The sequence below is a fragment of the Pedobacter arcticus A12 genome, assembly GCF_000302595.1.
GTDB lineage: Bacteria > Bacteroidota > Bacteroidia > Sphingobacteriales > Sphingobacteriaceae > Pseudopedobacter > Pseudopedobacter arcticus.
The window spans coordinates 1-115,343 of sequence record NZ_JH947128.1; the positions used below are offsets into that span (position 1 = coordinate 1).

The 115,343-nt window shown below is 36.6% G+C and carries 91 protein-coding genes and 1 tRNA gene (1 of these 92 running past the window's edge); 54 read left to right on the forward strand and 38 right to left on the reverse strand.

The window, feature by feature from the left end:
* Nucleotides 1–1,610: 1,610 nt before the first annotated feature.
* The 5 genes from dnaK (at nucleotide 1,611) to B176_RS0116065 (ending at nucleotide 10,463) form a co-directional block, all read left to right on the forward strand.
* Complete coding sequence (gene dnaK, locus B176_RS0116045; RefSeq protein ID WP_017259850.1) at nucleotides 1,611–3,521, forward strand: molecular chaperone DnaK; 1,911 nt, start codon at nucleotides 1,611–1,613, stop codon at nucleotides 3,519–3,521.
* A gap of 358 nt (nucleotides 3,522–3,879) precedes the next feature.
* Nucleotides 3,880–4,887 carry an LLM class flavin-dependent oxidoreductase gene (locus tag B176_RS0116050; RefSeq protein WP_017259851.1) on the forward strand — a complete coding sequence of 336 codons (1,008 nt, stop codon included), beginning with the start codon at nucleotides 3,880–3,882 and terminating at the stop codon, nucleotides 4,885–4,887.
* A gap of 143 nt (nucleotides 4,888–5,030) precedes the next feature.
* Nucleotides 5,031–6,560 (forward strand): SulP family inorganic anion transporter, encoded by a 1,530-nt coding sequence (locus B176_RS0116055; RefSeq protein WP_017259852.1) that lies wholly within the window; start codon nucleotides 5,031–5,033, stop codon nucleotides 6,558–6,560.
* A gap of 73 nt (nucleotides 6,561–6,633) precedes the next feature.
* On the forward strand, nucleotides 6,634–8,676 hold the full coding sequence (locus tag B176_RS0116060) for an LTA synthase family protein (RefSeq protein WP_017259853.1): 2,043 nt from the start codon (nucleotides 6,634–6,636) through the stop codon (nucleotides 8,674–8,676).
* An 80-nt stretch (nucleotides 8,677–8,756) separates the two neighbouring features.
* Complete coding sequence (locus tag B176_RS0116065; protein ID WP_017259854.1) at nucleotides 8,757–10,463, forward strand: amino acid permease; 1,707 nt, start codon at nucleotides 8,757–8,759, stop codon at nucleotides 10,461–10,463.
* A 217-nt stretch (nucleotides 10,464–10,680) separates the two neighbouring features.
* Here the strand turns inward: B176_RS0116065 and B176_RS0116070 are convergent, their stop codons facing one another.
* The 3 genes from B176_RS0116070 to pdhA form a co-directional block, all read right to left on the reverse strand.
* A complete protein-coding gene (locus B176_RS0116070; RefSeq protein ID WP_017259855.1) occupies nucleotides 10,681–11,118 on the reverse strand; it encodes a hypothetical protein in 438 nt (145 codons plus the stop codon).
* Between the two features lie 121 nt (nucleotides 11,119–11,239).
* Nucleotides 11,240–12,913: a pyruvate dehydrogenase complex dihydrolipoamide acetyltransferase gene (locus B176_RS0116075; RefSeq protein ID WP_017259856.1), complete on the reverse strand. Its 1,674-nt coding sequence runs from the start codon at nucleotides 12,911–12,913 to the stop codon at nucleotides 11,240–11,242.
* A gap of 36 nt (nucleotides 12,914–12,949) precedes the next feature.
* The gene (pdhA, locus tag B176_RS0116080) at nucleotides 12,950–13,945 is read right to left on the reverse strand and encodes a pyruvate dehydrogenase (acetyl-transferring) E1 component subunit alpha (protein ID WP_017259857.1); all 996 of its coding nucleotides are present in this window, start codon (nucleotides 13,943–13,945) and stop codon (nucleotides 12,950–12,952) included.
* Between the two features lie 407 nt (nucleotides 13,946–14,352).
* Here pdhA and B176_RS0116085 point away from each other — a divergent pair, with 407 nt between their 5' ends.
* Nucleotides 14,353–14,919 (forward strand): C40 family peptidase, encoded by a 567-nt coding sequence (locus tag B176_RS0116085; RefSeq protein WP_017259858.1) that lies wholly within the window; start codon nucleotides 14,353–14,355, stop codon nucleotides 14,917–14,919.
* A 90-nt stretch (nucleotides 14,920–15,009) separates the two neighbouring features.
* On the opposite strand, the gene B176_RS0116090 is transcribed toward B176_RS0116085, so the two are convergent.
* The 3 genes from B176_RS0116090 to B176_RS0116105 all read right to left on the reverse strand — a co-directional run bounded on the left by B176_RS0116090 (nucleotide 15,010) and on the right by B176_RS0116105 (nucleotide 16,624).
* Nucleotides 15,010–15,195, reverse strand: a complete 186-nt coding sequence (locus tag B176_RS0116090) for a hypothetical protein (RefSeq protein WP_017259859.1) — start codon at nucleotides 15,193–15,195, stop codon at nucleotides 15,010–15,012.
* 272 nt (nucleotides 15,196–15,467) lie between these two features.
* Nucleotides 15,468–16,073 carry a superoxide dismutase gene (locus B176_RS0116100; RefSeq protein WP_017259861.1) on the reverse strand — a complete coding sequence of 202 codons (606 nt, stop codon included), beginning with the start codon at nucleotides 16,071–16,073 and terminating at the stop codon, nucleotides 15,468–15,470.
* Between the two features lie 74 nt (nucleotides 16,074–16,147).
* Entirely contained in the window at nucleotides 16,148–16,624 is a 477-nt protein-coding gene (locus B176_RS0116105) for a nucleoside deaminase (protein WP_017259862.1), read from the reverse strand.
* 187 nt (nucleotides 16,625–16,811) lie between these two features.
* Here B176_RS0116105 and B176_RS0116110 point away from each other — a divergent pair, with 187 nt between their 5' ends.
* The 3 genes from B176_RS0116110 (at nucleotide 16,812) to B176_RS0116120 (ending at nucleotide 18,922) form a co-directional block, all read left to right on the forward strand.
* Nucleotides 16,812–17,948, forward strand: a complete 1,137-nt coding sequence (locus B176_RS0116110; RefSeq protein ID WP_017259863.1) for a T9SS type A sorting domain-containing protein — start codon at nucleotides 16,812–16,814, stop codon at nucleotides 17,946–17,948.
* Nucleotides 17,949–18,140: 192 nt separating this feature from the next.
* Nucleotides 18,141–18,464 (forward strand): heavy metal-binding domain-containing protein, encoded by a 324-nt coding sequence (locus B176_RS0116115; protein WP_017259864.1) that lies wholly within the window; start codon nucleotides 18,141–18,143, stop codon nucleotides 18,462–18,464.
* Between the two features lie 77 nt (nucleotides 18,465–18,541).
* Nucleotides 18,542–18,922 (forward strand): hypothetical protein, encoded by a 381-nt coding sequence (locus tag B176_RS0116120; protein ID WP_017259865.1) that lies wholly within the window; start codon nucleotides 18,542–18,544, stop codon nucleotides 18,920–18,922.
* 47 nt (nucleotides 18,923–18,969) lie between these two features.
* Here B176_RS0116120 and aspS read toward each other — a convergent pair whose 3' ends face one another.
* Nucleotides 18,970–20,739, reverse strand: coding sequence for an aspartate--tRNA ligase (gene aspS, locus B176_RS0116125; protein ID WP_017259866.1), 1,770 nt, complete (start codon nucleotides 20,737–20,739; stop codon nucleotides 18,970–18,972).
* Nucleotides 20,740–20,903: 164 nt separating this feature from the next.
* Here aspS and B176_RS21060 point away from each other — a divergent pair, with 164 nt between their 5' ends.
* Nucleotides 20,904–21,056 (forward strand): hypothetical protein, encoded by a 153-nt coding sequence (locus tag B176_RS21060; protein ID WP_154648020.1) that lies wholly within the window; start codon nucleotides 20,904–20,906, stop codon nucleotides 21,054–21,056.
* A 37-nt stretch (nucleotides 21,057–21,093) separates the two neighbouring features.
* Here B176_RS21060 and rbfA read toward each other — a convergent pair whose 3' ends face one another.
* Together rbfA and hflX are read right to left on the reverse strand one after the other, a co-directional pair.
* Nucleotides 21,094–21,462: a 30S ribosome-binding factor RbfA gene (gene rbfA, locus B176_RS0116130; protein ID WP_017259867.1), complete on the reverse strand. Its 369-nt coding sequence runs from the start codon at nucleotides 21,460–21,462 to the stop codon at nucleotides 21,094–21,096.
* A gap of 85 nt (nucleotides 21,463–21,547) precedes the next feature.
* Nucleotides 21,548–22,750 carry a GTPase HflX gene (gene hflX / locus B176_RS0116135; protein ID WP_017259868.1) on the reverse strand — a complete coding sequence of 401 codons (1,203 nt, stop codon included), beginning with the start codon at nucleotides 22,748–22,750 and terminating at the stop codon, nucleotides 21,548–21,550.
* 120 nt (nucleotides 22,751–22,870) lie between these two features.
* Between hflX and B176_RS19795 the strand changes: the two genes are divergently transcribed.
* From B176_RS19795 to B176_RS0116170, 6 genes are all read left to right on the forward strand, one after another.
* The gene (locus tag B176_RS19795; protein ID WP_017259869.1) at nucleotides 22,871–23,053 is read left to right on the forward strand and encodes a DUF2256 domain-containing protein; all 183 of its coding nucleotides are present in this window, start codon (nucleotides 22,871–22,873) and stop codon (nucleotides 23,051–23,053) included.
* 43 nt (nucleotides 23,054–23,096) lie between these two features.
* The gene (locus tag B176_RS0116145; RefSeq protein WP_017259870.1) at nucleotides 23,097–24,395 is read left to right on the forward strand and encodes a DASH family cryptochrome; all 1,299 of its coding nucleotides are present in this window, start codon (nucleotides 23,097–23,099) and stop codon (nucleotides 24,393–24,395) included.
* A gap of 87 nt (nucleotides 24,396–24,482) precedes the next feature.
* On the forward strand, nucleotides 24,483–25,367 hold the full coding sequence (locus B176_RS19800) for a MerR family transcriptional regulator (RefSeq protein WP_017259871.1): 885 nt from the start codon (nucleotides 24,483–24,485) through the stop codon (nucleotides 25,365–25,367).
* Between the two features lie 113 nt (nucleotides 25,368–25,480).
* Entirely contained in the window at nucleotides 25,481–28,282 is a 2,802-nt protein-coding gene (locus B176_RS0116155) for a 2-oxoglutarate dehydrogenase E1 component (RefSeq protein WP_017259872.1), read from the forward strand.
* A 24-nt stretch (nucleotides 28,283–28,306) separates the two neighbouring features.
* Entirely contained in the window at nucleotides 28,307–29,839 is a 1,533-nt protein-coding gene (odhB, locus tag B176_RS0116160) for a 2-oxoglutarate dehydrogenase complex dihydrolipoyllysine-residue succinyltransferase (RefSeq protein WP_017259873.1), read from the forward strand.
* A 79-nt stretch (nucleotides 29,840–29,918) separates the two neighbouring features.
* Nucleotides 29,919–30,932 carry a hypothetical protein gene (locus tag B176_RS0116170; protein WP_017259875.1) on the forward strand — a complete coding sequence of 338 codons (1,014 nt, stop codon included), beginning with the start codon at nucleotides 29,919–29,921 and terminating at the stop codon, nucleotides 30,930–30,932.
* 167 nt (nucleotides 30,933–31,099) lie between these two features.
* Here the strand turns inward: B176_RS0116170 and B176_RS0116175 are convergent, their stop codons facing one another.
* From B176_RS0116175 to B176_RS0116225, 11 genes are all read right to left on the reverse strand, one after another.
* Nucleotides 31,100–32,194, reverse strand: coding sequence for a Fic family protein (locus tag B176_RS0116175; protein ID WP_026063391.1), 1,095 nt, complete (start codon nucleotides 32,192–32,194; stop codon nucleotides 31,100–31,102).
* Between the two features lie 250 nt (nucleotides 32,195–32,444).
* Complete coding sequence (locus B176_RS0116180) at nucleotides 32,445–33,509, reverse strand: M20 family metallo-hydrolase (RefSeq protein ID WP_017259877.1); 1,065 nt, start codon at nucleotides 33,507–33,509, stop codon at nucleotides 32,445–32,447.
* A 56-nt stretch (nucleotides 33,510–33,565) separates the two neighbouring features.
* A complete protein-coding gene (gene proC, locus B176_RS0116185) occupies nucleotides 33,566–34,408 on the reverse strand; it encodes a pyrroline-5-carboxylate reductase (protein WP_262495938.1) in 843 nt (280 codons plus the stop codon).
* Nucleotides 34,409–34,585: 177 nt separating this feature from the next.
* Nucleotides 34,586–35,473, reverse strand: coding sequence for an acetylglutamate kinase (argB, locus tag B176_RS0116190; protein WP_017259879.1), 888 nt, complete (start codon nucleotides 35,471–35,473; stop codon nucleotides 34,586–34,588).
* Nucleotides 35,474–35,533: 60 nt separating this feature from the next.
* Complete coding sequence (locus B176_RS0116195; RefSeq protein ID WP_017259880.1) at nucleotides 35,534–36,490, reverse strand: Rossmann-fold NAD(P)-binding domain-containing protein; 957 nt, start codon at nucleotides 36,488–36,490, stop codon at nucleotides 35,534–35,536.
* A gap of 17 nt (nucleotides 36,491–36,507) precedes the next feature.
* The gene (locus tag B176_RS21065; RefSeq protein ID WP_017259881.1) at nucleotides 36,508–36,681 is read right to left on the reverse strand and encodes a hypothetical protein; all 174 of its coding nucleotides are present in this window, start codon (nucleotides 36,679–36,681) and stop codon (nucleotides 36,508–36,510) included.
* A gap of 34 nt (nucleotides 36,682–36,715) precedes the next feature.
* Entirely contained in the window at nucleotides 36,716–37,843 is a 1,128-nt protein-coding gene (locus B176_RS0116205) for an aspartate aminotransferase family protein (RefSeq protein ID WP_017259882.1), read from the reverse strand.
* Between the two features lie 86 nt (nucleotides 37,844–37,929).
* Nucleotides 37,930–38,283: a four helix bundle protein gene (locus tag B176_RS0116210; protein WP_017259883.1), complete on the reverse strand. Its 354-nt coding sequence runs from the start codon at nucleotides 38,281–38,283 to the stop codon at nucleotides 37,930–37,932.
* A 28-nt stretch (nucleotides 38,284–38,311) separates the two neighbouring features.
* Nucleotides 38,312–39,379 carry an N-acetyl-gamma-glutamyl-phosphate reductase gene (argC, locus tag B176_RS0116215; protein ID WP_017259884.1) on the reverse strand — a complete coding sequence of 356 codons (1,068 nt, stop codon included), beginning with the start codon at nucleotides 39,377–39,379 and terminating at the stop codon, nucleotides 38,312–38,314.
* 80 nt (nucleotides 39,380–39,459) lie between these two features.
* On the reverse strand, nucleotides 39,460–40,653 hold the full coding sequence (argG, locus tag B176_RS0116220) for an argininosuccinate synthase (protein WP_017259885.1): 1,194 nt from the start codon (nucleotides 40,651–40,653) through the stop codon (nucleotides 39,460–39,462).
* Between the two features lie 102 nt (nucleotides 40,654–40,755).
* Entirely contained in the window at nucleotides 40,756–41,415 is a 660-nt protein-coding gene (locus tag B176_RS0116225; RefSeq protein WP_017259886.1) for an N-acetyltransferase, read from the reverse strand.
* On the opposite strand from B176_RS0116225, the gene B176_RS21070 reads away from it, so the two are divergent.
* The gene (locus B176_RS21070) at nucleotides 41,410–41,592 is read left to right on the forward strand and encodes a hypothetical protein (RefSeq protein ID WP_154648021.1); all 183 of its coding nucleotides are present in this window, start codon (nucleotides 41,410–41,412) and stop codon (nucleotides 41,590–41,592) included. The genes B176_RS0116225 and B176_RS21070 overlap by 6 nt on opposite strands.
* Before the next feature lie 265 nt (nucleotides 41,593–41,857).
* Here B176_RS21070 and B176_RS0116230 read toward each other — a convergent pair whose 3' ends face one another.
* Nucleotides 41,858–42,586 carry an acyl-CoA desaturase gene (locus tag B176_RS0116230; RefSeq protein WP_026063393.1) on the reverse strand — a complete coding sequence of 243 codons (729 nt, stop codon included), beginning with the start codon at nucleotides 42,584–42,586 and terminating at the stop codon, nucleotides 41,858–41,860.
* A gap of 278 nt (nucleotides 42,587–42,864) precedes the next feature.
* On the opposite strand from B176_RS0116230, the gene B176_RS19805 reads away from it, so the two are divergent.
* Nucleotides 42,865–43,212, forward strand: a complete 348-nt coding sequence (locus B176_RS19805) for a hypothetical protein (protein ID WP_017259889.1) — start codon at nucleotides 42,865–42,867, stop codon at nucleotides 43,210–43,212.
* A 39-nt stretch (nucleotides 43,213–43,251) separates the two neighbouring features.
* Here B176_RS19805 and B176_RS0116245 read toward each other — a convergent pair whose 3' ends face one another.
* The 3 genes from B176_RS0116245 to B176_RS0116255 are packed head-to-tail and all read right to left on the reverse strand — an operon-like array spanning nucleotide 43,252 to nucleotide 46,509.
* Complete coding sequence (locus tag B176_RS0116245) at nucleotides 43,252–44,214, reverse strand: AAA family ATPase (protein WP_017259890.1); 963 nt, start codon at nucleotides 44,212–44,214, stop codon at nucleotides 43,252–43,254.
* Between the two features lies 1 nt (nucleotide 44,215).
* Complete coding sequence (locus B176_RS0116250; protein ID WP_017259891.1) at nucleotides 44,216–45,592, reverse strand: peptidylprolyl isomerase; 1,377 nt, start codon at nucleotides 45,590–45,592, stop codon at nucleotides 44,216–44,218.
* Nucleotides 45,589–46,509: a hypothetical protein gene (locus B176_RS0116255; RefSeq protein ID WP_017259892.1), complete on the reverse strand. Its 921-nt coding sequence runs from the start codon at nucleotides 46,507–46,509 to the stop codon at nucleotides 45,589–45,591. Before B176_RS0116255 ends, B176_RS0116250 begins: the two co-directional genes overlap by 4 nt.
* 22 nt (nucleotides 46,510–46,531) lie before the next feature.
* Here B176_RS0116255 and B176_RS0116260 point away from each other — a divergent pair, with 22 nt between their 5' ends.
* Genes B176_RS0116260 through B176_RS0116270 form a run of 3 tightly spaced genes read left to right on the forward strand, consistent with a single transcriptional unit; the run spans nucleotide 46,532 to nucleotide 48,487 of the window.
* The gene (locus B176_RS0116260; RefSeq protein ID WP_017259893.1) at nucleotides 46,532–47,188 is read left to right on the forward strand and encodes a hypothetical protein; all 657 of its coding nucleotides are present in this window, start codon (nucleotides 46,532–46,534) and stop codon (nucleotides 47,186–47,188) included.
* A gap of 43 nt (nucleotides 47,189–47,231) precedes the next feature.
* Nucleotides 47,232–47,975, forward strand: a complete 744-nt coding sequence (locus tag B176_RS0116265) for a non-canonical purine NTP diphosphatase (RefSeq protein ID WP_316928475.1) — start codon at nucleotides 47,232–47,234, stop codon at nucleotides 47,973–47,975.
* Nucleotides 47,976–47,980: 5 nt separating this feature from the next.
* Nucleotides 47,981–48,487: a GNAT family N-acetyltransferase gene (locus B176_RS0116270; RefSeq protein WP_017259895.1), complete on the forward strand. Its 507-nt coding sequence runs from the start codon at nucleotides 47,981–47,983 to the stop codon at nucleotides 48,485–48,487.
* Between the two features lie 15 nt (nucleotides 48,488–48,502).
* Here B176_RS0116270 and pth read toward each other — a convergent pair whose 3' ends face one another.
* Nucleotides 48,503–49,066 (reverse strand): aminoacyl-tRNA hydrolase, encoded by a 564-nt coding sequence (gene pth / locus B176_RS0116275; protein WP_017259896.1) that lies wholly within the window; start codon nucleotides 49,064–49,066, stop codon nucleotides 48,503–48,505.
* Between the two features lie 40 nt (nucleotides 49,067–49,106).
* Complete coding sequence (gene tsaD, locus B176_RS0116280) at nucleotides 49,107–50,108, reverse strand: tRNA (adenosine(37)-N6)-threonylcarbamoyltransferase complex transferase subunit TsaD (RefSeq protein ID WP_026063395.1); 1,002 nt, start codon at nucleotides 50,106–50,108, stop codon at nucleotides 49,107–49,109.
* Between the two features lie 87 nt (nucleotides 50,109–50,195).
* On the opposite strand from tsaD, the gene B176_RS0116285 reads away from it, so the two are divergent.
* Entirely contained in the window at nucleotides 50,196–54,611 is a 4,416-nt protein-coding gene (locus tag B176_RS0116285; protein ID WP_237739848.1) for a translocation/assembly module TamB domain-containing protein, read from the forward strand.
* Nucleotides 54,612–54,776: 165 nt separating this feature from the next.
* On the opposite strand, the gene B176_RS0116290 is transcribed toward B176_RS0116285, so the two are convergent.
* The 3 genes from B176_RS0116290 to B176_RS0116300 form a co-directional block, all read right to left on the reverse strand.
* Nucleotides 54,777–56,759 carry a M1 family metallopeptidase gene (locus B176_RS0116290; protein ID WP_026063396.1) on the reverse strand — a complete coding sequence of 661 codons (1,983 nt, stop codon included), beginning with the start codon at nucleotides 56,757–56,759 and terminating at the stop codon, nucleotides 54,777–54,779.
* 69 nt (nucleotides 56,760–56,828) lie between these two features.
* Nucleotides 56,829–57,554: a hypothetical protein gene (locus B176_RS0116295; RefSeq protein ID WP_237739849.1), complete on the reverse strand. Its 726-nt coding sequence runs from the start codon at nucleotides 57,552–57,554 to the stop codon at nucleotides 56,829–56,831.
* A 65-nt stretch (nucleotides 57,555–57,619) separates the two neighbouring features.
* A complete protein-coding gene (locus B176_RS0116300) occupies nucleotides 57,620–57,970 on the reverse strand; it encodes a Spx/MgsR family RNA polymerase-binding regulatory protein (RefSeq protein ID WP_017259901.1) in 351 nt (116 codons plus the stop codon).
* 249 nt (nucleotides 57,971–58,219) lie between these two features.
* Here B176_RS0116300 and B176_RS0116305 point away from each other — a divergent pair, with 249 nt between their 5' ends.
* The 17 genes from B176_RS0116305 to B176_RS0116380 all read left to right on the forward strand — a co-directional run bounded on the left by B176_RS0116305 (nucleotide 58,220) and on the right by B176_RS0116380 (nucleotide 84,652).
* Nucleotides 58,220–59,128 carry a DUF4886 domain-containing protein gene (locus tag B176_RS0116305; RefSeq protein ID WP_040540735.1) on the forward strand — a complete coding sequence of 303 codons (909 nt, stop codon included), beginning with the start codon at nucleotides 58,220–58,222 and terminating at the stop codon, nucleotides 59,126–59,128.
* A gap of 166 nt (nucleotides 59,129–59,294) precedes the next feature.
* Nucleotides 59,295–59,864, forward strand: a complete 570-nt coding sequence (locus B176_RS0116310; RefSeq protein WP_017259904.1) for an RNA polymerase sigma factor — start codon at nucleotides 59,295–59,297, stop codon at nucleotides 59,862–59,864.
* A gap of 84 nt (nucleotides 59,865–59,948) precedes the next feature.
* On the forward strand, nucleotides 59,949–61,073 hold the full coding sequence (locus B176_RS0116315; protein ID WP_017259905.1) for a FecR family protein: 1,125 nt from the start codon (nucleotides 59,949–59,951) through the stop codon (nucleotides 61,071–61,073).
* 193 nt (nucleotides 61,074–61,266) lie between these two features.
* Nucleotides 61,267–64,680: a TonB-dependent receptor gene (locus B176_RS0116320; RefSeq protein WP_017259906.1), complete on the forward strand. Its 3,414-nt coding sequence runs from the start codon at nucleotides 61,267–61,269 to the stop codon at nucleotides 64,678–64,680.
* An 11-nt stretch (nucleotides 64,681–64,691) separates the two neighbouring features.
* On the forward strand, nucleotides 64,692–66,536 hold the full coding sequence (locus B176_RS0116325) for a RagB/SusD family nutrient uptake outer membrane protein (protein ID WP_017259907.1): 1,845 nt from the start codon (nucleotides 64,692–64,694) through the stop codon (nucleotides 66,534–66,536).
* Nucleotides 66,537–66,546: 10 nt separating this feature from the next.
* Nucleotides 66,547–67,437 (forward strand): DUF5017 domain-containing protein, encoded by an 891-nt coding sequence (locus B176_RS0116330; RefSeq protein WP_017259908.1) that lies wholly within the window; start codon nucleotides 66,547–66,549, stop codon nucleotides 67,435–67,437.
* Between the two features lie 68 nt (nucleotides 67,438–67,505).
* Nucleotides 67,506–69,149 (forward strand): beta-N-acetylhexosaminidase, encoded by a 1,644-nt coding sequence (locus tag B176_RS0116335; protein ID WP_017259909.1) that lies wholly within the window; start codon nucleotides 67,506–67,508, stop codon nucleotides 69,147–69,149.
* Nucleotides 69,150–69,173: 24 nt separating this feature from the next.
* Nucleotides 69,174–71,228 (forward strand): FAD-dependent oxidoreductase, encoded by a 2,055-nt coding sequence (locus B176_RS0116340; RefSeq protein WP_017259910.1) that lies wholly within the window; start codon nucleotides 69,174–69,176, stop codon nucleotides 71,226–71,228.
* 5 nt (nucleotides 71,229–71,233) lie between these two features.
* Nucleotides 71,234–74,044 carry a hypothetical protein gene (locus B176_RS0116345; RefSeq protein ID WP_017259911.1) on the forward strand — a complete coding sequence of 937 codons (2,811 nt, stop codon included), beginning with the start codon at nucleotides 71,234–71,236 and terminating at the stop codon, nucleotides 74,042–74,044.
* Between the two features lie 329 nt (nucleotides 74,045–74,373).
* The gene (locus tag B176_RS0116350; RefSeq protein ID WP_017259912.1) at nucleotides 74,374–75,711 is read left to right on the forward strand and encodes a sigma-54-dependent transcriptional regulator; all 1,338 of its coding nucleotides are present in this window, start codon (nucleotides 74,374–74,376) and stop codon (nucleotides 75,709–75,711) included.
* A gap of 250 nt (nucleotides 75,712–75,961) precedes the next feature.
* Nucleotides 75,962–76,039 carry a potassium-transporting ATPase subunit F gene (locus tag B176_RS21630; protein ID WP_154648046.1) on the forward strand — a complete coding sequence of 26 codons (78 nt, stop codon included), beginning with the start codon at nucleotides 75,962–75,964 and terminating at the stop codon, nucleotides 76,037–76,039.
* An 8-nt stretch (nucleotides 76,040–76,047) separates the two neighbouring features.
* On the forward strand, nucleotides 76,048–77,766 hold the full coding sequence (gene kdpA, locus B176_RS0116355) for a potassium-transporting ATPase subunit KdpA (RefSeq protein ID WP_017259913.1): 1,719 nt from the start codon (nucleotides 76,048–76,050) through the stop codon (nucleotides 77,764–77,766).
* 4 nt (nucleotides 77,767–77,770) lie between these two features.
* A complete protein-coding gene (gene kdpB / locus B176_RS0116360; RefSeq protein ID WP_017259914.1) occupies nucleotides 77,771–79,801 on the forward strand; it encodes a potassium-transporting ATPase subunit KdpB in 2,031 nt (676 codons plus the stop codon).
* 33 nt (nucleotides 79,802–79,834) lie between these two features.
* On the forward strand, nucleotides 79,835–80,401 hold the full coding sequence (locus tag B176_RS0116365) for a K(+)-transporting ATPase subunit C (RefSeq protein WP_017259915.1): 567 nt from the start codon (nucleotides 79,835–79,837) through the stop codon (nucleotides 80,399–80,401).
* A 106-nt stretch (nucleotides 80,402–80,507) separates the two neighbouring features.
* The gene (locus B176_RS0116370; RefSeq protein WP_017259916.1) at nucleotides 80,508–81,578 is read left to right on the forward strand and encodes a porin; all 1,071 of its coding nucleotides are present in this window, start codon (nucleotides 80,508–80,510) and stop codon (nucleotides 81,576–81,578) included.
* Between the two features lie 144 nt (nucleotides 81,579–81,722).
* Nucleotides 81,723–82,853, forward strand: coding sequence for a sensor protein KdpD (locus B176_RS0116375; protein WP_017259917.1), 1,131 nt, complete (start codon nucleotides 81,723–81,725; stop codon nucleotides 82,851–82,853).
* A gap of 44 nt (nucleotides 82,854–82,897) precedes the next feature.
* Entirely contained in the window at nucleotides 82,898–84,652 is a 1,755-nt protein-coding gene (locus B176_RS0116380; protein WP_017259918.1) for a HAMP domain-containing sensor histidine kinase, read from the forward strand.
* Between the two features lie 80 nt (nucleotides 84,653–84,732).
* On the opposite strand, the gene B176_RS0116385 is transcribed toward B176_RS0116380, so the two are convergent.
* Nucleotides 84,733–84,806: transfer RNA gene (locus tag B176_RS0116385), tRNA-Met, on the reverse strand.
* Nucleotides 84,807–85,660: 854 nt separating this feature from the next.
* Here B176_RS0116385 and B176_RS0116390 point away from each other — a divergent pair.
* The 5 genes from B176_RS0116390 to B176_RS0116410 all read left to right on the forward strand — a co-directional run bounded on the left by B176_RS0116390 (nucleotide 85,661) and on the right by B176_RS0116410 (nucleotide 90,246).
* A complete protein-coding gene (locus B176_RS0116390; protein WP_017259919.1) occupies nucleotides 85,661–86,506 on the forward strand; it encodes a hypothetical protein in 846 nt (281 codons plus the stop codon).
* A 273-nt stretch (nucleotides 86,507–86,779) separates the two neighbouring features.
* Nucleotides 86,780–87,211: a hypothetical protein gene (locus B176_RS0116395; protein WP_017259920.1), complete on the forward strand. Its 432-nt coding sequence runs from the start codon at nucleotides 86,780–86,782 to the stop codon at nucleotides 87,209–87,211.
* Nucleotides 87,212–87,325: 114 nt separating this feature from the next.
* The gene (locus B176_RS19810) at nucleotides 87,326–89,092 is read left to right on the forward strand and encodes a DEAD/DEAH box helicase family protein (RefSeq protein WP_017259921.1); all 1,767 of its coding nucleotides are present in this window, start codon (nucleotides 87,326–87,328) and stop codon (nucleotides 89,090–89,092) included.
* A 393-nt stretch (nucleotides 89,093–89,485) separates the two neighbouring features.
* Complete coding sequence (locus B176_RS0116405) at nucleotides 89,486–89,812, forward strand: hypothetical protein (RefSeq protein WP_017259922.1); 327 nt, start codon at nucleotides 89,486–89,488, stop codon at nucleotides 89,810–89,812.
* 62 nt (nucleotides 89,813–89,874) lie between these two features.
* Complete coding sequence (locus B176_RS0116410) at nucleotides 89,875–90,246, forward strand: hypothetical protein (protein WP_026063399.1); 372 nt, start codon at nucleotides 89,875–89,877, stop codon at nucleotides 90,244–90,246.
* Nucleotides 90,247–90,356: 110 nt separating this feature from the next.
* Here the strand turns inward: B176_RS0116410 and B176_RS0116415 are convergent, their stop codons facing one another.
* Nucleotides 90,357–90,596, reverse strand: coding sequence for a helix-turn-helix domain-containing protein (locus B176_RS0116415; protein ID WP_017259924.1), 240 nt, complete (start codon nucleotides 90,594–90,596; stop codon nucleotides 90,357–90,359).
* Nucleotides 90,597–90,681: 85 nt separating this feature from the next.
* Between B176_RS0116415 and B176_RS0116420 the strand changes: the two genes are divergently transcribed.
* From B176_RS0116420 to B176_RS0116445, 6 genes are all read left to right on the forward strand, one after another.
* Nucleotides 90,682–91,053, forward strand: coding sequence for a hypothetical protein (locus B176_RS0116420; protein WP_017259925.1), 372 nt, complete (start codon nucleotides 90,682–90,684; stop codon nucleotides 91,051–91,053).
* A 10-nt stretch (nucleotides 91,054–91,063) separates the two neighbouring features.
* Nucleotides 91,064–91,615, forward strand: a complete 552-nt coding sequence (locus B176_RS21080) for a hypothetical protein (RefSeq protein WP_154648023.1) — start codon at nucleotides 91,064–91,066, stop codon at nucleotides 91,613–91,615.
* The gene (locus tag B176_RS0116430; RefSeq protein ID WP_017259927.1) at nucleotides 91,612–91,839 is read left to right on the forward strand and encodes a hypothetical protein; all 228 of its coding nucleotides are present in this window, start codon (nucleotides 91,612–91,614) and stop codon (nucleotides 91,837–91,839) included. The genes B176_RS21080 and B176_RS0116430 overlap by 4 nt, the downstream gene beginning before the upstream one ends.
* Before the next feature lie 537 nt (nucleotides 91,840–92,376).
* Nucleotides 92,377–95,700, forward strand: a complete 3,324-nt coding sequence (locus tag B176_RS20425; protein ID WP_017259928.1) for a hypothetical protein — start codon at nucleotides 92,377–92,379, stop codon at nucleotides 95,698–95,700.
* Nucleotides 95,701–95,746: 46 nt separating this feature from the next.
* Nucleotides 95,747–97,810: an ATP-binding protein gene (locus B176_RS0116440; protein ID WP_017259929.1), complete on the forward strand. Its 2,064-nt coding sequence runs from the start codon at nucleotides 95,747–95,749 to the stop codon at nucleotides 97,808–97,810.
* A gap of 33 nt (nucleotides 97,811–97,843) precedes the next feature.
* Nucleotides 97,844–98,722 carry a DUF4365 domain-containing protein gene (locus B176_RS0116445; protein ID WP_017259930.1) on the forward strand — a complete coding sequence of 293 codons (879 nt, stop codon included), beginning with the start codon at nucleotides 97,844–97,846 and terminating at the stop codon, nucleotides 98,720–98,722.
* Between the two features lie 129 nt (nucleotides 98,723–98,851).
* Here B176_RS0116445 and B176_RS0116450 read toward each other — a convergent pair whose 3' ends face one another.
* Nucleotides 98,852–99,982, reverse strand: coding sequence for a tyrosine-type recombinase/integrase (locus tag B176_RS0116450; protein ID WP_154648024.1), 1,131 nt, complete (start codon nucleotides 99,980–99,982; stop codon nucleotides 98,852–98,854).
* Between the two features lie 273 nt (nucleotides 99,983–100,255).
* Here B176_RS0116450 and B176_RS0116455 point away from each other — a divergent pair, with 273 nt between their 5' ends.
* The 4 genes from B176_RS0116455 to B176_RS0116470 all read left to right on the forward strand — a co-directional run bounded on the left by B176_RS0116455 (nucleotide 100,256) and on the right by B176_RS0116470 (nucleotide 104,193).
* Nucleotides 100,256–100,639 (forward strand): START-like domain-containing protein, encoded by a 384-nt coding sequence (locus B176_RS0116455; RefSeq protein WP_017259932.1) that lies wholly within the window; start codon nucleotides 100,256–100,258, stop codon nucleotides 100,637–100,639.
* Between the two features lie 20 nt (nucleotides 100,640–100,659).
* Nucleotides 100,660–102,096 carry an LptF/LptG family permease gene (locus tag B176_RS0116460; protein WP_026063401.1) on the forward strand — a complete coding sequence of 479 codons (1,437 nt, stop codon included), beginning with the start codon at nucleotides 100,660–100,662 and terminating at the stop codon, nucleotides 102,094–102,096.
* Nucleotides 102,097–102,343: 247 nt separating this feature from the next.
* On the forward strand, nucleotides 102,344–103,549 hold the full coding sequence (locus B176_RS0116465; RefSeq protein WP_026063402.1) for a bifunctional 3,4-dihydroxy-2-butanone-4-phosphate synthase/GTP cyclohydrolase II: 1,206 nt from the start codon (nucleotides 102,344–102,346) through the stop codon (nucleotides 103,547–103,549).
* Nucleotides 103,550–103,728: 179 nt separating this feature from the next.
* Nucleotides 103,729–104,193, forward strand: a complete 465-nt coding sequence (locus B176_RS0116470) for a hypothetical protein (protein ID WP_017259935.1) — start codon at nucleotides 103,729–103,731, stop codon at nucleotides 104,191–104,193.
* An 83-nt stretch (nucleotides 104,194–104,276) separates the two neighbouring features.
* On the opposite strand, the gene B176_RS0116475 is transcribed toward B176_RS0116470, so the two are convergent.
* The 6 genes from B176_RS0116475 to B176_RS0116500 form a co-directional block, all read right to left on the reverse strand.
* A complete protein-coding gene (locus tag B176_RS0116475) occupies nucleotides 104,277–105,965 on the reverse strand; it encodes a sodium:solute symporter family protein (protein ID WP_040540738.1) in 1,689 nt (562 codons plus the stop codon).
* A gap of 13 nt (nucleotides 105,966–105,978) precedes the next feature.
* The gene (locus B176_RS0116480) at nucleotides 105,979–108,255 is read right to left on the reverse strand and encodes an FAD-dependent oxidoreductase (RefSeq protein WP_017259937.1); all 2,277 of its coding nucleotides are present in this window, start codon (nucleotides 108,253–108,255) and stop codon (nucleotides 105,979–105,981) included.
* Nucleotides 108,256–108,438: 183 nt separating this feature from the next.
* Nucleotides 108,439–111,849, reverse strand: coding sequence for a hypothetical protein (locus B176_RS0116485; protein WP_017259938.1), 3,411 nt, complete (start codon nucleotides 111,847–111,849; stop codon nucleotides 108,439–108,441).
* A 9-nt stretch (nucleotides 111,850–111,858) separates the two neighbouring features.
* Nucleotides 111,859–113,472 (reverse strand): T9SS type A sorting domain-containing protein, encoded by a 1,614-nt coding sequence (locus B176_RS0116490; RefSeq protein WP_017259939.1) that lies wholly within the window; start codon nucleotides 113,470–113,472, stop codon nucleotides 111,859–111,861.
* Nucleotides 113,473–113,597: 125 nt separating this feature from the next.
* On the reverse strand, nucleotides 113,598–115,199 hold the full coding sequence (locus B176_RS0116495; protein ID WP_017259940.1) for a T9SS type A sorting domain-containing protein: 1,602 nt from the start codon (nucleotides 115,197–115,199) through the stop codon (nucleotides 113,598–113,600).
* 10 nt (nucleotides 115,200–115,209) lie between these two features.
* Nucleotides 115,210–115,343, reverse strand: the 3' portion of a protein-coding gene (locus tag B176_RS0116500; protein ID WP_154648025.1) for a hypothetical protein. It continues 946 nt past the right edge of the window; the window shows 134 of its 1,080 coding nt (coding positions 947–1,080); the start codon falls outside the window, past its right edge — the gene reads right to left on this strand; it ends in the stop codon at nucleotides 115,210–115,212.

Consider the following 115,343-nt stretch of genomic DNA (forward strand, 5'->3'; position numbering starts at 1 on the left):
AAAGGTGTGGCTTTTTTATTTATCCCGCAAGAGATGAACGGGTTTATTTTAATTATTTTTTGCTTTTTTCCGTAAGGGACTGATTGTCTGATGGAAATGTTTTGCTGGTACAGTGCAGAAGGTATTCTGAAATCTATCTCTGATACATATGAACGGATTGAAACGTACGGTACATGGGTTAGCTTAATAAATCCCTCATTACGCCATCAGCCGATTGCTAACGGTTCAGTTGCACGGAGCTAAAGCTCCTGGCGGGTGAAAGCGGAATGGATCTGAGAAAAGGATATGTGGTTTTAGGTCTGGCAATATATCCTGGATATCTAGTTTTAATATATAAAAGATTTCTAGCTGGACCGAACGGTCTGCCTGCTAAACATATTTTGGCAAAGTGTTGGATGGAAACTTGTTGGACTGGAGGAATCAGAATCTATAAAGATTAGGCTGAAGCCAAATATCTGAATGAATTTTATCATCGGGCTGAAGCCCGATGATATTGAAAGAGCTTTAAATTAATAATTGAGACTATTCAAATAATCTTGCCTAGTTATATATAAAGGTGATTATAATCTAGAAACATGCTGAATACTGGATTTGCTTTTACATAAGGTGGGTTTTGGGTCTTATCTCAGGCAAGATATTGCTTCTCGCTGTTCAAATCGGCGATATCAGCGTTCTCGCACAGCCTTTTCTACCCTCCGACCGACAATGGCAGGCAGTTTTTCGGAAAAAAGCACCTAATCCTGAAAGGAGTGGACATATGAAAGTCTATAAAAACAACAATAGATTGAATAAACTCCCACCTGCACCGATTGCTACAAAGGATTACTTTGACTTCTTCATCATTTCCGCAACCGAAAAGGGTAAAAACAAGCTTAGTACTTGGGCTTAATAGGAGAAGACCCAAAACTTGCATTACTACATTATTAAATTTATTGCTTATATCATAAACATGAAGATGTAGCTTTGAATAGGTATGGAAAGCAAAACCACCAACCGTATTATTTTAGGAAACTTTAATTGTTTTAATGAGTTTAACCGAAATCCAGCTTCCTTTGAAAACTGCTTTGAATATTATTACAGGAAACATGCAACCATTATATATAGGACTACTTCGTATACATAAGATAAGCATTTTTGAAACCGGGGATCATTGGGTGGAATGATGTTCAATAAACGGGATGGAAATGGATACCCGCCTGAGGGATGGACCTGTCTTTTGGGTGTGGCTAACGCTGTGTTGTGGAATTGTGCGGCGAGGTGCAGTATGAATGGACAGCGCGACTGCAGCCCGCTATGAAACCTAGAACGCTGTTTTTCTGAATATGATCCGATGCTCACTCCACTCGGTGTCTTGTTAGCAATAATACCTTAACATGTTGCTGTTCATATATTATATAATATACTTGGTAGAATTTGGTGTTTGCATCAAATCTTACGGGTAATTCACATCGCAAATCTGACAAAGTGTCGCTTGATATTCACCAAAAACTGACGAGATAAGTGACTAAAAACTGCCACTACTAACATATAACTGCCAGTTTGGTATTGGCACAAGGCTTGTTAAATAGGTTTCAGTTATAATTTTGTTAATAATAAAAATCATATAAATCATGTCAAAAATTATCGGAATCGACTTGGGAACTACCAACTCATGTGTATCTGTAATGGAAGGTAACGAGCCTGTTGTTATTTCTAATAGCGAAGGAAAACGTACTACGCCATCAATAGTTGCATTTGTAGAAGGTGGGGAGCGTAAAGTTGGTGATCCTGCGAAACGCCAGGCAATTACTAACCCAACCAAGACCATTTATTCAATCAAGCGTTTCATGGGAAACAGCTTTGATGAGGTATCTAAAGAACTTACGAGAGTACCTTATAAAGTTGTTAAAGGTGATAACAATACGCCGAGAGTAGAAATTGATGACCGTAAATATACGCCACAAGAAATTTCTGCAATGATTCTTCAGAAAATGAAGAAAACTGCTGAGGATTTCTTAGGTACTGAAGTTACTGAAGCTGTCATTACTGTTCCTGCTTATTTTAACGATGCACAACGTCAGGCTACGAAAGAAGCTGGTGAAATTGCTGGTTTAAAAGTACGTAGAATCATTAACGAGCCGACTGCTGCTGCGCTTGCTTATGGTTTAGACAAGGCTCACAAAGACATGAAAATTGTTGTGTTTGACTGTGGCGGTGGTACGCATGACGTTTCGATCCTTGAATTAGGTGACGGCGTTTTTGAAGTAAAATCTACTGAAGGTGACACGCATTTAGGTGGTGACGACTTTGACCAAGTAATTATTGATTGGTTAGCTGACGAATTCAAGACGGAAAACGGAATGGATTTAGTAAAGGACCCAATGGCATTGCAACGTTTGAAAGAGGCTGCAGAAAAAGCTAAGATTGAATTGTCTAGCGCTGTTAGTACTGAGATTAACTTACCTTATATTACTGCTGATGCAAGCGGACCTAAGCACTTAGTGCGTTCTTTATCTAAAGCTAAGTTTGAATCTTTAGCTTCTGATTTAATTAAGAGAACTATCGCTCCATGTAAGTCTGCTTTGAAGAATGCAGGAATGAGTACTTCTGATATCGACGAAATTATTTTAGTTGGTGGTTCTACTCGTATTCCTGCGATACAGGAAGCGGTTGAGAAATTCTTCGGAAAAGCGCCATCAAAAGGTGTTAACCCAGATGAGGTTGTTGCTATTGGTGCTGCAATTCAAGGTGGTGTTTTAACTGGAGAGGTGAAAGACGTTTTATTATTAGATGTTACTCCACTTTCTTTAGGCATTGAAACAATGGGTGGTGTAATGACTAAATTAATTGAGTCTAACACAACTATTCCATCTAAAAAATCTGAAACTTTCTCTACTGCATCTGACAGTCAGCCTTCTGTAGAGATTCATATTTTACAAGGTGAGCGCCCAATGGCGAAGGATAACCGTACAATTGGACGTCTCCACTTAGACGGTATTCCACCTGCACCACGTGGTGTACCTCAAATTGAAGTAACTTTTGATATTGATGCTAACGGTATTTTACATGTTGGTGCAAAGGATAAAGCTACTGGTAAAGAGCAAAAAATTAGAATTGAAGCTTCATCTGGTTTATCTGACGAAGAAATTCAAAAGATGAAAGCAGAAGCAGAAGCAAATGCTGAGTCTGATAAAGTAGCGAAAGAAGAAGCTGACAAAGTTAACACTGCTGATGCTTTGATTTTCTCTACGGAGAAGCAGATTAAAGAGTATGGTGATAAAATTCCAGCTGATAAGAAAGCGCCAATTGAAGAGTCTTTAAAATCTTTGAAAGATGCTTATGCTGCTAAGGATTTTGCTGCTATTGATGTAGCTTCTGAAAAATTAAATGCAGCTTGGGCTACAGCATCTGAAGACATGTACAAAGCAACTGAAGGCGGTGCTGCGGGAGCTCCACAAGGGGATACTGCTGAAGCTGGAAACGCAGCGGATGATGTTACGGATGTTGACTTTGAGGAAGTAAAAGACGAAGAGAAGAAGTAATCTTTTTGAGAAGCTTAAAGCGGAAGGCTTAAGGCTGAAAACTTTCGAGTGATATTAAATCCCGTTCTATTAATTTAGAACGGGATTTTTCGGTTTAATTAAACGCAGGATCCTCGAAAAGAGAGACCCCTGTTTTGACAGAGTCATAAAGACAGACTTCTATTACCAAATGAAAATCACAAAATTGGTAGTATATAACTACCTTGCTTGTGAGACTTCTAATTCCTCCACGTGACGAAAAATTTCTTGCCAAATTCATTTGTCACGGTAACTTCACACTCCTAATTTTGTAGTCATTTGACCGTCAGAAGCTATTGCCACCGTAAAGCTTACAACGAAAATCAAATATCTTTGTAACATGAAAAAAATTAAGCTGAGTGTTTTGGATCAAACACCGATTCGTAAAGGGAGCAATGCTTCAGAATCTTTGCAAGAAACCATTGAATTAGCGAAGCTTGCCGACGAATTAGGCTATACCCGTTATTGGCTGAGCGAACACCATAATTCACAAACGTTGGCAACGGGTTCACCAGAAATAATGATAGCCCGCTTGGGTACCGAAACAAAAAACATTCGTTTGGGTTCTGGCGGTATGATGATGCCTAATCACAGTACTTTAAGGGTTGCCGAAAACTTTAGAGTATTAGAAGGTTTATATCCCAACCGAATTGACTTGGGAATGGGTAGGGCGCCAGGCACTGATAGAATGACGGCTCATCTATTAAACCCTTCAAACCAATTTAGCCCCAAAGATTATATTCAGCAACTAAGAGATTTACAACATCTTTTTAACGATGAACCTTTAGAAGGTATCAGCGAAGCAAAAGTGCAAGCAATTCCTATCATTAATACTATTCCAAATTTATGGATTTTAACCTCAAGTGGCGAAAGTGCTTTAATCGCTGCTCATTTTGGAATGGCCATGTCTTTTGCGCAGTTCATTAACCCAGTGGGCGGTGCTGTCGCGATTAAAAATTACAAAGCGCAATTCCAGCCTTCTGCAGAACTTCATGAGCCCCAAACAAGTGTTGGAATTTTTGGCTTTTGTAGTGAGGATGAAGAGAAAGTTAAAAGAGTGCAAGCGTTAATGGATTATCGTTTAATGAGTTTTGAGCGAGGCGATTTCAACAAAATCTACTCTTACGAAGATATCAAAGACGAAGAATACGATGCACAAGAATGGCAAAGGGTGTTGCATAACCGCCAGAGAATGGCCGTAGGCACACCTACACAGATGAAACAGCAGATAGAGAAAATTTGTGAGGACTTTGATACGGATGAAGTTATTATTTCTACGTTTACGGAAAGCAAAGCCGATAGACTCGATTCTTACAGGCTTTTAGCCAGCACATTTGGCTTATCTTAAACCCTGTTTATTACGTTATTTTAGCAGATAAGTTGTCAGAAAACATCTTTTATTTATCTTCGTGGCATATCTGAGAATAGCATGTAGCTATTTAAAACACGCTGTTAAAGCATAAAATTAGATATTCTGAAAACAGCTCATCAATGAAAGCCCTATTAAATCTATTCGACTTTAAAAGCAAAATTGACTATAAAGTTGAGATTCTTGCGGGCATTACCGTTGCAATGACGATGATGCCCGAATCTTTATCATTCGCCATTTTAGCTGGTTTTCCACCCTTAACGGGATTATACGCCGCCTTTATTATGGGATTGGTTACCTCAATTTTAGGTGGCCGGCCAGGTTTGATTTCTGGTGGTGCTGGGGCAACAGTAGTGGTTTTAATAGCACTTATGCAAACCCAAGGAATTGAATACGTTTTTGCAGCAGTGGCGTTGGCAGGCGTTGTTCAAATTTTAGTCGGTGTTTTTAAACTAGGTAAATTTATCAGGTTGGTACCACAACCAGTGATGTATGGCTTTGTAAACGGATTGGCTGTTATTATTTTTATGGCCCAGTTTGAGCAATTTAAAACAGTGGTTAACGGAAATGAAGTTTGGCTAACGGGTGCGCCATTACTTATTATGGCTGGCTTGGTTGCGCTAACAATTGCTATTGTATTCGTTTTTCCGAAAATCACTAAAGCCGTTCCTCCATCTTTAGTAGCTATTATTGTAGTTTTTCTAATTGTTTGGGGTTTCGGTATTGACACTAAAACGGTGAGCGATATTGCTTCAATTAGTGGTGGATTCCCTCCTTTCCATATCCCAAACATCCCATTTAACTTCCAAACATTAGAAATTATTGCACCCTATGCATTTGTGATGGCAGGCGTGGGTTTAACAGAAGGCCTGTTGACTCTAAATTTAGTAGATGAAATGACCGCTACTCGCGGAAACAGTAACAGAGAATGCTTAGCGCAGGGAACTGCAAATATTTTAAATGGCTTTTTTACAGGGATGGGTGGCTGTCCAATGATTGCTCAAACCTTGGTCAATCTTTCCGCGGGCGCAAGAGCTCGACTTTCTGGAATTGTAGCATCTCTCACTATTTTAGCAATCATTTTATTTGGTGCACCCGTGATTGGATTAGTTCCAATGGCTGCTTTAACAGGAGTAATGATTATGGTTGCGGTAGGTACTTTTGAGTGGATCAGCTTTAGAATAGTGAACAAAATGCCCAAACAAGATATCTTTGTTGGGATTTTAGTGGCCGTAATTACCATTTGGCTACATAATTTAGTATTAGCTGTTTTAATCGGCGTAATCATATCAGCTTTGGTTTTTGCCTGGGAAAGTGCTAAACGCATTCGAGCCCGCAAATACATCGATGAAAATGGTGTAAAGCATTACGAGATTTTTGGACCTTTGTTTTTTGCTTCTGTAGCTAATTTTACTGATAAATTTGACCCAATTAACGACCCAAATGAAGTTATTATCGATTTTAAAGAAAGTAAAGTGGCAGATATGTCGGGAATCGATGCCCTTAATAAGCTTACCCAACGTTATAAAAACACTGGTAAAAAGTTGCATTTAAAGCATTTGAGCGCAGATTGCTTACAGTTGTTAGAAAATGCAAGCGACGTTATTGACATTAACATTATAGAAGATCCAACTTACAAAGTATTGCGATAAGCATCTTCACAAAACAGCTTAATTGACACCCATAAGCTTTATATATATCCTTTAGTGATATATATAAAGCCGTGTGCCAAATAATTTAACAGAAATTAACATCGAATTAATTAAGCTAAACTACATTTTTCTCAAATTTGGTGTAGATTTGATTCCTAATCCACCCCTAACGATGCAGTTTACGCCAAATAACCAAACTGACAACTCCTTTAATAAAATCCTGTCAAAACGATTTGGTTCTGTTTTCTTACTCTATTTAATCATCGTAAGTATAGCCTTAATCACTCGTACAGCCTTGTTATTAAAATCTGGGAGTAGTTTCGATTGGAGCTTCTCCAACATTTTAGGTGTTTTTGGTATTGGTTTTTTTTACGATACGGTAATGGCATCATATTTCTGCATTCCGCTGGTTTTATACATCTGGCTAATGCCCAATAAGTGGTTCAAAATGCATGGACATCGCTTTTTTCTGTATGCTTTTTTTATTCCTGTTATCTTCCTGCTCCTTTTTAACATCATTTCCGAATGGTTTTTTTGGGACGAATTTTCTACTCGGTATAACTTTATAGCTGTTGATTACTTGGTTTATACTACAGAAGTAATCGGGAATATCTGGGAATCGTATCCAGTGATTCCCATCATCATCGTAATACTACTCATTAGTTTGGGCATATTTTATCTGTTGAAAAGCACCATTTCTTCGGTTTTAAAAAGCGATATGCGTTTTGCGAAAAGAACTACTGTTGCATTGGTTTTATTAGCTGTACCGATGCTATCTTGGTTATTTGTATCTAATAAAGGAAAAGAATTTAGCGAAAACCAATATGCGGTTGAACTTGCCGGTGATGGAATTTATGATTTTGGTGCTGCGTTTTGGAACAACGAGTTGGACTATAATAAATTTTATGCAACAATAGATCAAAAAAAGGCTTTTACAATAGTAAACACGTTATTGAGCGATAGTGGCACTACCGCAATTCCAAATAACAAAGAATTAATAAGGAACGTTAACCAAGGAACAATTACTAAACCTTATAACGTGGTATTGATTAGCGTGGAAAGCTTAAGCGCAAGCTTTTTAAGTAGCTACGGCAATACAGAAAATCTTACACCCGAAATGGACAGCCTTGCCAAAAAAGGAATTTTATTCACTAACCTCTATGCTTCCGGTACAAGAACTGTTCGAGGTTTAGAGGCCTTGTCGCTATCTATCCCGCCAACTCCAGGCCAGTCCATTGTTAAACGACCCAACAATAGCGATTTATTTAGTTTAGGAAATGTATTGAATGCAAACGGCTACCAAACCCAATATATTTACGGAGGGTACAGTTATTTTGATAATATGAAAACCTTTTTTAGTGGCAACGGCTATCATGTTATAGATCGGGACGATATCAAGAACAAAAAAGACATTCATTATGAGAATATTTGGGGTGTTGCCGATGAAGACCTTTTCAACTTATCGTTAAATACATTAGATAAAAACTATAAAAACGGAAAACCTTTTTTTAGTCAGATTATGACGGTTACCAACCACCGACCTTTCACGTATCCCGATGGTAGAATTGATATTCCATCGAAAACTAATCGCCAAGGAGCTGTAAAATACACGGATTATGCCATTGGTAAATTTATAAAAGACGCAAGTACAAAACCTTGGTTTAAAAATACCATTTTTATTATCGTTGCAGACCATTGTGCATCCAGCGCCGGAAAAACAGAATTGCCCGTAAGTAGCTACCACATTCCAATGATTATGTATGCGCCGGCTTTAATGAACCCTCAAATTTTTAACGAGCTCACCGCACAAATCGACATCGTTCCAACCATTTTGGGGCTTTTAAAGCTAAACTATCAGTCAAAGTTTTTTGGTAGAGATGTTTTCAACCACAAAACAAAAACACCTTGGGCATTTGTGAGTACCTACGAAAAGCTCGGTTATTACAAAAATGGAGATTTGTTGGTACTTTCTCCACAAAAAAAAGTAGAGCAGTTTAAAGTGATGCCAAACCAAGACCAAATTCCAGAAAAGGTAGACGAAAAGCTCAAAGAAGAAGCAATCGCGTTTTACCAAACGGCCAGTTATCTCTATAAAAACCGACAGTATTCAAAATAAATTGCTTTTATATTTATTGTCAATCAATATTTTTATCAAATAATTTATACTTTGGTAAGGTTAGTTGTTAAAATTTTAGGATGCAAAAAGATTTATTCAGAAAAAAATCTATCAGTAAAATATTAAAAGATAGTGCTGATGGTTACGGCGATGCAGAGCACAGTTCTTTAAGCAAAGTTTTAACGGTAAAAGACCTCACTTTTATGGGAATTGCCGCCGTAGTTGGGGCAGGCATTTTTTCTACCATTGGCGAAGCTTCTTTTAACGGTGGTCCCGGCGTAAGTATTTTATTTGTACTTACCGCAATTACCTGCGGATTTTCAGCGCTTTGTTATGCCGAATTTGCGTCCAGAATTCCCGTTGCCGGCAGTGCTTACACTTATGCTTATGCCTCTTTCGGAGAATTAATTGCTTGGATTATCGGTTGGGATTTGCTGATGGAATATGCTATCGGAAATATCGCCGTGGCAATATCATGGAGTGGTTATTTTGTGAATCTGCTTAAAGGATTCAACATTAGTTTACCGCCTTATCTTACTTTAGATTATTTTTCTGCTTACAAAGCCAACGAATCACTAATAGCAAGTGGTGGCGATCTTTCTAAAATGAGCGATAGTATGCAGACTGCCGCTAGCGCCTGGGCAACTGCTCCACAAATCGGAGGCTTGCGCCTGATTGCAGATTTTCCTGCGTTATTGATTGTTTTTATAATTACTGCTTTGGTTTATGTGGGCATTAAGGAAACTAAAAAAGCAACGAATGCCATGGTAATTTTAAAGATCACCGTAGTTTTAGCAGTTATTGTTATCGGCTTCTTTTACGTAACACCAGCTAACTGGCATCCGTTTTTACCCAACGGTTTTAGCGGAATGATGAAAGGAGTTTCGGGTGTTTTCTTTGCTTACATAGGTTTCGATGCAATTTCTACAACCGCCGAAGAATGTAAAAACCCTCAGCGAGATTTACCCCGAGGAATGATTTATTCCCTAATTATTTGCACTGTACTTTATATTTTAGTTGCCTTAGTGTTAACAGGGATGGTTAATTTTAGTGAATTGGCTGTAGCCGACCCGCTAGCTTTTGTTTTTGAACGCGTAGGCTTAACTAAAATAAGCTATATAATTTCTATAAGTGCAGTTATTGCAACAGCCAGCGTACTGCTGATTTTTCAGATGGGGCAACCCCGTATTTGGATGAGCATGAGTAGAGATGGGTTATTGCCAAAAGCTTTTTCAAGAATTCATCCTAAGTTTAAAACTCCGGGATTTGCAACAATTGTTACTGGTTTTGTGGTAGCAATTCCAGCTTTGTTTATGAATTTAACCGAAGTAACCGACCTAACCAGCATTGGAACTTTATTTGCTTTTGTTTTGGTTTGTGGAGGGGTTTTACTTTTACCACCAGATACCGATATAAACACGAATAGAAAACGCTTTAAAATGCCTTACATCAATGGAAAGTTTATTGTACCAATATTATTCATTTTAGGTATTTCTTTCTTTTACGATGACATTTTAAACCATTTCGATTTTAGCGACGGATGGTTAGTTATTAGAGAAAAGCTTCCACTTTATCTTTATCTGATTTTAGCTTTAGTGATAAGCGTTTTATCATTTACCAAAAGCTTATCGCTGATTCCTGTACTGGGCTTATTAAGCTGCGGTTATTTAATGACTGAATTGGGCTATACCAATTGGTTGCGCTTTTTAATCTGGTTGGCAATTGGTATGGTGGTTTATTTTGGCTATAGCTACAAGAATAGTAAGTTGAATACGGACGAGAAGTAAAGTCTATTTAACCCATTTACTGTGCAATACTGAGATAGCTATATCGATTAGGTGGTAAGTTGAACGATGGGTTTAAAACTATGTGCTAATTTAGATAAGTGTTTTTAACCACTGAGGACGGGGAGTTCACAAAGATAAGCGCCCAAAGAATATTCCATCTTATCAAGTAGCTTCTTGAACTACTAGCTATTTTTACTTCGCATTGAAGTTATCGGATTTACTCAAAAATGTAAATCAAATATTGCGGACTCATTCCATTCGCAGCAATCGGCACATAGTATTTCAGTTGCTTTTCACTTTGTTCCGCCAACGTATATTTTCCTGTGTTTATGGTCAATTCTTGAGTAGTACTGTTAAAGCTGTAATTCTGAATCTCAGTTTGCTGTTGGTCAGCGCTCGACTTTAACGCTCCTCTATTTATAGTAAGTTTCCCATCCGCACCAAACTTAAAGGTATCATCTTTTTCAAAATCTTGAATTGCGTAATACACCACTCTTCCAGCAGGATTCGTTAGTGGGTTAGTTGATGTGTTTTTATCGACCAAAGCTAGTTTCCAAGTTTTTGAAGTTAGGAAATTAACTTTATCATTATCCTTTTTACAACTTAAAAAAGCAAGTGCAAAAAACATCAACACACTTAGAATTTTAGTTTTCATAATCATAGGTTATAAGATTCAAAGAAAACATTTTATTTGAATAAAAACTATAAGAAAATCCCCTCTAGCAGAAAAACCTCGCCGTAAACGGCGAGGTTTCAATAACTATTTAAAAAAAAACTTATGCCAATAATGTAATTGGCGCTTCTAATAATGCTTTTAACGTTTGTAAAAATTTAGCTCCTGTCGCACCATCAATAACTCTATGGTCGCAACCTAAACTCAATCTCATGATGTTTCCTGGAACAACTGCTCCATTTTTAACAACGGGCACTTGTTGAATTGCACCAACAGATAAAATAGCACCGTCTGGTGTATTAATGATGGATGTAAAATCATCAATACCAAACATTCCTAAGTTAGACACTGTGAAAGTTGAACCTTCCCAATCTTTAGGTTGCAGTTTTTTAGCTTTCGCTTTTTGAGCGAAGTCTTTTACTTCCGCAGAAATGTGCGATAAGCTTTTTCCATCTGCAAAACGAATAACTGGCACCAATAAACCATCTTCAATAGCCATTGCAACTCCAATATTTGTATGCTCGTTAAAACGGATTTTATCTCCTCTGAACGATGAGTTAACCGCAGGATGTTGCTTTAAAGCAATTGCAACCGCTTTAATTACGATATCATTGAAAGAAACCTTAACTGGAGCAACCGTATTGATTTGCGTACGGGCAGCCATAGCGCCTTCCATATCAACAGTAATGTTTAAGTAGAAATGCGGTGCTGTAAATAAGCTTTCTGATAAACTACGGCTAATTGCTTTACGCATCTGAGAAACTGGTTTCTCAGTAAAACGTTCTTCGCCAACATATTGAGGAATAACAGGTGCTGGAGCCGCTGACTTAGCTACAGAAGCATCTGAACTTGCTGGTGCCGCTTGTGCTGACTCTTGTATTGCTGATGGTGTATAATCTTCAACATCTTTCTTTACAATCCGTCCGCCTTCTGCACTTCCTTTAACATCATTTAAGTTGATGCCTTTATCTTCCGCTAATTTCTTAGCTAACGGAGAAGCTTTTACTCTACTATCATCAGATGACGCTGGAGAAACTTCTTTTACTTCTTCTTTAACAGGAGATGCTACTGCGTCTGGCGTTGCTGGAGCTTTTTCTTCTACTTTACTTTCTTCTTTTTTAGCTTGTGGTTTATCACCATTCAACAATGGAGTAATATCTGTACCTTCTTTACCAACAATGGCAATAATACCATTTACTGGCACAGCCTCACCTTCTTTACAAGCTAAATATAATAAAGTTCCTTCTTCATAACCTACCACTTCCATGGTTGCTTTGTCAGTTTCAACATCAGCAAGGCTATCGTCTGCTTTTATTTTATCGCCAACTTTAAAGTTCCACTTATTAATAACACCTTCTGTCATGGTATCACTAAGGGCAGGCATTCTAATAATATTTGCTTCGATATTAGCAGTATCAACAACGGTAGCTGAAGCCTCTTCTTTCGAAGTTTCTGCCTCTGGTGCTTTTTCTTCTTCCTTCGTATCTTCTTTAGCAGCACTTGGACTCGCACCTGCTAAAGCTGCAGAATAATCTTCACCTTTTTCGCCAATAATTGCAATCAAACCATCAACTGGCACAGCTTTCCCTTCTTCAACACCTATATAAAGGAGCGTACCTTCTTGAAAAGATTCGAAATCCATAGTCGCTTTGTCGGTTTCAATTTCAGCAACAACATCTCCTGCTTTTATTGAATCACCAACTTTTTTATGCCACTTTGCTAAAACACCTTCAGTCATGGTGTCACTCATTTTGGGCATTTTTATCGCTTCAGCCATTGTATGTTTGAATAAATTTGTCTTTAAAAATTAAAATTAATCTTTGATGAAAGGATAGTTTGGTTCTGCATACACATCTGTATATAGTTCAGATGGATCTGGAAACGGAGATTCTTCTGCAAATTTAACAGCCTCTTCTATCTGTGCTTTTACTTTTGCAGCAATTTGATCAAACCACTCTTGATCAGCCCATTTCTCTTTCTCAATTTGAGTTTTAACTACCTCGATAGGGTCTTTTGCTTTATATTCTTCAACCTCTTCTTTGGTACGGTATTTCTGAGGATCGGACATAGAGTGTCCTTTATATCTATAAGTTCTTATTTCTAAGAAAGTTGGACCTTCGTCTTTTCTAGCTCGTTGGATAGCTTCGTCCATTGCGTTATGTACAGCAACTGGATCCATTCCATCAACCGGCATACAAGGCATTTCGTATCCTAAACCTAATTTATAAATATCAGTGGTATTTGCAGTACGAGCAACTGAAGTTCCCATAGCATATCCATTGTTTTCAACAACAAAAATTACTGGTAACTTCCAAAGCATTGCCATGTTGAAGGTTTCGTTTAACGCACCTTGACGTACGGCACCATCACCCATGTAACAAATATTCACGTTGTCTGTACCTTTGTACTTTTCAGCGAAAGCAATACCTGCACCTACTGGAATTTGACCTCCAACGATTCCATGACCGCCATAAAAATGATGTTCTTTACTAAAAAAGTGCATTGAACCACCTTTTCCTTTTGAACAACCCGTTGCTTTACCGTAAAGTTCGGCCATAGCTAAGTTCGGAGACATTCCTAATGCGATCGGGTGTGCATGGTCACGATAAGTAGTAATCATACTATCACCCTTTTTAATCGTGGACATTGCACCTGCTATTACAGCCTCTTGACCAATATATAGGTGACAAAAACCTCTAATCTTTTGCTGACCATATAACTGACCTGCTTTTTCCTCAAATCTTCTAAGTAGAAGCATTAACTCATACCAATACAGATACGTCTCTTTTGTAATTGCAATTGAACTCATTTGTACATTTGATTATGGAAAGCAAATCTATCAATAACTTGGCAAAAATAAAACCTGTTACCTCTTTTAATTGATATTAAATTAAGATGTGTTGCTGTTGTTTTATGATTGGTAAGGATTTGGGCGCTTAAACACGCTGTACGTTATATCTTTTTGGTCTAAAAAAACCAAAAAGGATGTCACTTCCATCGTTAGCGCAAATAAAATTCAATCAAAAAATTACCTATAATTAAACAACCTGCCAGCACACCTCTCAGATGCCATACCGTTGATATTGTTAAAAAGAGTTAAAACCTTTTGCCTATTACTTGCGTAGAAGAAAATTAACCTTACTTTTGTAGCTTAATAAAATAAACAGTTGCTTTAGCCGTTTATAATTGACCTATAGCCCAAAACGTAGTCAAACAATGAAGAAAGTTTTAATTTTTACCCTTTTAGTTAGTGCATTTTTAAACCTAAAAGCTCAAAATACTAAAGTCGCATCTTCATCAACAACCCAAAAAACAGAAGTTTCTGATCCCGATAATCTGGCGAGTCAATTTTTCTCGCAGGTGATGGGCGTGGCTGTTTCCGCAACCAGCAATACAAAGATGTACCAGTTTATTTACGACTGGTTAGGCACACCTTATCGTTTAGGCGGTGATACTAAAAAAGGAATTGATTGCTCTGGTTTTGCATTTGAATTGTACAACAAAACGTTCAATACTATTATAGGAACAAACTCTAGAAACATCTTTAGCATGGTTAATCCTATTAACAAGGTTGATTTAAAAGAAGGAGATCTAGTTTTTTTTAAAATACACAGCAAATCAATTAGCCATGTAGGCGTTTATATTGGCGACAAAAAGTTTGCTCATGCATCGTCTAGCCGTGGCGTAATGATTAGTAATTTAGAAGAGCCCTATTGGCAACGCTATTTTTATAAAGGTGGCCGAGTTTTAGAAAGCCTAAAAAACCAACTGAATAACGACTAATAGCAATCATAAAATAGAAAGCTAAAGGCTTAACGCATAAGAATTGCCATAACACATTTTGAAATCCCACTCCCAAAAGCGGGATTTTTTTTATGATTCATCTTTTGTTGTTCTCACCAAGCTAATGCCGGTAAAGAAAAAGATTACTCCTAAAACACCTAAAACAATTACAGTTCTGGTATCTCCGCTATGTTGTACAAAAGATACGGCTGTGTAAATTAAACCTATTATCCCAAGTATGGTTAATATGGCGCCAAAAGTTCTTTTTAAGTTCATGTTATTTATCTAAAAATTAGGGTACAATTAAAAATACTTAATTTTACTTTTTTACCTTGGCCCAAATGAAACCGACAACAAACAGAATAAATACAACAACAAATATCCCTACGTAATAACCAGCTTTAAAAACACCTTCTATTGCGGCGCAACTACTTAATGATAAAACAAGTAGGAAAAATATGGGTAGTATAAACTTTTTCATTTTGAACACAAAAAAACGGGAAGATGAATTTCTCCCCGTTTCAATTAGTCTTCAAAATGATGCCAAACTATTTTGCAGTCGCAAAACGCTTTGCTACTTCTTCCCAATTAATGGTATTGAAAAAAGCTGTCAGGTAATCTGGACGTCTGTTTTGGTAATTCAAATAGTAAGCATGCTCCCAAACATCAACCCCTAAGATTGGTGTTCCTTGCACTTCTGCAATATCCATCAAAGGATTATCTTGGTTTGGCGTAGAAGTAACTGCTAATTTACCATCAGCGCCTACAATTAACCATGCCCAGCCAGATCCAAAACGAGTTGCTCCTGCTTGTGAAAAAGCAGTTTTAAAATCTTCGAAAGAACCAAAAACTGCATCAATAGCTGATGCTAATTCGCCACTTGGTTTTCCACCTGCGTTTGGCGCCATTACTGTCCAAAATAATGAATGGTTAAAATGACCACCACCATTGTTTCTAACTGCTGCTGGGTATTTAGAAATATTTTTACAGATATCTTCGATAGAAGAAGAATCATCTTTACCTTCTAAAGCTTTGTTAAGGTTGGTTACGTAAGCAGCATGGTGTTTTCCATGGTGGATTTCCATTGTTGCTTTATCAATGTTTGGTTCTAATGCGTCTGATGCGTACGGTAACGCAGGTAATTCAAAAGCCATAATAATAGTTTTTAGGGTTGTTAATAATAATGATAAATATAAGCACCTGAATTTTAAAGATATTCAGATTAATGTTAAGATTTGTTTCTTTTTTTGAGAAAGAAGGTTTTAACGAGCTCACTACATTCTGTCTCAAAAACTCCGCCAACATATTGAGTTTTAGGATGTAAAATATTTTGTGACAATCGAGAGAATCCTCTTTGCGGATCATGAGCTCCAAAAACAATCCTAGAAATCTGTGTCCAATAAGCCGCACCTGCGCACATTACACAGGGCTCAAGCGTAACATATAGTGTACAGTCGGTTAAATACTTTCCTCCTAAAAAATTTGAAGCGGCCGTAAAAGCCTGCATTTCCGCATGTGCCGTTACATCGTTGAGTTGTTGGGTTAAGTTGTGTCCTTTACCAATGATCCGTCCTTTGCAAACCAAAACTGCGCCTACCGGGATTTCATCTGCATCCGATGCTAAGTTGGCTTCTTTTAAAGCTTCTTTCATAAAGAATTCATCTTCGGGGATAGTTGGCTCGTTTGTGAAGGAATAGTACTTCATATTTTTTGGATTGGATTGCAAATATAAGACTTGTGTTAAGCCTTAGGTAGATTTTTGTTACATAAACATTGATACTTGACATTTGCAAGGCTACTGATAGCTTTTTATTATCATTTGTCAAAATCTATCTTTTTTGAAACTTTCTGAGTTCCTTCACGTAAATCTCATTATAAAAAATTAAAATAATATGATTACAAAATTATCTAAACTCTTGTTTGCTGTTTTAATTACTTCTTATACAGTTACTTTTGCACAAACCACAACTGTTTTAAATTTCGGCAACAATGAAGCAATAAAGTGGGACGACGGTGTTGCAGAAGATGGAGACGGCGGATCTAGTGATATTGCCGGGATTACTTTACAAGTTTACAACATTACCGATAACTCAGGAACAAAACTGGTAAGTAAAATAAAATGGTATAACAATACTGATTTATCGTCATCGGCCCCAACATACAATGCTATTACTGAAGATTTTGACAGTTCAGCAGGTTCAAAAGGAATGGCTATAAAATCAAAAGACAACAAAATCTTTAACCTTAATAGTTTTATCTGGTATGATTGGGGTTTTACCGATGGCGCAATAGTTACAGTTGATGGCTATTTGAATGGCGTTAAAACTGTAACAACAACATTTCAATCTAACACCGAAATATCTCAAGGTGTGTCTGCTCCAGTTAATGTCTCTTTTTCAGCAACTCCTATAAACAACATTGATGAAGTAAGAATGACTTTCTCCTCTAACAATCGCTATCCATCAATAAACAAGATCAGCGTTACCACGAATGTTACACTTCCAGTTAGTATTCTAAATTTTGAAGCAAAAAGAGAAAATAGCAGTGGAGTATTGCTAAACTGGAATACCTCATCAGAGCTGAATAACAAACAGTTTATTCTTAAACACTCTTTGGATGGAAAGAACTTTGAAACCATAATCACTACAAATAGCAAAGGAGCTAATGCAAACAAATACAGTTTTAACCATTCAAATGCATCTAATAGCTTAAATTACTATGAATTATTACAGGAAGATTACGATGGAACAGTGCAAAGCTTAGGCATAAAAAGCGTAAGTGCCATTTTCGATACGCAAGTTAGCGTTTACCCTAACCCCACAAAAGATTATACCATTGTACAATTTAAGGCTGGCCTATTTAACAATGCAACTTTATTAGATTTAAACGGTAAAACAATTCAGGATTTTGTAGTTAGCCCTATGCTTAATAACATAAAATTTGATTTACGAAATTTAGCTCCAGGAACATATATCGTAGAATTGAAAGGAGAAACTTCAAGGATTGTCAAGAAAATCTCAATACTTTAAAATTTAAATAATCCGAACATAAAGCCTGATTTTATCTGTGACAATCAGGCTTTTTTTGTGGAGCAATATTAAATCAGTTAAGAAATCCTAACTGAAAAACCGTTAAAGTACATTGACTGTTATTCAAAATGAACTTAATTCGCCTGTAACTATTGATGAATTTCTAGCTCTAAATACCAAAAAACAAAGACCATGATTGTAACAACAACAAATAACATTGAAGGAAAAAAAGTAGTTAAATACTTAGGAATCGTTTCTGGCGAAGCTATTATTGGCGCCAACTTTATCAAAGATTTTTTTGCAAGTGTGCGAGATATCGTGGGTGGCCGAGCAGGAAGTTATGAAGAGGGTTTGCGTGAAGCAAAAAACATTGCCATGGCAGAAATGCAAGATTATGCAGCGAGATTAGGCGCCAACGCTATTTTAGGAGTGGACTTAGATTATGAGACAATGGGAAGTGCTGGCAGTATGTTGATGGTATCGGCAAGTGGCACTGCGGTTATTATTGAGAATTAAATTGTAAAAGACTATCTCGAATTTTATTAATTTATTTCAAAAAATATTTTCAAATTTGTTTTTAGAAAATCAAACCTATGAAACCGAGACTGTTATTCCTTTTACCTTTACTATTTTTACTGGGCTGTGAAAAAGACGATAAACCAGACATAGCAATTAAAGAAACTGTAAAAATGTACATTTTTGCAAGCACTGGTATTTATTTAACGGGGACTACCCCACCAATTTTAGAATTATCGGGAACAAACATAGAAACCGTCAAAAATATAACAAGCGGCAGTCACATTTTAGAAGTTGAATATCCAAAAGGAGAAAAGCAGACGTTAACACTAAAATCATCAAGACCTGATTTAGATGTTTTCCTTCAAGTTTCTAAAACCTTAAGTCATAATGTAACCGGTGACATAGTTGATCAATATGCAATGAAATCTCTTACCGTTACATTTATCGCTGAATAAAAACTTAATAAAAAGAGAGAGATTTTATTTCAAAATCTCTCTCTTTTTTAAACCGTAGTTTCTATACTCAATTCCTTCTTCTGCTTATCATCGATTGTTGATGGAGAATCAATCATCACATCTCTGCCAGAGTTATTCTTAGGAAAAGCAATTACATCACGAATAGAATCCAGACCGGCAAAAATAGAAACCAATCTATCAAAACCGAAAGCAATACCACCATGAGGAGGTGCACCATATTCAAAAGCTTCTAATAAAAACCCGAATTGTTTCTGTGCTTCTTCTGGCGTAAAACCTAAGTGTTTGAACATGATAGACTGTAATTCTCTATCGTGGATACGTATGGAGCCGCCACCTATTTCTGTTCCGTTGATTACCAAATCGTAGGCATTTGCCCTTACTTCGCCTGGGTTGCTATCCAACATCGCGATATCTTCTGGCTTTGGTGATGTAAATGGGTGGTGCATTGCATGGTAACGCTCACTTTCCTCATCCCACTCCAACAACGGAAAGTCTATAACCCAAAGCGGTGCAAATTTATTTTTATCGCGTAAGCCTAAGCGGTTACCCATTTCCAAACGAAGCTCGTTCAATTGCTTGCGGGCTTTATCAGTTCCACCAGCCATAATTAAAACTAAATCACCTGGCTCGGTATTAAAAGCTACCGACCATTTTTGCAATTGTTCCTCGTTGTAGAATTTATCTACTGAAGATTTTAAAGTGCCATCTTCGTTATGGCGCATATAAATTAAACCTGTTGCACCAATTTGCGGACGTTTTACAAAATCTGTAAGTTCATCCAATTGCTTACGGGTATATGATGCAGCACCTTTTGCATTGATACCAACAACCAGTTCTGCGTTATCAAAAACTGGGAACCCAAACCCACGCACTAGGTCTCCCTCTCCTTCGGAGAGGACTGGGGTGAGGCTTACAAACTTCATTTCAAAACGGATATCTGGCTTATCAGAACCGTAGAAACGCATCGCATCAGCATAATCCATTCGAGGAAAATCTTCAAACTCTAACCCTTTCACATTTTTAAACATGTGACGAGTTAAACCTTCGAACAAATTCAAAATATCTTCTTGCTCAATGAAAGCCATTTCACAATCTATCTGCGTAAACTCTGGCTGGCGATCCGCTCTTAAATCTTCATCTCTAAAACATTTTACAATCTGAAAGTAACGGTCGAAACCGGAAACCATTAATAATTGTTTAAAGGTTTGTGGCGATTGTGGTAAAGCATAAAACTCACCCGGATTCATACGGCTAGGCACTACAAAATCTCTTGCACCTTCTGGCGTTGATTTGATTAAAACCGGAGTTTCAACTTCTAAAAAGCCCTGAGCATCTAAATATTTACGGATTTCTTGCGCCATTTTATGACGAAGAATTAAATTATTACGAACAGGATTACGGCGCAAATCCAAATAGCGATATTTCATACGCAACTCTTCTCCCCCGTCGGTTTCATCCTCAATCATAAACGGAGGTAATTTCGCAACGTTTAAAATCTCCAGATCAGCAACTTTAATTTCTATTTCTCCGGTTGAAATTTTTGGGTTTTTGTTCGAGCGTTCAAGAACAGTTCCTTTTACTTTAATCACAAACTCGCGACCTAAATCTTTTACTTTTGAGCGTAGCGTAGCTTCGTCATCGGTATTAACTACCAATTGGGTTAAGCCGTAACGGTCTCTTACATCAATAAATGTGGTTCCACCTAAATCTCTTGATTTTTGTACCCAACCGCTCAATATAACTTCCTGACCTAGATTTTCGATGGTTAATTCACCGCAAGTATGTGTTCTGTGCATGATGTTGCTTTTTGTAATAAATATTACGTTTTGTAATAATCTGCGAATATAAGGTAAATATATTTTTATTTGAATTAGTCATCAGTGGATTTACGAGATAAAACCAGTTCATCTACTTGCAGAACTAAACGGACAAAATTTTAATGAAAAATTGCTTTCTTTGAATGAATTATAAATTAAACACCAGATTAGCATCTGGTGTTTTAGACAGGCAGACCTTCCATATCCGTCATCAACTGAAAATTGAACTAAAAAGGTTTTTGGGTTTGCGGATCAAAATCACCACTCGGATAAAATTCAGGTTAAAGGTAAATTAATAGTCGATGGGCCAAACCAGCACTCACCGTTCAAAAATCACTCTTCAGATGAATCTTCACTTTTTTGAATTCCACTAAAAACCTTGTCCATACGCTCAACATATTCGTTGGTATCATCTACAAAAAAATCAAGTTGCGGAACACTCTTAACTTGATCCTTAATACGCTTCCCAAGGGTATATCTAATCTCAGCAGTTTTTTCTCTGATGGTTCTGATAGCTGTATCGGTATCCTCTGCATTAAAAAAGCTTAGAAAAACCCTTACTACTCCTAAATCTGGCGTTGCTCTCACTTTGGTAACAGTAATCATCACGTTAGGTAAAAAGGTATTTCCTTCCCGTTGAAAAATCTCTCCCAAATCTTTCTGTATCACTCTCGCAAATTTCTGCTGTCTTTTTGATTCCATTTTTTTGAAGTTAAAAGTAGAAAGTTAAAAGTAGAAAGTTTAATCTGCTTACTGGCAATTTTAAACTTTCTACTTTTCACTTTCTTTAATATAAAAAATTATTAAAAGGATAAATCTTCTGGTTTACGGTTTTTACACTTTCGTAAATACGGTTGCGTAATTCTTCTACGTTCTCCTTTTCTGTAGCTGATATAAATATGGCGGGGCTGTTATGTTTAGCCATCCAACTGTTTTTAAAATCTGCCAAAGTCATTTTAGGTTTTTCTTCATTTTCAACCTCCCAATCTTGTCCAGCTTCCGCCTCGTGGTAGTTATCTATTTTATTGAAAACAGTAATCATTTCCTTATCAATAGCACCTAACTCTTTTAAAGTTTCGTTTACTGTACGGATCTGATCTTCAAAACTTGGGTGAGATATATCTACCACGTGAATTAAAATATCAGCCTCGCGTACTTCATCTAAAGTAGATTTAAAACACTCTACCAAATGGTGAGGCAGTTTTCTGATAAACCCTACCGTATCCGAAAGTAAAAAAGGCACATTATCCAGAACGACTTTTCTAACGGTTGTGTCTAATGTTGCGAACAGTTTATTTTCGGCAAAAACATCTGACTTCGAAAGCATATTCATAATGGTAGACTTGCCCACGTTGGTATAGCCAACCAAAGCTGCCCTAACCAGTTCTTTACGGTTTTTACGTTGGGTTTCGTTTTGCCTGTCAATTAGTGATAACCTTTCCTTAAGTACAGAAATCTTTTCCTTAATCATCCGCCTATCACTTTCAATTTGCGTTTCCCCTGGCCCACGCATTCCAATACCACCTTTTTGGCGTTCTAAGTGTGTCCACATCCGCGTTAAGCGAGGCAATAAATATTGTAATTGCGCTAATTCTACCTGTGTTTTAGCTTGTGCAGATTGTGCTCTACTTGCAAAAATATCTAAAATCAGATTGCTTCTATCAAGCACCTTAACATTTAACTCCTTCTCAATATTCCGCAATTGCATCGGCGAAAGCTCATCGTCAAAAACAACAATGTCTATCTCCTCAGCTTTAACATAATCACGAATTTCTTCTAGCTTTCCGGTACCTACAAAGGTTGCTCTTTCTGGACGCAACATTTTCTGTGTAAACCGTTTTTCGGTAACACCACCAGCTGTTTCTACTAAAAAAGCAAGCTCGTCCAAGTATTCTTTCTCTTGCTCCTCTGTTTGGTTAGCAGTTATTAAACCCACTAAAACCACCCGTTCGGCTTTAGCTTCTGTATCGTAAAATTTCTTTTTTGGCATTTATTCCCTTTCTATTGGCAAAGATACAATATGCTTGCCAATTGTTGGATAAACTATCGCAATATAAACAAGTAAGCCAACACAAAATCACAAACATTTTATTGCCCAACTTGTTAAGTTATGAAACAACAAAAACATCTTATTACAGTGCAAAACAAAAATGGGAAACCAATTGCTAAAAATAACTTACCTACAAAAATATGCCTGAGCTGTAAAAAAGCATTTGGCTGGCGCAAAAAATGGAAAAATTGTTGGAATGACGTAAAATATTGCAGTAAGCATTGCCAAAACATTAAATATTAAGCAATATTGCATAAAACACCCTTTTTGTTAATTTTTGTAGAGAATGAGCGGAAAAACAATACTTGTATGGTTTAGAAATGATTTGCGAATCCACGATAATGAGATCTTATGGGAAGCCACGCAAAAAGCATCAACCATAGTCCCTGTTTATTGTTTAGACCCTCGCTATTTTACCCAAACCAGTTTTGGAACACAAAAAACCGGAAATTTTAGGGCGCAATTTCTATTGGAAAGTCTTGCCGATTTAAAAAGCTCTTTACAGCAATTAGGTGGCGATTTATTAATTGTAAAAGGCTTACCTGGCGAAATATTACCAGAAATATGCAAAAAGTATAATGTTGACGAAGTTTATCACCATCGCGAAGTAGCATCAGAAGAAACTGCTATCTCTTCTGACGTAGAAGATACACTTTGGAAAATGCAACTCAATCTAAAGCATTTTATTGGTCATACCATGCACCATAAAGAAGACTTGCCTTTCCCAATCAAAGACATCCCGGACGTGTTTACAAAATTCCGTAAAAAGGTAGAACGCGAAGCCGAGATACGGCCATCTTTTGATACGCCTACACAAATTAATGTCCCAAAAAATCTTGAACAAAGTAACATCCCTACACTGGATGACCTAGGTTTAGTTCATTCAACAGTAGACAACAGACAGGTTTTAAACTTTAAAGGCGGCGAAACTGAAGGCTTAAAAAGATTAAAGCATTATTTATGGGATACTGATTCACTTAAAACCTATAAAAAAACCAGAAACGGTTTATTAGGTGCTGATTATAGTTCTAAGTTTTCTCCTTGGTTGGCTGCAGGTTGCTTATCCCCGCGGGCTATTTATTGGGAGGTAAAACAATACGAAAAAGAACGTGGCGCAAACGACTCTACCTATTGGTTGATTTTTGAATTGCTCTGGCGAGACTATTTTCGGTTTATGTTTAAAAAACATGGCACCAGTTATTTTGTTGAGGAAGGTTTCAAAGGTAAGTCTCAAGAATATGCAGACAACCAAATCTTGCTTTTTGAGAATTGGAAAAATGCAAAAACGGGAATCCCTTTTGTTGATGCTAATATGAAAGAGTTGAATCTTACTGGCTTCATGAGCAACCGCGGACGCCAAAACGTGGCATCGTACTTAGTGAATGATTTAAAAGTGAACTGGACTTGGGGTGCTGCATATTTTGAAGAAAAGCTGATTGATTACAGTCCTGCAAGCAATTGGGGAAACTGGGCCTACATTGCAGGTGTTGGAAATGACCCACGAGACAACAGGTATTTTAATATTGAAAAACAGGCTAGCGAATACGACCCCAAGGGAGAGTATGTTGATTTTTGGCTGAAGTAATACGGTTAAAATAAATCGCTTTTTTTAAAAAACAAACGCCTCCCTATCTTTGTTAACAAAGCATAAAACATAAAATAGCAAAGACTTTTGAAACATTTTTCCATTAGTGATATTGAAGGTTTAACCGGAATTAAAGCCCATACCATTAGGATTTGGGAACAGCGTTATGATCTTTTTCGCCCTAAAAGAACCAATACCAATATCCGTTATTATGATGATAACGATTTGTGCCTCTTTTTAAATATTGCAACATTAAACGAAAACGGTTACAAAATCAGTAAAATTTCTAAAATGAATACTGATGAAATTGTGGATACCGTGAAAAATCTACAAGGCGATATCCAAAATGTTTCGTCGCAATCTCAGGCGCTTTGCAACGCTATGATTAAAATGGACGAGCGTGAATTCGAGGAGGTTTTAGACGACTGTATCATTAAGCTTGGACTAGAGGAAACCATGACCGAGATTCTGTTTCCTTTTTTATGTAAAGTTGGCGAAATGTGGCAGGTTGGAACTATAAATCCTGCACATGAACACTTTGCCACCCATAAAATAGCGCAGAAAATTATTGAGGCAACTTACGCTATTAAAATAAATCCAAAACCCGATGCCAAGAAGTTTGTATTATTTTTACCTCCTTTAGAACAACACGAACTGGGTTTGCTTTTCGCACAATTTTTGTTGCGAAAGTATGGTCACCATTGCTTATACCTCGGTCAAAACTTACCGTTTGAAACATTGGCACAAGTGATCAGTTATTACGAACCGGATTTTGCATTTACCGTTTTAACAACTGCGCTTTCTAACGTTAATGTTGAAAACACCTTAGAAAACTTAAAAAAGGCCACTCCTAACGTTAAGCTAATTATAACTGGAAATCTTGTTGCAAATCTCAACTACCAAAACACAGATCTTCTCCTGCTTATTAAAAGTATCACTTCTTTTACAACGTTCTTAAGCGATAATTTGTAAAAACCTTCGGTTTGTTATGAATAGCCAATTTTAAGGCTTATTTTAATGGTATTATATTAGTGCTTTACGAAGCTATTTATTTACTTTTGCAAACGAACCATATTAAATTTTAGATGGATACTTTATCTTATCTCAGCAACGCAGATTCAGCCTATATTGATTCTTTATATCAATCGTACAAAGAAGATCCTCAGTCAGTAGATTTCGGGTGGCAGAAATTTTTTGAAGGTTTTGATTTCGGACAACAGTCTGAAACTGAAACTACGGAAACAACAGCAGATGGTTCTCCACCGGCTCATGTTTTAAAAGAAATTAATGTGCTTAACATGATTTACGGTTACCGTAGTCGTGGGCACCTTTTTACCAAAACAAATCCTGTTAGAGAAAGAAGAAAATATTTTCCTGGGAAAGACCTAGAAACTTTTGGATTAGCACAAACAGATCTTGAAACTGTATTTAACGCAGGTGTTGAGGTAGGCTTAGGCCCATCTAAATTGAAAGACATTTACCAATTACTGGAAGACACTTACAGCCAGTCAATTGGTATCGAATATACTTACATGCGTAACCCTATCAAACTAAAATGGTTTGAGGAGCGTATGGAAAAAACCAGAAACAAGCCTGATTTTAATGTAGAAACTAAGAAGAGAATTCTTAATAAGCTAAACCAAGCGGTTGCTTTTGAAAGCTTTTTGGGGACTAAGTTTTTGGGTCAGAAAAGATTCTCACTTGAAGGTGCAGAAGCATTAATCCCAGCTTTAGATTCTGTAATTGAAAAAGGTGCAGATTTAGGAATAGAGGAATTTGTTATTGGAATGGCACACCGTGGAAGGTTAAATGTTTTAACCAACATTATGGGCAAAACCTATAAAGATGTGTTTTCTGAATTTGAAGGAAAATACAACAAAGACCTTCCTTTTGGTGGAGACGTTAAATACCATTTAGGATTTTCATCTGATGTTGAAACTTCTTCATCAAAAAAGGTACACTTGAGTCTTTGCCCAAATCCATCGCATTTAGAAACAGTTGCTGCCGTTGTTGAAGGTATCACCCGTTCTAAAATGGATTTAAAATACCAGAGCGACTACAAACGTATTGCCCCAATTCTTTTACACGGCGATGCCTCTGTTGCTGGACAAGGTTTGGTTTACGAAGTTTTACAGATGTCTAAATTAGATGCCTACAAAACCGGCGGGACTATCCATTTGGTAATTAACAACCAAGTTGGTTTCACCACCAACTATAAAGATGCTCGCTCATCAACCTATTGTACAGATATTGCAAAAGTTACACTTTCTCCAGTTTTCCATGTAAATGGCGACGATGTTGAATCTGTAGTATATGCCATTAATATGGCGATGGAATACCGTCAGCGTTTCCATAATGATGTGTTTATTGATATTTTATGTTACCGTAGGTATGGACATAACGAGGCTGATGAACCGCGTTTTACCCAACCGTTGCTTTACAAAATCATAGAAAAACACCCTAACCCCAGAGAAATCTATGTGGAGAAATTGCTTTCTTCTGGTGCGGTAGATATTAAGTTGGCAAAGCAGATGGAGAAGGAATTTAAAGACCTGCTTCAAGAGCGTTTGAACGAATCTAAAGAAGACCCAGGTGCACCAACAAACCCAGCTTTCTCTGGTGCTTGGAGTAAAATGAGGTTTTCTAAACAAGAGGATTTTGAAACATCTCCAGAGACCGGCGTTAGCAAAAAAGTTTTTCTCGAAATCTCTAAAAGCATATCTCAGTTACCTAAGGATAAAAAATTCTTGGGCAAAATAGAGCGTCTTTTTGGCGAGCGTTTAAAAATGGCTACCGAAACTCATGTCTTTGACTGGGCTATGGGCGAATTAATGGCCTATGCAACTTTAGTTAACGAGGGCATAAGAGTAAGAATGAGCGGACAGGATGTAGAGCGTGGAACTTTCTCTCACAGGCATGCCGTGGTTAAAATGGAAGACTCTGAAGAGGAATACACGCCTATTGAGCATGTCTCCGCAACACAAGCGCCTTTCGAGATTTACAACTCACACCTTTCCGAATACGGTGTTTTAGGTTTTGAGTATGGTTATGCCATGGCAAACCCTAACGCTTTAACCATTTGGGAAGCACAATTTGGAGATTTCTTCAACGGTGCCCAAATTATTTTTGACCAATATATTTCCTCTGCCGAAACTAAATGGCAAAGAGCAAATGGTTTAGTCCTATTACTGCCCCACGGTTATGAAGGACAAGGTCCAGAACACTCTTCTGCAAGGATTGAGCGTTTCTTAGAACTTTGTGCCGAATATAACATACAGGTAATCAACTGTACTACACCAGCTCAGTTTTTCCATGCATTACGCCGTCAGTTAAAAAGAGATATCCGTAAGCCATTGATCAACTTCTCGCCAAAAAGCTTATTAAGATTTCCAAAATGTGTATCGCCTTTAACTGATTTTACTGATGGAAAATTCCAAGAAGTAATTGATGATAAAAATGCTAAGGCAGATAAAGTAGAAAGAGTATTAATTTGCTCTGGTAAAATTTACTACGATCTTTTGGAAGAGCAAGAAAAAGATAAACGCAACGATGTTGCAGTAGTAAGGTTAGAGCAAATGTACCCTACGCCTTACAAACAATTAGATGCAATTAAAGCTAAATACAATAAGGCAAAATTTATTTGGGTACAGGAAGAACCAGAAAACATGGGACCTTGGCCGTTTATTTGCCGTATTTTCAGAAAGTCTGATTTTAATTTTGAGGTAATCTCTAGAAAGCCTGCAAGTAGCCCTGCAACCGGATTTGCTAAACAACATTTGGCAGAACAAGCTGCGATTGTTGCAAAGGCTTTTAATTTAGAAAACGTAGAACAAGTAAAAGAAATAGTTAAAAAAACCTCTAAAGCCAAAACAGCTAAGGTAGATTAGTGACGAGGTTATATTAAAGAAATTATGAGCTTAGAAATTAAAGTACCCGCAGTAGGCGAATCAATTACAGAAGTTATATTAGCTAAATGGCTTAAAAATGATGGCGACCATGTTGAAATGGATGAAGTTATTGCCGAATTAGAATCTGACAAAGCAACTTTTGAATTAACAGCAGAAAGTGCCGGAACATTAAAGTTGGTAGCAAAAGAAGGCGACACTCTTGAAATTGGTGCCTTAGTTTGTAAAATTGAAGAAGGTGGAGCGGGGAATGCTGAAAGCGAAAAGCCAGAAGCTGAAAGCGAAGAGAAAACTGAAGAAAAACCTGCTAATGATTCCAAATCTGAAGCTAAAGAAACTACAATTAAAGTACCTAGTGTTGGTGAATCCATCACTGAAGTTACTTTAACCACATGGTTAAAACAAAACGGTGATTACGTGGAACTAGACGAAGTAATTGCGGAATTAGAATCTGATAAAGCAACTTTTGAATTACCTGCAGAAGCAGCTGGCATATTAAATACTGTTGCTAACGAAGGTGACACTCTAGCTATTGGCGCTGTTGTAGCAACGATTTCTGGTGGTGCAAAAGTTGAAAGTCAAAAGTCAAAAGTTGACAGCGTTGCACCGACTGAAAAATCAGGGACTTCTTACGCAGATAAATCTCCATCACCTGCTGCTGCAAAAATTTTAGCAGAAAAAGGTATTGACACTAAAGACGTTAAAAGTACTGGCGTAGATGGTAGAATTACAAAAGAGGATGCAATGAACGCCCAAAAGGTTGACAGTTCAAAGGCGAAAGTAGAAAGTGCTGTATCGAAAACTACAGGTAACACTTCTGCACCGGCAATTGCTGGAGCTAGAGATGAACGTAGAGAGAAGATGACTTCTTTACGTAAAACGATTTCAAAACGTTTGGTTACCGTGAAAAACGAAACTGCGATGTTAACTACTTTTAACGAAGTAAACATGGCGCCTATCATGGAACTGAGAAAAAAATACAAGGATTCATTCAAAGAAAAGCATGGCGTAGGCTTAGGTTTTATGTCTTTCTTTACCAAAGCAGTTACCGAAGCTTTAAAAGATTTCCCAGCTGTAGGTGCAAGGATTGACGGTGAAGAAATAGTTTACAGCAACTTTGCTGATGTTTCTATTGCAGTATCGGCACCAAAAGGCTTGGTAGTACCTGTAATCAGAAATGCTGAAAGCATGACGATGGCCGAGATTGAGAAAGAAGTAGTAAGATTAGCGGTTAGAGCAAGAGATGGTAAGTTAGGAATAGACGAGATGACTGGGGGAAACTTTACCATTACCAATGGTGGAATTTTTGGTTCTATGCTTTCTACACCTATCATTAATGCACCACAATCTGCAATTTTAGGAATGCACAATATTGTAGAACGCCCAGTTGCAGAAAACGGTCAAGTTGTAATTCGTCCAATTATGTATGTGGCTCTTTCTTATGACCACAGAGTAATTGATGGAAGAGAGTCAGTAAGTTTCTTGGTAAAAGTTAAACAACTTTTAGAAGATCCTGCTCGGCTTTTGTTAGGCATTTAATTTATTGAATATATAAATATCAAACCTCTGCGCTTTCAAAAGTTCAGAGGTTTTTGTTTTATTTGGAAAAACATTACGCATGAGATTAAAAAAACTATTTTTTATTTTACTGATTCTGACGTTTGCAGGAGTAAAGCAAAACTTCGCTCAACAATTGGAAGGTGCTATTGACTTTCATGGCTTTGTAGACAATAGAGAATATGCTAAAACAGACCGGTTTTCTCCTACTTACTTTGGCGCTCGCTTTTCTCCAGAAATTGGCTTGTTGATAGATAGCGTACATCGGTTTAGGGTTGGTGTAAATATGCTGAAGACTTTTGGTTCAAAAGATTTTACGGATAAAGTAGATGCTGTTGTTTATTACCAATATCAAAAACAAAAGCACACTTTTTTTATAGGTGCTTTTCCTCGAGTAGGATTAATTGACGATTATCCAATTGCATTACTTTCTGATACTTTAAATTATTTCCGCCCAAATATTGAGGGGATGCTTTATCAATACCAAACCGCAGAATTTAAACAGAATATTTGGATAGATTGGACAGGCAAACAAACTGCCACAGACCGCGAAACCTTTCTATTTGGTTTTTCCGGCAAATACGAGCCAGGGATATTTTACTTAAGCCATTATGCCTATATGTTCCACAATGCTTTATCAGAAATTTCCCTCCCCAACCAACATTTGGAAGATAATGGGGCGGTACAGCTACAGTTTGGTTTAGATCTTGGCAAAAGAACATTTCTAGATTCGTTGACCATTAGCGCAGGTCCAATGATTTCGATAGAAAGAACCAGAAACATAACAGGCATCCAAACTCCGAAAGGATTTATCAGCTATTTATATGCAGGCTATAAGCAGTTCAGTTTAAAAAACACATTTTACGCTGGCGAAGGTCATCATTTAATTAATGGCGATTTGTTTTATTCTGCCAAACAGTACGACAGATTGGATTTGGGATGGACGCCTATTTCTTACAAAAACGTTGAAGGGGGTTTTGTTCTCAGTTTCCACTTTTTAGATAATATTATTAATAGCCAACAAGCTTTTTCTTTGCGCTATCGAATTAGTGGCAGTAAAAACTTGAGCCGGTAGCGTTGCTTACCCAAAGTATTGAGCCAAAAATTCATTCAAAATATTAAGCCGAATCAACAAATTTTTCATGTCGATTGAATCGACATGAAAAATAACGTGTCGAAAAAATCGATAAAAATCGACATGACAGGACAACATGTCGATTGAATCGACATGAGGATTCGGACTTATCTTGATAAAATATCCATTAAACCTTTATTGATATAATAGGTTTCTTTACCAATTTTGACTGTATCTAAAAAACCTATTTTCTCTAGTTTTTTCAAATATTCTGAGGCAGTTTGTCGCTTGGCGATATTATTTTCCTCTAAAATTTTAATTTTGATATATGGATAACTGTATAGCAAATCGCAAAGTTCTCTGGAGTAAGATGCTTTCAGTGCTTTCTTTATATCCGCTTCAGAATCGGCTTTTAATTGTAAAATAGCATTGATTTTTTTCAACGTTAAAGCCGAAGTTTCTCCCACTCCTTTTACAATAAACAAAACCCATTCTGCCCAGTTTCCTTTTTCGGTAACTTCCCTTAACAAGCGGTAATAATCCGATTTATTTTGGATGATATAATAACTCAGATACAAAACGGGTAATCCAATTAAGTTTTGGTTAATGAGATAAAGCACATTTAAAATCCTGCCGGTTCTCCCGTTCCCATCAGAAAATGGGTGGATAGATTCGAACTGGTAGTGAATCAAAGCCATTTTCACCAAACCGTCCAAGTCAGAAAAATCATCATCATTCATGAAATTCTCTAATGCTTTCAGCTTTTCACGGATGATTTGATCACCTTCTGGCGGTGTGTAAACCACTTGTTTATTGCTCGGGTTTGCCAGCTTTGTACCAGGTGTATTCCTAATATTTTCGTCGGTATTTCTTAAGCGTTGCATAATGCCTACCAATAAATTGGTAGTGATGAAACCTTTTTTCTCCATTTCATCCAACCCCCAATACATGGCTTCACGATATTGGATAACCTCTTTTGCTGCTGCGTTTTTAATGGTATCAGAAATTCGTAAAGTTTCTTGGTAAAGCTCATCTTGGGTGGTCACAATGTTCTCGATGGCGCTGGATTCCTTACTTTCTTGCAAAACAATGGTGTTTAGCAATAAATTCGGATTAGGCAGTGTTTGGCAATAACCTTTCAACTCGGCCAAAAGCTTATTAGCTTCAATGCTTGCTTTTAAAATCTCAACACTTTCCAAATTGGTTCTTGGAGGCAATGGAGGCAAAGCATTGTAAGGTTTATTTTTATCGAATTTCTTCATTTTCTTCCTTTTTTTATATGTCGATTGAATCGACATGATAAAATAACGTGTCGAAAATAATCAAAAAAATCGACACGATAAAATAACATGTCGATTAAATCGACATGAGGATTTTACTCAGAATTCCGATTATAAAAGAGGTGTTTTTCCGCAATAGGGATTGGTGCGAAAATCCTTTTAATTTTTCATCAGCAAAAAGATTGGAGAGAAAGCCCGACCCCGATTTTTCATCGGGGTATTGCCAAAAATCTTATAACACTACTTTTTCTATCATCTTAATATAGCCGGTAATGCCTTCTTCAATTTCTTTTACATACACATACTCATCTGCGGTATGAGACCTTGCGGAATCGCCGGGCCCACACTTTAAAGATGGAATATCTAGTAATGACTGATCTGAAGTGGTTGGCGAGCCATAAGTTTTTTTACCTAAAGCAATTCCAGCTTGTACAATTGGGTGTTCTTTTGGGATAGATGATGGCTTTAACCTAATAGAACGCGGGATAACCTCGCAATTCACAAATTGGCGGATAATTTTCAATACATCTTCATTACTGTAAGCATCTGTTACACGTACGTCAACCGTAAAAGTGCAATTATCGGGTACAACGTTATGTAAAGAACCAGCGTTAATGATGGTGGCAGTCATTTTAATTGGACCTAAAGTTGGCGAAACCTTAGTGAATTGATAGGTCTGAAACCATTCAATATCTCTTAAAGCTTTATAGATTGCATTGTCACCTTCGTTACGGGCAGCATGACCTGATTTTCCTTTTACATGACAATCTAACACTAACAAACCTTTTTCGGCAATGGCTAAATCCATCAAAGTCGGTTCGCCGATAATGGCAAAGTCAAGCTTACCAAGCTCTGGAATAATAGACTCTAATCCACCTTTACCAGAATTTTCTTCTTCGGCGGTAGTGGCAATGGCAATGTTATATTTTAAATTTTCCTGATTATAAAAATGTAGAAATGTAGCAATCAAAGACACCAAACAACCACCAGCGTCATTACTTCCCAAACCAAATAGTTTACCATCTACCACATCCGGAGAAAATGGATCACGAGTATAACTCTTATTTGGCTTTACGGTATCGTGATGTGAGTTGAGTAAAACAGTTGGCTTTTTAGCATCGAAATGCTTGTTGTAAGCCCAAATATTAAACCCTTTCGTTTGGAAATCCACACCGCTCTCTGTGAAAAAATCAGTTAATATTTTAAAAGTGTCTCCTTCTTCCTTACTGAAAGAAGGTGTTGAAATTAACTTTTTTAGCAGTGAAACTGCATTATCATATAGTAAGTCTTCAGCCATTCTAACGTATCCTTTTTCCCTTGATTCTTATATCTTAAATCTTTGCTCTTTGTTCCTTATTCTTTAGTATACAACTCACCAGCAATTTTTGCCGACATTTTAATACCTTTAATCATAGCGGAGCTAAAGCCATTATGTTCCATTTCATTCAATCCGGCAATGGTACAGCCTTTTGGCGAAGTAACTTTATCAATCTCATGTTCTGGGTGCGATGCCAATTGCAACAATAAATCTGCAGCACCTTTTGCAGTTTGCGCAGCCATCATCAATGCATCATGCGCATGGAAGCCCACTTCAACGCCGCCTTGGGATGCTGCTCTGATGGAACGCAAAAAGAATGCGATTCCACAAGCACATAAAGCTGTCGCAGAAGTCATTAAATCCTCTTGGATTTGGATAGAAATACCTACGGTATCAAAAATCTGTTTCACTGTTGCTAAGCTTTCCGTCGATGCATTATCAGTGGCAAAACAGGTCATAGATTGTTGTATCGCGATAGCCGTGTTTGGCATTACGCGTACAACTTCTAAATCTTTATAAAGCTTTTCCTTAATATTATTACAGGTTACGCCCGAAACTACCGAAGTGAATAACTGCATTTTTGGATTGATTGAGGATTTAATCTCGTCCAGAACCTTATTTACCTGCTGAGGTAAAACTGCTAAAACAATAATATCCGCACCTTTTACCGCTTCTGCATTATTATTTGTGGTGTTAAAACCTTGCTCAGCATATTCTGTTAAACCGTTTAAGGTTCTACGCGTTAAAGTAATAGCTTCAGCTTTGTATAAACCACTTTTGACTAAACCTTTAGCCAAAGACAAGCCCATATTTCCGCTACCGATGATGGTTATTTTTTTTGAGTTCATTTTGTTTAGTTTATTAGTCGCTGTTTGAATTAGCCATTAGTTTTTTCTTCTCCACGTCATTTCGAGGTACGAGAAATCTCACAAGTAAAGCCTCGATATAAAAATGCATACCAGGCGGTGAGATGTTTCACTATCGTTTAACATGACGATATATTTTAACTTTTATAGCCCCCCACAATTCAGCTCTGCACTCTCTGTGGTTAGAACTTATTTCACCAATTTAGTCCCAAATTCTTTCCCAGTTTCCAAATCATTTAAATCATCTGCTTTACCGATATAAACTGTAGATACACCTTTGTTAATTGCATCAAAAGCGTTATGTAATTTAGGTAACATTCCGTCGGCAACAATACCTTTTGCTTTTAAATCCTCGTATTTGACTGGGTCAATTTCTTTAATCACCGATGTTTCATCATCAACATCGACCAAAACGCCTTTTTTCTCGAAACAATAAACCAAAGAAGTTTCGTAAGTTTTGGCCATTGCAACCGCCAAAGTAGCAGCAACTGTATCGGCATTGGTATTCAAAAGCTGGCTTTTGCCATCGTGTGTGATTGCAGAAAAAACTGGAATAAAACCCGCTTCAATTAATTTGGTCAGACTTTCTGTACCAATAGAATTTTCATCTAAATCGCCCACAAAACCAAAATCAACTTCTTTTATTGTAGCATCCGTTGTGGATTTTATTTGTTGAACGGGGCGTTTTTTTGCTTTAATCAAATTACCGTCTGCACCGCTCAAACCTAAAGCATTACAGCCAAACATTTGCAGTTGCGCTACCAAGTTCTTGCTGATTAAACCGGCGTAAACCATCGTCACAACCCGCAAAGTTTCAATATCAGTAACTCTACGTCCATCAACCATTTTGGCTTCGATATGCATTTCGGCAGCCAATTTAGTTGCCATTTTACCACCGCCGTGAACCAATATTTTATTCCCCTTTAAGCCAGCAAAAACTTTTAAAAACTCGTGAAGTTTCTCGGAATTATCGATAACGTTGCCGCCAATTTTTATGACATAGAGAGCCTCACCCCGACCCTCTCCTAAGGAGAGGGAGGTTGAAGTGGATATATTTTGTGGGTTATTTGATTTCATTAGTTTATTTATTCTCGTTTTTTTTCGACAATATAGGAAAGTCCTCTCCTTCGGAGAGGATTAGGTGAGGCTTATGCTCTCTAACATCTCCTTTAATACTGCCTGAGCTGCCCAAACTCTATTATTTGCTTGGTTTAACACCAAAGAATTTGGTCCGTCTAAAATTTCATGAGAAAGTTCTAATCCTCTACGTACCGGCAAACAATGCATTACACCTGCATTATTGGTCAATTTTAACTTCTCGTTAGTCATCATCCAACCTTCACCATCAGTTAAAATTTTTCCGTAATCGTTATAAGACGACCAGTTTTTCACATAAACAAAATCGGCACCGGACAAAGCTTCATCCTGATTATTGGTTACTGTTGCGTCTCCAACGAATTGAGGTGCCAAATCATAACCTTCCGGATGGGTGATTACAAAATCGTAATCTGCTTTGTTCATCCACTCGGCAAAAGAATTCGCAACTGCTTGTGGCAATGGCTTTACGTGAGGTGCCCAAGTTAAAACAACTTTAGGCTTTGCTGTTTTTTTTAATTCTTCTATCGTGATTAAATCTGCCAAGCTTTGTAAAGGATGGCGTGTTGCCGACTCTAAACTTACCACCGGCACACCGCTGAATTTGACAAATTTGTTGAATATTGTTTCTGCATAATCATCCTCTCGGTCAACTAAGCCAGGGAAAGAGCGGAAACCAATGATATCGCAATATTGCCCCATTACCCCAGCTGCTTCGCGAATATGCTCCACTGTTGTACCATTCATGATTACACCGTCCTGAGTTTCCAAAGCCCAACCTTCCTTGTCCAAGTTCATCACAATAACTTGCATTCCTAAGTTCATCCCCGCCTTTTGCGTACTTAAACGGGTACGTAAACTCGGGTTTAAGAAAATTAAACCTAAGGTTTTATGCTTGCCTAGCTGTTCATCAACAAAAGGTTTTTTCTTTAACGAAATCGCATCGGAAAGTAATTGTTGAATATCGGTTACGTCGTTTACAGAAGAGAATAATTTCATTGATTGGAGTTGATAAATTACAATTTATATTTTTTCATTACTTCGTCAGTAGGTTTTGTAAGGTTTAGTTTACCTTCTTGCTGACCTTTCTTAATTCCGTCTACTACATGCGGAGGTAAAACACTATTAGTACTTAAAAATGACTTATAATCCCCCAAATTATTTTGACGATCACTTTTATTTTCTTTCATTAACTAAGTGCGTTATACTGGAATATAAATAGACTTACATCTCTTTAGAAAATGCTTCTAAGAATCTATCCGCGTGTGCCATTGTTAAATTTAATGCAGGTAACAACCTAATCACATTTGGACTAGCTGCTCCTGTAAATATATGATGTTTAAAAAGCAATTCTTTTTTTACATGTGCTAATTCCTCGGGTAAATCTATTCCAATCATTAACCCTCTTCCTCTTACCTCGGTAATTTTATCAAACTTCTTTAATTCAGCAATCAAATAATCTCCACCTTTTCCAGCGTTAGCAATCAAATAATCTTGTTCAATTACTTCTAAAACTGCCAACGCAGCAGCACAGGCTAAATGGTTACCACCAAAAGTAGTCCCCAACATACCATGCCAAGGCTTTAATTTCGGACTGATACTGATGGCTCCAATTGGAAACCCGTTACCCATTCCTTTTGCCATGGAATAAATATCAGCGTCTACTCCTGCAAAATCTTGAGAGTAGAACTTGCCACTTCTACCGTAACCACACTGAACAGAATCCGCGATAAAATAAGCTCCATGCTGATCACACAATGAACGTATAGCCTGTAGAAATTCGTTGCTAGCTACCCTAATTCCACCCACGCCTTGAATTCCTTCGATAATTACTGCACAAATTTCTTCTCCTTCATCTTCAAAAACTGCTTTCAGTGCTTTTACATCGTTAAAAGGCAAAATAATTGAATTTGGATTTTGGTTAACCGGAGCGATAATCTTAGGGTTATCCGTTACAGAAACCGCCAAAGAAGTTCTACCGTGAAAAGCTTTGGTAAAAGAAATTATTTTCTTTCTTCCGTTAGCAAAAGAAGCTAGCTTTAAAGCATTTTCGTTCGCTTCAGCGCCGGAGTTACATAAAAACAATTGGTAGTCTTCCTTGCCAGAAACCTGTCCTAATTTTTCGGCCAGTTCTACCTGCAACGGAATTTCAATTGAATTGGAATAAAAACCAATCTGATTCAACTGGTCGGTCAATCGCTTTACATAATGCGGATGCGTATGTCCGATAGAAATCACCGCGTGACCGCCGTATAAATCTAAATATTCTTGTCCTTTACTGTCCCAAACTAGGCTACCTTGGCCTTTTACAATGTTGATATTGTTGATTGGGTATACGTCGAATAATTTCATTCTTTTTAAAAGTTTAAAGTTGAGAGTGAAAAGTTTAAAGTTCCACCTAGCTTTTTAAAAAAATCAATATAAAATTGACTTGGGTTTTAAAGTCTTACCTTTTTAATAAGAGAAATCAGCATAGCTTTAATTTCTCCTATTGATTTGTTAAGTGTAATAAAATCTGTCTCAGAAATATAATTGAGTTCCTTCGAAAGAAAAATTAAATACTCGGCTTCCTGTGAGGAACCTAGTGAGATTTGTAGAAAGTTAGCAAAGTCCTTTTGAGTAAATCTACCAGAACCTTCTGCAATATTTGTGGGGATTGAATATCCGGATCGTCGTAATTGACTAACTAAACCAAAAATTTCTTCTTTCGGAAAACTCTTAGTGATTTTATAAATCTCTAGAGTAAGCTCATGTGATTTTTTCCAGACTTGAAGATCCTTATAATTTTGCATGTCGTCACTTTAAACTTTGAACTTTCAACTAAAAATAAGAAGCCTTCAACCTCAACCCTGCTTTCTCATCCAACCCAAACATCAAGTTCATATTTTGTACTGCTTGTCCGGATGCACCCTTTAATAAATTGTCTGTGATGGATAAAATCAACAATTTATCACCGTGTTTTTCTAAATGGATTAAGCATTTGTTGGTATTTACCACTTGCTTTAAATCGATGTTAGCTTTACTCACATGTGTGAAAGGAGCATCTTTATAAAAATCCTGATAAAGTTTCTCTGCTTCTTCCAACCTTAAATCACAGTCGGTATAAATGGATGCTATAATTCCACGGGGAAATGCTCCTCGGTATGGAATAAAGTTGAGCCTCACCCCAGCCCTCTCCGAAGGAGAGGGAGTGCCGTTCAAGTTTTTATCTTCAAGCGGAGAAAAGCTATTTAAGGTTTCACCAATTTCATTTAAATGCTGATGTTCGAAAGCTTTATAAACCGATAAATTATTATTTCTCCAGCTAAAATGGGATGTTGCTCCTGGTTTTTGCCCGGCACCAGTTGAACCTGTTGTTGCCGAAATATGCACTTCAGATTTTAACAAACCAGCAGCTGCCAAAGGCAATAAGCCCAACTGCAAACAAGTTGCAAAACAACCAGGATTGGCAATATTGGTTGCCGATTTTATTTTTTCTTTGTTCAATTCAGGCAAGCCGTAAGTAAAAAGTCGAGAGTTGAAAGTTGAAAGTTGCTGATCGGACTTTATACTTTGCACTTTTAACTCTGAACTATTTTTAAGTCTGAAATCCTGAGATAAATCAATGATTTTAATTCTGTCTTCGAACTTATTTGCTTCTAAAAACTTTCTGGCGTCGCCATGCCCCACACAAAGGAAAAGCACATCAATATCCTGCGAAAGCTCATTGGTAAACTTCAAATCGGTATCACCGAATAAATCAGTGTGAACATCTGAAACTAAATTTCCAGCGTTACTATTACTATGAACAAAAGCAATATCAACGTTTGGATGATTAACTAAAATCCTTAATAATTCACCGCCTGTATAACCTGCTCCGCCTACAATCCCTGCTTTAATCTTTTTCATCTTTTTATAAGGTTTGAGGTGAAAGGTTTAGGGTGGAAGATTTAAAAGCCATGCAGACCTTTTACCTCACACCGTATACCTTAACCCTCATTATTCACTTTATGCCAAATAGCTACTTGATTTCCAAAAATCTTAGAGAATCCTTTAACATCTTCTCCAGTATAACCTTCGTTCATTTCGCCGTAGCTACCAAATTTACTGCTCATTAAATCGTTTTCAGATTCAATTCCGATAACCACAAATCGATAAGGGAATAACTGTATAAATACTTTTCCGTTTACCGTTTTTTGAGTATTGGTCAAAAAAGCCTCGATATCACGCATAATTGGGTCATGAAACTGCCCCTCATGCATCCAGTTTCCGTAAAACATCGACAACTGATCTTTCCAGCTCAACTGCCATTTGGTTAATGTATGCTTTTCTAAAGCATGGTGTGCTTTGATAATCACCATCGGTGCAGCCGCTTCAAAACCTACGCGTCCTTTAATCCCAATAATGGTATCACCCACGTGGATATCTCTACCAATTCCAAAAGGTGCAGCAATTTCTTGCAATGCCTGAATTGCTTCTGACGGATGCTTGTATTTTTTTCCGTTTACGGCGATTAACTCCCCTTTTAAAAATTCAAGCTCTAAATCTTCTGGAGTGCTTTTAGTAACCTGAGTTGGCCAGGCCTCTTCTGGCAACATTCCTTTTGATGATAAAGTTTCTTTTCCGCCAACGGAAGTTCCCCAAATTCCTTTATTGATTGAATATTGTGCTTTTTCTGCGTTAACCTCTACACCATGTTTGTGCAGGTATTCAATCTCCGCGTCGCGACTTAGTTTTAAATCTCTGATTGGTGTAATGATGCCTACTTTAGGAATCACGATATTAAAAATCATATCGAAACGAACTTGATCATTTCCCGCTCCAGTGCTTCCATGGGCTACAAAATCAGCGTTAATCTCTTTTGCGTAATTTGCTATTGCTGTGGCCTGAGTAACTCGTTCTGCACTTACAGAAAGTGGATACGTATTATTTTTCAATACATTACCAAAAACCAAATACTTCAGATAATCATCGTAATAACCTTTAACAGCATCAACTGCATGGTGGGATTTTACGCCTAAACTGTATGCTCGTTCTTCAATCTGCTTCAATTCTTCATCAGAAAAACCACCTGTATTTACAATAACAGAATGCACTTCTAAATCTAAATCCTTCGTTAAATATATACAACAAAATGAGGTATCTAAACCTCCGCTAAATGCTAAAACAACTTTTTTCTTCATGTATTTTTAGATATGAGTATTGGGATGTTAGATATAAGACCTTTTGAGTTTGCCGTTAGGCGTTTTCTCAAATCTAATATCTATCATCTCAAATCTTTTTTTTTAATTCGCCAAACTTATTCCTATGATTTTTGTGAAGCTTTTCAGTTTTGCTTCTATTCTTTTAAAAAGGGTTGCCTTTTTTGTTATTTGTTTAAAACGTTCTTCTTCCTCTACTTTTTTTTCTGCGGGGTCGTAAAGCATCGCTGTACACATACAGTTTTGGCGACCTTTACTTACCAGAATATCATAATTAACACAGCTTCTACATCCATCCCAAAACTTTTCATCTTGGGTAAGTTCAGAGTAGGTAACCGGTTCGTATCCTAAATCAGAATTGATTTTCATTACGGCTAAGCCGGTTGTTAAACCAAATATTTTTGCATCAGGATATTTTTGTCTGGAAAGCTGAAAAACCTTGGTTTTAATGGCTTTTGCCAAACCACACTTACGGTAAATAGGGTTAACGATTAAGCCTGAGTTTGCTACAAAATCTCCATGGCTCCAGGTTTCGATATAACAAAATCCTGCCCAAGTACCATCTTTATGCAAAGCGATAACTGCTTTGCCTTCCAGCATTTTATTTGAAATATATTCTGGAGAACGTTTTGCAATACCAGTACCTCTTGCTTTTGCAGAAACTTCCATTTCATTACAAATGGTTTCTGCAAAACCAACATGCTGTAGACCTGCAACTAATATATTAAAATCGGGATTATGCATTTATTGAGGTGGGGATTGTACCCACGTTTTCTGTTATACAACAATAAGTCTTTTTTTGATGAAACCATCGCTCACCGATGGCGTAAAGGGGGTTATTTCCGTTCTCAGACCAATCAAAATCTGGGAGCAGATAGCGGTCTTCGTCGCAATGATATTGTTCTGAAAGAAGGTAAATAAATAAACATAGAAACAGCATACACCTGAGCAGGAGTATTACTGAATTGTATATGTAAATTATTTTGTTTCATCTTTTAAAATAGCAGGCATTAAACCCTGTATTGCAACGCAAAATAGCGCATAATTTTCTTTAAATACAACATTTAACGCAATTAATCATCGGTTTTTACACTACACTAATAAAGCCAAAACGCAAATACAAAAAAAACCGCCTTAAAATAAATTTAAGAGCGGTTTCAAATATTGAACTATTGCTTAAACTACCTTACACTTTCTTTAGTCTGATGATGCGACACCAATGCATTACTTTGAGCACCGGATAAACAGGATCAATCTCAAACCACTTTTTTGCGAAGTTTGCACTGTTCGGGAATTTATGATGATTGTTCTGGAACAGTTCGCCAAGCATTAAAAAATCAAATGGTGTGGTGTTTTTTGATTTATCATCATTATCAAAATTGGAATACCCGTATTTATGACCGCACCAGTTAACAATAGCGCCATGTAAAGGTCCCATTACAAAATGGAAAGGCAACAGTAACCACATCCACCATTGTGTAGCAAAGGCTACATAAAACGCAACGTATCCTAAAGAAAACAAGACTCTAGAAAACACTGAAGTGCCTAAATCATCAATCAACTTCCATTCGGCATAGTCTCCTCTAAACTGTGGCTCTGGCTGTTCCAAATCTTTTTCAAAAATATGGTAGGTTCCACGGGTGTTCCACATCATTTGAAATACGTCTTCAAAAAAATGAGGAGAGTGCGGATCTTTTTCCGTATCACTAAAAGCATGGTGCATACGGTGCATAATAGCGTAAGCTTTTGGTTTTAGATAAGATGCACCCTGACCAACATAAGTTAAAATATAAAAGAATTTATACCAGAAACTGTTAAGATGAAACATCTTATGTGACGCGTACCTGTGCAGAAAAAAGGTTTGTACAAACAAAGAGATGAACCAGTGAGCAATGAAAAATATAATAATGTACATGCTTGCGCTGTTATTGTAAATTTATGAATTTGAATTAAGTGGCGAATTTAACCAATGATTGCAGATTATAGCGTGACAATAATCATTTGTGCAAAAAAATAACTGAATTATGGCATTAAACTTAATTATCCGTCAGAGTATAAACGAGGTTTATGCTGAGTTGGATGGTGTAATTACAAAATTTATTGATGAGAGGAATAACTCAAACTCCTGGGGCTGATTTAGAATTAGGGTATAGATTTTGTTTTATTGGATGATATACCAAAAAATATAAAGTTATGAGACTACCACACGGAAGCTACGATACGCTATCGGAAGCAATGAACAAACTAAAAGAACAAGGATTTACGTATGATTTCGATTTTAAACATGCACACTTATGCTGTGGTTCAGAAAACAGAGAGTATGGTTCTGATGAACTAAAAATTATCGAAGTACACCGCTTTGAAGGAATCACCGACCCAGAAGACAGTTCTATTTTATATGCAGTTGAAAGCAATGATGGCGCTAAAGGATTGGTGGTTGATGCTTACGGAATGTATGCCGACGCCGAAAAAACGGAATTTATGAGCTCAATTGAGATTGTGGACCACAACCAAGATCCTGAACATAAAACGGACATCTAAAACCGCTATACAAACTCACCGAGGAAAGAGATTGGCTAGTTAAAAAAGCATAGCAATAATGTCTTCAGCGCTAAGTGCATCAGCTTCAGCTTTGTAATTCCTCACAATCCGATGTTTTAGAATTGCGGTAGCAACTGCTTGCACATCTTCAATATCTGGAGAATATTTACCGTGGATTGCTGCATGGCATTTTGCGCCAATCACCAGAAACTGTGAAGCCCGCGGACCTGCACCCCATGATAAATATTTGTTTACCGCATCGGTAGCATATTGTGTTTGTGGTCGGGTTTTTACTACCAACTTCACGGCGTATTCTAAAACATGGCTAGAAACGGGTATTTTCTTAATTAATTCCTGAAAATAAGAGATTTGATTGGCGTTCAATATCCTTTTCAAATCTGCTACTTTACCGCTAGTGGTATTTTTAACAATATTCAGCTCTTCCTCAAAACTGGGGTAACCTAAATCCACATTGAACATAAAACGGTCCAATTGCGCTTCTGGTAAGGGATAGGTTCCCTCCTGTTCAATCGGGTTCTGGGTTGCTAAAACAAAAAATGGTTTTGGTAAAGCGTGAGTAATGCCGGCTGCAGTTACCGATTTTTCTTGCATCGCCTCCAACAAGGCAGCCTGCGTTTTCGGTGGTGTACGGTTAATCTCATCTGCCAAAATGATATTTGAAAAAATTGGCCCTCTTATAAACTTAAAATGCCTGTCTTCGCCTAAAATCTCACTCCCTATAATATCCGACGGCATTAAGTCTGGCGTAAACTGAATTCGGTTGAAAGATAAATCCAACACGTTAGCTACCGTTTGCACCAATAGTGTTTTTGCTAAACCTGGCACACCAACTAGCAAACAATGCCCGTTACTAAAAACGGAAATCAGTACAGATTTTACAACTTCATCTTGCCCCACAATGACTTTAGAAATTTCTTTCCTAATTTCATCGTACACCTTACTAAAGGCATCTATTGCGTCTGCGTCTGATTGGTAATTCATATTATTTTGCTGCAGCTGTTGGGCTATCTGCAATCCATTCTTTTAAAAGATCGCAACCCGTATAATCTTCATCAATTTTAATGTAAGTTGATTTTCTTCTCTTCTCAAACCATTTACTCACCGTTTTATTGATTTTATCTTCGTAAGCAGCGTCCTTAATTTTAGGTAAATCCTGATCTAAATTTGCTGTATGTGGAGGTATTTTGCTTTTCAAGTACATAAAACGGTAGCCTGATTTACCACGAGCATCTGTAAACATTGCTGGAGTTGAATAAGTTCCAACTTTCATTGTATCGATGGTTAAAAATACTTTTGGATCTAAGCGGTCTGTTGGGATAAAAGTAGTACGTGATTGTACGTTTTCTGCGTTCAGCATCATTCCACCGTTAAATTTAGTTTCTTTCTCATCAGAAAAAAGAGACGCAGCGGTAGAAAAATCAAGCTTTCCGGCTTTCACTTTTTGGTAGGTAGAATCAATTTCAACCCTTGCTCTTTCTAATGCAGCAGCAGGGGTTTCTGGAATAACTAAAATATGCCTAACCCTAACCTGTTCTCCTCTACGTTCCAAAACTTCTAAAAAATGGAAGCCAAACTCGGTTTCAAACACGGGCGACATTTCTTTTTCTTTTAATTTAAAAGCCCAAGAAGTAAATTCTTTTGCCATGGTCTGTCTGTCAAAAAATGGCAGCTCACCACCTTCTCTTGCCGAACCTGGGTCTTGCGAGTACAAACGAGCTAAAGTAGCAAAGCTATCACCACCTTTAATTCTCAACCTTAGTGCTTCAGCCTTATCTTTAAAAATCTCTTTTTCCTTTTTGGTCAAATCTGGATAAACTACAATTTCACCTACTTCAACTTCGGTATTAAACTGAGGCAAAGAATCTTTAGGGAAAGCTTCAAAAAAGCGCTTAACCTCTAAAGGCGTAACTTCAACTTTTTCAGTAATTTTTGCCTGCATTTTTTGTGCAACCAATTGCTCTCTAATCTCGGGTCTAATCTCATCTTTATATTGTATCAAAGATCTACCTAGAAAGCCTTCTAACTTTTCTTGTCCGCCTGCTCTTGAGGTCATCACACGCATTCTCCGCTCAATCTCACCGTCAACATCGTCATCTTCTACCGAAATAGAATCTAAAACTGCCTGTTGCGTCAATAACTTTTGGCTTAACATATTTTGCAAAAAGCTACATTTAATTTCCTCATCAGCCTTATTACCCTGCACTAAATATTGCGCATATTGCTGGTCAATCTCCGATTTTAGGATAATATTATCTCCTACAACGGCAACCACTTTGTCTACCACTTTATCCTGATTTTGTGCGTAGCTGTTTGCCAAACCTAAAAAGATGATACCTATTAATACTATGTATTTCTTCATTTATCGTATATTTCTAATTCGTTATTTTTTTGAGCCTCAGTAAACACTTCTTTTTCCATTTGATTTATGAGTGCCAATTTTCGCTGATTTAAAATCAGGTTTTTAATATTTTCTTTTTCAAAAACTATCGGCGACAAGCTATCCCTAAATTTTGAATCTCGCAAAATTATAAGATATAATGCATTATTATCAGAAATTTCAAAAATACGATTTAAATTATTGTAATTGTTTTCTGATATCCTTGAAATAGGCAACGTTTTCTCTAGGTCATCTATATAGTGCCATGCGGTATCCAACAAAGAAAAATTTGGAGAGTACTTAAAGCAATACTTCTCTAATAAATCCACATCACGCATATCTTTTGAAGAGAATAGCTTCTTTACCATTGGTATTTTAGGTGCGTTTTCTGGTAGTTTGATGTACGAAACTTTTAGAATTGGCTTTTTAAGCTGAAAATTATCTTTATTATCGTTATAAAATTTCTGAATTTCTTCATCGCCAACCAAGGTATCCAACTTTTGTCTGATGAGTTCCTGCTCATACTCAAACCTAATTAACGACATTTTATAGTTAGCCAAACGGCTTTCTATGCTTTTATTATCGATGTTTACATTATTCTCTGCCTGATGCTGAATAACCTGCTCATGTTGCCACTGATCTATAAATGCTTTTACAATGGCGACGCTGTCGTTTCCATGAGTGTTTTTAGGCACCAGACCGTCTAAGTCAGAAAGATACAAGTATTTGTCAAAGGCCTTTGCAATAGGTTTGCCCTTTGAATCGCTGAAGTTACTACAGGAAATTAGGACTAAACTTAACGAGAATAAGTACGTTAGATTTTTAAACAATTGCATCATTTTGGAACGAAAGTAAAGTCTTTTTAGCGTAATTTGGCCATGCTTTAGAATTTTTAACATTTTTTAGCGAATTTCACAACGCATGAATCCACTACAAACAGATAATTTAATTGCCTTAAGTTTATTGTTAGATGAAGATATCTATGTTTTAAATGATTTACCTAAAAAAGAGTTCGACCAAATTGTAGCCGAAAAACCTGTTGAGGTTTCAGCTAAAACCACAGAGACAAACAACAGCCCAGTTGTGGAGATTCCAAAAATCGAGAAACAGACAATTCCCTCTCCTAGCCCAGAAGTCAGTCCGGCAACTATAATTCCAAAAATTGAGAAAGCAAGTGTGCCTTTAAAAACAAAAAATGATGGTTTTGAGTATTTAGGAGAAAACAACAAATACATTTTAATTATCGTAAATAACGAGCAAGAAAAGTTTTTAAACAAAGCGGATTTAGCGTTTCTTGTAAAAATAATGGGCGCTAAAAAATGGGTATTAGAAGACGTTGCTATTGTAAACATGGCGAAATACGAGGACTTAAACTTTGAGGATTTAACAGCCTATTTTGCTTGCAATAAAATAGTCACTTTTGGTTTTAATCCGGCAGTTTTAAATATTGTTGGCGCTGTGGCAAACCAAAAAACCACTTATAAAAATGTTGCTGTTTTAGGAACCTGGGATTTACCAAAATTACAGACCGACGTACCCAAGAAAACTATTTTTTGGAATCAACTTAAGGCATTTTAATGATTGAAGGAGTGAAGTAAAGAATGATTGAAGAATGGAATGAGTGAAGGAGAGAATGATGGAGGAGTGGAATAATGGAATGAGTGAAGGATGGAATAATGGAAAGGTAGAATTAGAACAACAACGGCTTTACCCAAAACTTTTTACTTTTTACTTTTTACTTTTACTTTTTACTTTTTACTTTTTACTTTTTACTTTTTACTTAAAAAAAATGGGACAAAAATTGGTTTTTGCAACCAACAATCAGCATAAGTTAGACGAAGTCCAGCTAAAAGTTGGCAATAGCTTTAAAATTGTTAGTCTAAAAGAGATTGGTTGCTTTGAAGATATTGAAGAAACTGGCCTAACGCTTGAAGAAAACGCGAGTATCAAAAGTCAGTACATCTACAAAAATTACAATTTAGATTGCTTTGCAGATGATACTGGTTTAGAGATTTTTGCTTTGAACAATGAACCCGGAGTTTACTCTGCCCGTTATTCTGGTGATAGGGATTTTACCAAAAACATGGATTTGGTATTGCAGAAAATGCAGGGCATCAATGATAGAGGCGCAAGGTTTAGAACCGTAATCTCCCTAATTATTGAGGGCAAGGAGCATCTTTTTGAGGGAATTGTAAACGGCACCATCCGTACAGAAAAAAGTGGTGAAGAAGGTTTTGGTTACGACCCAATTTTTGAACCCGAAGGCTACAACATTACTTTTGCCGAAATGAGTTTAGAGGAGAAAAACATAATTAGTCACCGTGGAAGAGCGATGGAAAAACTGATTCAATTTTTAAAAAATTAATAACAATGCAAATTACGCTTAGTAAAACTACTGATATCCCACAGATTTTTAAACTTTATGATGAAGCAATCGCTTACCAAAAGGCTGTTAAAGGGAACGTTTGGAAAGGTTTTGAAGTTTCATTAATTGAACAGGAAATTGCCGAACAAAGACATTACGTTATCACAGAAGGAGATGATGTTGCCTGTACTTTTGTACTTTCTTTTGATGATGAACTGATTTGGAAAGAAGCGAACAAAGACAAAGCGGTTTATATCCACCGCGTTGCTGTAAACCCTAAATTTAGAGGAAAAGGCTATATCAATATTATTATAGATTGGTTAAAAGGTAAGGCAAAAGAATTAGCTATTGACTATATTAGGCTTGACACGGAGAGCGGGAACGACAAAATCAAAAATTACTACCTCAGCTGTGGCTTAACTTTTAAAGGTTCAACTAAAATAGATTGGGAAGCAGGTATGCCAGCACATTACAAAAATGCCACATTGATTTTATTTGAGATTAAGCTTTGATGGCTTTACCTAAAACTACTTCTTATTAAAATTAGTCATCGTTAACTCAATACCAATGGTTACAAATGCTTTAATCATTTGAATAGATTTATCAATTAAGGCAGGCAATTCCGGGATTTCATCATCATCAAAACCGCTTAACACGTAATCTACCTGTCGGCCTTTTGCAAAATTATCACTTACACCAAAGCGCAGACGAGCGTACTCGTTAGAACCCAATAAGCCTTCGATGCTTTTTAAACCGTTATGCCCGGCAGCGCTACCTTTCGGTTTTATCCGTACAGACCCAAATGGGATTGCCAAATCATCCACCACAATCAGCACATTTTCTATCGGGATTTTAAGTTCCTGCATCCAATGCCTCACGGCTTTACCGCTTAAGTTCATGTAAGTAGTTGGTTTTATTAAACATAAGGTTCTTCCTTTATGGCTTATTTCAGTGTAGCCTGCCAACTTCATGGTCGAAAAGCTTACCCCGGCTTCCTTCGCCATTGCATCCAACACCATAAAACCAATATTATGGCGTGTATCTGCATACTCTGAACCTATATTTCCTAAACCTACAATCAGATATTTCATTATTCAAATAAAAGCATCCGGCCTAAACCGAAAATAAATATTAAAAAGGCATCCTTGCCAAAGGCGCAACCTCCTGCCCCACAAAATCCTTTGCTAAAAACTTGTAATATCCCGCAATGGCAATCATCGCAGCATTATCTGTACAATATTCAAACTTTGGGATAAAAACATTCCATCCTTCTTTTGTTGCCATGGCATTTAAACCATCTCGCAAACCAGAATTTGCAGAAACCCCCCCGGCAATCGCAACATCTGTAATCTCGTACTGCACCGCCGCTTTCTTAAGTTTATTTAACAAGATAGAAACAATGCGACTTTGTACAGAAGCACAGATATCATTCATGTTTTCATGCAAAAAACCTGGATTTAGTTTAACGTTATCTCTCACAAAATAAAGAATAGCGGTTTTTAATCCGCTGAAGCTAAAGTTAAGTTCTGGAATCTGTGGTTCTGTAAATTTGTATTTATTTGGATCGCCCAGTTTTGCATTTTTATCAACCAATGGTCCGCCGGGGTAAGGCAATCCTAAAATTTTAGCAGTTTTATCAAAAGCTTCACCGGCGGCATCGTCTAAAGTTTCGCCAACCACTTCCATATCAAAATAATTTTTCACCAAAACTATCTGTGTATGCCCTCCAGACACCGTTAAACACAGAAATGGAAATAGCGGTTTTGGCTCATCAATAAAATGTGCTAAAATATGCGCCTGCATGTGGTTAACTTCAATTAACGGAATGTTATTTGCTAAAGCAAAAGCCTTAGAAAAGCAGGTGCCCACCAACAGCGACCCCAGCAAGCCTGGACCGCGAGTAAAAGCAACTGCATCTATTTGTTTTTTATGTATTTTCGCAGCAGTAATAGCCTGATGAACAGCTGGGACAATATTTTGTTGGTGAACACGCGAAGCTAGTTCGGGCACAACACCACCATAAAGTTCGTGTATAGTTTGGTTTGCTATAATATTAGACACTATTTTACCGTCTATACAAACAGAGGCTGAGGTTTCATCGCAGGAGGATTCAATTCCGAGAATAATTGACACAAAAGAGGGTTTTAAATATAAAAACACAAAAATATCAAAAAAGTATTCAAAATAACGCTTTACATCCTTGTTGCTATCATATTATTGTTGGCAGGCATTATTTTGTCGCTACAACTTAAACCCGTTCAAACTTGGGCTGCAAAAAAAGCGGCTACTTTTCTATCTTCAGAGCTAAAAACGCAGGTGCAAATTAAAAGTTTGTATTTGGAACCTTTTAAATCATTGGTGTTAGAAGGTTTTTTTATTGCTGATTTAGATAAAGACACCTTATTAAATGCACCCAAACTTACGGTCGATATTGCCTACTTCGCTCCGTTTAAAGAACGAAAAATCACGCTACAAAGCATTGAACTGGAAAACGCGACTTTCTACTTAAAGGAATATAAAGACACAACCACAAACCTATCCTTTATTATCAATTACTTTAATAGCGGCGTGGTAGATACAACCGTAAAAAAGAAACCTTTTGATTTTACGCTGAATAATGCAACAATCAAAAACCTAGATTTTAGGTATAAAAACTACCGCACAAGAGATACGTTGATTAACGGAGTTAATTACGACGACGTACATATTACCCACTTAAGCACCAATTTAGAAAACATAAATACCAAAGATTATATTTTAAAGGCGAAAATCAATAAGCTAACTTTTAAAGAGCGTAGCGGTTTTGTTTTGAATAACCTAACCGCCAACGCAACAATTGCTTCCGACAGGATTGTATTAGAACAATTGTATTTAAAAACTCCAAAATCTAGCTTACGAGATTATTTTAGCATGCGCTTTAAAAGCTATGCAGATTTTGATGACGTAATTAACAAAGTGACTATGGAAGGTCATTTTAAAAATGCAAGAATAGATGCTAAAGACATTGCTTTTTTTGCGCCACAGATTGACTATATCACCCTTCCTATTGATGTTACCGGTGTAATTAAAGGAAAAGTAAATGGTTTAAAAGCAAAGGACTTACTGATTAAGGCTGGAAAAACCACCTACATCAAAGGTGATTTTGAAGTAAAAGGCTTGCCCGAAACAAAAAACACCTTTTTGGATTTAAACTTCAAGCAGATTTACTCTAACAAAGCAGACGTTGATTATATTATTGAGCGCTTAACTGGAAATAAGAAGAATACGTTACCAGATGTGATCAACAAGTTTGGCAATATTAACTTCAAAGGGCAGTTTACTGGTTTTTTTAATGATTTTGTTGCTTACGGCGATTTTAAAACAAAACTAGGGCAAATAAAATCGGATGTTAACATGAAAATCAACCGTAATAATGTGCCTTCCTATAGCGGTAAACTACAAGCAATAGATTTCAACCTTGGCGATTTAATTGGGGAAGAATCTATCAACCGGACATCTTTTGTTGCAAATATTGACGGGCGTGGTTTTGATTTAAACCAGCTTACCGAAAAACTAGATGTAAAGGCAACCTATTTTGAATTTAATGGTTACAGCTACAGAAACATCAAGGTAAACGGGAACATTAACAAGCAGGTATTTGATGGTAAACTTAACATCGATGATAAAAACATCAATCTTGACTTTGATGGAAAAGCAAACTTAAACCCAAACTTACCTGAGTTTAATTTTATTGCGAATGTACAACAGGCCAGACTGCATAAACTGAATTTTGGGAAAGACACCCTTTCGGTGGATGCGGTTATAAACACCAACTTTAAAGGCAGTAACCTAGCGAACATTCAAGGGCAGTTTAATGTAAACGATTTAAGAGTTACCACTACAGAAAAATCAGTGGTTATTGATTCGGTACAGTTAAAAGCCGAAGGCGTGGGAACCGACCGTTTATTGGCGCTAACTTCTAACATTGGAGATGCTTACATTAAAGGCGAGTATGATTTAAATACGCTACCATCTGCGTTCAAAACCATTGTTAAAAAATATATCCCATCGTACCGAACGGCTATTGTAAAGCCAAAAAATCAGAACTTTGAATTTAGAGTCGATTTGAAAAACTTCGATTACCTATCTAGCTTATTAATTCCTGAACTAAAAATACCGGAAAGGGGTGCGTTTTACGGCAAATTTAATTCTAGCAAAGACACCGTTACCTTAAGTGGTTTTGTAAAAACACTTACCTATAACGACATTACTTTTAACAATATTATTATTGACCAAAACACCAACAGCAAATCTTTAGAAGCGATTGTATCTATGGATAAGGTGCAGTTTTCTGAGGGTGGCGCTTTTGTACAGAACATCATTATTCAAAACACCTTAAGAAACGACAGCCTTACGTTCAACGTAAAGTTATCAGACAAAGATGCTATTAACCAACTGGATTTATACGGATTGGTGAAATTTGGCACCGATACGCTTGCGCAGATTAGTTTACTACCGTCTGAGGTCATCATCGATAACCAGGTATGGAAAATACAGGACCAGGTTAAGATCAAATTCGAAAACGCTCGTACATTAATTGAGAATTTTGAATTGAGTAGCAATAATCAATTAATTGCCATTAATGGAGCCATATCCAAAAACCCAGAAGACGGGCTGGAAGTGGTGATCAAAGATTTCAAAATTTCATCATTAAGTCAGGTTACTAAGGCTTATGGCGTGGATTTAAGTGGAACATTAAATGGAACAGCAAACCTTTCTGCAATTTTAGGTACGCCAAATATCAAATCGGATTTAACAGTTGACACTTTAAAATACAACAACACCCTTATTGGTAATTTAAAAACGGTTTCCGTTTACAACAACGCTACCAACAAGCTTGATGTTGACGCCAGCATTTTTAAAGGCAATACCAAAACAATGGACGTTAAGGGTAATATTGACATTAAAAGCGAGACTAACAATCTTAACTTAGATGTTGCCTTAGATAAAACCGAACTGGTAATTGTTGAACCTTTTGTAAAGAACTTAGTTTCTAATTTAAAAGGCCAAATTAGCTCTGATTTAAAAGTTACCGGTAAGTTTAACAACCCAAAAATTGACGGTACGGTTGACTTTTTAAACACCGGAGTTACGGTTAATTACCTGAAAACTGCTTACACTTTTACGCACAAAGTAACCGTAGAAAATAGTGTGATCAACATCAACAACCTTAAATTAACGGATATCAATGGTAATATCGCAACTGCAAACGGAACTGTTGACCTACGCAAGCCAGACAACCCAACCATTACTGCCGAAATTAATGCCACAAATTTTATGGCTTTAAACACCACGGCCAAAGACAACCCACTCTATTACGGTAAAGCTTTTGCAACGGGAAAGTTCACATTTGCAGGACCTACCGATGCGATGAAAATCAACATCAAAGCGAAAACGGAAAAAGGCACAGAGTTTACAATTCCTTTAAACGGTGCTTCTACGGTTAGTTCTGATGATTTTATTACCTACGTTGCCAAAGATTCTTCCTTAAATAAAAAAGAAGCTGTTAATTATTTCAACGGTTTAACCATGGAGTTTGACTTAGCCGTTGATGAAGGAACAACAGCTAATATTTTAACGGAAGTAGGGAATTTAACCGGACAGGGAACGGCCCAGTTAAATCTTAAAATTACCAGTTTAGGCGATTTTGAAATGAAAGGCGATTATATCATCGATGCTGGTCAGTTTGATTTTACAGCCAATAACCTCATTGATAAAACTTTCGATATTAAAAAAGGTGGTACCCTAAGATGGACTGGCGACCCAAGTGATGCAGAAATCAACATCAACGCGAGTTATACTACTAGAGCTTCTCTCGCTCCTTTATATGCGGCGGCTGGGCGTACTTTACCAGATAAAGATCAGAATCTGCGTGTACTTGCAGAGGCTGACATGCTTTTGAAAGGCTCGTTGTTAAACCCACAGGTTGATTTTAATTTAAGTTTCCCAAACAACTCTGGCTATATGACAGAGTTGCAAGGTTATTTAGATGATAAAGATAACGAAGCGCAACAAGTAATTAATTTGGTGGTGCGTAACAGCTTTAACGGCAATTCTAGCGCTGGTATCGGTATTGATAACCAAACCTTAATTGGCTCGGGGCTGGAACTTGGTTTTAGTAAACTGCAGAACATTGTATCACAAACATTGGGTGTAAAAAACCTAGATTTCAACTTACGTTCTTTAAGTGAGTTTGGTATTGGTTACAGCTTTTTTAACAATCGATTAAAAGTGCAGGGCAATTTCGTAAACAATAAATACGACAATGATTACTTTAACAATAACGTTTTCAATTCGTCTTTTAACGATTTAACCCGAGATGCGCAGATGACTTACGACATTAAGAAAGATGGAAGTTTGGTAGGTAAAATCTTCAACAGGCCATCAAGCCGTGATTTTTTTAACTTGAATAACGACATTTACACAAACGGAGTTGGTTTAGTGTATGTGCAGGAATACGACACGTTTAAAGAATTTATCCAGAATACTTTCGGCAGAGCCAAAAAGAAAACCGAAGAACAGGAAAAAGAAGAATCAGAAAGCCGAAGCAAAACTCGCCAGTCGCCTATAGTTTATCCACCTAAAAAGGAGGATTAGGCATTAGTATAAGGAATTCATTGATCATTGGTTTACTAGTCAATAGAGAATAGTCAGCAGTGAGTTATCTATTCTCTCATTCAAAATTCTACCATTCGATTATTAGAGATTGCAGAGTCGTCCTGCAAGTCAGCTCCCTCTCCTTCGGAGAGGGCTGGGGTGAGGCTACCTTCTCCAAATATCATTCTCAGAGTTTACATCTGGTAATAAATGTTCAGGATCAAAAACTACTGATTTTATTTCTTCTGTTGATGGATAACTAAATGTCCAATTGGTGTTTCTTGCCCAAATTTCAACCGGCAGTTGAATAGTTTCTGTTTTACCACTTACAGTCTCTACTTTCAAAATAACGGGTAAAGGCATTTTTTCTAGACATGACAAGGTAATTAAAGCTCCGTTTTTAGGATTATCCTTTACATAGCTCACACTGTTTACAGCAATATCCGCTCGCCAATTATTGATAAACCAACCACGCCAAAACCATCTTAAATCTTCCCCGGCTACGTTTTCTAGGGTTCTAAAAAAGTCGGTTGGTGTAGGGTGTTTAAATGCCCAACGGTCTATATAAGTTTTAAAAGCTAAATCAAAACGCTCTTTCCCTAAAATCTGGTCTCGCAAAATTGTTAAACCCGCAGCTGGTTTACGATAGCACAAAGTACCTATGTGTGCTTCTTTCATATTATCCGGGCTAGTCATAATAGGCTCAAAAAGCGGATTTGTATAATAATTAGCTAGCTGGTGCATATCCGATTTTTCTTTTGGTTTATACTCACCATTGTTAAAATCTGCTGTGGTTAGTCCGTTTAAGAAAGTATTCAGGCCTTCATCTAACCAACCATAAAGTCTTTCGTTAGAACCCACAACCATTGGGAACCAATTATGTCCAAATTCATGATCTGTAACACCCCATAAACGATCTTTAACAGATTTCCAGCTGCAAAAAACAATACCCGGATATTCCATCCCGCCAACGTTTGCTGCAACATTAATAGCAGTTGGGTAAGTGTACTCATACCACATTTTAGAGTTAAACTCAATAGATTTTTTCACGTACTCGGTAGATCTTCCCCAAGCATTGCTACCTGCGCTTTCTACCGGATAAGCAGAAATCGCCATAGCAGATTTACCGCTCGGTAAATTCATTTTGGCAGCATCAACAACAAAAGCCGGCGATGAAGCCCAAGCCACATCTCTTGAATTTTTTATCTTAAACTTCCAAGTGAGTTCTGCCTTTCCCTTTGGGCGTGAGTTAGCATCCGTAACCTCTTTTGCTGTACGGATAAATACAGTTTCATCACTTTTACCAGCCTCTTTCCAACGTTTTAATTGTTCTGCAGTATAAACTTCCTGAGGATTTTGCAATTCGCCAGAACAAACTACAATATGATTGCTTGGAGCAGTTATGGCTACATCAAAATCGCCATATTCTAAGTAAAACTCACCCGGTCCGGTGTATGGCAAGGTATTCCAACCGCTAATATCATCGTAAACGCACATTCTTGGATACCATTGCGCCATCGCAAAAATCTTCCCGTTCTTGGTTTGCAAAACGCCCATCCTATCCGATCCATACTCTGGAGAAAGAAAAGAGAAATCAATTTTCAACTTGATTGATGCTCCATCCGCTTTTAAATTTTCGGGTAGAAAAACCTGCATACGCGTATCGTTAATTAAGTACTTTAAGTCAACATTGGTAGCTTTGCCGTTAATGGACAACAACTTAACAGTGCTTAATGTATTTCCGCCATCCAGTTTTTGTCCTTTGCTGCCATTTCTGCTTCCAGTTGGCGGGATAATCGAATTCCCCCTTGAGCCATCCTTAAAAATATTTTGGTCTAATTGCATCCAGATAAAAGAAAGTTCATCTGGACTATTGTTGGTATAGGTTAAAACTTCTGATCCAACTATTTTATTCTCATCATTATTCAAATGCGCAGTAAGTTGATAATCTGCTCTGTTTTGCCAGTAGGCATGTCCGGGTTGTCCACTTGCACTCCGATAGGTGTTTCCATCTTGAGTATAAAAAGAAGATCCGAAGGCATCATTATAATTATAGTTGCCTTGGTTTTTAGGGCTGGCATCTTCCTGTGCAGAAACTACACCGCAGGTTAGCAACATTGAGCAAACCAGTAAAATTATTTTAGTCATTTAAAAATGTTTTAGAACCATTAAAATACTTCCATTTTAGAAAAACCATTCATTTTAACATGAATGTTACTAAAAATTGCCGGTAAAGGAAGTTTTTGGCAGGTTTGGGTAGATGCGTTGCTCGGCAGGCAATTTAATATAACTGTTGTATGAATTTACAATGTAGGTTCGTAATTCCACATCGTCCATGGCTTGCACTTGCGAATAAGTGGGGCGGTAGTACGACATAAAATCTTCCAAAAGCTGGCCTCTGATTTTGGTAAGCTGTGTAACCAAAGGTTTGCTAAATTTTTGATCTATCAACTTCTCATTAAGCTCGCTATCCATAAACTTTTGGAATGCCCGTTTTTCTTTGGATTGTTTACTAAAAGCATTTACTAAACTCACTTTTCCATCTAAAGAAAAAACGTTGGTACTAGCATATGAGTAAGCTGAAGAATAAGCTGTTCTAACATCCTCAGGTTTTCTAATATCTTTTGCGCTCACAATTACTTCGTCTAAAACAATCAAACTTGGACGCATCAAAACGAGTTTTGGACGCATGTTTTCTAAAATAAGCGTATCGCTCTCATAACCTGGGCAAGTAAACACAATCAGATCACCTAAATCTGCTTTTACGGTAAAATCTCCCCTTTGCCCACTGTGGTCAACCTCTCTTTGAGTTAGGTTATTTACAAAAACAAGTTTGAGTTTATTGCGTGTATCAGCGTCATAAGCTGTGCCCACGATGGTCATCTGCGCCTTTAATAAAAAAGGGAACAGCAAAAGAAATAGTAGAACAGCGTTTTTCATCATTACAAAAATCTGCGAATAAGTTTTGATTAGCAAATGCTTAACATATTTTAACGCAATTTTTACGCTTAGCCAAAAAGCTCAGCATAGGTTTGCTCATCAAAACCAATCGTATTGCCCTTATCACTTTCAATAACGGGTCTTTTGATGGCGCTGGTATTAGCTATCATTAATTTTACAGCAGTATCTTCATTAATCACAGTATTTTTCTGTGTTTCATCTAAATTACGCCATGTTAAACCTTTTTTGTTCAGCACTTTCTCCCAACCAAATTCTTTACACCACTTTTCAAGATGCGCCGTATCAATACCTAACTTTTTATAGTCACGAAACTGATAATCAATACCTTTTTCTTCAAAAAACGTTCTTGCTTTTTTTACAGAGCCACAATTAGGGATTCCAAATATTTCGACTTTCATAGCCTGCTAATTTAAGGCTTTTAATGGGGAGTTGAAAACAAAACTCGCTATCCAACACCATTGCCTCAATTTACAAATGAGCCTATTTAAATTAAAATTTAAAAAGAATATTTATTTAAATTTTGGTAGCCCAACACTTTAAATAACATACAAAATCTTTATAATATGTAATAAAATTAGTATTGAACACTACTTTGTAATAAAAATTCCTATTTTTCGTCGCTATTCAATAATCACCAATTTTAGAACATGATTAAAAAATTACACAAACAAGGGTTAAAACTCGTTCTCTTACTATGCCTTCTATCCGTCTTTTCGGCTCAAGGTTCAACTTTTTCATCTCCAAAAACATCCTCTGATAGCATCATTAGGATACTTGCAATTGGCAACAGTTTCTCTGAAGATGCCATGGAGCATTTTTTATATGGCTTGGCCAATGCAGCTGGTAAAAAAGTAATTATTGGCAACTTATTTATTGGCGCTTCTGATTTAGATCTGCACTGGAAAAATGCATCAGAAAATAATGCAAAATACAATTACAGAAAAGTAAATATACGGGGCGAGAAAACAAAAACACCCGGTGTAGCTATCTCAACCGTACTCGCGGATGAAAAATGGGATTATATCAGTTTTCAGCAGGTGAGCAATAAATCTGGTGTTTATGAAACATATTTAACACCGCTTTCAAATTTATTGAGTTATGTAAAAGAAAGAAGCACTAATCCTAACGCAAAATACGTTTTACACCAAACTTGGGCTTATGTTAAAGCATCAAAAAACAAAAAGTTTGAGACCTATAACAACAGTCAGGACGAGATGTACAGCGCCATAGCTTCGACCACCAAAAAAATAAATAAAAAATATAAATTCGACGTATTGATTCCGGCAGGTACTGCTGTACAGAACGCTAGAACATCTTTTATTGGTGATAAAATTAATCGTGATGATTTTCACCTGAGCTTTTATTTAGGAAGATACACCGCATCTTGTGCTTGGTACGAAATGATTTTCAAAAAAAGTGTTATTGGCAATACTTTTCATCCGGAAGAGATCAGTGATTATGAGGCAGAAATGGCACAAACCGCAGCACACAAAGCTTGCAAAAAACCGTATCGGGTTACAAGGCTGAAAAAATTTGAACAGCAAGAGCAACCGTAGTTTTTACAGTCCCCGAAATCTTAAACATGATTTGGACCGTAAATAATACAAAAAAACAGTAGGCTTAAAGGGCGACCTAATAAATTATAATTTCGCTTTCCCCGAAAAAAAAGCTACTTTAATTACAAATAAATTATAACCCATTTTAATAAATCTTTAATTGCAAATGGCGGCGTACGACAAATATTCTGATGCTGATCTTTTACGTTTGTTAAAGAGTGGCGACCACCATGCTTATTCCGAGATATATAATCGATATAACGGGTTGTTATATGTTTTTGCCTACAGGCGATTAAAAAACAGAGAAGAAGCTAGGGATGTAATTCATGAACTGTTCCTTAAGTTATGGGCAGACCATGAAACAATTTCCGAAAACTTTGTACTTGCCGCCTACCTTTATACGGCCGTTCGTAATAGAATTATCAACGTTATTACGCACCAAAAAGTAGCGACAAGATACCTTGATTCTTTTAACGGCTATTTAGAACAATCGTCTTACAACAATACCGATTTTTTGGTTAGGCATAACGATTTAGCCAGTTTTATCGAAAAAGAAATCTCAAACCTTCAACCCAGAATGCGGAAGGTTTTTGAACTGAGCCGTAAAACAAACCTTACCCGAAAAGAAATTGCCGCGGAACTCAATATATCCGAAGAAACGGTAAAAAGCCATATGCATGCTGCTTTAAAAATTTTAAAAGTAAAGCTAGGTGCACTTGTGCTATTTGTATTCTAATCTTTTTTACAAAAACTTCCATATCCACTAACCCCTTGCCCTTTGTTAATTGTTTTATTATCAAAAGGGGCCTAATTGCCAATTATGAACCGACAACCCGCAGAAGATATTCTATTAAAATATAAAAATGGAGAAGCTACCGCTAACGAAAAAAAGTTAGTGGAAGACTGGATTATTAATGGAGTAGATGCTGACTTTGACCTTACTGATGAGGAACTTCTGGAAGATCTGATGCTGATCAGAGCCAGACTAAATTTAAATACGGTACAAAAACCAAAAATTGTTTTATGGCAGCGCATAGCTGTAGCTGCTTCTATCGTATTAGTCACAGCGGTGAGCATTACTTTATACGTTTCTAAAAAACAAGATAATTTAGCTAAAAACCACATCCAAACAAAAATAAGAGATAAAGTGGCGATAGGCAATATAGCTACCTTAACCTTGTCTGATGGATCGTTAATGAAACTAGATTCTTCTGTAGATGAGATTAAAAAAGAAAACGGTATTGAAATAGCAAACGACGGAAACGGCAATTTAACCTACCAAGTTGCAAAAGAAAACAGCAATCCAAATAGCAACAGGTTTAATACCGTTACTACGCCACGTGGCGGAACTTATAAAGTTACCTTGCCAGACGGAAGTAAAGTGTGGTTAAACGCATCTTCTTCCCTGTATTTCCCTGTTGCATTCTCGGGAGACGTACGATCTGTAACGCTAACCGGCGAAGGTTACTTTGAAGTAGCTAAGGCTAATAAAAAGTTTATTGTTACGGTAAATAATACCACGGTTGAAGTTTTGGGAACGCATTTCAACATCAATTCCTATACAAACGAACAAACGCGAAATATTACTTTAGTAGAAGGCAGTGTTAAAGTTGCCAACGGAAATTCAACTGCTATTTTGAAACCTAGCGACCAAGCCGTAGTAAACCCACTCAGCAATAATATCAACATTAAGCATAACGTAGATACCGAAACTTTAACTGCCTGGAAAGATGGCACTTTTAAATTCAACAATACCGATTTAAAAACCATTATGCGCCAATTAGAGCGGTGGTACGACATTGATATTGACGAAAATACGATACCAAATAAACAGTTCAACGGTACAATATCCAGAGATGTGAAATTATCTGAAGTGCTTGCCATGATTGAACTTACCAGTAACCTAAATTTTAAAATTGAAGGAAGGAACTTGAAAATGAAATAAAAACTATCTAAGAAAATACAAAGCCGGAAAGCAGCAACTTATCCGGCTTATAGTATCAGACAATAACTTCGTTAAACCAATTATTATCTAACCACCTAATTACAAATATATGGATTTTACTGTTCATAGCCTTAGAATGCTATGCCCCAAAAAAATTAGACTTAGCAATTTTTTTGAACCCAAAAGTATAATTATGAAGCTACTCGCAATTATATTGCTCACCGCCTCACTACAAGTAAGTGCAACGGCATTTTCGCAAATAAACGTAGTTGCAAACAAACTTTCAATAGAACAGGTATTAAAGCAAATTGAAAAACAAAGTGGATACACCGTTTTTTATGATGCAGATTACCTCAAGGTTGCAAACCCGGTAACACTATCGCTTAAAGGTGCTTCTTTAGAAGAAAGCCTTGAGGCCTGTTTCAAAAACCAGCCTTTTACTTACCAAATTATTGCTAAAACAATAATTATAAAAAGCAAAAAGCCTGTAGAAAGAAAAGACGTAATTATCACCGGAAAAGTTGTGGATGAAAACGGCTTAGAAATGCCCGGAGTTACCGTAAAAATACGAAATGCGAATGTTGGTGTTGTTACCAGTAACAACGGCCTATACCGTATAAGTGTACCCGATGAAAAATCGACCACACTTGTTTTTTCATTTTTGGGCTACTTAACTCAAGAAGTACAGTTAAACGGCAAGCTTGTATTAAACGTTAAAATGGCCGAAGATCTAAAACAATTGAGCGAAGTTGTAGTGATTGGTTATGGTTCTGTTGAGCGAGGAGACTTAACAGGCGCCGTGTCGTCCATTAAAATGGTTGATTTTTACAAAGCCCCGGTTACTTCTTTTGAGGAAGCTTTAGCTGGTCGTGTGGCGGGTGTTACTGTTTCTGGTTCTGATGGTCAGCCCGGCGCAGTTAACAATATCGTAATTCGCGGACCAGGTTCAATTACTCAGGACAACTCACCTTTATACGTTATTGACGGTTTTCCTATGGAAGATTCTGACAATAGCTCTGTTAACCCAAATGATATTGAATCGATTGATATTTTAAAAGATGCATCTTCTACCGCGATTTATGGTTCAAGAGGTGCCAACGGCGTTATTATCATCACCACTAAAAAAGGTAAAAAAGGCGATCCGGTAATCAATTTCAACTCGTACTACGGACTTCAGAACAACAACAAGCGAATTGATGTATTAAGCCCTTATGAGTTTGTTAAAGTTCAAATCGAACAATCTTCTGGCGCAGCGGTGAATACTGCAGCACAATTATATACTCCAGCAGAGGTTCCCATTACCGATCCTTTCTACAACGCAAACGGAAATACACTAGAGTCGTATAGAAAAGTAAAAGGCTTAAACTTACAGGATCAGTACTTTAGAACTGCAGCTGTACAAAACTATGACCTTTCGCTTAGAGGCGGAACAGATAAAACGCTTTACTCGATTTCTGCCAACGTACGTGATATGCAAGGAATTATTATCAATTCTGGCATAACCAGATACCAAGGCAGAATAACCTTAGACCAAACGGTAAACAAAAAACTTAAAGTTGGAACCAACATCAACTTAAGTAAAAACACAACTTTCGGTACTGTTCAAATCAATCCGAACGGAAGCGACAATCCATCGTTATATCAAATGTACTCGGTATGGGGATATCGCCCGGTTTCTGGTTTAGAGGATGTGAGTTTGGGAGAGGAACAATTTGACCCCGAAGCTACCGGCGATGATTACCGTTATAACCCAGTTATCAGTGCGAAAAACGAGCTTCGCGAGTCAATTAGCAATATGTTATCTGCAAATGGTTATGCAGAGTATGCTTTCAATAAAAACTTTAAGTTAAGAGTTGCCGTAGGTTTAAATAACAGATTCTACAGTACAGAGTCATTCAATAACTCGATGACAGTTTCTGGTAATCCTCGTAACAACCCGTCTCGTGGACCTAACGGATCACTATATAATGGGATATCTACCAATATTTTGAATGAGAACACTTTATCGTATGTAAAAACTTTAAACAAGGTTCATAAGATAAACGCTGTTGTAGGTTACACTACGCAAACTAACAAACTAACAAGAAGTGGTTTTGCTGGTAGCCTTGTTCCAAATGAAGGTTTAGGCACCGACGGTATTGACGAAGGTTTAACCCAAATTGGTACATCAGGCAGTTCTAGCTGGGGCTTGATGTCTTATTTAGCTCGTGTTAACTATATCTATAACGGAAAATACCTATTAACAGGCTCATTCAGATCAGATGGATCTTCCAAATTTGCCGAAGGACACCGTTGGGGTTACTTCCCATCTGGAGCTTTTGCTTGGATAGCAAGTAAAGAAGATTTCTTTAAAAACCAGGATTACATGAGTAATCTAAAGTTTAGAGCGAGTTATGGCCACACGGGGAATAACAGAATTGGAGATTTTGACTATTTAACTACCATCAGTTTTCCAACAAATGGAGGTTATTCTTACAACAACGGACAACCAGAAAAAGGCGCTGTAATAAACGCTGTGGGTAACGTAGATTTAAGATGGGAAACCACAAAACAAGCTGATTTAGGTGTCGACATCGGTTTCTGGAAAGACAGGATTAAGATTACTGCAGACATTTACAGAAAAGTTACCGATGACCTATTGTTAAAAGCAGATCTTCCAGGATCAACTGGTATTAGATCGGCTTTTAAAAACGTTGGTAAAATGTCTAACGAAGGTTTAGAGCTAAGCTTGAACACCGTAAATATCAACACTAAAAACTTTAACTGGTCAAGTAATTTTAACATCGCGTTTAATAAAAACGAAGTATTATCTCTTGCAGAAAACCAAAATGCTTTGGCCAGAACCGTTCGTTTTGACGGACAGTATAACGGACTTTTCTCTTATATCTCTTTAGTTGGGCAACCAATAGGACAGATATATGGATTATTGTTTGATGGACTTTACCAGATAGAAGATTTTAATGTAACGGGCGATGGTGGTTATTTATTAAAAAGCAATATCCCTACAAACGGAAACAGCAGAGCCATTATTAAGCCAGGGCATATCAAATACAAAGATTTGAACGATGACGGAATTGTAAACATTAATGATTACACCATTATTGGCAGAGGTTTACCTATCCACACGGGTGGTTTTTCAAACAACTTTATTTATAAAGGTTTTGATTTGAACGTATTGTTTCAATGGTCTTACGGTAATGATTTAATCAATGCTAATCGTTTGATTTTTGAAGGAAGCCCACGTAGAAGCTTAAACCAATTTGCAACATTTGCAGATCGTTGGACTTTGGATAATCAAAACAGCTTAATTCCAACAGTAGGTGGCCAAGGACCGGCTAACTTCTCTAACAGAGTAGTAGAAGATGGTTCATACATCAGACTGAAGACAGTTTCCTTAGGTTATAATATCCCAGCAACATTTGCAAAAAAATACGGAGTTAAATCTTTAAGAGTTTATACTTCGGCACAAAACCTAATTACTTGGACAAACTATTCTGGTCCAGATCCGGAGGTTTCGGTTGGTTTTTCAAACCTTACACAAGGATTTGACTACGCAGCATACCCAAGAGCAAGAACTATCACATTCGGACTAAATCTTTCTTTTTAATTTAATTTGTCATGAGATATAAAATTATAATCGCTTTAATAGCAATAGTATCATTTACAGCATCTTGCACAAAGATTCTGGATACCAAACCAACAAACTTTGTTTCGCCAACAAATTATTATGAAACTCCTGAGGATCTACAAAATGCCTTAAACGGTGTTTATGATATCTTAGGCTCCAAATCTTTATACGGGCAAGATATGCTTTACGCATTCAATGCGCAATCAGACGAAGCAGCCTTCAATTACTGGAATTCGAGCGGAAATGTAGCTTATGCCTATTTTGAATATACTTCCTCTTCTACAGAGATCAGTAACTTTTGGCTAACCCTTTATCAGGGAATCTACAGAGCAAATTCATTATTGGCAAATATTGATAAGCCAAAAATGCCAGAAGCGAAAAGGAACCTCATTAAAGGACAAGCTTTGTTTTTACGTGGTTACTACTATTTCTTATTGTGCTCTAACTTTGGTGACGTTCCTTTGATTACCGAGCCAACCATGTCTGTTAAAGATGTTAGCATTGCAAGATCACCGCTTGCAGTAGTTTACAAACAGGTATTAGCAGATATGACGGAAGCAGAACAATTGCTTCAAACACAAACAGCTACCAAACTTGGCTTTGCTGGTAAGGTAAGTAAAACTGCTGTACAGGGAGTTTTAGCAAGAGTATGCTTACAAATGGCTGGCGAACCTTTGAAAGACGTTTCAAAGTACAACGACGCAAAAAGTTGGGCCTATAAAGTTATCACTTCTGGCGAACATGAATTAAACCCAAGCTATGCAGACGTATTTATTAAACTGTCGAGCGATAAGTACGATGTAAAAGAAAGTATCTGGGAAGCAGAGTTTTATGGCAATGCAACAGGTGGAAACGACGAGACAAATATCGCTCACGTTTTTATAGGTATACTTTGTAATGATATGAGTGTAGGTTATTCATCCGGAAGGGTAAACGTAACCAAAAACCATTTCAATTTATACCAGGTTATAGATCCAACTTCTACCGCAGTAATACGCCCAACTTTAGATTTACGCCGCGATTGGAATTGTGCTAATTATAACTGGGGAACTAAAACTCCAGCGGTTAAAACAGACGTGACAAATCCTTGGTCGATGAATATTGGAAAATGGCGTAGAGAGTACGAAACATTTACACCAAAAGGTAAAACAGAAAGTAATATAAACCCATCCTTACTTCGCTACTCCGACGTTTTATTAATGTACGCAGAAGCTGCAAACCAAGTAAATGATGGTCCAACAGACAGTGCATACAATGCTGTTAATTTAGTACGAAGAAGGGCTTTCGGGAAACAAGAGAACGGAAACACGCTAAAAACAATAACCGTTACAGACGGTGGCACTGGTTATACAGTGGCTCCTGTGGTAACGCTAACAGGAGGCGGTGCTTCTCAGGCCGGCACAGCAAAAGCTACTATTTCTGGTGGCAAGGTAACTGCAATTACAGTTGATACGCGTGGCAAATTTTATACAAGCGCACCAACTGTATCTATTGCCCCTCCTACAACCGGAACTCCTGCTATCGCTACTGCAGCGATCACCGATCTTGCCGATGTTGATTTAGTAAGAGATATGAACAAAGGAGATTTCTTAGATTTTATTGTTGACGAAAGAGCCAGAGAACTTTGTTTTGAAGGTTACAGACGTATGGATTTAATTCGCTGGGGACGTTTTGTAGATGTAATGGCCGCTTACAATACCTACGCAAAAAACAACGGCGCACCAGCAAATGCGTACAGGGCATCTGGCAACGTAACAAGTCGTAACGTTTTTATGCCTATCCCGTCTACAGATTTAATTCTAAACAGATTATTAACACAAAACCCAGGCTGGTAATATTTAGATTATGAAAAAAATATTTATCGCAGCAGCTGTTGCATTGTGTTTCAGCGCCTGCACTAAAGAAAATGTAGTTAACCTACCCTCGTTCGATGTTACTACAGAAAAGGCAACTTATAAATTAGGTGACACCGTAAGATTTAAGTTTAGCGGTGACGCCGATTATTTGAGTATGTACACCGGTGAAACAGGTTCTAATTATATTTACAAAGACAGAACCAGAGCCGAAGGCAAGGTAACCGTTACAGCTAATACCAACTTACGTAACGACAACGGTGTAAAAACACTGTCGTTATTTGTAATTACTGATTTAAACCCTTTAAGAGATTCTGCTAGCGTGGTTGATGCTCCTTGGATTGATATCAGTGATCGTGTTACTATTCCAGTGTTAACTACCGGAACTTCTGTATCAATAGGAACGGCTGATATCACAGACCTAACAAAACCCAATAAGCCTATTTATTTAGCGTGGAAGTTTGCATCAAACAACAGTACTACTGCAGTGCAACCCCGCTGGACAATTACGGTGATGAACCTTTTTAACGAACTGCCTGATGGAAGCAAAACAACAATTGCAGGCATTGCTCAAATGGGCTGGAAAGGTGTTAGCGTTAAAAACTCAGCTTATGCTTGGATTCTTGGCCCCACGATATACACAAATGCACCTGCAAAAAATTCAGGTGATACCGAAAACTGGGCAGTAAGTGGTCCACTGTATCCTGATGCAATCACCAGAGATTACCCAAAAGCTATTAAAGATATCATTGCGGTAATGCCTGCAGATTATGAGTATATCTATAAAGCAAAAGGAACTTACAAAGTTTATTTTGTAGCACTCAACAGCCGTAATGGAATATCAGAAACCATTACCAAAGAAGTTGAAATTACCATAGAATAAACACAATCACATTCATAAGCACAGGTTGGTTTTCTCCAGCCTGTGCTTAATTTCTAATCAAATTATTTATGAAAATTAAAGATGCCATTTTCTTTAAGTCGAGAAGTATTGTTCAAAAATCCTTCATCGGCATTTGTTTTTTATTTAACTGTGTGGTTTATATCCCGTCTGCTAAAGCACTTGATGTTATCCCAAAGCCCCAAACAACCAAAGAATTACCGGGTACTTTTAGCCTTTCTAAAAAAACAAGGGTACTTGCATCTAAAGCTTTAGAAAACGAATCGACTCTTTTAAAAGAATACCTACAAACAGATTATGGTGTAAAAGCAAAAAACGGAAAATCATCCAAATCACAAATAAATCTGGTTCTTGATCAAAGCAATGCCAAAAACACAAATCCAGAACATTATAAATTAATAGTATCTAAAAACACGGTTACCATTACTGCTGCTGATAACAAAGGGATATTTTATGGTATACAAACCTTGCGTCAGCTAATTAATGATAAAAACGGTGCTGCTACGGTAAACTGTGTAGAAATTACAGACGAACCAAGGTTTGGCTGGAGAGAGTTTATGTTTGATGAAGCTCGTTACATCAAAGGTAAAGACGTTGTAAAGCAATTGCTTGACCAAATGGCTTACCTAAAAATGAACGTATTCCACTGGCATTTAACAGATAATACCGGTTGGCGAGTAGAAATAAAAAAATATCCCCTATTAACGGAAATTGGCGCAAAACGTGATTCTTCAGAAATTAAAATCAATAAAACAAGAGGTGGTTTTTACGATGGAAAACGCCACGACGGCTTTTACACGCAAGAAGATGTCAAAGAAATTGTTGCTTACGCAGCTAAAAGACACATTACCGTTGTACCAGAAATTGATATGCCAGGGCACACCAGCGCTGCCATTGCGGCCTATCCTTTTTTAGGAACCTTAGATTACGCCATTAAAGTTCCACATAGCTTTGCCAACCAGCCCAATGTTTTACGCGTATCAGACCCCAGAGTTTGGACATTTATCACAGAAATGCTGGACGAGATTATGGAACTTTTCCCATCGCAAGTGATACATGTTGGTGGCGATGAAGTAAAATACGAGCATTGGAAAAACTCTAAAGAAATTACAGAATTTATCAAAGAAAAAGGCTTGAAATCGCCGGCAGATCTGCAGGTGTGGTTTATCAATAAAGTTTCTAATTATATCGAAAGCAAAGGTCGCCGTATGATGGGATGGAACGATATTTTGGGAGTTAAATTACACGAATACACAGATGATGCAGACGTTTCCGTGAAAACGAAATTAGCGCCAAACACCATCGTAGATTTCTGGAAAGGCGATTTAGACCTTATGAAAGATGCCCTAAACCAAGGTTATACTGCTGTAAACTCTCTACACAGCGGCACTTACCTGGATTATCCAAATCTTTCTTTAAAAGAAGCTTATAGTTTTGACCCCGTTCCGGATGGTTTAGATGCAGCATCACAAAATAGAATTTTAGGTTCGGCATGCCACATGTGGAGCGAATGGATTCCAACCGTAAAAAATATGCAGGGAATGGTTTTCCCTAGAATTGCCGCTTACGCAGAAACCGGCTGGACAGCAAAAGACAACAAATCTTATGATGATTTCATGAAATCTTTACCCTCATTTCTGCGTCAGCTAGAGAAAAAAGGTATTTATTATAAAGTGGATCCATCAGCAGATTAATAAGCTCACTATTCATATAAAATCATGAAGAAACAAAAAAATATAATAATGCTGATGCTGGCTCTGTTTAGCTTTAGCGCTTTTGCACAAAACACCCGCAAAGTAGATGTTTGTATTTATGGGGGTAGTTCTGCTGGAATAATTGCGGCTTATACCGCAAAAAAATTAGGCAAATCTGTTATCGTTATCGAACCTGGACAAAATATTGGAGGTTTAACTACTGGCGGGTTAGGTGCCACAGACATTGGTAATAAATATGCAATTAGTGGTTTATCAAAAGAATTTTACCGACAGATTGGAGCGCATTACGGTAAATTAGAACAATGGACTTTTGAACCTCATGTAGCTTCAAAAGTATACGATAATATGATTGCCGAAGCAAAATTAGAAATCGTTAAAAACCATCGTTTAATTGCTGTTCAAAAAAACGACGGTTATATCAAGCAAATTACCGTAGAAGTTTCTGATAACCCAGCAAAAAACACCAACCAAAAAATCGAGGCTAAAGTATTTTTAGATTGTACTTACGAAGGTGATTTAATGGCCAAAGCTGGTGTTTCTTATGCTACTGGCAGGGAAGCAAACTCACAATACGGCGAAGCCTATAATGGCGTACAGGTTTCTGAATACCATCAGTTTCCGGATGGTATAGATCCTTATGTAATTCCGGGCAAACCAGAAAGTGGTTTACTTTACGGAATTAGCGATGCTAAATTGAAGAAGACTGGAAGCGGAGACAAACTGATTCAGGCATATAATTTCCGGATCTGCTTAACTCAAGATAAAAACAACCAGATCGCTTTTACCCAACCAGATAATTATAAGGCCGAAAAATACACTTTGCTGGCAAGGGTAATTGCTAAAGAAGCTTGGGATGGCATTACCGGAACTTTTAAACATGTTAAAATTGGAGATACAACGGTGGTTATTAACAAGGGTGGTTTTCTAATTAAACACATGCCGAACGGTAAAACAGATTTCAATAATTTCGGACCTTTTTCTACAGACATGGTTGGCGCTAACTATGATTATCCAGATGGTGATTATGACACCAGAAAAAAAATCTGGAAAGAGCATGAAGATTATACAAAAGGTCTTTTTTACTTTTTAGCAAACGATAAATCGGTGCCGCTAACCATACGAAAAGAGATGCAGAGCTGGGGTTACGCAAAAGACGAATTCAAAAGTACAAATGGGTTTTCTAACCAATTATATGTGCGTGAAGCTAGGCGCATGGTTGGGGAATTGGTTATGACCCAGAAACACTGTGATGCCGTTGAAACTGTAACAGATGGTATTGCTATGGCAGCTTACGGAATGGATTCTCATACTACGCAGCGTATCCTTATAAACGGAATGCTAAAGAATGAGGGCGATGTAGAGATTCCTGTGGCTGGTCCTTTTCCAATTTCTTACAGAGCATTAACGCCAAAAAAATCAGAGTGTAAAAACCTATTGGTTCCAATTTGCCTATCAGCCTCACATATTGCCTTCGGTTCTATCAGAATGGAACCTGTTTTTATGGTAATGGGACAATCTGCCGCAACCGCTGCAGTAATGGCTATTGATGCCGGTGTAAGCGTACAAGACATTGATGTTACTAAGCTTCAAAATAAGCTAGCTACCAATCCATTGTTGAACAAAGAACCCTTAGAAATAATTGTTGACAATGATAATACCGACCAATTAATTATTAAAGGAAATTGGGGAAAAGTAAAAGCCGGATACGGTACAAGTTTATTGATTAGCCAACCTTCTGCTGAAAAAAAATCAGTAACATTTATTCCTGAAATTAAGAAAAAGGGCAAGTACGCAGTTTATGTGTACATCTCCGAAGATGAGAGCAAAGCCTCAAATTCATTCTCTTTCATCATATCAGACGGAAAAACCAGCACACCAGTTACCATAACTCCGGCAGATATTAAAGTATTGGGCACCAATAACGAAAGCAACGGAGAGTGGGTTAGCTTAGGTATTTATAAATTTAAAACAGGCAAAAAAGCATTTGTTGAGGTTATTGAAAATAGTGGAAAACAGCCAGCTATAGCAGATGCTATTCTATTTAAACCCATTAAATAAAAACGATGATTAATTACGCCAATTTAAAAACCATGAGTTACTCTTGGTTTTTTACTTCTTATGTACTTACAATTGCTTTGTTGGCTTCCTTTAATGCAAAGGCAAATAACATTGCTTATGCTTCCGATTCGGTAAAAACAGAAAAAATCCGGATAAATATTGAGTCGGCAAAAGTAAACTCAAGCACTACAGAACTTGTTAAAGACGAGCGCTTGTCAACAAAAAAAGGTGCATCGCTTAAAGCTGCTATAAAAGCGGCAATTAACAACGAAAGAAACGAGCCAGATTTGGTTTTTAACGTTCAGGTACCAACCGCTGGCAGGTATACCATGCGTACTTATGCCACTACCAATGCAGAAGGTGCAGCGCTAATGAAAAAAGCAAAAGGTAAATTGGAGTCATTATTTATCAAAATTCAAATTGATGATAACCGGCCTACAAAAAGGGTAGTTTACGTTCCTTGGGATATACCTTCACAAACCGCAGGAAAATTTGATTTTACCGGCAGGCCACAGCAAATAAAAATCTGGTTACCCCGAGGTGTTCAGTTTGATTATGTAGACCTTTCAACTTATACGCCTCCAGCGGTTCCGCTTAAAGCACAAAACTTCGTACCGCAGGTTGTTCCACCTGCATCACATCCAAGGCTTTGGGTTAACCAAGAATCGTTACCCTTGATCAAATCTAGAGTGCATGCTTCTGAAAATGCTGTAGCTTGGGCAAATGTCAAAAAAGCCGCTCAAGAACCATTTGTTTTTAAGTTCGACCCAAATGTAGAAACCAAATATAACGAAGCATTAGAAACTGCCGCAGAAAAAAAAGCATTTTACTACCTCATGACTGGCGATAAAACCATTGGTAAAGAGGCGCTAACTTTAATGGACGAATACTTATATACAGTTGAGTACGGAAACGTTTTAGACGTTACCAGAGAGATTGGACGAGCAATTTTTATTGGTTCAGAAGTTTATGACTGGTGCTATGATTTAATGGACGCCAAACAGAAAGACCGCATGCAACACAGCTTATTGCGACTGGCTGATGACATGGAAATTGGTTGGCCTCCGTTTTTAGAAAGCATTGTTTATGGCCACGGTAACGAGGCGCAAGTTTGTAGAGATTTACTTTCTATGAGCATTGCCATTTACGATGAAAATCCCCTACCCTACAAATACACATCTTATGCTGTTTTAGAACAACTGGTACCCATGCGTAAGTTCCAATACCAATCTGGAAGGCATAACCAAGGTGTTAGCTATGGCGCTTACAGGTTTGGATGGGATTTACATGCAGCTTGGCTGTTTTACAGAATGACAGGCAAAGAGGTTTTTGATAGCAACATCAAAGACGTATCGAGCCAGTTTTTGTACATGCGTACGCCAGATGGGCAAATGCTAAGAGACGGAGACGGCTTTGGCACCTCGGTTAACGGAAAACCTTATTATTGGAGCAATCCACAAACTACTTTATTGGCTTACGCGTACGGAGACAACCCGATGTTAAAAGCAGATTTTATACGCCAGGGCGGTTTAAATGCTAATCCAGTACTTTATTTGTTGCTAAACAATCCTAGTTTAAAACCAGCTACATCAAGTACATTGTCCTTAACCAAAGATTTCGGACCAGTTTTAGGAGGTATGGTGGCCAGAACTGGCTGGGATATCAGTGACGAAAGCGATGACGTAGTTGCAGAAATTAAAGGTGGCGGTTATCAGTTTGCTAACCATCAGCACAGCGATGCGGGATCTATGCAATTATTTTACAGAGGTTTCCAGTTTGGCGATATCGGGCTTTATAAGTTTTACGGTACGCCTTACGATATGAATTTCAATAAGCGTTCGATATCACACAGCATGATGCTTGCGGTTGACCCTAATGAGAAATTCGGGACGGCCGAATCTAACGATGGTGGTACTAAATCAGTACGCATCAATCCCGAAACCGAAGAACAAGTTGTTACAGATTCATTTTTCCATAACGGTAAAGTATTGTCAACAGATTTTGGCCCATCTAAAACAAAGCCTTACTTCAGCTATTTTTCTGTTGATTTAACAAGCGCTTACTCTTCTAAAATAACTTCGTATAATAGAAATTTCTGTTTCTTAAATACCGGAATTAAAGAATTCCCTGCAATTATTATTGTGGCAGACGACATGACAACCTCTGATCCTAATTTTAAAAAATACTGGCAGATCAATTCCATCAACAGGCCCGAAACTGATGACGACAAGCTTATTTTCCATGCAACCTACAAAGGTAGAACCGGAAAAACGTTTATGAATATGTTAACGCCTAGTGCTTCAGAGCGTGAAACAACGACATTAAGTGGCGATGAGGCAATAAGTTCTTTTGGATTTAAATACACTGTTCCAATTACTAATTATCCCGAATCGCATGCCAGTAGAACAATGATTTCTCCACTTAAAGCTAAGGCTAACGACCGCTTTGTTACCGTTTTCCAAGTAACTAATGAGCAAAATACGCCACTACCTGTTGAGCATTTCAAAACTAGTGTTAGTGATGTTATTCTGGTTGCCGACAGGCTGGTGAGCCTACCAACCAAACCTTCGCTAATTAAGGAAAACTTTGTGATTGACGTTCCAAAAAGCAAGAAAACTTATCAGGTGCTTCTTACCGGAATAAATACTGGCACTTGGAATGTTGTTGATAAGCATTCAAACCTAAAATTCAACGTGGAAGTAAAAAACGGCGAAAACACCATCTTCTTTATAGCTAAAAGTGGCGAATTCACTGTTAGTCCGGGTTTACTTAAAAACGCAAAAATGCTGGTTCGCAATGAGAAGTTAATGCCATAAGCTTTATTTTAAACCATTTTTAAAACAACATATAATAAGCTTTTGCTGTATTATATGTTGTTTTTTTGTTTAGCGTTCACCGCTTTGCGTCTGTCTCTAACAATGAGCAAACGTCCAAATACTGCTTCCAGTAGATTTAAAATTACAAACTAACATTCATTTACAAGTGCATTTTCTCTTTTATTAGATAAATTTCAAACAGATTCTAATATGGCTTGCCAATAAATTGTTTCAATTAAATTTGCAAACATTATTATCGGGTAAATGAAATAGATAACTTTGTTGCTCGCAATAAATTGCGAAACACAAACACTTGTCCGCTACTGCCAATGGAAAGCACCGTATTAATTATTGACGACGAAAAAAAACTGTGTGGTTTACTTGCCCGCATTATAGAACTGGAAGGATTTAAGGTTTTTCAGGCAAATACTGCAAAAGACGGACTTAAAATTCTTGCCAATCAAATGGTACTTGTAGTCATTAGCGATGTAAAACTGCCTGATTTTAATGGTGTAGAGCTGGTTAAAGAAATTAAAAAGTTAAGTCCATATACAGAAGTTATCAACTTAACTGCCTTTGGAACTATACAAGACGGGGTTGCCTCCATGCGAAATGGGGCTTTTGATTACATTACCAAAGGCGATGACAACGATAAGATAATACCACTGGTTTATAAGGCTATGGACAAGGCAAAGCTGGCACTAAGGCTATTCGAACTGGAAAAAAAGATTTCCTCAAAATTTAGTTTTTCTGCCATTTTGGGCCAATCAAAAGCAATTAAAAGTGCCATATCGTTAGCATCTAAAGTAGCGCCTACCGATACCACCGTATTGCTATTGGGAGAAACCGGTACCGGAAAAGAGGTTTTTGCACAAGCTATCCACTATGAAAGTCATCGAAAAAACAAAAATTTTGTTGCGGTAAATTGTAGTGGTTTCAATCCAGAACTTTTAGAAAGCGAACTTTTTGGGTATAAAAGCGGGGCCTTTACTGGCGCACATAAAGATAAGAAAGGTTTGCTGGAAGAAGCGGACGAGGGTACGCTATTTCTGGATGAGATTGGCGAAATGAACACTGATTTACAAGCCAAACTGTTACGGGTTTTAGAGAATCAGACTTATATTAAGGTTGGAGATACACAAACCAGGAAAGTTAATGTTAGAATTATAGCCGCAACAAACCGCGATCTAAAACACGAAGCTGAAGCAGGAAAATTCAGGCTCGACCTTTATTACCGACTATCTGTATTCTCTATTGAGTTGCCTGCGCTGGCGCAAAGGAAAATGGATATTATGCCAATAGCCTTGCATTACCTCACAGGTTTTGCAACAAAACTAAATAAGCCCGACCTAAAAGTTGATCAAGAGTTTACGGATTTACTCACCGCTTACCATTGGAAGGGCAATATCCGAGAATTAAAAAATGTAATGGAAAGGGTAGCGATATTGGCAGACGACGATTTAATTACCGCTACTTTATTACCTTTCGAATTTCACCAGCTATCAACGCAACTTACACCATCTAATTCGATGAATATGGAGTTGATGGAAAAACAACACATCATTAAAGTTTTACAGCATACCCGAAACAACAAAACCGAAACAGCAAGGCTCTTGGGCATTGGTCTCACTACGCTTTATCGTAAAATAGAACTATATAATATTTAATCCCAACCTCTTCCATTTTAGAAAAACCACTCCATTCTGGGGTGGTTTTTTTTTGCCTTAAAAACTCCTCAATCACCTTAAAAAGCTATCAAATAACGCTTTAAGTAAAATCATTCTGCTTTGGTACGGCGGTTGGTAAGGGCAGATAAAAACAGATTCATATGCTTACAATCCTTTTATTAATTGCCTTGCTCGTATGTTGCTGGGCGTTTTACAAATCAATCGACTGGTTCGAAAAAATCTAGAAATTATGATCGCATTATTCTTCATCGCAATTGCAGTATTCATATATATGATATATGTGCTGCTTAAACCCGAAAAATTTTAATCACTATTATGAACACAGAATTACTTGGTATAATTGTTACCTACGGACTAACATTGTTGTTAGCTATACCACTCGGTATCTACCTGGCAAAAGTATTTGCTGGCGAAAAAGTATGGACTGACTTTTTAAATCCATTTGAAAAAGGAATTTATAAGTTATCCGGAATCAACCCTAAAGAGGAAATGAACTGGAAACAACATATGAAAGCCTTAATTACCATCAACGCTGTTTGGCTGGTTTACGGTTTCTTCATGTTGATGTTTCAGGGATATTTACCGCTAAACCCCGATGGAAACCCTGGGATGACACCCGATCTTTCCTTTAATACGGTAATCAGCTTCGTGGTAAACTGTAACCTACAGCACTACTCTGGCGAAAGTGGCCTTACTTATTTAACACAACATTTCGTAATCATGTTTCTGCAGTTTGTAAGTGCAGCAACCGGTATTGCAGCTGCCGTTGTACTATTTAAAGCTTTTAGAGATAAAACAACAACCAATCTTGGTAACTTTTGGGTTTTCTTTACACAGTCAATAACCCGCTTACTGTTACCTATTTCCGTTGTGATAGCTATTATTCTAGCATTCAACGGCACACCAACCAGTTACGAGGGGAAAGATCAAATTGTTTCACTTCAAGGTGATACCGTAAACGTATCACGAGGACCTGCCGCAGGAATGGTTGCTATTAAACATTTGGGTACTAACGGTGGTGGTTGGTTTGGGGTAAATGCAGCCCATCCGCTTGAGAATCCAAACTATGTAACTTACATCACAGAAATGGTGGCGCAGGTTTTAATTCCTATCGCCATGATATTTGCTTTCGGCTGGTTCATCCGCAGAAAAAAAATGGCTTGGGTCATATTTGGAGTCATGACACTCGGTATGCTCTTACTGCTTGTACCCACGTTAATAAGTGAACTTGGTGGTAGCCCGGCAATTTCCAAAATGGGAATCTCGCAGGCAACTGGCGCAATGGAAGGCAAAGATGTTCGGTTTGGACCTACCGCAACAGGTTATTGGAGCACCGTTACAACAATTATTTCTACAGGGTCTGTAAACTCTATGCATGACAGTACCATGCCTTTAACCGGCATGCTTCAGCTTGTTGCAATGATGATGAACTGTTTTTACGGCGGTGTTGGTGTTGGGTTACTCAACTATTTCACATTTATCATTATTGCGGTATTTATTTCTGGTTTAATGGTAGGGCGAACGCCAGAATTTTTAGGGCACAAAGTGGAAGCCCGAGAGGTAAAGATTGCCTCAATTATTGCATTGTTACATCCTTTTATCATACTGGTGGGTACCGCAATAGCGACTTATACCCTCGTTTATTTTCCAGATGCAGCATGGGCTGTTAAACCCGCAAATTGGTTAAACAATCCTGGATTTCACGGCTTCTCTGAGATGCTGTATGAAAACACCTCTGCCGCAGCAAACAATGGTTCTGGTTTTGAAGGCCTGGGAGACAACAACGTATTTTGGAACGTATTAACAGGTTTTGTGCTCATACTCGGCCGTTTTTTACCAATCATTGGGCCGGTTGCAATTGCCGGACTTTTAGGAGCAAAGAAATACATTCCCGAATCTAACGGAACATTAAAAACAGATACTGTAACTTTTGGTGTGATGACCTTTGTGGTGATTGTTATTATTGCCGCACTTGCGTTTTTCCCAGCACTAACTTTAGGTCCTTTGGCCGAGTACTTTACCTTAACTAGATAATACAATGAAAAATAAATCTAATAAATTGTTTGAACCTGCTTTAGTAAATACAGCGCTAAAACAGTCTTTTATCAAACTTGATCCCCGATTGATGGCCCGTAACCCAGTAATGTTTACGGTAGAAATTGGAACAGCTGTAATGCTATTTGTTACCATATATTCAATTAGCAATCCCAGTCAGGGTTCTTTTGGCTATAATTTAACAGTGTTTATAGTACTATTGCTTACGGTATTATTTGGAAATTTTGCTGAAGCTATTGCCGAAGCAAGAGGGAAAGCTCAAGCAGATAGCTTAAGAAAAACGCGTGAAGAAACCCCCGCCAAAATTCTGATGAGCAATGGTAAAATAGAAATTCGTTCTTCCAATCTGCTTAGAAAAGGTGACGTTTTCATGTGCGAAACTGGCGATACCATCCCCACGGATGGAGAAATTATTGAAGGAATTGCAACAATAGACGAATCTGCAATTACGGGTGAATCTGCTCCTGTAATCAGAGAATCTGGTGGCGATAAATCTTCTGTAACCGGTGGCACCAAAGTGCTTTCAGACCAAATCAAAGTGCAGGTAACTACACAACCAGGAGAAAGCTTTTTAGATAAGATGATTGCTTTGGTAGAAGGTGCATCTCGTCAGAAAACACCAAACGAAATTGCTTTAACCATTCTGTTGGCAGGTTTTACTTTGGTTTTTATCATTGTATGTATCACTTTAAAGCCCTTTGCTGATTATGCAAATACGCCAATAACCATCGCAGCTTTTATCTCTTTATTTGTATGTCTGATCCCAACGACTATCGGTGGCTTATTATCTGCAATTGGTATCGCAGGTATGGACAGGGCTTTACGAGCTAACGTGATTACCAAATCTGGTAAGGCGGTAGAAACTGCCGGAGATATTGATGTTCTATTATTGGATAAAACTGGCACAATCACCATTGGTAACCGTAAGGCAACTCATTTTTATAGCGCTCAAGGCGGAGATAATGAAGCTTTTGTAAATGCTTGCGTGTTGAGCTCAATGTCAGATGAAACACCTGAAGGTAAATCAATTATAGAACTTGCTACTGTTCAAAACAATAAAATTTTAACAGCGCCAAAAGGATCTACATTCATCAAGTTTACTGCAGAAACAAGATCAAGCGGAATGGATACCGCTGATGGCAGAAGAATTAGGAAAGGTGCTTTTGATTCTATTCGTAACATAGTTATTAAAGCCGGAAACCCTTTCCCAGCAGATATTGAAGAGCAGGTAAAATTGATTGCCGGAAATGGAGGCACTCCTTTAGTTGTTGCCGAAAACGAAAAAGCACTAGGTGTAATTGAGTTACAGGATATTATTAAACCCGGCATTAGCGAGCGTTTTGAACGTCTACGCAAAATGGGTGTAAAAACCGTAATGGTAACCGGTGACAACCCTTTGACTGCAAAATTTATCGCTGAAAAAGCTGGTGTAGATGATTTTATTGCCGAGGCCAAGCCCGAAGATAAAATGAATTACATTAAAGAAGAACAGGCTTTAGGTAAATTGGTAGCCATGATGGGTGATGGTACAAATGATGCTCCTGCATTGGCCCAAGCAGATGTTGGTGTTGCCATGAACAGTGGAACGCAAGCCGCTAAGGAAGCTGGAAACATGGTTGATTTAGACAACGACCCTACTAAGCTTATTGAAATTGTAGAGATTGGCAAACAGTTGTTAATTACCAGAGGAACGCTAACTACATTCTCTATCGCTAATGACGTGGCTAAGTATTTCGCTATTGTTCCAGCTTTGTTTATTGTTGCTATTCCAGCATTAAGTAGTATGAACATTATGAACTTACACAGCCCAGAATCGGCAATTTTATCCGCTGTTATTTTCAATGCACTCATTATTCCTTTACTTATTCCAATTGCATTACGTGGTGTTTCTTACAAACCTATTGGTGCAAGTGCACTTTTACGCCGGAATATATTCATCTACGGTATAGGTGGTGTAATTGCTCCCTTTATCGGAATAAAATTAATAGATATCGTTGTTTCCCTAATCGTTTAAAGAATAACATCCATCAATATTTATAAAAATAAAATGAAAAAATACATCATACAATCCTTACGTCTTACAGCAGTTCTATTGGTTTTGCTTTGCGTATTATATCCATTATTTGTAGCCTTTGTAGGAAGCTTTTCAATAGGCGGAGGTGGCGGAGAAAAGATAATGAAAAATGGAAAAGCAGTAGGATATACTGCTATTGGTCAGTCATTTACCAAGCCTGAATATTTTTGGGGAAGACCATCTGCTGTAGATTATAACGCTGCAGGTTCTGGTGGCTCAAACAAAGGTCCATCAAACCCTGAATACCTGCAACAAGTAGCTGATAGGATAGATACTTTGCTAAAATACAATCCAACTATTGAGAAAGCTGATATTCCTGCGGAAATGGTTACGGCTTCTGGTAGTGGATTAGACCCGGATATTTCTGTGCAGGGTGCAAATATTCAGATTACACGAATTGCTGTTTACAGGCAATTAGATGAAAAAACCGTTGAAGACCTTGTTAAAAAGAACATCGAAGGCCCACTTTTAAACATGTTTGGTCCGTCAAAAGTAAACGTTTTAAAATTAAACGTAGCACTAGACGAGCTGAAGAAATAGCAAAAAATTAGAATTTCTAGCCACATGAATGCCCCTTTTGAAAACCTAATCAAAAGGTGGCTAGGAGTTTCTTTGTCCAAATTTTTAAAAATTATCTCAAAAACAAATGAAAAAATTATTAATTATCACTGCTTCATTAGCAGTAGGCACAATGGCTTATAGCCAAGAAAAATCAAATATAAAAATATCAGGCTACCTAGAAACCTATTACGGATACGATTTTAACAAGCCAGCAGACAATAACAGACCCGGGTTTATTTATTCGCACAACAGGCATAACGAAGTAAACCTTAACTTAGGTTTTATCAAAGGAAGTTATGAAAATGATGCTGTACGGGGAAATATTGCTATACTCACCGGAACTTATGCCAACGCCAACCTAGCGGGCGAACCGGGAGTTTTAAAGAACATTTACGAAGCAAATATTGGCGTAAAACTTTCTAAGAATGCGAACCTATGGTTAGATGCAGGTATTTTTCCATCACATATTGGCTTTGAAAGTGCAATTTCTAAAGACTGTTGGTCGCTAACCCGCAATATCTCGTCAGAAAATACACCATTTCAGAGCACTGGGGTTAAAATAACCTACGGCACACCGGATAACAAACTTACCGCGACATTAATTTATCTAAACGGATGGGCCAGAATAATCCGTCAAGATGGTAATACAAAACCCGCCGGCGGCTTACAATTGACCTGGAAACCAAATGATAAAATCACACTTAACTACAGCAACTATTTAGGTACAGAAGGTGCAAACGCAGTACGCGTAAACCGGTTTTATCAAAATATTTATGGCGTTTTCCAATTTACAGATGAACTTGGTTTAACCATGGGTTTTGATTACGGAACGCAACAACAAGCTAAAGGCAGCGATGATACGAACCAAGTTTTATCTCCGGTTGCAATAGTTCAATACAAATTTGCTGATAAATTTGCGGTAGCGGGCAGAGTTGAATACTACGAAGATAAAAATGGTGTTTTTATACCAACCGGCACTGCTAACGGGTTTAAAACCACAGGCTATTCTTTAAATTTTGATTACGCCCCTATCAGCAATGCCGTAATTAGATTAGAAGGAAAAACCTACAGCAGTAAAGACAAAGTGTTTGTACGCGACCTAAATTCTGTAAACCATAATGCAGCAATTACAGCAAGTATCGCACTGTCATTTTAAATAATAAAAACAGGTTGCACTTGGTGCATTCCTGCTTTTATAAAATAATTAACCACTAGATTCAAACAACGCTTTTGGTATTTATATTTGGCAAAATGGATCCTCTGGCTAAGCTATATTATTTTCAAAAAAATACATCCCTTAATGGAAGAAGAAAATAGAACAGAGTCGGTCAAAAAATTCCTTAATTTAATTAAGAACTCGAGACGGGGAAAATTAAAAATTTATATCGGGATGAGTGCTGGCGTGGGGAAAACCTACAGAATGTTGCAAGAAGCCCACTCCTTATTAAAAAACGATATCGATATTAAAATTGGTTATATAGAAACACATAACCGCGAAGAAACACATGCGCTTTTAGCCGGAATCCCTTACATTCCCAGAAGAAAAATTTTTTATAAGGGTAAAGAGTTGGAGGAAATGGATGTTAGAGCCATCATAAACGCAAGACCTGTGGTGGTTATTGTGGATGAACTTGCACATTCAAACGTGGAGGGGAGCAAAAATGGTAAACGCTGGCAGGATGTTTTTGATATTTTGGAAGCTGGAATTAGTGTAATTACCGCTGTAAACATCCAGCATTTAGAAAGCATCAATGAAGATGTTGAAAAAATAACTGGAATTGCGATTACAGAAAGAATTCCGGATAAGGTTTTAGATGTTGCTGATGAAATTGTAAATATCGACCTCACCGCTGATGATTTGATTGAACGCTTAAGAACAGGGAAAATTTACGACAAAAGCAAAATTGCGATATCATTATCAAATTTTTTCCAGCCAGAGCGAATTCTGCAACTACGCGAACTAGCTTTAAAAGAGGTAGCGCATCATTTGGAGCGAAAGATAGACATCGAGATTCCAAAACAGATAAAATTAAGACCAGAAAAATTTATGGCCTGTATTTCTAGTAATCATGCAACAGCAAAGATTATCATCAGGAAAACGGCAAGACTGGCTTCTTACTATCGTTCTCCTTGGCTGGTGCTTTACGTACAAAAAGAAAGTGAAGGCGGCAATAGGATAAAACTGGATACCCAGCGACATTTGATTAACAACCTAAAACTAGCAACAGAATTAGGTGCCGAGGTACTCAAAATAAAAAGCAACCATGTAACCGAAACAATTATCAACACCGCAAAAGAGAAAGAGATAACCACCATATGCATTGGCAAACCACATTTAAACCTTTTTCAGATTATTATGAGAACGGCCATTTTTAATCAGCTTTTGCAAAGCATCTCTCAAACAGAAACAGATTTAGTAATATTATCATGATGATAGATAATAAAAACCGAGGTAACACCTAAATAATTAATCAGATGAAAATAAAAACAAAACTCCTGCTCGGATTTGGGTTCCTTTTTGTGGTTGTACTTTTTTTTGGTGCCGTTTCTCTATATAACATCAACGCCATCGCTATCAGTTCAAAAGAAATTTTAAAGGATAATTATGAAAGCTTAAATTATACCAGAAAGCTACGCTCAATCTTAGATAATAACGCATTGCCTTTGTCTCAAAACCAAGCTGCCAAGTTTAATAGCCAACTTATTTTGGAGGAACAAAACATTACAGAAACGGGCGAAGATAAAGCAACTTCTACGATCAGAAAGCATTTCTCGACCTTAATAAATACTACTATTTCAGCTAAAGAAAGCCAACATATACGTTCCATTATTTATAGTGAACTGGGTAAAATTGACGAAGTTAATATGCGAGCCATCGTTAAAAAAAACGAGATAGCGCAACAAGGTGTAAAAACCGCGTCCACATACGTTATGGTTACCGCCACCATATGCTTTTTGGTGCTATTTACCTTTAGTGTAAACTTTCCGGGTTTTGTAGCGAACCCACTTGGCGAGTTTTCTGATGCTATTAAAGAAATTGGCAAGAAAAACTACAAACAGCGACTGCATTTTAATGGGACTGATGAGTTTGCGGTTTTGGCTACTGAGTTTAACACCATGGTTGAACAGCTTAACAAATGGGAAGGAAGTAATATCGCCAAGCTACAATCGGAAAAACTGCGTATCGAAGCGATTATTGAGCAGATGCGTGATGCGATTATCGGCTTAAACGAAAAAAACGAAGTCCTGTTTTTTAATAAAGTAGCGGGAGAATTGCTTAATCTGAATAAAACAAATGTAATTGGAGCTGATGCAAAAGAGCTAATGATGAAAAATGATTTGCTATACAGCATTTTACACAACACCAATTTGGATAAAGCGATAAAGATTTATGCCGATGGCAAAGAGTCGTATTTCCAGTTGGAAAAGAGGGAAATCTTAGTTCCATTAACGGAAGAGCAGGTTGAAAAACCGATGTTATTAAGCCGTAAGCCAGCGGGAGAGGTTTACATTCTAAAAAACATTACTCAATACAAAGAATTAGATGAGGCCAAAACGCATTTTATTGCCACTGTATCACACGAGCTAAAAACGCCAATCTCATCCATAAAAATGAGTCTTATATTGATGGATGATGAACGAGTGGGACAAATGAACACTGAGCAGAAACAACTGGTACAACATATAAAAGAGGACTGTAATAGGCTATTGAAAATTACCAGCGAATTATTAGATCTTGCCCAAGTAGAAACGGGAAACCTGCAACTCCATTTTGCACATACAGACCCCATTACACTTGCCAATTACGCAATAGATTCGGTAAGGCTACAGGCCGAACAACAGGCAATTACCCTTGAGCTAATTACATCAGAAAATCTTCCAAAAATAAATGTTGACACAGAAAAAACAGCCTGGGTGCTGGTGAATTTTCTCTCGAATGCCCTGCGTTACAGTCCTCAGAAATCAAAAATAATTATTGAGATCGCATCAAAAGATAAATATGTGGAATTTTCGGTTAAAGATTCTGGAAAAGGTATTGAAGAACAATATCAAAAAAGATTGTTCGACAAGTACTTTCAAGTACCTACAGATGGTAATAATAAATCTGGATCTGGTCTGGGCTTAGCCATTTCAAAAGATTTTATAGTTGCAGAAAATGGAACCATTTGGGTTGAAAGTGCGCTGGGTGAAGGCAGTAGATTTTGCTTTAGTTTACCTGTGGTTTCTTAAGTCGGTACAAATCCTAAATTTATGATCTAATATTAAGACCCATAAAAAAAGCCACCTTTCTAGGTGGCTTTCATTCCAAGTAGCGGGAAGGAGAGTTGAACTCCTGACCTCAGGGTTATGAATCCTGCGCTCTAACCAACTGAGCTACCCCGCCATAATTTCAACTTTCTGTCTTATTCTTCTCAAATCTTATTCAGCAACGGTAAGCCTGTGCGCTGTTAATTAATTATCCAAGCCACATAAACGGCTTGAAATTTGAGTTGCAAATATAGAGGAAATTACTTTCCTTTAGAAAAGAAAACAAGCTTTAAACCTATTTAAAAGGCTATTTGCTTCTTGCCAATCTAAAAGTAAACATAATCTAATCTCCTTTTTCTAGTTAGTAAATCGATAAAGAAATTCTAAATAGTTTGCAAAAACTTGATACTATTGTTTGTCAATTTTCAGCACAATCGCTGTGCAGTTTAAACTATAACTTCTCATAAATTTGGCTCATCTGTTGGCGCATTTGATGACCTATTTGGCGCATCTGTTGGCGCATGAGAAATGAGTCATGCTTAAGAGGTTGCAAAGATGCAACTTTTTTTAAATAATCTCTAAAGTTTCTTGAATTTTTGAGCCTTAGGATTTTAATTAAAGTAATTTAATGATTATCAGTTAATTAACCAGCATGAGACAAGGGTGTTATCAAAAAAATAGAGTGATATTTAATTAAATAGTACGACTGTTTGTCTTAACTGCTTACAGCACTCCACTAAAAGGTCGTTTAATTTAATCAGTTTTCGACTGAGATTTGGCGCGCGCCAAATAGCTTAATGTTTTGATTTTAAGAAAGATACAGGAGTTTATAAAAGTCAAAAATTGGAGATATTCCTGAAATGAAATACATAAGAAAGACTAGAAAGGATTTCAATTTTAAATAAACAACTAAGCAGGGTGTGAAAAGCATCCTGCTTTTTTAATGAATAACTAAACCATTTTAATATTTTTAGGTTTTCTCTAAAAGCTATGCGTTCATTTAAAATCAATAAAAACAGAATATTTCCATTATTATCTAAATATAATTTGCCTTTTGTAAACGAGGACTTTTTTATTGAAGAGTTGGGAGGTGGAGATTGTCAAGTAATCTTTAAAATTAACACCGTCAAAGATTTTTCATTAAATAATAAGACTTACGAAAAATACGATTTTGAAAAATTAAACAACAAGCTTAACGAAACTATTAAAACCCATACTTCTATAAATGTAACTGACCAGAACCTTTATGATGAGCTAATATTTTTGATACTTTATATAGGGTATTCTAAAAGTACTATTCGCCAGAGCAACGCCTTTTTTGGATTTGATAATAACAAATTATTTAATTTTATGAAGCTCAGGAAACTGATCCTCGATTCAGGAGGACTTAAAAATGTGACATTAGAATTCAAATCGAATCTTTCAGACGAAAATTCAGCTCTAACTGCTGAATTCGCTAATTTAGATTTGGAATACTTTTTCCTAAATCACTTCTTAAAGTCTTTATCAAAATTATTGAATTTAAACATTAATGATGAACTACTAAGCGAAAGTTTAAGTGAAGAACGCATAATTTCACAAATATGGGAAACTGGTCTTAAGGTAATGGAAGAAGAGGATAAACTCCGGCTAAAGATTGAGGCGAGGGGTGCGTTTATTCTGAAAGATTTTCTAATTGATAATTTTGAAGTGAAACCCTCCAGAGCTATGCTCTCATTTCCTCAAGTCAAAATCATATACCCTTTCTATTATGAAATGGGTTGGCGAGCCCAACCTGATAAAAAAGAAAAATATAAAGACCAGTTTAAAAAGGAGATTCTCGCTAATTTCGCATAATAAAAATATTCACGTTTCCTATTTTATTTCGTAAAAAAAATCTTTTCTAAGGGCTCTCTTCCTACGACGAATTGGCGTTTCGACTATAGGTTTACTTTATATTTGTAGTATACTTTTTGAAAATGATTAATTCAATTTGTTAATGATTAAAGAAATTAATCGATTCTTTAGTTGTGAATTATGAGCCTAACCAACTCAGAAAAGTTAAGGAAGTTGGTTACTTCTTTAACTTTTAAAAGTAACAAATTTTAAAAATTATTAAAAATAAGAATCATGTTAAATGAATCAAATGATGGTAAACCATCGATAGTCGACGAGATAATAAAATCTCGCGCATCCGAACAGAATGCTTTAGGTCCAGAAGTTAAAAAAATGGATATAGATGCTGAAGCATTCTTTAAACACCAGTGTTCTAAAGAAGATTTTAGAGCCTTAATAGCAAGTTGCTCTAAAAGTGAGTTAATTAGCTTAGAAATTGGCTTACAGCTTATGAAAGATAAAGCATCTTTTGAGGTAACTCCTTATGAAACAACTGACAACAACGGCAAGCCTTGTGTTTGGTTTAAAATAAGACAGAAGTTAGTAACCAAAAACCTTAAAATTAGAACTGCAGGAAAAATGTGGCATCTAATAAACGTTTATGGGTTTGGTTTTGTAAATTTTAACACTACACTAGCCGAGCTTTTTGAAGCTTCAAAAGAGTAAACAATTAATTCAATAAAGGGGAGAATTCTCTCCCCTTTTTAATTCAAAAACTATTCTAAATATTAATTAATGGGCTATATATAGACCCAATCACTAAACTTATGTTTAAAAATTATGAAAATTAAACACGGTCAATTCCTTGGAGATGTAATCGAATCACTGGAAACCAATTCAATATATCATAAAAAGTTAACTTCTATTGGTGCTACCACATTGGAACTTAGCACTAAACGCCACTCAATTATATTAGAACCTAACGTTCCTGTAATCATTGGCAAAAAGAGTAAATCAATACTTGGTGTTCATGAGGGCGTAGGTGTTGACAGGGTTGTAGAATATCTACTTTTTAACAAAGTAAAACATAAAAAGATTTTGGTTACTCCCGAATCATTTTATAAAGTTAAGGAGGCGGTTAAGCTTTCTAAGATGAATCTATACGAAGATTTCTTTTTGCTCTTTGATGAGTGTGACAGGATTATAAAGGATATTGAATTTAGAAATTCCATCCTTCTGCCAATGGATGATTTTTTTAAATTTAAAAACAAGGCTTTTATTTCCGCAACTGCAATCAGACCTTCAGATCCATTATTTGATAAGCATGATTTCAAAGATGTTTTAATCCTACCTGATTTTGATTTTAAAAAAGATTTAGAATTGATCACGACAAACAATGTTCAACTTTCTTTGAAAAAGATACTTCGAGAAGTTGAGAGTGAGAATTATTGCATTTTTCTTAATTCCACCAAATTAATAGGTTCATACGTTAAAAAGTTGGAACTTTTAAACGAATCAGCTATTTTTTGTTCAAAAAAAGCAACCTATAATTTTAAAATTGCAAAATTTAAAAATACCCACGAGCATCTAAAAGACTTTAAAAAGTACAATTTTTTTACAAGTAGATTTTTTAGTGCCGTAGATATTTATATGGATACTCCGCCAGTGGTAATTATGATTTCAGAAATAAAAACTTCACCACACTCGATGATTGATCCGTTTACGGATGCAGTCCAAATCGTGGGCAGATTTCGCAAGGGAGTCGGCCGGGTTATTCATATCACCAATCTTGATGACAGTTTGGAAGCAATGACCAAAGATGAAGTATTCGCTTATTTAAACGGTTGCGAAACGAGCTACAATCAGATTAAATCTTTAAGAAATGGAGCTACTAACAACGGAGCTAAAGACACTTTGAACGAGGCTTTAAGATTAGTGCCGTTTGCTAATTATCTTAATGAGGACGGGACAAAAAATTTCTATATGCAGGACTATACAGTTCACGATGAAAAGGTTAAACATTGCTATATAAATAGCAAAAATTTAATTGATGCTTTAGGCATTGAACATTTTAAAGTCAACCATAAAGAAGAAAAATATCCATTGGATGATTTAGGGAACAAAAAGCTTTCCTCCGGACTTTCCTTGCAAAATATCGTAACTGAAATTGTTAAAACGTTAGATTGGGCATTAACTAATCTAGAAGAATTTACATTAGACAATAGAAACGAAGTTTTAATAGAACTGAATAAATATTGGCCGTTTATTGTTCATGCATACAAAGAATTAGGTTCTGAGCTTTTGCTAAAAAACAGCTATTCAATGAAACAGATTATTAAAACATTGAAAAGAAAAAAACAAACTGGATATAAGTCAAATTTTGAATTTATTGAAGCTTTAAATGATGAACTTCTGGGGGAAACTGCGCCGACATTTGAACTTTTATCAAAATTTGGGAATATTATTTGTGATTATGACCTTGATTTGAGGCCTTCGCTTAAATCTTTATCAGAATATTTCAAGTTAAGTAAAAGAAAAACCTTAAGATGGACAGCAGGAGTTGAAATGAAAGGTTATACAGTTTTGAAATCTCATTTTACTCAATAAAGATTGAGATTTTGGGACACTAAATTTTGGGGGTCTATATACCCTTCGATTTACTGTCCCAATTTTAAAATTTTATTTTTTTTAAAAAGTCAAAAATTAAACATACCCCTGTAGTCGCCGGACATAGACTCTAACAAGATAAACCCCTATCGTATCACTGGGGAAAAATGGTTTCCTTACACTCATTATTATACACCTAATGCCTACAATTTGAATTTTTAAAAATCCAAACCGGCAAATCTCAAAAAACAATGAATTTTTAACACGAATAACGTGTGAATCGAACCGGAAATTCATTGACCCACCTGTAAATTCTCGATTTCCAAAACATTTCAAAGCCTTGGTTTAGCAACCAGGGCTTTTCCATTTATTAACATTTTAAATTTTTAAACTATGATTCACTTTGAATTTTACAATTTCATTATTCCAATTAAGACGTTGGATGAAAAGTATCCTGGTAAACTCAGATACTTTATTAAAGATGTTCCAAACAACACCTATACAGATGATGGTCAGCTTGCATCTGTTAGATTCTTAAGCCTTGAAGAAGTCAATGACTTTGTTGATTTGGTTGCCAAGAAAGGTCTGCATTTCCATAGAATGGATTTTATGAGTGATGATTTTACAGTTTGCACCAGTTTAGGAATGTGGTGGAAAGTAAAATGGCTCAATTACCATATAGGAATATGTTCTTATAACGAATTACAAAATAGTATTTAACTCAAATCATGCCTTATCGATGTTCTCTCATTGATAAGGCTTTACTTATTAATTATATTATCATGGAAAATCTAACAGATCAAAGCACAGCGTCTGAGTATTTAAAAGAATTTATAGAAGATTTCTTTGCATCAAAGCTGAGTACGGTTGAAATATCTTACTCCCAAAATATCTTTATAATAGACCACAAAGATGCTTTGTTTATACCACCTCTGGAAGAATACGAAAAGGTTATTAACAGCCCTGATAAATTTGACAGCTCTACAATCGCTACTCATCAAATGATGCTTGAAAGTTATATAGAGAGGGTTAAATTCGGTCATTTACAAATGCTCCATACTTCTCTGCTAACTAGAATAGCACAGATAAAAACTGTTGAAGTAAGAATAAAGGGTAAATTTTATTTTACAATTACAGAGCAAGAGCTTTACTAAGTGAGCAATTGATGCAATTAAAAGTCGCATTGATTTATCTCTTACCAATCTTTTAAAAATTCAAATTTTAATCAAGAATCTATTATTGACCTTTTGCAATTTAAAGGAGGTCAATAATAGTTTTCAGGCAGAAACTCTTTAGGAGAGCAATCGAAAATCTTCGATAATTTATTTAGATGATTAAGATTGTATTTTGCTGGATATTTAGTGCTTTCCACTTGTCCAATAAAACCATTTGATACGTCTAATTTGACTGCAAGTTCAGATTGAGAGAGATTAAACTGCTCTCTTTTCTCTTTAACCTTTTCAATCACGAAGAGCTCTATATCCGATTTCAAAGGCTTATTCATCAGATACTAAGGACTGAAAAGAAAACGCACCCTTTACTTAGTAATAGCTAAGTAATTATTACTTTTACTAAATCAAACCAAACTTATGCTACAGAAAACCCTATTAATGATTGCGCTATGCGTAGTGAGCTATGCATCTAAAGCTCAATTTATGGAGTACGAACCTTTACCGCTCCCAAATCAAAACTCTCAACCAAAAGAAAATAAGGCTGAGGTAACCATTGTAAATGCATACATACTTAACGGAGAGAACCAACCCATTAAGGTTAAACTTAAAGTCACTCAGTCGAGATATGGGATTTACGTTAAGGCATTTAAAAGATTGACTGATGAATATTGGTTGGAATACGGAAATTTATCACATCAAGCATCTAAAGTTTATTCAGGTTCGGAGTTATCAAAGTATTTCGAATACGAGGTTTATATTCCATCCTTACAAAAGAAAGTTTACTTCTAATTTTATAGTAATGAGACAAATAGAATATGAAGTTTTATGCAAAAAATGCAATACATTCTGGGATTGTAATTGTGTAATCAGTGTGCCTCCATCACAGGTAAGGTCTAGTATGCAAAAATTGCATGATTCAGATAATTGTGTTAATTGTGGAAGTAACGGGTATCTAGAAATATTATCTATTGAGGATCCAAATCAAAACAGCCTTACCTCTTACAACTTGATGTTGTCGATTATTATGAAATTGAAATCATTTTATTTTAAAAAATCCTACGGATTTTCAAAAACTGATTTCGATAAAGCAGAAGATTCATTAGTTGGTAAAATCAGTTTTTTTAAAGGAAGTGAAATGATGATTACCTATGAATTGTCAGCCGTGAGAATGGATAAATTTGATAGGATTATTTCTATTCAAGTGATTGGAAAAAAAGAAGAAATTGATGAGGTAGAACAAATAATTTCGTACGAAGGTCACAACTTTATGAAACTACCAGTTATGGGATGTTCACTTAGTGAATTGCCAGATGAAGAGGCTGTGCTAATGATAATGTTAAGCAAATATTGAAAATCCCAAACCTTACCATTCCCACTTTTGGTCCATACGACGGAAATGGTAAGGCTTGGTCTTTAATTGGTGCAAGGGAAGAAAGTTCCTTCTTCTTTAAAAAGGGGCATTGCTTAAAGTTTTTGGTTCTGTGTTTCATAGGTTGGGACAGTGCCAGTACATTAGGTAAAAAGGCATTCGCAAAGGCTACGAACGCACATAGAACGCCAAATTCGTTGCGTTGATTAGTCTTGCAGACACATCAACTTCACTACTCCACTACGTTCCGCAATTTGTCATTCTAGATGCCAAGTTCTCCGGTTTGCTCATAGATACTCCCCTTAGATTTATTGGATATTCGCTAACGTTCATGAAAAATTCACTGTCTCTCATACCCCATAAATCTAACCGTATCTATAGTTCTGCGAGCCTTGCGTTTTCGTTCAAGCTTCGTCTTTGTCATGGTTATTGGAGCAATAACACACGCCAAAAGCCTTGTGTTGAAAAAACATATCTTGTTGCCCGTTTTTACAAAACTCCTGCAACAAGAACTTTCACTCTTCTCGCAATGCTGACTCGCGAGGTTTGTGCTGTCAATTAAGATTTGTGAAATTTTAAATGAAAGAAATTAGTTTCGATAGTTTATAATTTTTTACCTTAGAAAACAGAAATTTTTAAACCCAAGAAAGCTTTTCAATGATAGATGGGTTTTAGAGGGTTATTGCACATATATTAGCTGATTTCATATTAAAGAAACACTCCAACATAAATAGAAAATATAAATGGCATTTGAATTAACAGATATCAAGGAGGCATATAAGAAACTGAAAACTTATATCTACTATGATAATACCGATATTATTTTAAGAAGAAAGTTGGTTGAGTTTGAAACAAATTTGACTAAAGATTTCAATTCAATATTTAGGGCGAGTGAGAAACCTTATCGAACAGGGAATGAACTGGATATTTTTAAAAATGATTTTGGTATCCCTCAATCAGTTGAGAGTAAATTACAGATTTTCACCAATGAATTAAACAATTACAACCGTTCTAAAGATTTTTTTGATTTTTTTTTAAATAAAATTGACGCAAACCTTTATCCGAAAAAATATGAGAAAACCGAAAAAGCAGATAATTTAATTACTAACCAAAGAATTAAAAAAGAATATCCAATTGAAAGACTTACGGCATTTATAGATGCGCCAATCGAAATACATTTAATTTCTGTTCTTTGGACCATTCATTATGGAGCAACAATGGACTCAAAACTTAGTAGTAATTGTATCGGAAATAGATTATTATTGAGCAAAGACAAAAAAAACATTGTCAATGGTTCAGGATTGTTCAAACCTTACTTCAAACAATATCAACAGTGGAGAGACGAGTCTGTCAATATTGCTCAAGAATTAATAAAAAAGGAACGAGATGTCCTATTTCTCAATCTAGATATTAAAGATTACTTTCATTCTGTTCGAATACGAAATGAGGTAATTCATAGTGAAGATAAAACCCATTATATAACAGCTCATAATAATTTAAATAAGCTATTTTTAAAAACGCATCATATTTATACAGAAAAGATTTCAAAACAATATCAACAACCTTATGACTTTTCTTCTGAATTAGAACGTAATGACAACAATGAACTCCTCGAATTTATATTACCTATTGGTCTGCTATCTTCATTCGTTCTTGCAAATGATTATTTAAAAGACTTTGATAAAAGAATCGTTGAGAAATATAAACCGGCATATTACGGTAGATATGTAGATGATATTTTATTAGTCCTTGCCGACCCTAATCCTTATTCAAGCGATGAAGAAGAGAATGAAGATTTTAAATTTTCATTTACTGAATACAAAAGCAGGATTAAAAAGAAATATAATAATGTTGAAAATGTTCATTATAAAATCACTTTTGAAGAAGAAACTCTTAGTGAAATTGAGAAATATGTTATATCTAACTTTAGCCCTTTAATTAACCTTATTGACTCTCCTTTTACGAAAGATTCAAACGACCCTAAAGGACGAGTTTTTAAAATAAATGGTAAGAAATCATTATTCTGCCAAAGTGAAAAAACCCTTCTTTATTACTTTGATGCCGAGGAATCAGATATGGTAATAAATAAATTAAAAAGAGAGTTAGAAGAGAGAACTAGCGAATTTAGAGATTTACCAAGTCACGATAACTCTTTAGGGGAATTTGAAATGAGTGCGTATCATTTGGATTATAATGGAACAGAAGGAAAGATTAAAACTCTTCAAGATTATAAAGAGAATAGATATGGATTAACTTTATTTCTCTCTAATCAAATATTCAGTTCTTTAAACCATGAGCGTAATATTTCAGAAAAAGAAAAAAATCAAGTTCTTAAATTCTTTAAAGGCTCTACTTGTCTGGAGTTTTATCGTTTATGGGAACGTATTTTTACTTATTTCTTGGTTAACAAAGAACCAAAATCGTACATCGATTTTTATATTCATTGTGCCGAGCAAATAGATAATATTGGAAAAAAAGATATGAGATTTATTGAAGGCACAACAGTAGAGTATTCTATTGTTCAAAAATCAATGGCTGAATATTTAGATTGCGCACACGAACTAACTATTTCATTAAATCCAATGTTCTTGAATCAAAGCAGAGATGTTGAATTACACTTTGATTTTAAAACTAAAGAATTATCTAATTCACTGTTAGTTTATTATATGAACAATACAGAGGTTACAAAATCGAATTCAGGTTGGCAAAATAGATTCCGGGAGACAAATATGATTAGGCATCAATATGTTTCGACTCCATTATTAAATTACACTAAAGAAGCTAAAAAAGGTTACAGCAACCTATTAAAACTCCAATTAGACGTTGAAATATTTGAATTAGATGATGAGTTAATAAAAAACTCGCCGAGACCAATAAAGTTCTGGGAATGTTGTTTTGCTTCAACTTTTTCAGAATTATCTAGATTTAATAAATCAAAATTAAAAGAAGAAAATGGGTATCACTTTACAAATATTTTAGGACCTATAATTAAAACTGAAGAAGCCAATTTAATTACGAAGGAAACTACAAGAGAGGAATACTATTTAGATTACGCTTTTGATGTTTATGTGAATGGTAATTCAAATCATTTACCCCACTATATTTTAAGCGATAAAAATTTAAAATCTAGCTTTTTTAACTTAGTAAATCGAGATAAAAATCTAGATAACAAGAATCAGCTTAAGGAGTTTCGTATAAATTCGAAAGACAAAATTAAGGAGCCTAGTATTTCATTTGCCAATACAGAAGTAACAGAGGATAATATTGTTAAAGGTGTCAGAAATGAACCAAATTTGTCGATAGAAAGATACCAGCGTTTAGCTTTAATCTTAAATCAAGCCAGAAAAGAAAATTCGGATATAGTGTTATTCCCTGAATTTTTCATCCCAATAAATCTACTTTCAAGCTTAGCACGCTATTCTCAAAAAAATCAAACTTTAGTAATTTCTGGATTAGAACATATTATTTCTAACAAAACTGCATTTAATTTTGTAGCCACTATTCTTCCTGTTGAGATAAACGGAATAAAGGACGCAACTGTCGTTTTTAGATTAAAAAATCATTACGCACCCGTTGAAGAATTTCTAATATCTCAAAACCATTTAACTGTTCCAAAACCAGCTATTAGTAGATATGATATTTTCAATTGGAAAAATATATATTTTTCTGTATTCTATTGTTTTGAGTTAGCCGATTTGGAGCATAGAAGCTTATTGAGAAGTAAAATAGACTTATTAATTGCTTTAGAGTGGAACAAAGACACTCCATATTTTGCTAACATTATTGAGGCTAGTGCAAGAGACTTGCATTGTTATGTTGCACAAGTAAACACGAGTCAATTTGGAGATACTAGGCTAACTCAACCCACGGAAACAGCAGTAAAAGATTTACTAAGATTAAAAGGTGGTACTAATGATGCCATTCTTGTTTCCAAATTAAATATCCAGAAACTTAGAGAGTTCCAGCGCAAAAAGTTTTTTGTCTCAAATAAAACCTTTAAACCACTTCCTCCGAATTTTTCAATTGATGAAATTCTAAAAAGAATTAAAAACGAAAATATTACTTAAGTCTAGCATCGTACAATGAAAACTCTACCAATTAAATTTTCTAATAATGGAAAAAAACTCTCTTCCTGAACTTCACACCAACATATCGGGTAAAATTAGAAATACCAAACTGCCAATAGTAAAATCTTTATGGCCAATATTTGAGGCTATTAGTAATTCCATTCACGCTATTGAAGATAAAAAATCAACTAACGGCCTTATAGAGATCAGGGTGTCTAGACAAGGAAGTATTGAACTTCTAAAAGAATGTTCGGAAGTAGAAATTTATCCTATTTCTGACATAGAAATAGTCGATAATGGAATTGGTTTAAATGAAGAAAACTTCAATTCTTTTTTAACCGCAGAATCGGATTTTAAAATAGAAAGAGGAGCTAAAGGAATTGGTAGGTTCGTTTGTTTAAAAGCATTTAAAAACCTAAAATTTACGAGTGTCTTTAAAGATGAAGGGGATAATCTATTTTACCAAAGAGAATTTGTTTTTAAACCAGAAGGTAAAGGGATTTATGATTATTCTCTGACCCCTTCACAAACAAATAAAGTGGGAACAAAAGTTTCTTTGATATCCTATTTAGAGGGTTATCAAAAAACTTGTCCTAAAAAATTAGAAGATATTTCAGAAAAAATCATAGAACATTTTTTAGTAACATATATAAATCATAAAGCTCCACGAATTGAATTAGTTGAATCAATTAATGGTTTTCGGATTAATCTAGATAGTATTTTCAACACTCAATTTCGGGCATCAATAAGACAATCCAATTTTCAACTTTACGGTAAGAAGTTCAATATTAATCTAGTAAGATTATTTGATTCAAAAAAAGGGCACAGAATTCATTATTGTGGGAATGATAGAGTTGTAAAAGAGGAGAAACTAAACAAATACATTCCTGATCTAGGAGTTTCAATTGTTGAAGAAGACAACAACTATTTTACTTATCAGGTCTATGTCACAAGCTCTTTCTTAGACGAACATGTTGACACCGAGCGTATTGATTTTGATTTTCCGGAAAATATAGATGATGCCAACTTTAATGATTTAGTTGAAGATGAACCTAATTTGGAGAGAATTAGAGAAAAAATAATTGAGGTACTGGAAGTAATGCTTACCAGTTATTTGACAAATGTCAGAATGACAAAGTTTGATACTTATAGTGATTACATTTCTGAATATGCCCCACAATTTAAAGCATTATTAAAATACCGTCCGGATGTGGTAAAAAAAATGTCTCCAAATCTTACAGGAACCAAATTGAATATTGAACTTTTTAAAGTACAGACTGATTTGGAGGTTGAAGTAAAAGAGCTTGGAGAGAAAATATTAAATGAGAGTAATTCTTTTAAAGACTCTCAGGATTATATTGATTTATACGAGGAATACATAGAGAAATTCAACGATATAGGAAAGGCTAACCTAGCTAAATATATTGTTCATCGTAAATCGGTTATAGAATTACTGGATAAGTTTCTAGGTGTAAATGAAGATGATGAATTCTATACAGAAGACACAATTCATAAAATATTTTTTCCGATTAAAAAGGAATCTGATGAAATAACATTTGAGCAACAAAATTTATGGTTAATTGATGAAAGATTATCTTATCATAGTTATTTATCGTCTGACAAGTCATTTAAAGAAATTAAAGTAGTTGAAGATTCAGGAAATTTAGATAGACCCGATCTTTTAATATTCAATAATTCTTTCTCATTTGTAAATGATGAAGCGCCTCATAATTCTTTTGTTATTGTTGAATTCAAAAGACCAGAGCGAAAGGATTACAATACTAGGGACAAAAAGAAAAATCCAATAGACCAAGTTCTTTCATATATTTCAACCATTAGAGCAAATACAGCAAAAGATAGACGAGGCAAAATCATCAACATTGATAAGGACAGAACCCCATTTTATGCATACATAATATGCGATTTTAATGAGAATATCACAAAATTAGCTGATGAGAAGAATTTCAAACAAACACCAGACGGGCTTGGCTACTTTTACTTTCATGATAAGTTTAATGCATATATCGAGTTAACATCATACTCGAAGCTTTTAAAAGACGCGAAAAATAGAAATAGAATTCTGTTCGATAAATTGGGACTTCCAAGCTAAAAATTAAATAAAGACAATTAATTTTTCAGTAAAATGAAATTTCCAAAGAGAGTTCCACAACATATTTCAGAATCTGCAAGTTTTAAATTACTCTCTTATAATATTCCCGGCAAATGGATTATAAGAGAAATAACAGAAAAAGATTATGGTATTGATTGTTATATAGAAATTGTGGGCGAGGAAAATGAACTTACAGGAGCACTCGCAATGATTCAATTAAAATCAAGAAATCTTATTAAATGGTCAGATGATGATAAATTTAATTTGACGGGAATAAAAGTTTCAACTTCAAATTATTGGTGGCGTTTCCCTGTTCCTGTATTTATTTTTCTTGCGGATATGACCAATCATTCCATATACTTTCTTTCAGTTAAAGATCACATAAGAAGAAACTTCTCAGAATATTGCACACAAAAGAAGTTTTCTTATAAGATGGAAAAAAAGTACAGTATTCAAAGAAATAAGCATACTGGTCGATTCTATTTCGAGTACCTTTATTTACAAGAAAATTTTCGTCTTCAATTCGAAAATGAGCTTTTATTTTTCCTTTCAAATTTTGAAAACATGAAGGATTTCCAAAACCTACACGATAATTTAGATTTTCATCTAGGTTTAGAAGATAACGATTTAGTCTATTTCGAAGCTATGCACAGAAACTTTCAATTTCTATGCTCCTATTTTCAAATAAATAATCAAATTCCAGAATTATCCATTTTAAAAGATAAAAGTTTGGAGAGGTTTAAAGATGGTTTTTATGAACTTTACGAATACGACTTAATTCAATATATGGACGAGTTTAAGCGGATTTTAATTAAGATTAAATCAAAAATTAAAATTTTATTTATAAATGAAAAGAGTTATTGGGAGATAATGAATTTAACTTTATTTAGATATATTAATGACTTAGAATAATTGATATTGAATTAAAATTTAAGAACATATTGATAATATCGAATGAAGGATATTATAGTTTCTCAGATGAAGGAATGATGTAATTTATAGAAGCTCTCATAGTAAAACTAAGAGAGCTAATTTTAAAACTTATAATTCGGGCAACGCATCTCTCAACTCTTCACTATTAACCTCTCCTAGCCCTCTTAAATACTTCATAGTGACTATAATGCTAGAGTGACCTAGAAGCTTTTGAAGGATATAAATATCTTTAATTTTTTTGTACACATTTACAGAAGCAGAATGTCTAAAAGAATATAAAGTCTGATTCTCTTTTATTAAAGATTTAGCTTTCATCTTATTTTTTGCCCTGCTCCACATGGTTTTAAAATAGTCATCATTAATTAACCAATTTGTACCAGTAAATATATAGGAATTATCATTTTCACAGTTCTCTATAAAAGGGAGAAGAGCTTCATACACATAGTTCGGGATATCCACTACCCTAATTTTCTTTCCCTTATTTTCATTACCGGATAAATAAATCTTGTGCTCTTTAATGTGCCTTTTCTGCAAGAGTCGGCTTTCCTCATGAGGCCTTAAGAAACAGCCATAAGCCAATAAAGATAAAAGATGAAGTTTGGGGTAATGCTTTTTTAAAAACGCTAACACCTCCTTCATTTCCTCTTTAGTGTAAATCTCATGCAACTGTTCATTGCATTTTTTCCTTGGGGTTCTAGAGATAGTGTTTGGTAACAGAACATTTAGAGTTTGCCGTTTATTCATATAATTCCGGTTTGAGGAATTGAACTGCTCTAGAAATTCTATGACTCTGGAAGTCTCTAACTTGTCAACGGAGCATTTCTTTTCGGCAGAAGTAAGGAACTGTAAAAACTTGCCACTAAGAGCAACTAGGTCTTTCTTATAACTTCTGCTATAATTCTCATTGAGTTTGGATTTTAGGATTTCTTTGACACTATTCTCTAAGGAAAGAACAGCTTTCTTTTCAGCAGGCTTCTCAAACGATAAAGGATTCCAGCCTTTCTCTAAAGCTTTGTGAAATTCAAATTTTAATTTGCTAAGTAGTTTGTTTTTCTCTGACTGGCTTTTAGCCTTGTTAGGAAAGATACGCAATTCAAGTCTTTTGGCATTGTACTCTCTCTGTCGAATACCGTCAAAATAATACTCTACGTAGGCTCTTGATTCTGGGCTTTTAATTTCTAATTCAGTAAACATTGGCGCATTGGGTGGCGCACAGTTTCTAACTGTACTAAAAATCAATGTTTACAATATTATCAAGGGGAAATGGCAGTGGGCTTATGAATCCTGCGCTCTAACCAACTGAGCTACCCCGCCATAATTTCAACTTTCTGTCTTATTCTTCTCAAATCTTATTCAGCAACGGTAAGCCTGTGCGCTGTTAATTAATTATCCAAGCCACATAAACGGCTTGAAATTTGAGTTGCAAATATAGAAGAAATTACTTTCCTTTAGAAAAGAAATTTAAAAAAAATTAAAACTTGTTTTTCCCCTTGTTATTTAGTAAAATTATCCATGAGCGAGAAAGTAAAATTTAGGTTGGAGTACGAAATCAGATCATCCGCAAAAATTCTGTATAGTTTTATTAGCGAATCAAATGGTTTATCCGAATGGTTTGCAGACAAAGTAAAAATAAACGAACAAATTTTTACTTTCATTTGGGACGATGGCGAAGAACAAAAGGCAAAACTGTTATCGCTCAAAGAAAACAAATCTGTTAAATTTCATTGGATTGATGATGAACCCTATACATATTTTGAACTCGAGATTATTAAAGACGAGCTCACCAATGATGTAGCATTAGTGGTAACAGATTTTGCATCGCAAGAAAACCTGAAAGATCGTCAAGCAATTTGGAATGTTCAGATTGAATCCTTGCTCAGTGTAATTGGCGCATAATTTTTTGCTATTTTTGTAGCGTGAAAAAAATACACCTTCTCGTATTAAAAGCATTCATCAAACCATTTATTGTCACTTTTTTTATAGTGATGTTTTTGCTGTTGATGCTTTTTCTTTTTAAATACATTGATGATTTAATTGGAAAAGGTTTTGAGTGGTATGTAATTTTAAAATTGCTGTTTTATGCTGCGGCCACCAATGTTGCCATGGCACTTCCGCTAGCCATATTGCTCTCGTCTATCATGACTTTTGGCAACTTGGGCGAAAACTACGAGTTGGTTGCAATTAAGTCTGCCGGTATTTCTCTGCAAAAGGCAATGGCTCCGCTTTTTATTCTGATTACCTGTTTAGGCATTAGTGCTTTTTTCTTTTCGGATTATATGCTACCAGTGGCAAACCTTAAAATGGGCTCTTTACTGTATGATGTAAGAGAACAGAAAGCCGCTTTTTTAATTAAGGAAGGAGTTTTTAACAATAGTATACCCGGCTACTCCATACGTGTAGAAAAGAAAGAAAAAGACGGACAAATACTTAAAGACATCGTAATATACGACCAATCTAAAGGCCAAGGCAACACAAACATCCTTATGGCAAAAGAGGGTGAGATGTATAAAACCGACGACGGAAACTATCTGATTTTACGATTAAAGGATGGTGTACGTTATGAGGAAGCGCAAGGAAAAACCGGCTACAATCCACGCCAACAACTTACCCGATTAAGATTTAAAGAAACAGAGCAAAAGTTTGACCTCTCCAGCTTTAAATTTAAAAGAGAAGACGAAAATCTGTTTAAAGGAAATTACCAGATGTTGAACATCAAACAGCTGACTGCAAATAGAGATTCCGTTACCAAAATAAACGACAGCATTAGCAATAACGTTTTTAAAGAGATAAGACCTTATCATAAGATTTACTACGCCACACAAAACTATAAGAGCTCAAAGCCTTTCAAAGGATTGAATTTTAAATCACAAGGAGTTTTCGCTGGCGTTGGCGATTCGTTAAAAAAACAAACAGTAGTTTCAACTGCTATTGACAATGTACGAATGTTAAAAGAGTCGTTACAGAATACCATTACCACAAAAAAAGACAATACCACTATTATTAGACGGTATATTATAGAGTACAACCGTAAATTTACGTTGGCGGTATCGTGTTTGGTTCTGTTCTTCATCGGTGCTCCGCTAGGCGCAATCATCAGAAAGGGAGGCTTGGGATTACCTGTGGTGGTATCAGTAATATTCTTTTTGATTTACCATATCATCAGCACCGTTGGCGAAAAATCTGTAAAAGTAGGTAACCTGGATCCAATACTGGGCATGTGGTCAGCGATATTCATTCTTACTCCGGTAGGCCTATTTTTAACCTATAAAGCAACAATTGATTCTGCTTTGTTTGATGTGGATCTGTATAAAAACCTGTTTAAAAAGTTTTTCAAAAAGAAAGTAAAAGCTTAATCAACTCCACCACATAGCACACTAATTTTTAGCGCTCACAATACCGTTTCTATGGCTCCAAAAACCAACGATAACGAGTACTGTCTAATTACACTGTAATATTTACAGTCCATTTAAACTAAAACATTTACCTACTCAAAGCAAGCCAATAATTTGGTTAAATTTGCTTCATAGGCATCTCAAACAAACTGGCTAAAATTATGGTTTTATAGCAAGCGCCAGTGGTTTAAGAAAACAATAAAATATGATGTTAAATACGATAGAAGAAGCGATTGAAGATATAAAAGCTGGTAAAATCATTATTGTAGTAGATGATCAGGACAGAGAAAACGAAGGTGATTTTTTAGCAGCAGCCAGTATGGCAACGCCAGAAGTGATCAACTTTATGGCAACGCATGGCAGAGGCTTGATCTGTGCTCCTTTAACCCAGCACAGATGTCACGAATTAGAGCTCGACCTAATGGTTGGCCACAACACGGCAGTACATGAAACGAACTTTACCGTTTCGATAGATTTAATTGGAAACGGATGTACCACAGGCATTTCGGCCTCGGATCGTTCAAAAACCATTTTGTCTTTGATAAATCCGGCTACAAAACCCAGTGATCTGGGCAGGCCTGGACATATTTTTCCGTTAATGGCAAAAAACGGCGGCGTTTTAAGACGAGCCGGCCATACAGAAGCAGCCATCGACTTACCTGTTTTAGCAGGATTGGAACCCGCCGGCGTAATTTGCGAAATTATGACTAAGGATGGTGAGATGGCTCGTTTACCGGAGCTGTTAATACTAGCAAAGGAACTAGACATGAAAATTATATCTATTGAAGATCTAATTTCTTATCGTTTAAAAACCGAATCTTTAATAAAGCGAGAGGTTTCTATTAAACTGCCTACAGAATGGGGCGATTTTGAAATGATTGCTTTTACCCAAATCAATACTCAAGAAAACCATATAGCACTAATCAAAGGAGAGTGGAACGAGGATGAACCTGTATTGGTGCGTGTTCACAGTTCATGCGTTACAGGTGATATTTTTGGGTCATGCCGATGCGATTGTGGGCCTCAGTTACATAAAGCTATGGAGATGATCCAAAAGGAAGGCAAAGGCGTGGTTATTTACATGAACCAAGAAGGCAGAGGAATTGGTTTGATCAACAAATTGAAAGCTTACAATCTACAAGAAAACGGCATGGATACCGTAGACGCTAATTTAGCTTTAGGCTTTAAAATGGACGAACGCGACTATGGCGTAGGTGCGCAGATTTTACGAAGTTTGGGCGTTAGAAAAATGTGGTTGATGTCAAACAATCCTACAAAAAGAGCAGGTTTGGTAGGTTATGGGTTAGAGATAGTAGAAAACGTTGCAATAGAGATTGATTCAAACAAGCATAACGAGCTTTATTTAAAAGCGAAACGCGATAGAATGGGCCATTCTATTATGGGTAAGGTTTAAAGCGTAAAAATTACCTTTATACACAAAGAAGTGATATTTCTATATAGAGGTGTCGCCTCTTTATGTTTTAAATAAAACATAACCAACTTATGTTCAGTACGATAAAAAACAGCATCTCAAAAAACACACCAATTGGCATAAATTTAGCTAGTGTTATTTAAATCAAACAAATTATAACAATGAAAAAACTATTTATTTTAACCTTCGTTGCGATATCGTTGTCTTTTGGGGCAAGCGCACAATCTTACAAAAACAGTATTGGCTTAGGACTGGATTTTGGTACAGGTCAAACATTAGTAGGACCGTCTTTCAAGCATTTTTTTAATGCAAACTCTGCTATCCAGCCAGAATTACTATTTGGTGACCATACCACAAGATTACAAGCTTTCTATCAGTACCATCAAGCAATTAAAGGTGCAGATGGCTTAAGATGGTATATCGGTGGTGGTCCGGGTGTAAATTTCTTTAAATACGCAGGCTATAACAACACCACTTTTTTATTAATGCCACAAGCCGGATTAGATTTCAAAATTCCAGGAGCACCAATTGCTTTAGATTTTGATTGGAGACCGACTGCATTTATCGGTGACAATAGTGATTTTGAAGCTGGAAGATTCGGTTTCGGATTTAGATTCACTTTTTAAGAGTAACAATTCTTGACATAAGCCCCTTCAGATTCGTTCTGATGGGGCTTTGTTTTTTTATAGAATTTGATCCGATAACTTACCTAGTCCTCTTTTTTGGCAAGAACACTTTTTGATTTTCTATTAATTAGCCATGCACTTATTCCTATACATACTCCTAGCAGTAAAGTAACGTTCATTGCTTTACCAGCTAAGAATGCCAATACAATAAATATCACTGAAATTAAAGCCATTGTTCTTGCCAGCACTTTTAGGCCAAATACGTTTTGAGATTCGCTTGTTTCGTTTAACTCATCATCTTCCTCAGCAACAGCATGAAGGGCTTCATCTGTTTGGCGTTTATAGCCGAGGTAATCTTCTGCAACCTGGTTTTTTGATTTTGCCCACACTTCATAAGCTACCAAAAGTGCCAATGGAATAAACGCACCTGCCAACATTTCTTGGGTTCTAGTAAAGGAAATACCAGTAATAAGCGGATGAAAGAATTTGAAATAAACATTAACCGAAAGTCCTAAAATTGTACACCAAAGGATGGATTTACCAGTATGACGCTTTGAAAACAACGCCCATATTGGCGGGCCATAGAGCGAACAACCCGTAACTGCCCCTACACTTAAAACAATTTCAACAATTCCGCCTGCCAGTGGCACCAACAAAGCCACCAAAATGGTGAGTACGCCAAAGACTGTAGTTGCCAATTTAGCAACAAACATCAACTGTTTTGGCTTGGCTAATGGTTTAACAGACTTATACAAGTCATTTGTAAAAACTGCGGCCGCAAGGTTTAATGTGGTATTTACCGAACTTCCCGTTGCAAACAACATTCCGCCCAGCATTAATCCAATCATTCCTTTTGGCAATACCTCTTTACACATCATCAGGTAAGCTCCTTCGTTCGCCAACCCAGATAAATTAGGATTTAAAACCCTATACATCATCGGTGGCAACATCCAGATAAAAGGACTTATGAGGTACAACGCCGCAAAAAGATAGCCCACTTTACTGGCCGATTTTGGAGTACTCACACTCGTATAACGCTGAACGTAGGCCCAGTTTCCTCCTATAAATATCCCATTGTACACCCCGAAAGCCAACAGAAACAACCATGTATACTCCTCGTTAACGGGAGAAAAAAAGGTATCTGGTACGCTCGAAAAGAACTGTTCAACTCCACCTATCCGATCAAAGGCCAACGGCACCACAATAATAATGGCCGCTGTAAGCACTACAAACTGCAAAACGTCTGTAATCATTACCGCCCAAAGGCCACCTACAACTGTATAAATAATTATAAGAATACCGAAGACAACGATACAGGCCTCAATAGAGAAACCTGTAGACACATTAATAATTTTGGCCACAGGATAAAGAAAAGCCCCAGTGTACATCAACGAGATTAACAAAATCAGATAGCTGTAAAACTTTTGAACCTTAACTCCCAATCTTTTTGAAACAAACTCCGCAGCTGTTAATGAATGTGATTTTTGCCAAGCGGGTGCAATAAATAAGCCAACCAACAGACCTGCAACGCACATGGTTAACTGGATAGCGATAGATACAAAACCATATTGATATGCCAAAGATCCCCACACCACAAAGGTACCCGCAGAGAAAAAACTCATAAATAAGGAGAGTGAACTAATTTGCCAAGGTACAGCTCCTCCTGCGGCAAAATAAGATTTCATATTGCTTCCGGATTTACCGAAAGATAGTCCCGCTACAATTATTACAATTGTAAAAACGAACATAGTTACATAGTCGAGAAAGCTCATTGTTGGTTTTTATTTAATTGTAACAGCGGATAGAGAACAGTGCAGCCGGAACATTTTCTGACGGATGCTCCAATGAAATTGTTAGCTGGTTTGTGGTAATTGGCTCCGAAAACGCTATGGTATCTCTAGTCTGATAATTTCCCTCTTTTTTATAAATAATTTTGCCTTTGTCATCTTTAATCTCATAATTTCTTACACAAAATGGCATTGCATCTTCTGGGTGTCCCATTAATACACTTTCCATTGGGTGATCATAATCCGTATCAAAGAAAAGATCTATTTTACTGATTTCTTTTGGCTTGTCCCAACTCATCTTTAATTGAGGCTTCTTATCTTCAAATGCGGCTACCCACGCATTTGGCGCTGTAGTAGGGCGGTAAACTCCTGTTCTAAGATTCTCTTTACCAAATCTCTTTATCGCCGGTTCTAATTTCATAGCTATATTATGCCCTTCTGGCCTACGTTGTGGGCACCAAAACTCAAATGTTTCCATTCCAATATCTTCGGGAGGAGTTTGTTTACCAAAATTAGAAACCGCCTTGTTCACCGAATTAAAAACGGAAAGCACTCCGGTTATCCGCTGGTTCGAAAGATGCAACTTTAACGCTGGGTTTTTATGAAAAATCACAAAAGCATATGCTTTTTCTTTAATTTCTGCTGAGAATGAAAGGCTTAAGCAATTACGTCCGGCATTTATCGCCAAAGTCTGCTTTTCTAAACTAATATCTGGTGTATAATTACCCGTTTTATTACTGATGCGAAGTTCTACTTCTAACACTGTATTTGTGTCTGATTCCGCATGAAAAACAATCTGAGGCACCTTCCCTTCAATTAAGGGCAACATTTGCGCAACAGACAGGTCTAACGGTTTAGCAAAATCCGACGATAACTCAGATAACTCGTATTCACTTGAGACTTCAATTTTAGCAGTTTGCACCAAATCTGAATCTTCTTTTAATTCAAAACCCGGAATGTGCTGACCGCTCTTCAGCAACTCATCTTGTAAAGTTCTGAGGAATTTCTTCTCTAAAAGATCTCTGGGTTCAAGGTTGTTTTCTTTGGCCACGTAAGCTGCCATTCCTATAGACTGGCCGATATGGGCCGCGGTAGCCATTACCCTAGTAGAAGCGAAAGCCACATGCGTTGCACTGATGATTCTACCGCCCAGAAAAAGATTTTTAATATTTTTACTATATAAACAGCGATACGGAATCTGGTAAATACCTTTTCCATGCCATTGATTGCAACCAGGCTTTTCACTAAAAACCCCATCGGCCGGGTGAAGATCTATAGACCATCCGCCAAAAGCAACGGCGTCTTCATGACTTTTCTGTTCTACAATATCTTGTTGGCGGAGCATATAATCACCCTCAAAACGTCGGCTTTCTCTTTTACCCGGTATGGTACCTACCCATTCCAAAGTCATGGTTTCAGCTTCTGGGAAATCACCTGAATTTTTAATATAATCCCAGGCCCCATAGGCTACTTTCCACAATTCCCATTTTATTTCTTCAGTGTCATGAACGGTATCCATACGCCCACCATACTCTAACCACCATAATTTACAGCCATGTTCTTTTGCATTAAAGCTCTTAAACCTAGGAATTTCTTTGACAACATCTATCGCAAAACTGGGTGCTGTAAATTTTACTGGTTTACCCGTGTCTTTGGTGTAAAAGTATAAGCTATGCCCAAGTAGTTCGCCGTACTCATCTGTCGGTGCAAATTTTTCACCAAATTCTTCTCTACACTCCGCCCCCATCCTAAATGCTGCACCAGAAAGGAAACCAACAATACCATCGCCAGAAGCATCACAGAAAAGTGGCGATTTTACTAAATATGATGTTGAATTTTGGCTACAGAATGCTTTTACGGAGGAGATGGTATCAGGATCTGATTTTTCTATTTCATAAACTGCTGTATTCAGGAGCAAGGTGATATTAGGTTCTGATACAACCTTATCTAACAATATCACATCAAATATTAATGGATTACCTTCTTTATTCTGGTAAGTATTCTCAACTAAAATCTCATCAATTACGCCACCTTCCCGGCTCCATCGGTTGTTATTGCCCATATGCGAAGTAGCACCCAATATCCACAAACGTACTTCACTAGATGAGTTGCCACCTAACACTGGGCGGTCTTGTATTAAAACCACTTTCACACCTTTACGAGCTGCAGTAATTGCAGTGCACACACCAGACAAGCCGCCGCCTATAACTGTTAGATCTGTGTTGAAATTTTCTATTTTTAATTCCCTGCTTATTTCGAATGCCTGTGTTATCATTATTTTAGAATATGTTCGATTACTGGTTTGGTTTGGTTTGGTTTAAAACAAATATATAACTTTATATTATTATGGACAATAGTTTTTGCACAATAGCTAAAGAATCTAAAATAGACTTAGAGATTTATGTTGAGTTTAATCGGCTAATTCCATGTATCAGAATAAAATAAACTAAGGTTGGTTTTAATTTTCGGTTCCGTTTATAGTGACTGAAACATTTTTAATTACCCCATTTAATGTTAATGCTAAATCCAACACAACATCTGTGTTATAAGCTATATGTTGCACAGACCATTCGTAAGGATACGCTACACGTTCTATATTTAAGTTGTTGATATTCGTTTGCAAATTAGCTTTTGCATTCTCCAGTGGTGGCGTATCTAGATATGCATAGATAGAATCCCACCCGAATGGAGATCTTATCCTAAATACATAAAATTTTCCCCAATCATTATCAACAGTAACGGTTTGCATCCCATTTTCAACCTTAGGTATTTTTGCTTCAATTATTGGATTTGTTAGAGGGAATGAAATTGCTACCGCATTCTTCTGGTTTAATGTGGTATTAATCTCTCTCCCATTCATATTTAGAGAAGACGAGATGCAATCATCATTTGAGTAAACTTCGGCTACCGAGTTTGAAGCGACATTAACATTATTGGTAAGTATTAAATTCACTACGGAAGGATCAGGAGACTCGTTTAATAAAACTACCCAAAACTTATTATCAGAAATAGCAGTAATATAATTCACTGCAGGATTATCAAGAGTAACAAGGTCTTTTTTAAAATACAAACTCACTTCTTTATCCGAATATATTTTACCTTTTCCTCCTCCAAAAATCCTATTATTAAACCAAACAAACCCTTCTTGCCTGCTGTAAGGGAAATTGATATTCCCTTGAGATCTTTGCATGGCTTCGGTGATTAAAAAATCGTGTGTGAACGCCAATTGAGATGGGATATGATGATAATACATAGAAGTTACGTCTGGCCCTGTATATGGATAATCGGGCTTCATAGGAAGGTCTGTAAAACCTCTTGCATAATATCCAGGATAATTAGAAAACCTCCCAATAATAGAATTACGGGCATAAGTTTGAAATATTTCTCGATTGTTATACTGGAAAACACGCAATAAGTTGGGAGACCAATTTGACATGTAAACATGAAGAATAGGGTCTTTAGGGAAGAACAATGTAGTTGGTTGTTCAAACCCTAACCCAATAGGAGAAACAATATCTTGCTGGATCTGTTTTTCTTGCACATCTCCTGCTGTACGAGGAAAACCTAATCTATACTTTTCACTCCCTTTCCACCAAATTGTTGTGGTTCCGTTATAACTGTTTCCAGGGTGGATGGTTTGTAAATTGGCAGTTACTTTAGGGTAAGATCGCAAACCTGCGATAGTGTAAAATGCCGATTTTTCTGCAGCGGCCAAATATTTACTGTCCTTAGTAACTTCGTAAATATCTACTAGATCCCACCAGTTTGGGTAATAGGTTACGTTATAAAATCCGTTCGCTCCTAAGGGATCTGTTTTAACACCATAAACATCGTTTATTAGAAAATCATCGGCGCTACGTATTGCTGCATTTAACCAGTTAGCACTTTGTGTGAGTCTATATGCCGCCAATTTCTCCGACCAACTACTAGTTGCTCTTAATTCTCCATTAGGTAAGGCTAAATCTTTAATCCATGGATTAGCGTTGTTTAATAATTTATCTAACCCTTCAAAATAAGCAACATTAAATTCTTTGCTATATGGACTTAAACGAAGTGAGCTTGCAGTTGGCGTAAATAATGTCCCTTCTTTATTAGACCACCTGTATCCTCGACGTGAAAGTGTATATTCAATAGCAGGAAGTGCCCTTTTAATATACATATTTTCATCTTTGGACATTACAGCTGATGATAATAATGTTAAAGTTGAAGTATTGACAACCACAGGAGCTATTACTGGATCCATTTCTATATCATAAAATCCTTTCATTGTACTATCCCAACCCGATGCAACATCACTATTAATCAAATCAACCATGTTTATTGCCGAATTGGTAAGGGATGTTGTTAACTGCTGACGATAGTCTTTAACTTGATAAACCTGATTAGAGAAATATTCTAAAGCATTATCCCAAGTGCTACAAACAGCACCAATTTCAAATTCTCTTTGTAGAGATTGCCCTACATTAAGTTTTGAATCGGCAAAACCTAATATGGGTGCAAAAGAGATCGGCTGGACTTTATTACTTTCATTTTTTAGAGAAAACCCAAAAGGTGATGTTTCTCCCGTTGCCCATTCCAACGGATAATTTGACAATGCCCCAGAAATAAAAAAGCTAAATTCCTGATTATTTATAGTCGTTTCTACAATACTCACTGGTTGGGGAGTTAGTGCACTTGGCACCAACAAAGGCTGATCAGGCAAACGCTGATACTGAAACATTGGGGGCAATTGTACATTTTTTACCGCCTCCAGATTAATTGGTTGTAAAGCAGTCACCCCAAAACTATAATATCCTTCCGTTTGTGCTTTAAAGTCAAGTGCTAAACTTAAATGGCTGGCATCTAGCGCTAATTTCCACGTTCCGTAGATAATCTCGCCACTATCAGTAGTATATTTTACTTTTAATTCTTGATTAGATATTTTCTCTACTGTTATCGCATTGCAAAGCAATAGTTGCCCCGCACTAAAAGGATTTCTTGCTTGAGCTTGGTCAAATACAGAAAACGTTTGTCCCAAGCTTTGAAATGTAATTTTTGCCATTTCATTTTCCCATGCAGGATAAACTCCCATATAATTTACTGAAGGGTTGGTTTCATTCAAAAGAAAAACCCTATTTGCCTCTCGTTGGTCGTCAATCGTTAGCCACTCTCCATCTTTAAAAATACTTGTTGTAGAAACGATATGGGGAGCATTCGTTTCGTCCAAAACTGTAACAAAGCTTAACTTAAGTTTACCATTACTTATTTCTGCATTAACTGCAGATATATCATTAACAAGACGGTATGGCGCTACTGCTTGCGATGAGGTAGGGCTTGAAGGTAAGATTTTAGGGCTTATTTTAAAATCCTTTAGATCATTTAAAGTAACGGAATTAGGATTAAAAGCAGTTAATTTTGTTAAGATAATTGCATCGCATCGTCCATAATATCCTCTGGTATCCTTTATTCTTAAAAGTGCCTCTCCAACATTTAGAACTGCAGTACCAACTTTTTCCCAGTAATATCCCTGCTGACCATGTGCGCCAGATTCCTGACTCATCGCAACTTCATTAATATACATTAAAAAGCGACGGGTACCTGGGCGGTTATCTGGGTAATCTGACGAACGAGTCCAAACATCATAAGTTCCAGCGGTTTGAACTTCAATGGCGGTATAAGCATTACCATTAGGAATTGCTGTTTGTCCTACACTTAAAATTTTTGATCCAGAAACTCCTATTTCATTACTTACCAACCATTTATCAGGAAATTGAAATTCTTCTGCCTCAATCATATAAGTGTCAGCCGTTGTTTGTGCCTTAACTTGCGTAAAACAAATGCATAAAAAACAAACACTTATTAAAAGCGTATAATTTGATTTAGAAAGCATACAAATAAATTATTGTTTAATGAATTTTGTTCTAGCGCTTCCGCTATTTCCAGTAATTGTAGCTACGTAAACTCCTGAGGCAAGATTAACCATTGGCTTTACCTTATTAAACCCTGCATTCAAATAAATACCATCTTCGTCCATTAGTTTCCCTGCCATATCGTAAATTCTTAGTGTTGCGAGATTTGGATCTGGCATATTAATCAAGAATTCGGTGATGTAATTATCTATACATACTATTTTAACAATATCTTTTTCTGTATCAAATTTCACTGACTGAACAGCTGAAAGACTGAATTTTCCGTCGAGATCTAATTGTTTAAGACGGTAATAGTTAATTCCCATCAACGGGTTTTGATCTATATAACTGTAGGTTTTTACTTTGTTGGAATTACCAGCGGCTGGCATAAACCCAATATTATCAAATGACCGTCCATCCTGTGATCGCATAATCTCGAAAAAAGAAGTTCCCTTTTCTGAATAGGTAGACCAAGTGATTTTCGCTTTCTGATTTTGTTTGAAAACATTTAATGAAGCCATTGAAATGGGTAAAACTGACTCCGTAGGTAAGTTCGGAAAAGCGTAACTAACACCTCTAAACACGGTGTTTGGTTGTGCTGTTGCCAAAACTACTGGACTTGCAGAAAATGTACCGTTTAAACCACTGCTATCTGTTATACTAACCAATTCTCCACCTCCAACATCACTTGTTCCGCTTTTACGGGTAGCATACATTACCACACTTCCATTAACAGCACTGCCCGTTAAACCAACATATAAATCACTTGCTGTCCCTACTTTTCCGTTACTAACCCATGTACCATTAACTAAAGAATATTTTAATATTCCTGAAGTATTATCTGCAACATATAAAACATCTATACCAGGAGTACTGTTACAAACATCTGCCAAAAAAAACTGACAGGGGCTTCCTGTTATTGGATACCCAGGTAAATTTACCACGCTTTGCCCTCCAATTGGTAAAACACCTGGTCCAACGGTAGTTAATCTCCGTTCACCGCTGGTGGACGACATAAATAACTGACCATCAAAAACATTAATTGCTCTTCCAGTGACAGTGGCTACAACGGTAGATGCTGAGGCGCCTAAAAGAGCATATCTTACTCCGCTTACCCCACCCGTCATCCAGATTCCATTATTTCCATCAAAAACGGCACCCCGGGCATTAACGGATGAAAATGCATCTTCTAAACTTGTACTTGTATTTATTGAACCATTAGCATAAACAATACCTGCTGTTCTGTTAATTACACTGCTTGAAGTTGCACCTACCATGTTTGTACCTACTGGTGCATTGTATCCTAATATACATACTGATTGTCCGTCGGGAGATAAGGCGGGGTAGCCTTCATAAACATATCTGCCTGATAAGGTTAGTTTTTTATTGTCACCAAAATCAGCAATCGGCATTGCTATGGTTTTTACCAAAACACCGTTAACATTATATTCATCAAGATAAACTGGTGTAGCGTTATTTGTTAATAAATTACTACCGTCACCAATCCTAACTAAAAATAAATTCCTGTTTGATAAATTTTGGCCGTAAACCGTTGGTTTTACAGCAAAAACCAATAAGATTAATAAACAATAAAATATCTTCATCGCAAAATCTATTTGGGATTTAAACCGTTAAATTTATAAGTGAGTTTTTAATAGATACTTACTGGATTCTTAAAGAAGATATAATCACAAATGATTATATCTTCTTTATAAGAGAAAAAGGATTTTTATTTAATAAACTTTTTTGTAATAATTTTATTTCCTTTTTTTATAGATAAAACATAAACACCAGGAGCCTGAAAGAAAGGAATATTAATCAGGTTTACCTCGTTATTTAAGTTAGCAGATGTTTCAATTAGCTTTTGACCAGAGATGTTCTGGATAATAATCTCAGCTTTTGATGATGAGCCTAAAATAGTTAGCTCTATACTATTTTCTTTAACATTAATCTTTCCATCGTCGGTTTCTTGTAGGCCTGAATTGATAACAATTGGTCCATATTCTGTGTGTTTTCCATCCAAATCGACCTGACGCAATTTATAGTAATTATTACCCGCAGTTGCAAACTGATCTAGAAACGAATAAGTTAACACCCTATCTGAAGTTCCGTTTCCTTTAACGTCACCTTGCATTATAAAGCTTTGCCCGTCGGTTGAACGGAAAATTTCATAATGTGAATTATTTTGTTCGGATGCTGTTTTCCAATTTAACTCGACTCCTTTGATGGTTAATTTACCTGTAAAAGAACTAAGGGACACTGGCGTTGTAGTCTCTTTTGGAGAAAGTGCAATCCCATGAAAAACAGTGTTTGTGCCCGCAGTTGCAAGAGTTGTAAGTGGGGTTAACACATCTGATATATCTTCATTATAACCTGTATTATCGGTTATTTTAAATAACGTATTGGCTGAAGAACCAAATTTTATTCCATAAAGTGTTACTGTAGTTCCAGAAACAACTCCCGTTAAGCCCGTGTACTGTCCGGTTACAATACCATTTGAAACCCAGCTACCAGAAACAAGCGAATATTTAGCAATACCACTGGATGTTGCAGCGTTAGCGACGTACAATACATCATAACCTGCTATAGTCGCATCAACATCTGCGAAGAAATATTCTCTACCTGTTGCTGCGGTTGTGGGTAAGCCCGATAAACCTGCCACAGTTTGTCCGGCCGTTTTAGGCAAGCCCGAACCTATGGTAACGACTGGACCATCCGAACCTGAAATTTGAGAAGTGTATAACTGGCCATTAAAAATACGCATTGCCCTACCTGTGCGGGAAGCTATAGAAGTTGCTAAAGTAGCCCCAATAGTAGTATAATAAATATTAGCACTACCACCTGATATCCATAAATCATTTCCATCAGCAACAGCTGACGATATTAAAGCTCCATTGTAAATATCTAAAGCTGTTGCTGTATTTACGGTACCAGCACCATCTATTACACCTACAACCCTTTTATTCGTAGCACTTGCAGAAGTAGCTACAGTAACTGTGCCTACTGTAGCATCGTAACCTGTTAAAGTTAATTTCTTTCCATCTTGAGATAAAGATAGAAGACCTTCAGAAGAAGAGACACTGGAGGTATTACCATCTAAGGTTAATATTTTGTTACTTCCTGAACCTACTTTTGGTAAGGAAATACTTCTAACCAGTGCTCCCGCGGTGGTATATTCATCTATAAACACAGGAGCAGCAGACGTCCCTAAAGTTGTTGTTCCATCACCTACCCGTAAAACGGAGAGTGTACCAGTTTGAAAAGCTGTTTGAGCAAACGTTAACTGAGTTGCCACAGCAAATAAAAAGCTTATTAGTAATTTTTTTTTCATGATTCTTTTTTTAGTTATTAATATTTGCTTTCCCTTGTGGTGAAAGTGAAAGCCCTCGAAATATTGTGTTTTTTTCTGTTTTTGTTAAAATAAGTCTACTTAATTCCGAAATAGAACCATTGTAGCCCGTATTATCCGTTATCT

What these genes read in the sequence shown, in the direction of transcription:
- B176_RS0116255 (WP_017259892.1), bottom strand. Translation starts at nt 46,509, where the DNA reads ATGTTAAAAATTCTAAAGCATGGCCAAATTACGCTAAAAAGACTTTAC.
- B176_RS0116445 (WP_017259930.1), top strand. Translation starts at nt 97,844, where the DNA reads ATGAAATTTCCAAAGAGAGTTCCACAACATATTTCAGAATCTGCAAGT.
- B176_RS0116480 (WP_017259937.1), bottom strand. Translation starts at nt 108,255, where the DNA reads ATGATAACACAGGCATTCGAAATAAGCAGGGAATTAAAAATAGAAAAT.
- B176_RS0116345 (WP_017259911.1), top strand. Translation starts at nt 71,234, where the DNA reads ATGATTAATTACGCCAATTTAAAAACCATGAGTTACTCTTGGTTTTTT.
- B176_RS0116415 (WP_017259924.1), bottom strand. Translation starts at nt 90,596, where the DNA reads ATGAATAAGCCTTTGAAATCGGATATAGAGCTCTTCGTGATTGAAAAG.
- B176_RS0116315 (WP_017259905.1), top strand. Translation starts at nt 59,949, where the DNA reads ATGAACCGACAACCCGCAGAAGATATTCTATTAAAATATAAAAATGGA.
- argC (WP_017259884.1), bottom strand. Translation starts at nt 39,379, where the DNA reads ATGAAAAAGATTAAAGCAGGGATTGTAGGCGGAGCAGGTTATACAGGC.
- B176_RS0116250 (WP_017259891.1), bottom strand. Translation starts at nt 45,592, where the DNA reads ATGAAGAAATACATAGTATTAATAGGTATCATCTTTTTAGGTTTGGCA.
- B176_RS0116110 (WP_017259863.1), top strand. Translation starts at nt 16,812, where the DNA reads ATGATTACAAAATTATCTAAACTCTTGTTTGCTGTTTTAATTACTTCT.
- argG (WP_017259885.1), bottom strand. Translation starts at nt 40,653, where the DNA reads ATGAAGAAAAAAGTTGTTTTAGCATTTAGCGGAGGTTTAGATACCTCA.
- B176_RS0116245 (WP_017259890.1), bottom strand. Translation starts at nt 44,214, where the DNA reads ATGAATTACCAATCAGACGCAGACGCAATAGATGCCTTTAGTAAGGTG.
- B176_RS0116230 (WP_026063393.1), bottom strand. Translation starts at nt 42,586, where the DNA reads ATGTACATTATTATATTTTTCATTGCTCACTGGTTCATCTCTTTGTTT.
- B176_RS20425 (WP_017259928.1), top strand. Translation starts at nt 92,377, where the DNA reads ATGGCATTTGAATTAACAGATATCAAGGAGGCATATAAGAAACTGAAA.
- B176_RS0116090 (WP_017259859.1), bottom strand. Translation starts at nt 15,195, where the DNA reads ATGAACTTAAAAAGAACTTTTGGCGCCATATTAACCATACTTGGGATA.
- B176_RS21080 (WP_154648023.1), top strand. Translation starts at nt 91,064, where the DNA reads ATGAGACAAATAGAATATGAAGTTTTATGCAAAAAATGCAATACATTC.
- B176_RS21630 (WP_154648046.1), top strand. Translation starts at nt 75,962, where the DNA reads ATGATCGCATTATTCTTCATCGCAATTGCAGTATTCATATATATGATA.
- B176_RS0116145 (WP_017259870.1), top strand. Translation starts at nt 23,097, where the DNA reads ATGAGCGGAAAAACAATACTTGTATGGTTTAGAAATGATTTGCGAATC.
- B176_RS0116270 (WP_017259895.1), top strand. Translation starts at nt 47,981, where the DNA reads ATGCAAATTACGCTTAGTAAAACTACTGATATCCCACAGATTTTTAAA.
- B176_RS0116390 (WP_017259919.1), top strand. Translation starts at nt 85,661, where the DNA reads ATGCGTTCATTTAAAATCAATAAAAACAGAATATTTCCATTATTATCT.
- B176_RS0116075 (WP_017259856.1), bottom strand. Translation starts at nt 12,913, where the DNA reads ATGGCTGAAGCGATAAAAATGCCCAAAATGAGTGACACCATGACTGAA.
- B176_RS0116085 (WP_017259858.1), top strand. Translation starts at nt 14,353, where the DNA reads ATGAAGAAAGTTTTAATTTTTACCCTTTTAGTTAGTGCATTTTTAAAC.
- B176_RS0116380 (WP_017259918.1), top strand. Translation starts at nt 82,898, where the DNA reads ATGAAAATAAAAACAAAACTCCTGCTCGGATTTGGGTTCCTTTTTGTG.
- B176_RS0116330 (WP_017259908.1), top strand. Translation starts at nt 66,547, where the DNA reads ATGAAAAAAATATTTATCGCAGCAGCTGTTGCATTGTGTTTCAGCGCC.
- B176_RS0116195 (WP_017259880.1), bottom strand. Translation starts at nt 36,490, where the DNA reads ATGAAATTATTCTCTTCTGTAAACGACGTAACCGATATTCAACAATTA.
- B176_RS0116325 (WP_017259907.1), top strand. Translation starts at nt 64,692, where the DNA reads ATGAGATATAAAATTATAATCGCTTTAATAGCAATAGTATCATTTACA.
- B176_RS0116115 (WP_017259864.1), top strand. Translation starts at nt 18,141, where the DNA reads ATGATTGTAACAACAACAAATAACATTGAAGGAAAAAAAGTAGTTAAA.
- B176_RS0116305 (WP_040540735.1), top strand. Translation starts at nt 58,220, where the DNA reads ATGATTAAAAAATTACACAAACAAGGGTTAAAACTCGTTCTCTTACTA.
- rbfA (WP_017259867.1), bottom strand. Translation starts at nt 21,462, where the DNA reads ATGGAATCAAAAAGACAGCAGAAATTTGCGAGAGTGATACAGAAAGAT.
- B176_RS19795 (WP_017259869.1), top strand. Translation starts at nt 22,871, where the DNA reads ATGAAACAACAAAAACATCTTATTACAGTGCAAAACAAAAATGGGAAA.
- B176_RS0116180 (WP_017259877.1), bottom strand. Translation starts at nt 33,509, where the DNA reads ATGGCTGAAGACTTACTATATGATAATGCAGTTTCACTGCTAAAAAAG.
- aspS (WP_017259866.1), bottom strand. Translation starts at nt 20,739, where the DNA reads ATGCACAGAACACATACTTGCGGTGAATTAACCATCGAAAATCTAGGT.
- B176_RS0116335 (WP_017259909.1), top strand. Translation starts at nt 67,506, where the DNA reads ATGAAAATTAAAGATGCCATTTTCTTTAAGTCGAGAAGTATTGTTCAA.
- dnaK (WP_017259850.1), top strand. Translation starts at nt 1,611, where the DNA reads ATGTCAAAAATTATCGGAATCGACTTGGGAACTACCAACTCATGTGTA.
- B176_RS0116070 (WP_017259855.1), bottom strand. Translation starts at nt 11,118, where the DNA reads ATGAAAACTAAAATTCTAAGTGTGTTGATGTTTTTTGCACTTGCTTTT.
- B176_RS0116055 (WP_017259852.1), top strand. Translation starts at nt 5,031, where the DNA reads ATGAAAGCCCTATTAAATCTATTCGACTTTAAAAGCAAAATTGACTAT.
- argB (WP_017259879.1), bottom strand. Translation starts at nt 35,473, where the DNA reads ATGAAATCAAATAACCCACAAAATATATCCACTTCAACCTCCCTCTCC.
- B176_RS21060 (WP_154648020.1), top strand. Translation starts at nt 20,904, where the DNA reads ATGAATTATAAATTAAACACCAGATTAGCATCTGGTGTTTTAGACAGG.
- B176_RS0116405 (WP_017259922.1), top strand. Translation starts at nt 89,486, where the DNA reads ATGATTCACTTTGAATTTTACAATTTCATTATTCCAATTAAGACGTTG.
- B176_RS0116420 (WP_017259925.1), top strand. Translation starts at nt 90,682, where the DNA reads ATGCTACAGAAAACCCTATTAATGATTGCGCTATGCGTAGTGAGCTAT.
- B176_RS0116340 (WP_017259910.1), top strand. Translation starts at nt 69,174, where the DNA reads ATGAAGAAACAAAAAAATATAATAATGCTGATGCTGGCTCTGTTTAGC.
- B176_RS0116105 (WP_017259862.1), bottom strand. Translation starts at nt 16,624, where the DNA reads ATGAAGTACTATTCCTTCACAAACGAGCCAACTATCCCCGAAGATGAA.
- odhB (WP_017259873.1), top strand. Translation starts at nt 28,307, where the DNA reads ATGAGCTTAGAAATTAAAGTACCCGCAGTAGGCGAATCAATTACAGAA.
- B176_RS0116465 (WP_026063402.1), top strand. Translation starts at nt 102,344, where the DNA reads ATGTTAAATACGATAGAAGAAGCGATTGAAGATATAAAAGCTGGTAAA.
- B176_RS0116495 (WP_017259940.1), bottom strand. Translation starts at nt 115,199, where the DNA reads ATGAAAAAAAAATTACTAATAAGCTTTTTATTTGCTGTGGCAACTCAG.
- B176_RS0116375 (WP_017259917.1), top strand. Translation starts at nt 81,723, where the DNA reads ATGGAAGAAGAAAATAGAACAGAGTCGGTCAAAAAATTCCTTAATTTA.
- B176_RS0116320 (WP_017259906.1), top strand. Translation starts at nt 61,267, where the DNA reads ATGAAGCTACTCGCAATTATATTGCTCACCGCCTCACTACAAGTAAGT.
- B176_RS0116225 (WP_017259886.1), bottom strand. Translation starts at nt 41,415, where the DNA reads ATGCATAATCCCGATTTTAATATATTAGTTGCAGGTCTACAGCATGTT.
- pth (WP_017259896.1), bottom strand. Translation starts at nt 49,066, where the DNA reads ATGAAATATCTGATTGTAGGTTTAGGAAATATAGGTTCAGAGTATGCA.
- B176_RS0116065 (WP_017259854.1), top strand. Translation starts at nt 8,757, where the DNA reads ATGCAAAAAGATTTATTCAGAAAAAAATCTATCAGTAAAATATTAAAA.
- B176_RS0116170 (WP_017259875.1), top strand. Translation starts at nt 29,919, where the DNA reads ATGAGATTAAAAAAACTATTTTTTATTTTACTGATTCTGACGTTTGCA.
- B176_RS0116175 (WP_026063391.1), bottom strand. Translation starts at nt 32,194, where the DNA reads ATGAAGAAATTCGATAAAAATAAACCTTACAATGCTTTGCCTCCATTG.
- B176_RS0116485 (WP_017259938.1), bottom strand. Translation starts at nt 111,849, where the DNA reads ATGCTTTCTAAATCAAATTATACGCTTTTAATAAGTGTTTGTTTTTTA.
- B176_RS0116210 (WP_017259883.1), bottom strand. Translation starts at nt 38,283, where the DNA reads ATGCAAAATTATAAGGATCTTCAAGTCTGGAAAAAATCACATGAGCTT.
- B176_RS21070 (WP_154648021.1), top strand. Translation starts at nt 41,410, where the DNA reads ATGCATTTATTGAGGTGGGGATTGTACCCACGTTTTCTGTTATACAAC.
- B176_RS0116395 (WP_017259920.1), top strand. Translation starts at nt 86,780, where the DNA reads ATGTTAAATGAATCAAATGATGGTAAACCATCGATAGTCGACGAGATA.
- B176_RS0116410 (WP_026063399.1), top strand. Translation starts at nt 89,875, where the DNA reads ATGGAAAATCTAACAGATCAAAGCACAGCGTCTGAGTATTTAAAAGAA.
- B176_RS0116295 (WP_237739849.1), bottom strand. Translation starts at nt 57,554, where the DNA reads ATGATGAAAAACGCTGTTCTACTATTTCTTTTGCTGTTCCCTTTTTTA.
- B176_RS0116310 (WP_017259904.1), top strand. Translation starts at nt 59,295, where the DNA reads ATGGCGGCGTACGACAAATATTCTGATGCTGATCTTTTACGTTTGTTA.
- hflX (WP_017259868.1), bottom strand. Translation starts at nt 22,750, where the DNA reads ATGCCAAAAAAGAAATTTTACGATACAGAAGCTAAAGCCGAACGGGTG.
- B176_RS0116205 (WP_017259882.1), bottom strand. Translation starts at nt 37,843, where the DNA reads ATGAAATTATTCGACGTATACCCAATCAACAATATCAACATTGTAAAA.
- B176_RS19805 (WP_017259889.1), top strand. Translation starts at nt 42,865, where the DNA reads ATGAGACTACCACACGGAAGCTACGATACGCTATCGGAAGCAATGAAC.
- kdpB (WP_017259914.1), top strand. Translation starts at nt 77,771, where the DNA reads ATGAAAAATAAATCTAATAAATTGTTTGAACCTGCTTTAGTAAATACA.
- B176_RS0116470 (WP_017259935.1), top strand. Translation starts at nt 103,729, where the DNA reads ATGAAAAAACTATTTATTTTAACCTTCGTTGCGATATCGTTGTCTTTT.
- B176_RS0116455 (WP_017259932.1), top strand. Translation starts at nt 100,256, where the DNA reads ATGAGCGAGAAAGTAAAATTTAGGTTGGAGTACGAAATCAGATCATCC.
- B176_RS0116365 (WP_017259915.1), top strand. Translation starts at nt 79,835, where the DNA reads ATGAAAAAATACATCATACAATCCTTACGTCTTACAGCAGTTCTATTG.
- B176_RS0116260 (WP_017259893.1), top strand. Translation starts at nt 46,532, where the DNA reads ATGAATCCACTACAAACAGATAATTTAATTGCCTTAAGTTTATTGTTA.
- B176_RS0116440 (WP_017259929.1), top strand. Translation starts at nt 95,747, where the DNA reads ATGGAAAAAAACTCTCTTCCTGAACTTCACACCAACATATCGGGTAAA.
- B176_RS0116155 (WP_017259872.1), top strand. Translation starts at nt 25,481, where the DNA reads ATGGATACTTTATCTTATCTCAGCAACGCAGATTCAGCCTATATTGAT.
- B176_RS0116475 (WP_040540738.1), bottom strand. Translation starts at nt 105,965, where the DNA reads ATGAGCTTTCTCGACTATGTAACTATGTTCGTTTTTACAATTGTAATA.
- B176_RS0116490 (WP_017259939.1), bottom strand. Translation starts at nt 113,472, where the DNA reads ATGAAGATATTTTATTGTTTATTAATCTTATTGGTTTTTGCTGTAAAA.
- kdpA (WP_017259913.1), top strand. Translation starts at nt 76,048, where the DNA reads ATGAACACAGAATTACTTGGTATAATTGTTACCTACGGACTAACATTG.
- B176_RS0116290 (WP_026063396.1), bottom strand. Translation starts at nt 56,759, where the DNA reads ATGACTAAAATAATTTTACTGGTTTGCTCAATGTTGCTAACCTGCGGT.
- B176_RS19810 (WP_017259921.1), top strand. Translation starts at nt 87,326, where the DNA reads ATGAAAATTAAACACGGTCAATTCCTTGGAGATGTAATCGAATCACTG.
- B176_RS0116350 (WP_017259912.1), top strand. Translation starts at nt 74,374, where the DNA reads ATGGAAAGCACCGTATTAATTATTGACGACGAAAAAAAACTGTGTGGT.
- pdhA (WP_017259857.1), bottom strand. Translation starts at nt 13,945, where the DNA reads ATGAGTTCAATTGCAATTACAAAAGAGACGTATCTGTATTGGTATGAG.
- B176_RS0116100 (WP_017259861.1), bottom strand. Translation starts at nt 16,073, where the DNA reads ATGGCTTTTGAATTACCTGCGTTACCGTACGCATCAGACGCATTAGAA.
- B176_RS0116120 (WP_017259865.1), top strand. Translation starts at nt 18,542, where the DNA reads ATGAAACCGAGACTGTTATTCCTTTTACCTTTACTATTTTTACTGGGC.
- B176_RS0116300 (WP_017259901.1), bottom strand. Translation starts at nt 57,970, where the DNA reads ATGAAAGTCGAAATATTTGGAATCCCTAATTGTGGCTCTGTAAAAAAA.
- B176_RS0116370 (WP_017259916.1), top strand. Translation starts at nt 80,508, where the DNA reads ATGAAAAAATTATTAATTATCACTGCTTCATTAGCAGTAGGCACAATG.
- B176_RS0116050 (WP_017259851.1), top strand. Translation starts at nt 3,880, where the DNA reads ATGAAAAAAATTAAGCTGAGTGTTTTGGATCAAACACCGATTCGTAAA.
- B176_RS21065 (WP_017259881.1), bottom strand. Translation starts at nt 36,681, where the DNA reads ATGAAAGAAAATAAAAGTGATCGTCAAAATAATTTGGGGGATTATAAG.